Raw genomic sequence first — 115,343 nt, 5'->3', positions numbered from 1 at the left:
CTGATTTGTTGCATCTTCCGCTGAAAGACCTGAAATAACCTCCAGTTGCTGTACCTGACTCCTGTGTAATTTCTCTACCTCGGTCTGCTTTTTTTCATATACCTCCGCTTTATGGTCGAGGTCCTGAATTTTACTTTCCAGCTGCTCATTGAGCTTTTTGTTTCTGGCCAGTTCACTGCTTACCTGAGACTCTTTGTCCCTTGTTCGTTTTTCGGATTCGGAAATCTTCTTTTCCTTGTTGATGATGACCTTTTCATGTTCGGCCTTCAATTCCAGGAATTTCTCCTTAGCCTGAAATATCTTGTCTTTTTTGATATTTTCCCCTTCAACTTCTGCATTTTTAAGAAGGGCTGTGGCCTCCTTTTTTGCTGATGCCAAAGTTTTTGACGCCTTCCCTTTTTCAAGGAATTTGGCTATGATGAAGCCTATGAGTAAACCTACGGCTCCGGCGATGAGTATTGTTGTAGTATCCATGAGTTAGTTTAATTTTAGAATGGGATATCCCTTTCTGCTGTTTATCCGAGATCAATCACCCCTAATAACATGAGGTATTTCCCGGGTTTTATTCCAATTTTTCGTTTCGAAAAAAAGAATAAAAAAAGCCCACATTGATGGAAGTTTTGTACAAACTCCTATAGACAGGTTTAGGGCTAACAGACTGCTCAAGGATCCTTTACGAGAAGGCCTGCTTTTACAATCTAAACTCACCCTTTTCAAACAAATTAATGTTGAGTTTGTCAAAAATAATTACCAATGTGGGCAGTAACTTTGATATATGTTAAAGAACTTACTTTATGCTAAGCTTTTGATTTACCAGTTCATCCAGAGCGGTTAACCGCTCCACAACTTCTTTGGTATCTTCCATTTTATCCAGGCCTCGCTGTTCTATTTTAGAGGCAAACTGTAAGGCACACATGGCCAGAACATCCTGTTTGTCCCTAACGGCGTAATTTTGCTCAAACTTCTTAGCGAGCTGCTCTATATTTTTAGCTGCCTTTCGCAAACCTTCTTCCTGGCTAGGATCAATCGTCAAAGGGTATACCCTGTCTGCTATTGACAACTTAATTTTAAGCTTCTCGGCCATATTTTGAGTCCATTATTCAGCGAGCTGACTGATGCAATGATCGATCTCCCTGATCAATGTATTTATTTTGAGCTTGGCTTCTGTTTTATTTGTTTCACTGCCCAACATTGTGTTCGCCATTTTTAGGGATTCGTATTTCTCCTCCCATTCCTTAACGGAATTCTTTGTGGCTTCGTGGTCCTGTTTAATCTGAACCAGCTCGTCCTCCAGTCTTCCTTTAGCCTGGTTGAGCAATTCTAACTTGTGTAATAATTTACTGATTTTATTTTCAAGTGAATCAACTATATCAACCAAATCGCTCATAGGCCAACATCAATGCTTTCTAACAAAGTTAACACACCTAGGACGACTTCGCAATACTTTTTCCAATTATTCCTGACGTTCTTTTGCAAGACAGCTGAAATGATAAGCAGACAGGGATAAACACGCCATTTGTCGTAGTTAAATGAAATGATACAGGAGTTTTTTTCGAAGTTATCGCGCTATTATTTAATTTCGCACCAACCCTTTTCTATGAAAAAAAGAATTTCCCTACTCTTTTTATTAATCATGCACCTTACCTCAGGGCAGGAAAAATTTCCCAAAGATGTTTTTCGTCCTCCCCTGGATATACCCCTGATTCTGGCAGGGACATTCGGAGAATTACGGTCGAACCACTTCCATTCGGGAATTGATATTAAAACTCAGCAAAGGCAGGGACTTCCTGTATACGCCATAGGCGATGGTACTGTGACGCGTATAAAAGTATCCCATTGGGGTTATGGAAAAGCCTTGTACATAGCCCATCCCAATGGTTATACCTCGGTTTATGCCCACCTCCAGAAGTTTAGTCCGGAAATCGAGGAATACGTAAAGCAAACACAATATCATAAACGGTCTTACGAAATTGAAGTATTCCCGGAATACGGCAAGCTAAAAGTCTACAAAGATTCCCTGATCGCGTATACAGGAAATACAGGAGGTTCATCCGGACCTCATCTTCATTTTGAAATCCGAAGTAGTGTTACGGAAAAACCTACAAATCCCTTGCTCTATGGCTTAGACATCAGGGATGCAACCAATCCAACCTTGCAGGGCCTTTACGCCTATCCTCTCTCAGAGGAAGCAGTGGTAAACCAAAGTGAATTAAGAGTACAAATCCCTTTCAGCAGACAGCCCGATGGAACTTACCTGGCAGAAGAAGTCAAGGCAAAAGGCACTATCGGATTCGGGGTGGCAGCTTATGATCGTCAGGATCTTGCTGCCAATCAAAATGGTTTATATAAACTCGAACAAAAAGTAAATGGAACCCTTATTTCTTCATTTGATTTTGACAGTTTTTCATTTGGAGAAACTCGCCTGATCAATACGCTAATCGACTATGAATACATGTCGAAATACCGCAGGCGGATACAAAAGTGTTTTAAAACAGAGGGAAATAAACTCAGCATTTACGGAGAGCTGAAAAATGACGGTAAAATCACTGTAAAGGAAGGCCTGAATTATACCGTAGAAATAGATTTAAAGGATCTGGCAGGGAATTCAACCCGATTAATCATTCCTGTTTCAGGACGGCGTGAAGATGCTGTGAACAAGATGGAAATCCCGAAGACAGAACACTATATCGTTGCCGGCAAACCTAATAATTTTGAATTGGGAAAGGTGAAATTGTACTTTCCTGCCAACACTTTTTACAGTGATTTCTATATAGATCTCAGGGCTAGTGGGGATACGGTAACTGTCCACAACAATTCGGTCCCGGCTCACAAGAATTTTACTCTTAGTTTTAATACAGACGGCTATGAGGAATCCTTTTTACAAACGGCCTTTATCGCACGCCTGGACGACAAACTCAGGCCTAACTACACCAAAACCTACAAAAGAGGAAATACTTTTACCACACGAACCAGAAGTCTTGGAACATATACCATTGCGCAGGATACAATCCCCCCTAAAATAAGATCAAAGAATTTTAAATCAAAGCAGTGGCTTACTAACTACAGATACCTTAGCCTGCTTATTTCGGACGATCTCAGCGGGATAAATTCTTACGAAGCTACACTTAACGGGGAGTGGATTTTAATGGAATACGAACCTAAGACTAGTACGCTGACTTATAATTTTGACGATAAGATCCTGGACAAAAAGCAATGCAACCTCCGGGTTGTGGTCACCGATAATGTCGGGAATTCCACTACCTTTACCAGTAGTTTCTACAGAAAATAAACTATTGAATTTCCTCAGGCTACTTATAATCGGCGCATTGCTGTGCGTTACCTTCTCTGCCATAGGTCAAACAGCTACCATCACAGGAGTTATTCTTGATGAAGAAAATAGACCTATCAGCGATGTGAATATTCAGGAAGGCCCCAGAGGAACCACTTCAGATGCCAGCGGATTTTACCTCCTTGAAGTAAAGGCCGACGAAGCTATCAATGTGAGTTTTTCGCACATAAGCCACCAGTTGATTGAATTGCGGGATCTGGTACTTACCACCAATCAGGTTTTTGGATTTAATCCCGTAATGAAGTCCAGTGTAATCCAAATCGACAGCGTGGAAGTTTCCGCCCTTGGCGAAAGAACAGTTGGGGGAATTACCAATCTGTCTCCGGAAATAGCACAAAAAATACCCGGAGCCAACGCCGGAATTGAAAATCTTCTCAAACTCTTACCCGGCGTATTTTCAAACAACGAGCTCAGTACTCAATTCGGGGTCCGCGGAGGAAATTATGATGAGAATCTCGTCTACGTGAATGACATTCAGGTATACAGGCCATTTCTCCTGCGTTCGGGGCAACAGGAGGGATTTAGTTTTGTGAACAGCAACATGGTTGAGAGCCTCTACTTTTCTCCGGGGGGATTCCAGGCGAAATACGGGGATAAGCTCTCTTCTGTCCTCGATATAAAATACAAGACTCCTACTCGCTTTGCACTGCAGGCAGAGGCAAGCCTTCTGGGACTTAATACAACAGTCGAAACAGTTTCGAAGAATCGTAAATTCAGCATGCTCACAGGTTTTCGATATCGCAACAACAGTCTTTTATTGAACAGTCAGCAGACCAATGCCAGTTTTAATCCAATCTTTGTAGACCTCCAAAGTTTTTTAACCTTCAGGGTGACCGCTCGCTTTCATCTTCATTTTCTTGGCAATCTGGGTCTGAATGAGTATCGGAATTCCCCGATGTCAAGACAGACCAATTTTGGAACAATTTCCAATCCTATGGCCCTTCAAATTTTTTACCTGGGAAGGGAAGAGAATACTTTTACTACAGCTTTAGGAGCTGTTAAGGCTGATATTTATTCAAGTGATGACCTCAGCCTGAAGTTTTCCTCTTCGCTTTACCATACAACGGAAGAGGAATATTCGGATGTGGTTGCCCAATACGAACTGGGGGAAATAGAAACCGATCTTGGAAGTGGAAGTTTAGGAGAAGTAACCTCATCGAGAGGTATTGGCTCTCAGTACAATCGATCGAGAAATGATTTGGACGCTCTTATCCATACAGTGTCACATCGCGGGGAGCTTCGCAAAAACAAAACCCAGCTTTCCTGGGGTCTTTCATATACTTACGAAGATGTGAGGGATCAGATAAGGGAATCAGAATTTATCGACTCGGCCGGGTTCTTTATTCGCCCCCCGAGGGAAGAATTTATAAATAATCAGCCCGGAGAACCCTTCAATGCACCTTTGGTAGCCTATAATGGAATCAGCGCTAGAAATAAGACACAGACATATCGTTATGCCGCATACTTGCAACTTGGAAATCGATCTGTTACTGGTCCAAACCGTCTGCTTTATAACTTTGGGGTGAGAACCCAGCTCTGGACACTCCGCGCAAATGATTCTGAACAAAACACACAGTTCATAATAAGTCCGAGAGCACAAATTTCACTGAGGCCCGATTGGAAGGATGATATTATTTTCAGACTTTCCACCGGCATCTATCAGCAACCTCCCTTGTACAGGGAACTGCGCAATGCCGAAGGGATGATTGTCCCGGATGTTAAGGCACAGAAGGCCTTCCATTTCCTTCTGGGATCAGAACAGAGTTTCAGAATCTGGGGCCGACCTTTTAATCTCCGATCGGAACTTTACTACAAAAACCTTTGGGATGTAAATACCTACACCCTTGAAGATGTGCGAATTCGATACGTTGCCAATAATGATGCCAGGGCATATGCCTATGGTGCAGATCTCAGGCTTTTTGGCGCATTTGTCCCGGGCACCGAGTCCTGGGTTAGTTTGGGATATCTCAAAACCGAAGAAAATTGGGATAACCGTGGGTATATCTCCAGACCTTCAGATCAGCGGTTTAAAGCTGCCGTGCTCTTTCAGGACTATATTCCCAATATACCCAATCTTAAAATGTATCTCAACCTGGTTTACAGTACAGGAGTACCCGGAGGGTCACCAAGTTATTCGGATCCGTACAATTTTCAGAATAGATTAAGAGATTACAAAAGGGCTGATTTAGGAATTTCTCATATTTTTGTGGATGAAAATCATTCATTTCCTGATGGCCATTGGTTGCATAGCTTCAGGGAATTACAGCTGGGTTTTGAAATTTTCAACCTTTTTAACAATCAGAACTCCATTACAAACACCTGGGTAAGGGATGTGGATAGCAAGAATGAATTTGCAGTACCCAATTTTATGACCTCCAGAATATTGAATGTAAAAATGCTGGTTCGGTTTTAGGCACAATTATTTATGAAACAAATATTCACATTATTTTTTCTGCTTTACCTGTCGATCAGTTACGGGCAAAAGAATATTTATCAAAGCGATAAGTTTGAAGCCCTCAGTGAGAACCATAAAATACTGGCAATCATCCCGTTTTTTACCAACCTTGATCTGAAGGAGAAGTTGAATGGCAATGACTTAAAAAGCCTTGAAGAACGCGAAGGTTATGCCGTACAGGATGCCCTTGAAACGTATTTTGGACGCGGTAAACGCAGAAAGAAATTCTCCGTTGATTTCCAGAATACAAAAAATACGAACGCAATCCTGGCACAGAGCAATATCACTTATGCCAATATTGATACTTATACCATCAAACAATTGAGTGAGGTATTGGGTGTTGATGGTATTGTCAGTGGCAACTTAGACCTGAATATACTGCTATCAGAAGGGATTCCCTCCGATTTTAGTTTTATAGATTATATTCTGGGCGATGCTAATTACGGCAGAATTGGCATTAAAGTCAGTGATGGTGAAACAGGTAAATTACTTTGGAAATACGAGAAAGAAATCAATAAGAAATCAGGCAGAAATACAACCGACCTGATAGAATCCATGATGAAAAAGGCAACCAGAAAATTTCCTTATGACAAAGAGCGCTAAGTAATCATTGGCGCCTTTTCGTCCTTGCAAAATTCCTTCAATACTTCGATCGTATAATCTATTTCTTCCCTGGTGTTATAAATGGAAAATGAAAACCTAAGCGAAGGATTCTTTAATTCTTCAGGTGATAAAAGTTGAGAAAGCACGTGTGATCCGCCGTCACTCCCAGACTGACATGCACTCCCCTTAGAACAGGCGATGCCTTTGATGTCGAGATGAAACAACAACATAAGTGCTTTTTCCTGTGAAATTGGCAGGCGCACATTCACCAGGGTATATGTACTTTTCTCCATATCTCCCGATAGACCGTTAAACGCTGCTTTCGGGAAAGCTTCTTTTACGGATTTAATGAAGTATTCCTTTAGCGATGAGATATATTCCTTTTCTTTTTCAAGCTTCTCATAGGCCAGAACAAAAGCTTCCTCTAATCCAACAATATTATGGAAAGGCTCTGTACCTGCCCTGAATCCACGTTCCTGAGCTCCCCCAACGATCATTGGTTTCAACCCTGAGTTTTTTCGGATATAGGCAAAGCCCACACCTTTGGGGCCGTGAAATTTATGAGCCGCTGCAGTCATAAAATCAATAGGCGTCTTCTGTACATCCCAGGTATAATGACCTATCGACTGTACTGTATCAGAATGAAAAAGAGCGTTAGCGTCCCGGCACATTTCACTGATAGTCTGTATGTCTAGCATATTTCCTATTTCATTGTTAATATGCATCAGGCTCACAAGGATCTTCCCTTTTTCCTGCTTCAGTAATTCTGCGAGATGATCAGTATCGGGGTTTCCATCAGGCAATAGTTTGAGGTAGCATACTTTTACCCCACACTCAGACTCCAGTTCTTCAACTGTATGCAACACGGCGTGATGTTCAATGCGTGTCGTAATAATGGTATCAACCCCAAGATCACGAACCGCACATCTCAGGATCATATTGTCTGCTTCTGTTCCTCCGGAAGTAAAGATTATCTCGGAGGGTTGGGAATTGAGGTGTTTTGCAATTGTTTTACGCGCAGTTTCTATGGCGGTTTTGGCCGTCCTACCAAAACCATGTGTAGATGACGGATTCCCGTAACAGTTGGCAAGAGCTGAGTGCATTTTTTCTATGACCTCATCTCTCACTCTGGTAGTGGCAGCATTATCGAGATATACTTGTTTCATATGCGATCTTCCTTTCAAACCTGATCAAAAATACAGGAAAATAACATATTTTCTTTGTAATGAGCAGACAATCCAATAGGAAATTACTTCTATTTTGCCTTAAATTTGACTCATGAAAAGAATTCTTCCGTTCCTGATCGCAATACTTCTCTGGAATTGCAACGATGGGGACCTGCAAATTGAAACCATTGATTTTGACGATATTTCCATTCAAACCTGTGAAACTACGGTTACCACTGCAACTACGGTTTTTTTCAAGATCAATGGAGATGAAGCTCTGATTCTCGACCTTCAAAGTGGTACGCTCAAGAATGAAGCAACAACAGATACAATTGTAAGTGCCATTCCCGGGCAAAGTTCTCTTTTATACCGGATCTTTTCTGAGAGTGTTACCAAAAGCTATTTTTGCGATGAAATCCCTCCGTCTGAACCTACCGTTGTTGAGGAAATAGAGGCTGTTAGCGGGGAAGTACTCATTACCACCATACAGAATGCCAGCGACACTACACTTTATGAACACACCATTCAGCTGCGCGACATCAGTCTTCTCAATGCTCAGGGTGATAGGATTACCGATACAAGTATTAATGATTTCGGCGTGGTGACCACTCAGGAATAAGGCCTATTCCTTTACATTTTGATGGATATACACTTCGGTGGCTCCCAGTCCGTATTTCTGATAGTCTGCGTCATAGTAAGTAATATTGGGATGTCTCCGGAATAAATAGTAGAGCTCTTCTTTTAGGATTCCGGCACCCACGCCATGGATAAACACTACCTTCCTGATACGTTTTTTGATAGCGAAATCGAGTTGTCTTTTAGCAGTTTCCACCTGAATATTAAGCATGTCGTAATTACTCATCCCCCTGGTACTGGGCACCAACTGATGGATATGGAGGTCGACTTCCATTTTAGGAGCATTGCGCTCTTTGGGTTTGACCGGCCTTACTTTTCTCCTTGAAGGTACTTCCTTTTCCTTTCTGGCCTCCTGGGCCTCGGCTGCACTGACATTTATCTGGGAGCGGTCCTCTACCAGGAGCACCTCATTGAGACTGAAATCCAGCTCAAATCCTTCTGAAGTAAGTATAGTTATCGTATCTCCGTCTATTCTGACAGCAGTTCCTTCTATCGAATCATCGAGTACCTGAATCTTATCCCCTGCTTTAATCATTCCCATTTTTCATCTAAAATAAAACCCGCATTTTATTTTCATTCCTTAAAAATAATAGTATTTTTCGGAAGGAGTTTTTAAAAAATACCGGTGAACCTGCTGCTGATCTTATTTGCTGCTAAAGACCTCATGCTTCCTTGCCTGAGCAAACAGATTCTGGGAATGGATTGTCCTGGTTGTGGAATACAGCGCTCTGTTCTCTTTTTATTTCAGGGTGAGTTCTGGGCAGCGTTTAAAATGTATCCTGCCATTTATCCTATTCTCGGTCTGTTCGGTTTCCTTCTCCTCGATCAGTTTTTTAAAATTAAATATGCTAACAAAATCAGCATCACTCTTATGATCATGAGTGTTTCACTGATTCTGCTTAATTTTTTCTTTAAATTAATAATATAACCACAAACTTTTTATGGAACAACAAAAACTACCAAACGTAACCATAGCCATTGTACTGGCAATATTGTCCTATCTCTGTTGCTGTTTCTACGGTATCCCGGCTATCATTATGTCGGGGATAGGTTTATTTCTGGTTAAGAAAGACGAAAAAACTTTCCTGGAAAATCCGGAACTCTATTCGAACCACAGTCAGCTGAAAACAGCTAAAATTCTGGTTATCATCGGACTTGTTTTGGGGATTTTATTCCTGTGCTATATGATCTACAGTATCTGGGCGATGGGAGGCTGGGAAGAAGCCATGCGACAATCACAGGAGATTATGGAGCAATTTGGCATTGAAGAATAACCAATTAAACAAATCATATGAATCAACAATCACTTCCAGGGGCAAGTAATGCCCTCACCATGGGAATTCTGTCTGTTGTGCTAACCTTACTTTGCTGTGGCCCATTTGGGATTATTTTTACCATTCTGGGATTGAACAGTGCCAGCAAAGCAGAACGTCTTTACAATGAAAATCCCGGAATGTACACCGGATATGAAAACGTTAAGACCGGACGGGTTCTGTCTTATGTAGGACTGGCTTTATCTGTTTGCTATCTTCTTTTCCTCATCCTGTATTTCGGCGCAATCATCGCCTTTATATCCGCAGGGGAATTCGGTAATATCTAATAAATAACTCCCGGAAATCCGGGAGTTTTACTTTATCCTTTTTCGTTGGTTTAATTCGCCACCTCACTCATAAACTTAAGGCGATACAGCCTGAGTTCTTCGTCTTCATAATCCCCGTTAAACTCCTTTAGGGCTTCTTCGATATCATCGGACTCAGCATCGAGGAAGTACTCGTGAATTTCTTCTTGCTGATCCTCATCAAGGATTTCATCTATCCAGTAGGCAATATTGAGTTTTGTGCCGCTGAAAACTATTTGCTCCATTTCCTTGACCAGGTCGGGAATCTCAAGACCTTTAGCAGCAGCGATATCATCAAGCGGCAGCTTGCGGTCTACATTCTGTATGATGTACAATTTGAGCCCGGAATTAGCCCCGGTACTTTTTACAACCAGATCATCAGGTCTTATGATTTCGTGCTCTTCTACATAATCTGCGATCAATTTAAGGAAGGGAGTACCGTATTTTCTGGCCTTACCCTCTCCCACCCCGTGGATGGTAATCATTTCATCCATATTGATGGGGTATTTCAGAGCCATATCCTCCAGTGAAGGGTCTTGAAATACGACAAAAGGTGGCACATCCAATTTATGGGCTTCTTTCTTCCTAAGGTCTTTTAACAACTTCAGAAGGTGTTCATCGATTACCCCCGCCGATTTTTTGGCAGCACTTACAATGGCATTGTCCATTTCCTCATTGTAGATATGGTCTTTAGTCATCATAAATGAGGTGGGATTTTTTAGAAAATCCTCACCTTCTTTCTGAACATGCAGAATTCCGTATTGTTCAATTTCCTTTCTAAGAAATCCGGCTACCAGGGCCTGTCTGATCAAAGCCATCCAGTATTCCTCCGGTTGGTCTGCTCCACACCCAAAGATATCTTTACTTTCTATTTTATGAGAAGCGATCAGGGCATTGGTTTTGCCTTTAAGGGTTTTGACAATCTCCTTGGATTTGAATTTTTCGTTTGTTCCCTTAACAACCTCAATTAATTTTTTCAGATTGTGTCCGGCTTCTTCTTTTTCCTTAGGGTTTCGTGCATTGTCATCCATGTCGGCTCCATCGCCGTCTACCTCATCAAATTCTTCCCCAAAATAATGGAGGATAAACTTCCTTCTTGAGATTGAAGTTTCTGCATAGGCTACAATTTCCTGCAACAGTGCATTTCCTATTTCCTGTTCTGCCACAGGTTTACCAGACATGAATTTTTCTAGTTTCTCGACGTCTTTATAGGAGTAAAAAGCCAGACAATGTCCTTCTCCACCATCCCTGCCTGCCCTGCCGGTTTCCTGATAATAGCTCTCAATGCTTTTGGGTATATCATGGTGGATAACGTATCTCACATCGGGTTTGTCTATTCCCATCCCAAAGGCAATGGTAGCCACAACCACATCCACATCTTCCATGAGGAACATATCCTGATATTTAGAGCGGGTTTTGCTGTCAAAGCCTGCGTGGTAGGGAACGGCACTTACTCCGTTGACCTGTAGCACCTGGGCTAATTCTTCTACTTTTTTCCTGCTCAGACAGTAAATAATTCCTGATTTCCCCGCATTTTTTTTCACAAAACGGATAATGTCGGCATCAACATTTTTTGTCTTAGGCCGCACCTCATAATATAAATTTGGCCGGTTGAAGGAGGCTTTAAATAATTTGGCATCAGGAATATCAAGGTTTTTTATGATGTCTTCCTGTACTTTTGGCGTGGCAGTTGCAGTTAAACCAATGATAGGGATATTATCTCCGAGGCGGTTGATAATCGCCCTCAAATTCCGGTATTCGGGCCTGAAATCATGACCCCATTCGGAAATACAATGTGCCTCATCAATAGCGACAAATGACAGGGGTACGGATTGCAGGAATTCAATGTAATCTTCCTTGGTAAGGGATTCCGGAGCTACATAGAGTAACTTGGTAATCCCATCAGTGATATCCTGCTTAACCTGCTTTACTTCAGTCTTGTTCAGGGAGGAATTAAGGACGTGAGCAACCCCGTGGTCTGAAGAAATTCCGCGTAGCGCATCTACCTGATTTTTCATCAGGGCGATCAGGGGTGAAACCACAATAGCGGTGCCTTCTTTGATCAATGCAGGAAGTTGGTAGCAAAGCGACTTCCCACCACCTGTAGGCATAATAACAAAGGTGTTATTACCTTCGATAACATTTTTAATTACTTGTTCCTGTAGGCCCTTAAACGAAGAAAATCCGAAATATTTTTTAAGAGAGGTCTGCAGTTCCGTATCATTCAATACCATTCGCTAATAGTTTACTTAATCCCACTGGCATTTAAATTCCCATGCACTTCAATAAGTCAATTCTAACTTTAACGTTCTTCGGGTTGTAGTAGTATTTTTCTCGCTGTATTAGAATACCCTGTAAATAACTTTGCGTAATTTTGTTTTCTTAAATATAATACATTCTTTTAGAATCCGATTATCTTTTAAGACAAAATCTGCATTCCAAATCACCTAAATACAAGGATATATTGAACACGAGGAAAGGCATTCTGGAGTTGGCTAAAAAAACCATGCAAACTGAAAGCAATGCAATACTGCATTTGGCATCTTTACTCGACCAGCAGTTTGTAGATGCAGTAGACTGTATCTACAAAGGCGAAGGAAGGGTGGTCATTACCGGGATCGGCAAAAGTGCCCTGATAGCTTCCAAAATTGTTGCCACCCTTAATTCAACCGGAACCCCTGCCACCTTTATGCATGCAGCCGATGCGATCCACGGAGACCTGGGCACCATCCAGCAAAAGGATATTGTTATTTGTATCTCAAAAAGCGGGAGTACACCTGAAATTAAATTACTTGTTCCCTTGATTAAATCGGGGAGCAACAAACTAATTGCAATCACAGGTAATCCGGAATCTTACCTTGCTGAACAATCCGACTTTGTGTTGAATACCTATGTGGAGAAAGAAGCCTGCCCTAATAACCTGGCACCAACTACCAGTACCACGGCACAATTGGTTATGGGTGATGCGCTTGCCATTTGCCTGCTCGAACTCAGAGGTTTTAGCTCTAAAGACTTTGCCAAGTTTCACCCCGGAGGTACCCTGGGCAAAAAATTATACCTGAGAGTAGGTGATATCGCAGTAAAAAATATGGTCCCTAAGGTAGAAGCTCACTCTGCCGTAAAAGACGTTATCGTAGAAATCTCAGAAAAAATGCTTGGGGTAGCTGCTGTGCTTGAAAATGGAAAGTTGGTTGGAGTAGTAACTGACGGTGACATCAGAAGGATGCTCAACAAATACGAAAATATCAACGGTCTTACGGCAAAGGATATTATGACATCCAATCCTAAAACCATTGAGCCGGGTGTTCTGGCCGTGAAGGCCTTGAATGAAATGCAGGCCAATGGAATTTCCCAATTACTGGTCGCAGAGAAAGGAGCCTACCAGGGCGTCGTTCATCTGCACAACCTGATAAACGAAGGAATACTTTAATGGCAAAAGCAACAACTAAGGATCCCAACGAAATGTCCTTCCTTGACCATTTGGAAGAGCTGAGGTGGCATTTAATTCGCTCTACACTCGCCATTGTCATTGTGGGCATGGTAGCCTTCCTGATGAAGGATTTTATATTCGATACCGTCATTTTCGGACCAAAAAAACCCGACTTCCCAACCTATGCTATTTTTTGCAAATTGTCAAAAATGCTGGGATTCAGTGAAGCTTTTTGCGGAAGCGAACCCTTGTTTCGCGTACAAAGCCGGGTGATGGCGGGGCAATTTTCCGCCCATATATGGACGTCTATCTGGGCTGGTTTTATTATAGCATTTCCATATGTCCTTTATGAGATGTGGAAATTCATTAGCCCGGGACTTTATGAAAAAGAAAGGAATAACTCAAGAGGTTTTATCATCGTGGCTTCCTTACTGTTTTTTATGGGAGTGCTTTTCGGCTACTACGTGGTTGCCCCCCTCTCCATCAACTTCCTGGGCAGTTACACAGTAAGTGAAGAAGTGTTTAACGACATCGATCTAAGTTCTTATATTTCAACTGTACGCGCTGCAGTGATCGCCTGCGGTTTGATATTTGAGTTGCCAATAATCATCTTTTTCCTTACTAAAGTGGGACTGGTAACCCCGGAGATCCTGAAAAAATACAGAAAAATTGCCCTGGTGATCGTCTTGATCATATCAGCGGTCATTACTCCGCCGGATGTAGCCAGCCAGATTATTGTAGCTGTGCCCGTACTCATTCTCTATCAGCTCAGTATATTTATATCGGCCCGTGTACTTAAACGGGAGGCAAAAAAAACAAGGAAACATGCCAAATCAAGTTAACGAATTCAATGCCTATCGTTCCCGTATGAACGAAAAACTGCTGGGAAGCAACAACAAACTCATCAAACGTATTTTTAACCTCGATACAAATGCCTTTACAGAAGGTGCTCTGGATGTTAAAACCAAAGAACTGCTTGGCCTTGTTGCCTCTGCTGTATTGCGGTGTGATGACTGCGTTAAGTATCATCTGGAGAGTGCCCAACAGGCCGGAGCTAATAAAGAAGAAGTAATGGAGACTCTCAGCATTGCTACCCTTGTGGGCGGAACCATAGTGATCCCCCACCTGAGGAAAGCCTACGAGTTCTGGGAACTTCTGGAATCTCAGGAAGGTTAAAAAAAATGTAATTCCTTTTTCCTCCATGGGGAATACCTTAGATTTGAATCGATGAAGCTCAGAGCAGAAAATATCATGAAGGCCTACCGCGGCCGCAAAGTAGTAAAAGGCATCTCTCTTGAGGTCAACCAGGGTGAGATTGTCGGACTTCTGGGGCCCAACGGCGCCGGGAAGACTACCTGTTTTTACATGATTGTTGGACTGATTAAACCCAATGGGGGGAAAATATTTCTTGATGAAACTGAAATCACGAAATTCCCTATGTATAAAAGAGCTCAAAACGGGATCGGATATCTGGCTCAGGAAGCCTCCGTATTTCGAAAACTGAGTATCGAAAAAAATATTTTAAGTGTTCTTCAGCTTACTAAACTCAGTAAAAAAGAGCAGCACATGAAAATGGAGCAACTCATTGAAGAATTCGGATTGGGCCATATCCGGAAAAACCGGGGAGATCTTTTGTCGGGAGGTGAGCGTAGGAGAACCGAAATAGCCCGAGCCCTTGCCACAGATCCCAAGTTTATTTTACTCGATGAGCCTTTTGCAGGAGTCGACCCCGTGGCCGTAGAGGACATCCAGCGAATTGTTGCACAACTCAAAAACAAGAACATTGGCATCCTTATCACAGACCACAATGTACAGGAGACACTGGCCATTACTGAGCGTTCTTATCTTATGTTTGAAGGCGGGATTTTGAAATCCGGTATTCCCGAAATCCTGGCGGAAGATGAGATGGTCAGAAAAGTCTATCTCGGACAGAATTTCGAACTGAGGAAGAAAAAGCTAGAATTTTAAGTAGGCCTGCCACAGCTAAACGCCCCACTTTTTTTTAAGGTTCGGTAGTAGATTTCCTGAAAAATAACAGAGAACTCATCAGGTAGATCAGAATAATCACCGGAATGGCAAGGAATTTCATAGTGCCTATACAAAACAAACTCACCAGGATAAAAATATAACGAAGGGCATTTTCTTTAAACCCTAGTGTTTTAAACTTTAATGAAAACAAAGGGATAGGTGCATTGAGCAGTAGCGAACTCAATACAGTGAGGCCAATTAAAAACCATTGGTTTAGAATAATTGAATTTAGAGCATCATTCCCATTAAAAAGTAGAATCATCGGCAGAGAAACAATCAATAGAGTGTTCGCCGGCGTGGGAAGGCCAATGAAGGAAGAAGTCTGATTTTCATCAATATTGAATCGCCCCAGGCGAAGCGCTGACGACATGGTAATTAAAAATCCTGAAAACGGGAGGAATCCATTCAGGGAAAACGATAATCCGCTCCCTGCTATCTCCGGTCCTTCCACCCCGCCGAGACTCATACTGATCAGCTGAAACATGACAATTCCCGGAACCAACCCAAAAGTAATTACATCTGCCAGAGAATCAAGTTGTAGTCCCAGCTCACTTTGCACGTTTAGTTTTCGGGCGGCAAAACCATCGAGAAAATCGAATATCAGGCCAAGAAAAACAAGGAAGGCCATAGCCTCCCACTCATTTCTGACCGCAAAGATGGCCGCCACAGAACCTGCAAAAACATTTAGCAGTGTAAGAAAGTTGGGTATATATCTTTTCACTCAGGGATCTTTTTCGTAAAAATAGCATAAATTTTAAGGAAGCTGTTTTGTCCCATTAATTATTCAGATATTTGCTCCATTACCGGAATTTGCCATAAGCTCTACTTGCCTGATGACACCAAAACAATTCTTTTTTTTATTTTTTTTCTCCTTTTCTGCATGTCTGTTTTCTCAGGCAGAACCCTTGTCGGAAAAGGCTGTGATCAGCGTAATTACTTGTGGTCCGGGCATGGAGCTTTATTCCACCTTTGGTCACAGCGCATTTCGGGTTCAGGACAGTGAAAAAGGGATCGACTGGATCTACAATTACGGTACCTTCAACTTTAACACTCCTAATTTTTACGGAAAATTTGCCAGGGGTAAATTACTGTATTCTTTGAGCAAACAAAGGTTTGAGAATTTCCTGTATGCCTATGAACTTGAAAACCGTTGGGTAAAGGAGCAACTTCTCAATATTTCTTCTAAGGAAAAAAATGAAATTTTTTCCTTCCTGGAAAATAATTACAAACCCCAGAACAGGGATTACAAATACGATTTTCTTATGGAAAATTGTTCAACCAAAATCCCGGAAGTATTACAGGCATCTCTGGGCGATGAACTTGTTTATGAGGATTATTTACAGGACAAGGATTACTCTTTCAGAGACCTGATTCAACAAAATCTTATCCGAAATTCCTGGTCCAGTTTTGGGATTGACCTTGCTCTGGGCGCAGTTATCGACCGTAAAGCAGGCCATTTGCAGTATATGTTTTTGCCTAATTACGTTTTATCGCAATTAGAACATACGCTTCTCGATGGTAAACCCATTGTTGAGAGGGAAAGGACAATACTCGATCATCAAATGCAGAACCGGGGGAACTTTTTTACTACCTCTCCCCTATTTTGGTTTGGTCTTTTATTCCTGTTTACCGTTACCATCACCTACATCGACCTTCGCAATAATGTCCGCAGTAAGGTGATGGACATTGTTTTATTCTTTTTTACCGGAATCGCGGGTTGCCTGATCGTTTTTCTCTGGTTTTTTACGGATCATACGGCTACGGCTATAAACCTCAATGTACTTTGGGCCTTTCCCCTGAATTTGGTGCCCTTGTATTACCTGTTGAGGGGCAAGAAACTCCCATCCTGGGGTGCCTCATACCTTTTAGGTATTTTAATATTACTTGCCATTACGGTTTTCATTTGGATATTAGGCATCCAACTCTTTTCACCTATCCTGGCGGTAATTCTGGCAACCTTAGGATTGCGATACGGTTTTTTACTTTATCACAATCAGAAAATTGAAACTACCTCAAAATGAATCTGGTATCCGTAGAGGGAATTTCAAAATCCTATGGGGAACGCGTTCTCTTTACTGATCTTTCTTTCGGGATCAATAAGGAGCAAAAAATAGCTCTGATTGCTCAGAATGGAACGGGAAAAACCTCCATCCTCAATATACTTGGGGGGAAGGACAAATCCGATGATGGGAAGGTAACTCTCCGAAAAAACATCCGGATTTCATATCTCGAACAAGACCCCGTTCTCAAGGATGAGTTAACCATTGAAGAGTGCATTTTCAGATCAGACAACGAAGTGTTGCAGGTAATAAGGAGTTATGAAAAGGCCCTTGAAACTCCGGAAAATGAAAAGCAATATCAAAAGGCTTTTGAGGCCATGGAACGTTTCAATGCCTGGGATTTTGAAACTCAATACCGACAGATACTTTTCAGATTGCAGCTGGAAGACCTCAACGCAAAAGTAGGTTCACTTTCCGGAGGGCAAAAAAAACGAATTGCGCTGGCCAATGCACTGCTCAACAAGCCCGATCTTCTCATCTTGGACGAACCCACCAACCACCTCGATCTCGAGATGATTGAATGGTTGGAAAATTACTTTGCCAGGGAAAGTATTACCCTTTTTATGGTAACCCACGACCGGTATTTTCTGGAAAGGGTTTGCAATGAGATCCTGGAACTCGATCAGGGTCAATTGTACTCCTACAAGGGAAATTACAGCTACTACCTTGAAAAGAAAGAGGCCAGGGAACAGCAGCAGGCATCAGAATTACACAAATCCAAGCAGCTTTTTAAAAAGGAACTCGACTGGATGCGGCGACAGCCTAAGGCGAGAACTACCAAGTCGAAATCCAGAATTGATGATTTTCATGAAATCAAAAACAAGGCACAGCAAAGAAGGAAGGATCACCAGGTGCAATTAGAAATCAATATGGAACGCCTGGGCAGTAAGATTCTGGAGTTTCACAATGTAGTTAAGTCCTTTCCGCAAACGCCCATCCTCAACAAATTCAGTTATTCGTTTTTAAAGGGAGAGCGACTGGGTATCATTGGTAAAAACGGTACGGGAAAGTCAACCTTCCTCAATTTAATTACGGGCAGGGAACAAGCCGATGGAGGCAAGATCACCACAGGAGAAACGATAAAATTTGGCTATTATACCCAGGAAGGAATCAAGGTAAAGTCAGGACAGAAAGTAATTGAAGTTATCAGGGAATTCGGGGAATATATTCCGTTAAAGAAAGGGAAACAACTTTCTGCACAACAGTTGCTTGAGCGCTTTCTCTTCGACCGGAAAAAGCAGTATGACTATGTAGAGAAACTCAGCGGTGGGGAACGAAAACGCCTGTATTTGTGCACTGTCCTCATTCAAAACCCAAACTTTCTTATCCTTGATGAACCCACCAACGACCTGGACGTTGTTACCCTCAATGTACTTGAAGAGTTCTTACTCGATTACCCGGGATGTCTTGTAGTTGTTTCACATGACCGGTATTTTATGGATAAAATAGTCGATCATCTTTTTGTCTTCAGGGGCGAAGGGATTATTGAAGATTTTCCGGGAAACTATTCCGATTTCAGAGCCTATGAAGATAGCCTTGAACAAACAAAACGTAATGAAAGCAAGGAGAACAAATCGAAGCAGGAGTCGGATAAATCCCAATGGAGAGATAAGGAAGGTAGTAGTACCCTGTCTTATCTGGAGCAGAAAGAATATAAGCAGTTAGAACGCGAAATCCAGAGTCTGGAAGCAAAGAAAAAAGAATTACAGCAAGCTTTTCTGAATTCAGATTTAAGTCCGGAGGAAATCACCGACCTTTCAAAATCCCTCAGTGAGGTTGAAGAGCAAATCAATTCTAAAACAGAACGTTGGTTTGAAATTTCTCTCCTCAGAGAGTAATACGTAATTGTGAAATAGAGTATAAAGGCATTTATGTTTCGTATCTGGTCTTACTTTACTTTTTTAATTCGATCGACCAATCAGTACGGCATCCATTCTCCCTTTGTCTACCAGTACCTCACTCGTTGCCTCTATCGAAAAAGTCGGAATCGCCGATCGAAAGTGCAGAAGGTCCTGATGAAAAGTATTCCGTATTTTAAATATGAGTCGGTGCACCTTTTTACAGATCAACGGCAATACCTGGAGGCAGTTAGAGAAGAATATCCTGAAGTTGAGTCTGGCCGGAAACCTTCTGATCTTATATTCATCGGAGGTGATTATTTTGAAAAATTCGACTTTGATTCTCTGGAGCAATATAGCCACAACAAAACCATGATTCTCCTCGAAGGAATTAATAACAACAGGCGAAACAGGAAGGTCTGGAGCACTTTGTGTGAAAAAGCTTGGATACGGGTTTCCATTGATTTTTATCATGGTGGCATACTCTTCCTGAGAAAGGAGCAGGAGAAACAACATTTTCACATTAGGATATAATGGTTTAATTTTATGGTGAATTCAGCCTTATGGACAATACTATCTTCTATGTTTTAGGTTTGGTAGCCGTCATTTATATCGCTCTTTCTGTATTCAACAAGAAAAGATCGAAAGAGCGTAAATCCAGGAAGTTCATGGAGGGATATGAGCGAAAGAACAAAAAAGACTAGCGGCTTTTACCAAACACATAGTTATGAAAATTTACACCAAGACGGGAGACCAGGGAATGACGGCATTATTCGGAGGAACCCGGGTACCCAAACACAACATTCGTATTCAGAGCTATGGTACTGTAGATGAACTGAATTCGTGGCTGGGACTGTTACGCGATCAGGAAATAAATGATCGGTACAAGGAGATGTTGATGAAGATACAGCAAGATCTTTTTACTGTGGGAGCTATCCTCGCAACCGATCCTGATAAAGCTGTTCTGAAAAGTGGAAGGGAACGACTCGATATTCCAAAGATTGGGAAGGAAGATATTGGTATGCTAGAGGAAGAAATGGACAGGATGGACGAAACGCTCCCGGTGATGACTCATTTTATTCTTCCCGGTGGGCACCAGGCAGTGTCATACTGTCATATTGCCAGAACAGTATGTCGAAGAGCGGAACGCATGGCATGTCTTTTAAATGAAAATCAACCTTTTGATCCTGAGGTATTATCCTATCTGAACAGGCTTTCCGATTATTTATTTGTCCTCTCCAGGGCTTTGGCCGCTGATTTAAATGCTGATGAAATAAAATGGATTCCCGCCAAAAAAGGCTAATAAATTGCTTTTTTCGTCGTTATGACTCTAACAAAACCGGGATTATTGCAAAAACTTTATAAATAAAGCCAAAAAAACTTGGCAGTCTGAGTTTAAAAATTATTTTTGCAAAAATTTACAAATTATACTTTTACCATGTATTGGACCTTAGAATTAGCATCCTATTTGAGTGATGCGCCCTGGCCGGCGACTAAAGATGAATTGATCGATTATGCGATCCGAACCGGAGCTCCATTGGAAGTGGTTGAAAACCTGCAGTCCATGGAAGAAGAAGGGGGTGAGATATATGAAAGTATCGAAGAGATATGGCCAGATTATCCTACTGAAGAGGACTATCTCTGGAATGAGGATGAATATTAATAGAATGTTTAAATAGCGTTAAAAAGTCTCTTCGGAGGCTTTTTTTTTATGTAATTTTGACATACTTATAGCAGGAAATCCGGATTTGACAAAAGTGGAACGGCTTTTGACCCCCTTTTTTTAACGTAAATACCGGATTCAACAGAATTTAAATAAATATACCTCTGCCCGCATGACTACCTGAGATTGGGAAGGGGAAAAGAATAATTTCATGAGTTTACTAAATAGTGTTATTAAAGCGTTTGTAGGGGATAAATCCAAACGTGATGTCAAAGAGTTAGGCCCTTTGGTGGATGAGATTAATGCCTTTGGCGATAAGCTCCAGACTTTGTCAAATGATGAACTTCGAGCCAAAACGACAGGGTTTAAATCGCTGATAGCGGAAACATGCGCTTCCCTGACAGAGGAGATAAATAAAATCAAACTCGAAGTGGAACAATCCACCGATATTGATAGAAATGAAGAGCTTTACGCAGAAGTTGACAAATTAGAAGATGAGGCGTACAAATTGACACAGCAGACGCTTGATAATATACTCCCCGAAGCATTTGCCGTTGTCAAGGAAACTGCCAGAAGATTTAAGGACAATGATACCCTGGAAGTTACTGCCACTGAAAATGATCGGATACTTTCAGGAACCAAGGATTATGTCAGCCTTGAAGGTGATAAGGCCATATGGAAGAATTCATGGGATGCAGCAGGGAAAGAAGTAACCTGGGACATGGTACATTATGATGTGCAGCTCATAGGGGGAATTGCACTTCATCAGGGGAAAGTAGCAGAAATGCAGACCGGAGAAGGAAAAACCCTGGTGGCTACCTTGCCTTTGTACCTCAATGCGCTTCCTGGGAAAGGAACACACCTGGTTACCGTAAACGACTACCTGGCAAAACGGGATAGTGCGTGGATGGGACCCATTTTTGAATTTCACGGGCTAAAAGTTGATTGTATAGATAAACACAAACCCAATTCGGATGGCCGGCGAGCTGCATACAATGCGGATGTTACCTATGGTACCAACAACGAATTTGGCTTCGATTATCTACGAGATAACATGGCTCATACTCCCGGGGATCTGGTACAAAGACCGCACTATTACGCTATCGTGGATGAGGTGGACTCGGTCCTGATCGATGACGCACGAACCCCTTTGATCATCTCCGGACCGGTACCGGAAGGCGACCGGCACGAATTTAATGAGCTGAGGCCGAAAGTCACGGATATTGTAGAAAAACAAAGAAAGCATCTTACCGCGGTACTGGCAGAAGCAAAGAAAAAAATAGCGGAGGGAGATACTAAGGAAGGTGGACTTCTTCTTCTTAGGGTACATCGTGGGCTACCAAAAAACAAAGCGCTTATCAAGTATCTAAGCGAAGAGGGGATCAAGCAATTACTGCAGAAAACCGAGAATTTCTATATGCAGGACAACAACAGGGAAATGCCTGTTGTAGATTCTGAACTTTTATTCGTTATCGACGAAAAAAACAATCAGATTGAATTAACTGACAAAGGAATTGAATATATCTCCGGGGATCAGGCTAAAGATTTTTTCCTGATGCCGGATATCGGAAGTGAAATTGCCAAGATCGAAAACCAGGAACTCGATATTGAAGAAGAAGCCCGGTTAAAGGAAGAACTTTTCAAGGATTTTGCCGTAAAAAGTGAGCGAATCCATACGATGAGTCAGCTTTTAAAGGCATATACCTTATTCGAAAAGGATGTGGAGTATGTGGTGATGGACAACAAAGTAATGATCGTAGACGAGCAGACAGGAAGGATCATGGATGGTCGTCGCTATTCAGACGGACTCCACCAGGCAATCGAGGCTAAGGAAAATGTGAAGATTGAGGCGATGACCCAAACCTTTGCTACCGTAACCCTGCAGAATTACTTCAGAATGTATAACAAATTGGCTGGTATGACCGGTACGGCTGTCACCGAAGCCGGAGAGCTCTGGGAAATCTACAAGCTCGACGTAGTGGAGATCCCTACCAACAGGCCTATTGCCAGAGATGATCGCCAGGACCTGATCTACAAAACCAAAAGGGAAAAGTACAACGCGATAATCGATGAGGTAACACAACTCTCTCAACAGGGAAGACCTGTCCTAATCGGTACTACTTCAGTTGAAATCTCAGAGCTGTTATCCAGGATGCTTAACATCAGGAAGGTTCAGCACAACGTGCTTAATGCCAAACTCCATAAAAAAGAAGCAGACATAGTTGCAGAAGCCGGAAATCCGGGAGTGGTAACTATTGCAACCAACATGGCAGGACGGGGTACAGATATTAAACTCTCCGACGAAGTTAAAAAAGCCGGTGGCCTTGCTATTATCGGTACAGAACGTCACGACTCAAGAAGGGTAGACCGTCAGTTAAGAGGCCGGTCGGGAAGACAGGGTGATCCCGGAAGTTCACAATTCTACGTATCCCTGGAAGATAACCTGATGCGTCTGTTCGGCTCAGACAGGGTTGCAAAGATGATGGACAGGATGGGACTTGAGGAGGGTGAAGTCATTCAGCACTCTATGATGACCAAGTCTATTGAACGAGCCCAGAAAAAGGTGGAAGAAAATAATTTTGGTATCAGAAAGAGATTACTGGAATACGACGATGTGATGAACGCCCAACGGGAAGTAGTCTACAAGCGCAGAAGGCACGCCCTTCAGGGTGAACGCTTAAAAGTTGACATCGCCAATATGATCTACGACACCTGCGAAGTTATTTCAGAGTTCAACAAAGAAGCCAATGATTACAAGAATTTTGAGTTTGAGCTGATTAAATATTTCTCCATTACCTCCCCTATTTCGCAGGATGAGTTCAGCAAACTCAGTTATCTGGAGATTAGCAACAGGATATATTCTGCAGTTTACGACCATTACAGGGAAAAGATGGAACGTAGTGCTGCAACGGCATTTCCGGTGATCAAAAAAGTATACGAAGACAGTGCAAATAAGTACGAACGGATTGTTGTACCCTTCACTGATGGGATCAAAACCCTGAATGTGGTCACCGATCTAAAAAATGCGTATGAAAGCAATGGAAAACAGCTGATCACCGATTTTGAAAAGAACATAACCCTGGCTATTATTGATGAGGCATGGAAGACTCACCTGCGGAAAATGGATGAACTGAAACAATCGGTTCAGCTTGCCGTTCACGAGCAGAAAGACCCATTGCTGATCTATAAATTTGAAGCCTTTGAGCTTTTTAAAGGAATGATAGATAAGGTAAATAAAGATGTCGTTTCCTTCCTGTTTAAAGGGGAGCTGCCATCAGGAAATACTGAGGATATACAAGAGGCCAGAAATGTACGACGCTCTAAGGAGACATTGAAAACTACCAAGGAGGAGATACCGAACAGTGATGAACTGGCGGCTCAGAACAGGGCGGCAGGGCAGACACAGGGCGGCAGGCCTCAAGTGACGGAAACGATTATCCGTGACAGACCAAAAATTGGCCGTAATGACCGTGTTACGATCAAGAATGTAATGTCTGGTGAAAGCAAAACCATAAAATATAAACAGGCAGAACCCCTCTTAGACAAAGGAGAATGGGTGTTAATAGAGGATTAAAAATCAATGATCCCACAAATAAAAAGGACGGCTTTACGGCTGTCCTTTTTTTATTCCCACCTCCGGCCACATAAAACTTTAGGGCTACGGGGTATTGATTATCTTACAAAACATAAGTAGCTTTACAGCATAGGTTTAGGAAAATAAGCAGTAAATGCCCCGTTATATCTGCTAAATACAGGGATTATGAAAAAAAACTACATCGACCAGGAACGGTACAGAGACAAGGAAAGTCTGCTTCTCAAGGCGACCACTTTTACGTCTGTACTAAGCATTGTATTCTTTCTGATTTGTTTTTTTCTCTTAAAAATACACTCTGCATTCTCTTTTATTTTCCTTTTTTACGCCCTTTTCAGCCTTGCCAACACCTATGCCTATAAAACGCACAAAAATCTTTCTCTTACTTATAATATTGCCTCAATAACAAGCCTTGTTTCTACTGTTGCGATCACTTTGATGAGCGGTGGAATCCAAAGTCCGTTCATCTTTACCCTCGGATTACTTGTGCTGGCGGGTTATGCTACAACCCGAACTTACGGAAAAACCTATCTCTTTATAATCTCTATCCTTACCATCCTCTTCTTTGTACAGGGCAGGTATTTTTCCCTGAATATCCTCAATCATGTTCCTGAAAATGCCAGGGATATTTTTGCACTACTCAGTGTATTGTTCACCATATACTTGCTGGGAGGGATTTTCGGAAAGAACCTGATGATCGTACACCATCAATTGTACAAATCAAAAAGAGAAATGCAGGCCCGCAGCGAGGAAAAAGACACTTTACTGAAGGAAGTCCACCACAGGGTTAAAAACAATTTACAGACCGTATCGAGTCTTCTCAGCCTGCAGGGCAGATCAATATCAGATCCAAGGACAAAAAGTATATTGAAAAGTAGTCAGAATCGTGTAATTTCTATGGCTATGGTTCATGAGATGCTCTATATGAGGGAAGATCTTTCTAAAATCCAGTATAAGACCTATGTGCGGGAATTATGCGAATACCTGGTAAAATCCCTCAAAGGGGCCAATAACAAAGTCACTCTAAATATTGATATTCCGGATATTGAACTAGGCATTGATACTGCGATTCCCCTCGGCCTGCTTATTAACGAGGCTATTACAAACTCGCTCAAATATGGTATCAAAGATGATCACGAAGGCGAAATCCATATTTCAATTGACCAGGAAGACGAACACAGTTATGTTTTGGAGATCGGCGACAATGGCTCAGGTTATGCTGAGACCTTAAATGTGAAGAACAGTGGGTCACTTGGCCTAAAACTGATTCACAATCTCGCCAGACAACTAAAAGGCACCATTACAAAGGATCCATCAAAAAAAGGAACCAATTATATTGTAAAATTCAGGGAAATAGAACCACAGCCTTTTCCTTCTGTAGCCTGAGTCGGTTAATCCTGCTTTAATCTTCTGCATTCAGCAATAAATTGCTGTGTGCTTATGTGGTTTATCCCTATATTTAAAGACCATATAATCCATTGAAAACTATGCGAAAAATTACATTTGTTCTCCTTTTATGCCTAACTACCAATCTCTTTGCACAGGAATACTTTCTCAAGAAATACCAACCCTTTAATCAGGATATCCCCTCCCCTGAAGAATTCCTGGGGTATGGGATTGGCGAACGTCATACGCGCCACGATCTGATCGTTGCCTATTTTAAAAAACTGGCCGAGCTGTCTCCCCGCGTTAGTTTCGCCGAATATGGGAAAACGCATGAAGGAAGAATTCTGAGTATACTCACTATCAGCACACCTGAAAACCTGGCTAACATCACTGAATTAAAGAGGCAACATCTGGCCTTTACAGACCCTTCCACCAATGCCTCTAATTATAACGACGTCCCAGTCTTTATAAATCTTGCGTACAATGTTCATGGCAATGAACCTTCCAGCTCAGAGGCTGCCCTACTCACAGCATACACCTTTGCAGCTTCGGAGGCGGGGGAAATAATAAAATACCTTAACGAGTCCGTGATCTTTATCGACCCCACCATCAATCCTGATGGCAGGGATCGTCACACTCAGTGGGCGAATTCATACCAGGGTTCTCCATTAGTTGCTGATCCCCAGGACGCAGAACACGATGAATACTGGCCGGGAGGCAGGACGAATCATTACTGGTTCGATCTGAATCGGGATTGGCTACTGGCAATCAATCCGGAAAGCAGGGGGAAATTAACATGGTACCATCAGTGGTATCCCAATGTGGTTACCGATTTCCACGAAATGGGTTCGCAGAGTTCTTACTTTTTCGAACCGATGAAGGCCAATGGTTCTCTTAATCCTATCATGCCCAAAGAAAATTATGTAGACCTCAACAATATGTTCGGGGCTTATTTTGCGAAGGCCCTCGATAGCATAGGATCCCTTTATTTTACGAAGGAGGTATTTGATGGCACTTATCCCGGTTACGGTTCTTCCTATCCTGATTTGCAAGGAGGTTTAGGTCTTTTGTTTGAACAGGCAAGTTCCAGAGGGCACAAACAAACGACGGCCTTTGGAGAAATTACCTTCCCTTTTACCATTCGCAACCAATACACCTCAAGTATAACAACGGTTCGCGCCGCCGTGGAAAACAAAACCTATTTGCGCAAATATCAGCAGGATTTCTTTAAATCTGCCCTTTCCAGAGCTTCTGCATCCAAAATTAAGGGCTATACCTTCGGGGATGATTATGATCAAAACCGCGTAAAAGCATTTATTGACAAATTGCTGCTTCACAAGGTAAAGGTATTTCAAAACGGGGATAAGTCTTTTTTTGTGCCTACCCGTCAACCCCAGTACCGCATGGTTCAGACGGTATTTGAAACCTATTCCAAGTACAGGGATAGCGTATTTTATGACGCTTCGGCCTGGTCGCTTGCCAATTTCTACAATATAAACTATAAGGTCGCCAGCAGGGAGACACAGGGAACACCGGTTACTGCTGTTGACCAGCTGTCAACGGTTACACCCGTAGGAAGGTCGGAGTATGCTTATCTGGTCGACTGGGACGATTATAATGCGCCGGCCGTATTACATCATTTGAAGTCGGAAGGCCTGGTGGTTTCTTCTTCTTTCAGATCATTTTCGTCTACAACGAATGCGGGAAATAAATCCTTCAATTATGGAACTTTACTGATCCCCGTAAAACTTCAGAAAAAAGATTCCGGGGAGGTCTTCAGAATATTGAGCGAAGCACAGCAAAAATATCAGGTACCCATGTATGCCGTTAATACTGGTTACAATCTTTCAGGGATCGACCTAGGGAGCAGGTTTGTAAGGCCGGTTACAAAACCCAAAGCGGCAATGCTCATAGGGGAAGGCGTCAGATCATACGAAGCTGGTGAAATATGGCACCTCCTCGACACCCGAGTTCACATGCCCATTACCAAAATTCCGATCAGAAACTTCAGAAGGGTAAATCTTGATAAATACAACACTTTGGTGATGGTTTCAGGGTCCTACTCCTTCGATGACAAGGGCCTTGAAAAAATAAAAGAATGGGTAGAAAAAGGCAATACGCTGATCACGATTGGAACTGCCTCAAAATGGGCAATTGATAAAAAACTGGTAAAAGAATCCCTTGTTTCAGAAGAAAAGGATTCCACGGCTGTAGCAGAGAGGAAACCCTACGGAGATGCCGGCGAAAATCTGGGGAAGGAAAGTGTTGGCGGAATAATAGTACAGACCGAATTAGACCTGACGCACCCACTGGGCTTCGGATACCGGAAGGCCTTACTGCCAGTTTATAAAAATAATACTGTGTGGCTTAAACCCAGCAAAAACGAATATTCCACTGTGGCTCAGTATGCCGATAACCCTCTGATTGATGGGTTTATTACCGATAAGAACAGGGATAAGTTTTTAAAAAATTCGGCCTCTCTGATCGTTAGTCCAATCGGCGGTGGCCGAGTGGTTATGTTTGCCGATAATCCCAATTTCAGAGGCTCCTGGTACGGAACCAACCGACTGTTTCTCAATGCCCTTTTCCTGGGTAATCATATTAATGTGCCTAAATAATCTCCAGATGAAGAAACTCCTTCTTTTAACAAGCTGCTTAGTAATCAGTTTTATATCCTTTGGACAGTCAACTCAGGGTGATGGTCCTTTTTCTCAACTTATTATCAGAGGTGTAACCCTGATCAATGGAAACGGGGCACCTCCAATAAGCCCGGTTGATATTGTGGTTGAAAATAATACTATCAAAAAAATTCAGGTGGTGGGTTATCCGGGTGTAGAGATCAGGGAATCGAGAAGACCACAGTTAGCGCCCGGCGGCCGTGAGCTGGATTGTTCAGGTATGTATTTAATGCCTGGCTTTGTAGATATGCACGGTCATATCGGAGGGAATTCTCAGGGAGCAGATCCGGACTATGTTTTTAAACTCTGGATGGGACACGGGATAACTACCATCCGGGAGCCCAGTGGCAGGGGAATTGATTTTACTTTGGATCTCAAAAGGAAAAGTGAAAGAAATGAGATAATTGCTCCGAGGATTTTTGCTTATACCGGATTCGGACAGGGAAGCAGCGAAGAAATCAGCACACCCGAAATGGCAAGGGAATGGGTCCGTAACAATGCAAAAAAAGGGGCGGATGGAATAAAGTTTTTCGGGGCACCTCCGGAGATCATGACGGCGGCTCTTGATGAAAACAGGAAACTCGGACTTCGATCAGCCTGCCATCATGCTCAACTTGATGTAGCCCGCTGGAACGTACTACAATCAGCCAGAGCAGGCCTCACCTCCATGGAACACTGGTACGGCCTGCCCGAAGCCTTATTCACCGACAGAACGGTACAGGATTATCCCTTAGACTACAATTACAACAATGAACAACACCGGTTTGAGGAAGCGGGGAGATTATGGCAACAGGCCGCACTTCCGTATACTGAGCACTGGAATAAGGTTATGGACGAGTTAATATCGCTCGACTTCACCTTAGACCCCACTTTTAATATTTACGAGGCCAGCAGGGATTTACAGCGGGCACGCAGAGCTGAATGGCATGAAGAATACACTCTTCCGTCTCTCTGGGAATTTTATCAGCCCAGTAAAATATCGCATGGCTCCTACTGGCACTATTGGGGTACTGAGCAGGAAGTAGCCTGGAAGAAGAACTACAACTTATGGATGACTTTCGTCAATGAGTATAAAAATCGCGGAGGCAGGGTGACTACAGGATCAGATTCTGGTTTTATATTCCAACTCTACGGTTTTGCTTATGTCCGGGAACTCGAATTACTTCGGGAAGCGGGATTTCACCCCCTGGAAATCATCAGAAGCGCCACCCTTAATGGGGCAGAGGCCCTGGGAGTTAGTGATAAAATCGGAACAGTGACGGTAGGGAAATTAGCCGACTTTGTGATTGTGGCCGAAAATCCATTGGAAAACATAAAAGTACTTTACGGTACAGGAGCTATCAAACTAACCGAAGACAACGAAGTGGTTAGAGTTGGTGGAGTTCGTTATACAGTAAAGGATGGCATCATTTACGACGCGAAGGCACTATTAGAGGACGTGAAACAGGAAGTGCGGGAGAAAAAACAAGCAGAAAACTACAAAATACTGCAACCGGGAGTAAAAGAATAAATAGAGTCATAGTGTGTTTATTTAAACGGTAAAGGGTTGTTTCTTAGTTTTAAATGCTAACTCAGATTTTATCCGGGCATTTTTAAAACGATACAATCGTACTATTTTCTCAGTCTCAATCTTTTTAATTTTCTTATTAAATAGAGAATAAGCAGGCCGATTGACCAGAAGAGAATCCATTTGATGATTTTCAATTTTAGCATGATCCTTAGCAAAGATTCCTGTAGTGCTTGACAGTACCAGGAAGAGGGTTAAAATAGCTTTCACAATTTGGGTGTTTCTTCTATTAAAATAACTGCCCTTTTAGCTCTAGTTGGCCTGTAAATCGCTGAATTTCAGTAATTTTTCGGTATATGGAAGAAAACCGGATCAAGGGTGATATTTCCTCGGTGAAGAAATCGATAACCATGCGCAAGTAGTCTTTGAAATTGACATTTCATCGTGAAAAATGAAGGATGATAATAATTTAAGTCATTATCATATTCGATTGATAAAGTAGAAAAGTCGATTTAATACTTTAACTCCATATCCCGGAAAAGAAGACGGGAAACCTTGTGATCTGCATTGTCCATTTTTGTATCTTTATAGATACAGGGTTTTACATCTTAACAGATCAAATCAGTCTTAAAACACTATATCATGAAAAAACTCATTCTACCTTTAGTTTGCCTTATGCTTTTTGGTTTTACTTCAGATATCATGAAGCTGACCGATGAAGAAAGAAACTTTGCCGTGAATGAACTTACTCAGGCGAAGAAACAGCTAATGAATGTGCTGGAAGACCTGAGCGATGAACAGCTCAACTTTAAACCCAGTGAAGCTGATTGGTCTATAGCGGAAGGGGTAGAACACCTCGCCATATCTGAAAGCGCTTTTCACGACATGTTACAAGCATCTTTGGGAACAGCGGCAGATCCTGCCCGGCGAACAGAGATCAAGATGGGAGATGAGGAACTCCTGACAATGATTCGAGACAGGACAAACAAGGTAAAAACATCAGAACCTTTTGAACCCAGCGGGAAATTTGGATCCTATGAAGAAACACTCGACGCTCTTATGACGAAGCGCGCAGAACATATTGAATACTTAAAAACTACGGAAGATGACCTTCGCAATCATTACGGACAACTTCCATTCGGCACAATCGATGCCTACCAGATGATGCTTTTTATGTCGGGACACATGGACCGCCATGTAGCTCAGATGGAGGAGGTTATAAACCATGAAGATTTTCCGGAATAATTATTATGATCATGAAAAAGAATTTAATTAAAAAATCAATGTTAGACCTCCGGCATTACAGGAGGATTTTGCTCCTTGCTATTGTGCTGTCTTTTGGCATTCCTACCCAGAATTACGCCTTCCAGGATGTGATGGCACAAAATGAAGAATACACCTCTTACAAAGGTGAAATTGTCGACAGTGAAACCAATAAACCGCTCGTATTTGCAAGCCTTACTCTTGTTGGGACCAATATCAGTACGGTGACCAATACCGAAGGGCGATTTTTGCTGAAAGTTCCAGCAAATACAGAAAGTACTACCCTTGAAGTGAGCTTTTTGGGTTACAGGTCGAAGTCAGTTCCCCTGTCTTCCCTATCGCAGGATGAAAATCGAATTGGCCTCGATGTGTTGATCACTGAATTACCTGAAGTAAATATAAGTGTCCCCAGAGAGGCAGTTAACCTGGTAAAAGAGACCCTGAGGAAAAAAGGAGAGAACTACCTGCAGGACCCCAGCGTCATGACTGCATTTTACAGGGAAACCATTAAAAAAAGGAGAAGGAACGTCTCCCTCTCAGAGGCTGTGGTCTCCATATTTAAAACTCCCTATACTTCCAGTCGAAGGGATGCAGTACAAATGTTCAAATCGCGAAAAAGCACCGACTACAGTAAGCTGGATACCCTGGTTCTTAAATTGCAGGGAGGACCTTTTAACGCCCTTTATGTGGATGTGATGAAATATCCGGAATATATTTTTTCAGAAGACTCCATCGACGATTACAATTTCCGATTTGACCGTTCTACACGTATCAATGACAGGCTGATTTATGTGATCAGTTTTAATCAGAAGGATTATATCCTCGATCCATTATACCGCGGAGAATTGTTTATAGATGTAGAGAAAAAGGTGCTAACCAGCGCCATTTATTCTCTTAACATTACAGACAGGGACAAGGCCAGCAGGCTTTTTGTACGAAAAAAGCCCAGAAATGCGGATGTTTATCCCGTGGAAGTAGCCTACAGGGTTGACTATAGGGAAAAAAACGGACGCTGGTACTACGGCTATAGTAATGCCCTGCTCGAATTTAAAATAAATTGGGACAGAAAGTTGTTTAATTCCGTTTACAGCATGACCTGTGAAATGGCAGTCACTGACTGGGAAAAGAATTCTGACCTTTCTGAACCTCGGTACAGAGACCGACTCAAGTCGACGATGATTCTGAGTGATGAAGCTTCAGGATTTTCAGATCCCGACTTCTGGGGAGAGTATAATATTATTGAGCCTGAAAAGTCGATTGAATCTGCCATCAGAAAAATACAGCGGCAGTTGAGAAAACAAGGTTAGTATCTTTATTACCCACATACATATCATTAAAAACCGTCCAATACATGGACGGTTTTGTTTATAAATAGGTTGTAAAACAACAAGCTGAAAGCTCTCAGACTTATAAACAATTGTTCATAACTACGGTTTATAATATGTTGATTTTTAAAGCCTTACTAAATTTGCTTTATTTAAAGTTTATATTACATTTACCTATGGTTTTGAGGGAAGCTCCTTGTGGGTAATATCTAAAACCATTATAAAGTTGACGTTCTTTATATTGTTGCTATGGGCATTTTCACGATCGGGAACTTCGGTTTTCGGACAAGAAAAACATACTGATTGAAGAAAGCTTCGGTTTTCAGAGATTAGAAGGATATGAACAAATCGAATACACAACCTCAGGGTTAGGTATCAGAGGAGAACATATCACCGCAACAAGAAGAGACAGGAATCGGGTCTTGGTTGAAAAATTGAGAACGAAGATTGTTTCAAACGTTGAAACAGCAAGGCTGTCATTCTTAGGAATGATTTTTTAGTACCTCGGTGCTAAATTTAAGCAAGTTGTTTCTAGAAAGCCATGTCAATGTACCTGTACAATGATATGGCTTTTGTTTTTTACGCACTCAATAACAAATCCCCTTTAATTCCCGCCGCTGATTAGGATTTAGGCCTTTTTTCCGTACATAAATATTGTATATTTGCTGGCTCGAATACTAATCAATTCCTTACATGTCCAAAATTGTCTATACCCTTACTGATGAGGCTCCGGCCCTGGCAACTCAATCATTTCTACCAATAGTAAAAGCCTTTACCAAAACGGCCAATATGGAAGTTGTCACAAAGGATATTTCCCTGGCAGGAAGGATCATAGCTAATTTTCCGGAATTCCTAAAAGAAGAACAACGTATCTCTGACGACCTTGCCGTTTTGGGTGAAATGGCAAAAACGCCGGATGCCAATATTATCAAACTTCCAAATATCAGTGCATCCATTCCTCAATTAAAGGAAGCAATTGAAGAACTGAGAGAAAAAGGGTATCCCGTTCCACTCTATCCGGATGAACCAAAATCAGAGCAGGAAAGGAACATCAAAGCCCGGTATGACAAAATCAAAGGGAGTGCTGTAAATCCTGTCCTCAGGGAAGGAAATTCTGATAGAAGGGCTCCAAAACCCATTAAGAATTACGCAAAAAAAAATCCACATAGAATGGGACCCTGGTCGCCTGACTCTAAAACTCATGTGGCTACAATGTCTTCGGGAGATTTTAAATCGAATGAAAAATCCCTCACCTTGCCAAAGGATACCGTTCTTGCCATTGAATATATCAATAAGGAGGGAGAAAGATCACTACTCAAAGGGGACATCCTTGTGAAAGCCGGGGAGATTATCGATGCCTCCGTACTCAGCAAAGAAGCCCTACTTTCCTTTCTGAAAGAACAGGTGGCCGATGCCAAAAAGAAAGGAATTTTGTTTTCAGTACACCTGAAAGCCACTATGATGAAGGTTTCAGATCCCATCATTTTCGGACATGTTATGGAAGTATACTTCTCCAATGTATTCGAAAAACACGCATCAACCTTTGTCAGGATAGGGATCAGTGCTAATGATGGCTTAGAGAGTTTGCTGGAGAAAATTCAGCAATTGCCGGAGAAGGAACGCAAAGAAATTGAGCAGGATATTACGGAATCTATTGAGGAAGGACCCCAGCTCGCCATGGTTAATTCTGATAAGGGTATAACCAATTTACACGTCCCCAGCGACGTGATTATCGATGCCTCCATGCCTGCCATGATCAGAACTTCGGGAAAGATGTATGATCATAATGGAGAACTGCAGGATACTAAGGCGGTAATTCCAGACAGCAGCTATGCAGGTATTTACCAGGCAACCATTGAATTTTGTAAAAAACACGGGGCTTTTGATCCACGTACTATGGGAACCGTTCCCAACGTGGGTCTGATGGCCCAGAAAGCAGAGGAGTACGGCTCACATGACAAGACATTTGAGATCCAGGGAAATGGAATGGTCCGTGTTGTCGACACCTATTCCAAAGAAACCTTACTCGAGCACAAGGTGAATTCAGGAGATATCTGGAGAATGTGCCAGGTGAAAGATCTCCCTGTTCAGGACTGGATCAAACTGGCTGTTTCCCGTGCAAGGGCTACCCAGACTCCGGCCATTTTCTGGTTAGACAAGGACAGGGCCCACGACAGGGAGCTGATTAAAAAAGTAGAACAGTATCTTCCCAAAGAGGATACCACAGGTCTTGACATCCAAATCCTTTCTCCCGTTGAGGCTACCCGTGCAACACTGAAGCGACTTAAGGAAGGTAAGGATACGATCTCTGTTTCAGGAAACGTACTGCGGGATTATCTGACCGATCTTTTTCCTATTCTCGAAGTGGGAACCAGTGCAAAGATGTTATCTATAGTTCCTTTGATGAAAGGCGGAGGCTTGTTTGAAACCGGAGCCGGTGGATCAGCACCAAAGCATGTGGAACAATTTCTGGATGAAGGACATTTGCGATGGGACTCCCTGGGTGAATTCCTTGCCCTGGCTGTATCCCTGGATTTCTACAGTCAGAAAAACTCTAATCCCGAAGCCCATATTCTGGCCGAGGCACTTGATCAGGCTACTGAAGATTTTCTGAGTAACAACAGATCTCCCTCCCGCAAGGTTGGCGAATTGGATACCCGTGGAAGTCATTTCTATCTCGCCCTGTACTGGGCTCAGGCACTGGCTGAACAAAGTGAGAATCCTCAGCTAAAAGATACATTTGATCATATTTATAAGCAATTGAAAACACAAACTCCTGCAATTCTGAAAGAACTGGAGGACGCTCAGGGGAAAAGGCAGCAGATCGGTGGTTATTACAAACCCGACCCGGCCTTGCTTGAGAAAGCAATGAGACCCAGCAATACCTTGAATAACATCCTCCAAGAGCTGGGATAAATAGGATAAAAGTGTCGATCTGGCAATTTATCCTCCACTATTCTGTTCCAGGCATGTGAAATGTCCTAAACTTTATTATTTTTAGGAAAAATATACTATGCATTCCATAAATCGGTTCCTCCCGATTTTCTTTTTCCTTATCTCAGTCCTTGGCATCGCACAGAATCGCTATACAATCAGTGGCACTGTCACTGAAGCTTCCAGTAACGAGACCTTAATTGGTGTTACCATCGCCATTCCTTCTTTGAGAACAGGAGTTACTACCAATGAATACGGTTTCTATTCCCTAACACTGCCACAGGGCACCTATGAATTGCAAATCACCTATTTGGGATTTGAGGATATCGTTGAGACGGTAACCTTTGACCAAAACCGTAAAATGAACTTCCGGATGACCGAAAAAGCCCAAATCCTGGAAGAAGTAGTAGTAACAGAAAATGTTGAAAAACTCAACATCAGCAAGCCTCAGATGAGTGTAAATACGCTTGCCGTGCAGACCATAAAAAATATTCCTGTGGTTTTGGGGGAAGCCGATATCATCAAATCCCTACTTCTCCTTCCCGGAGTAAGTAATGCAGGAGAAGGAGCCTCCGGCTTTAATGTGAGGGGGGGCGCAGCCGATCAAAACCTTATCCTCCTCGATGAAGCTACTATCTTTAACAGCTCCCATCTTTTTGGTTTCTTCTCCGTTTTCAACCCGGATGCCATTAAAGATGTTAAGCTCTTCAAAGGAGCCATACCCTCCCGATACGGGGGAAGGGTTTCTTCGGTACTTGAGATTTTTCAGAAAGAAGGAAACAGCAAGGAGTTTAAGATGAATGGTGGAATTGGGGTTGTGGCGAGCAGATTGCTCGCAGAAGGTCCTATTGTAAAAGACAAATCGGCTTTTCTTATAGGCGGGAGAGCATCTTATGCCCATCTTTTCCTCCCACTATTTGACGTGGACAATACGGCTTATTTCTACGATCTGAACACAAAATTAAATTATAGGCTCAACGCCAATAACAACCTGTTTCTTTCCGGTTATTTTGGCCGTGATGTCTTTGCCATCTCTGATAATTTCGAAAACATCTACGGGAACAGCGTTTTAAACCTTAGGTGGAACCACCTTTTTTCCGATAAGTTATTCAGTAATTTATCCCTGATCTATTCTGATTTCTACTACGGTCTGGAACTCGATTTTGTCGGATTTAAATGGAATTCCGGAATCAGGAATTTTAATTTGAAATACGACCTGAAGCACTACCTCAGTGATACATTCCAGGTAAACTACGGGATCAATAATATCTACTATACCTTCAATCCCGGTAAAATCGTTCCCAATAGTCCTGATTCCGGCATACTGGAAGAACAGCTGACAAAAAAATACGCCGATGAATTTGCGGCCTATGTAGATGTAGAACATTCGCTTTCCGCTGCGTTGAGTTTACAATACGGGCTGCGCTTAAGTCATTTTATCCGTTTTGGACAGGATGAACTAAACGTATATGAAAACGACAACCCCGTGATCTTCGATCCTTTCCTCCTGGTCTATCAGGAAGCTACTCCTATAGGTACAGTTTCTTCAAAACGAGGTGAGCAACTTGCCAGTTTCACCAATCTGGAACCCAGGATTGCTCTTGCTTATACCCTGAACCCTGAACAGTCTGTAAAAGCCAGTTATACTAGAATTACTCAATATTTGCATCTGTTGTCGAACACCAGCTCCCCTACCCCTTTGGATGTCTGGACACCCAGCGGCCCGTTTGTTAAACCCCAGATCCTGGATCAGTATGCCCTGGGGTACTTCAGGACCCTTTCAGAGGGAGAATTCAGTCTGGAAACCGAAGTATTTTATAAAGACATCCAGAACAGGATCGACTATATAGACGGAGCAAATCTTATTGCTAATAATGCCATTGAGCAGGTCATCCTCAACGGACAGGCAAGAGCTTATGGTCTGGAACTACTAGTTCGGAAGAACGAAGGTCGTTTTAAGGGTTGGGTAGCCTATACTTTATCGAGATCCGAACAACGTACACCGGGGCGAACTCCTTCTTTTGATAATGGCAGGTCGAACCGGGAAACCGGAATCAATTTTTCAAATTGGTACAGCACCCCCTATGACAAAACGCATGATGTTTCCCTCTACGGGAGTTACGATCTGAATAAGAAATGGCGATTCAATACCAACTTTGTCTATCAGACCGGGCAACCGACAAATTATCCGGTAGGGCAGTTTCAGTTCGAGGGACTTACTGTACCTTTTTATGGCTTGAGAAATGAGGAGCGCCTTCCGGATTACCATCGCCTCGATATTTCAGCAACCTTAACCCCGAAAAAGAACGATAAACGCAAATTACAGGCCGAATGGGTATTCAGCATTTACAACGTCTATAGCAGAATGAATGCGGCGTCAATCAATTTCAGAAGAAACCAGGACACAGGAGTAAATGAAGCCGTCAGAACCTCAATATTCGGAATTGTACCTGCTGTAACCTATAATTTTAAATTCTAAGTAGTCTAATGAAACGCTTACTAGTTTTTTCCCTGATATTCACTTCCCTCTTATTGAGCTGCGAAGATGTTATAGACGTGGACCTTCCCGATCAGGACACCAGGCTTGTGGTAAACGGTTTGATCAGGGTAGACGAAACTGAACCATATGTTCCTGTAGAGATCAGCTTAACCCTTTCCAGCAACTTTTTCGAGGAGAATGTGCCCACTTCAGCAGAAAGTGTCCTTATTACCTATGAGGAGATCGAAGACAATGTTGTTATAAATCAGGGGTCATCAACCCTGGCAGAAACCAGTCCAGGATCAGGGGTTTATATACCTGATCCCAATTTTAGCTCAGACCAGAGAATACCGACCACAACCCTTGACAGAGATTACGTTTATACACTTTTTATCAGGCATCAGGGCCGACTTTACCTGGCCCAGACGAAATACGTTCGTACTGTTCCTATTAATTCCGTCAGACAAGGAACCGGCACGCTGTTCGGAGATAATGAAACGGAAATCATCGTAAATTTTACAGATCAGCCCAATGTGGATAATTTTTATCTGTTCGACTTCGGTTTTGGGGAGTATCTGGTAACAGAAGATGAATTTTATCAAGGACAGGAATTTGAATTTTCTTTCTTTTACGAAGATAGCTTTGAGACGGGAACGGTACTCGATATAAGCGTTATGGGATCTGATCAGACATTTTATAACTATATGGATCAGTTGATCGAACAAAGTGGTGATATTCAGGGTCCATTTCAAACTCCGGTGACCACAGTTAGGGGTAATGTTTTTGATGTTACAGATTTGGATAATATAGATGTGCTGGATAATGTAGATCAGCCTGAGGTATTTCCCCTGGGTTATTTTGCCCTCGTTCAGGAAGAAAAAGCTCAGGTAACTATTAATTAATGGCTTTCCTTATCAATATGGGATTTATTTAAATTTTTCAGAACTGACATATTTTAAATAGAAGTATTTGCTCCTCCCCACTTTTAGATTGATCTCTTCTCCTGCTCTCCCTTAATTTGTAATTTTGTGCAATATGAAAAACAGCTCAGGTCGCAGGACGAATAAAGAATTATTATTAAAAGGCGTTAAATATCTCGCCTATACGGTCGCTCTTATGTTTACCGCCCCAGTCGTACTCTACCAGGCTTTTAAGAATCAGGAACATCCCTGGTACCTCCCTGTCCTCATTGTGGGAGCTATCCTGGCGCTGGCTGCTATTGCCATGGGCTTTTTCAGTATAAAAACTGTAGTAGATGCTTTATTTGGTAAAGCATCCCGCAAAGAGAATTAAGTAAGGGCAGACTATTGTCCGCTTAGGCACAACACATTATCTTTGCCACGCCCAGAAAGGCCATAAATATGATCAATATTACGCTTCCCGACGGTTCCGTCAAGACTTTTAACGAAGGGGTAACCCCAATGGATGTCGCCAAAGATATCAGTGAGGGCCTGGCAAGAAACGTTATTTCTGCGAAATTCAACGACCAGATAGTTGAAACAGTCACCCCTTTAAATCAGGATGGTAGCCTTACGCTGTATACCTGGAGAGATGATCTTGGAAAAAAAGCTTTTTGGCATTCTTCCTCCCATGTGGTGGCACAGGCAATTGAGGAATTATATCCCGGGGTAAAACTCACCATAGGTCCGGCTATAGAAAATGGTTTTTACTACGATATAGATTTTGGAGTACACAGCATATCCGAAAAGGACTTTCCCATGATCGAAAAACGAGCAATAGAGATCGCCCGGGGGAAACATCCGTATAAAATGCGGGAAGTGAGTAAGGAGGATGCGCTCAATTATTACAAAAAACAGGGGAATGAATACAAGGTAGAGCTGATCTCCAACCTGGAAGACGGAAGCATCACCTTTTGTGATCACGATAGCTTTACCGATCTCTGCCGCGGGGGACACATCCCGAATACAGGCTATATCAAAGCACTAAAATTACTTAGTGTTGCAGGGGCATACTGGCGTGGGGATGAGAAAAATCCACAACTGACAAGGGTATACGGTATCTCTTTTCCAAAACAAAAGGAACTAACCGAGTATCTTGAACTGCTGGAGGAGGCTAAAAAACGAGATCACAGAAAACTCGGCCGCGAACTGGAACTTTTTACCTTCTCTCAAAAGGTAGGACAGGGACTACCCCTGTGGTTACCTAAAGGTGCAGCCCTGAGGGAACGGCTCGAGCAATTTTTAAAAAAGGCACAGAAAAAAGCAGGATATGAGATGGTGATCACGCCCCATATCGGGCAAAAGGAATTGTATGTCACCTCCGGCCATTACGCTAAATATGGGGAAGACAGTTTTCAGCCTATACACACCCCCAAGGAAGATGAAGAATTCCTGCTAAAACCGATGAATTGCCCTCATCACTGCGAGATATACAACGCTAAGCCATTTAGTTACAGGGAATTGCCGAAGCGATACGCAGAATTTGGCACCGTATATCGCTATGAACAAAGTGGCGAATTGCACGGTCTTACCCGGGTAAGGGGCTTTACACAGGATGATGCCCATATCTTCTGCACCCAGGACCAGTTAGATCAGGAATTTAAAAATGTAATTGATCTTTCGCTCTATGTACTGGGATCCCTTGGCTTTGAAAATTTTACTGCCCAGGTATCTGTTCGGGATCTCGATAAACCCGAGAAGTACATAGGTTCCGTAGATAACTGGGAAAAGGCAGAACAGGCGATTATCAATGCCGCTGAAGAAAAAGGCTTAGATTTTAAAGTGGAGGCCGGAGAGGCCGCATTTTATGGACCCAAGCTCGATTTTATGGTGAAGGATGCCCTCGGCAGGAACTGGCAGCTGGGTACCATACAGGTGGATTATAACCTACCCGAACGTTTTGATCTTACCTACAAGGGTAGTGACAATGAATTACACAGACCGGTGATGATCCACAGGGCTCCCTTTGGAAGTATGGAGCGATTTGTTGCCCTCTTACTAGAACACACAGGAGGAAATTTCCCGCTCTGGTTAACTCCTGATCAGGCTATCATACTGCCTGTCAGCGAGAAACACGAAAAATATGCGGAAAAAGTTTCAAAATCGTTAGAAAATAACGAAATTCGCGCGCTCATTGACGCGAGGAATGAGACGGTGGGGAAGAAAATCAGGGAAGCAGAAATGAATAAAATTCCCTTTATGCTCATCGTAGGAGAGAGTGAAGAAGAGAAAGGAACCATATCGGTACGAAGACACGGTGGAGAGGATTTAGGCAGCATAAGTATAGACGACTTTGCCGACTTGGTTGAAACAGAAATAAATAGTACATTAAAGACGTTTTAAGAACAAATAAAAAGTTTAATTAAAAAGAAGTAGCCATAGCAATACGCAGAAGATTCAGACCCCAACCCAGGAGGGAGAACAAGAACCCTCACAAGATCAACAATAAGATTTTAGCATCCGAGGTACGCCTAGTTGGTGACAATGTTGAAATGGGAGTCTACCCGATCAAAGAGGCCCTTAACCAGGCTGAAGAACTGGGATTAGATTTAGTTGAAATATCACCTAATGCAGAACCCCCGGTTTGTAAGATCATAGATTACAAAAAATTCCTTTACGAGCAGAAGAAGCGCGAAAAGCAGATGAAGGCTAAAGCTACGAAGGTAATTGTTAAAGAGATTAGGTTTGGTCCAAATACGGACGATCACGATTACGAGTTTAAGAAAAAGCACGCAGAAAAGTTCCTCAAAGAAGGAGCCAAATTGAAGGCCTACGTATTTTTTAAAGGTAGGTCGATTGTTTACAAGGACAAAGGAGAGATCCTATTGTTGAGACTAGCGCAGGAATTAGAGGAATTCGGGAAGGTTGAACAGATGCCAAGACTGGAAGGAAAGAGGATGACGATGTTCATAGCGCCAAAGACAAAAAAGTAAGAATACCATAGCGAGATTAATCATAAGATAAAGGAACAATGCCTAAGATGAAAACAAAATCCAGTGCCAAAAAGCGGTTCAAGCTTACCGGTTCTGGAAAGATCAAAAGGAAGCACGCTTACAAGAGTCATATCCTGACCAAGAAATCAAAAAAGCGTAAGCTCCGTTTAACACATTCTACCTTGGTACACAGTGCCGATGAGAATAGTATCAAGGAGCAGTTGCGATTAAAATAACGCAACACCAGGTAATAAGTATTAACCGTGGAGTCGGGCCTAAAAGAGCTGTTTATCAGACGCCTGCTACAAAAAACTAAAGAAAAATGCCAAGATCAGTAAATTCAGTTGCTTCCAGAGCCAGAAGAAAAAAAGTGCTCAAGCAAGCCAAAGGATACTTTGGAAGACGTAAAAATGTATGGACGGTAGCTAAGAATGCCGTTGAAAAGGCGATGGTTTACGCCTACAGGGACAGAAGAAATAAGAAAAGGAATTTTCGTTCCCTCTGGATTACCCGGATCAATGCCGGTGCCAGAATGCACGGAATGTCTTATTCTCAGTTCATGGGAAAAGTAAAAGCAAATAACATCGAACTAAACAGGAAAGTTCTGGCCGATCTGGCTATGAATCATCCTGAGGCTTTTAAGGCAGTGGTCGATAAAGTAAAATAGATTTATTAATATTCTCGCTTAAAAACCCTTCGAGTAATCGGAGGGTTTTTTTTACGCCTGTATTTACCAAAACCCTATACGCCCCATATGGTTATTAGAAGTGATCGCCCTTGTGCACGATCGCGATGTTCACAAAGGTAGATCCCCTGCCACGTTCCCAGGTTGAGCACCCCGTTGGTGATGGGTATTTGGACACTCGAACCCATCATGGATGCCTTAATATGTGCCGGCATATCATCAGGACCCTCATATGTATGGACATAGTAGGGAGCATTTTCAGGAACCATCACATTGAGATGCCTTTCAAAATCCTCGCGAACGGTGCTATCTGCATTTTCGTTAATTGTAAGGCTGGCCGAAGTGTGCTTAATAAACACCTGTAGCATCCCCATACTTATTCCCTTAATTTCAGGCATTTCCTGAGTAATCCTTCTGGTAATCAGATGAATACCTCTTGGGTATGGGGCGAGGGTAATTTCTTTCTGATGAATAATCAACATATTGAAATCAATTAGTTGTAATACTTTCCCTTAAAGTAACATACAATTTAAACAATACAAATACCTTTGTAACTTAAAATGCAAAGACTCCCCGACATCTCAGGAATTAAACTTGTGGTCACCGATATGGACGGTACCCTGCTCAATCCTGACCATCAGGTAAGTTCACAATTTTTCCAGTTATTTGAGGACCTTAGCTCAAAAGGAGTTCTTTTTGCCGCAGCCAGCGGAAGACAATACAACAGTATTGTTTCCAAATTGGAGCCTATTCGCGACAGGATTTTCGTTGTTGCAGAAAACGGTGGTCTCGCCATGCAGGGCGAAAGAGAGATTGTTTCCACCCCATTAAATCCCAATATTAAAAATTCCGTTCTCCAATCCCTGCACAAGAACAACCATATTCATCCGGTTCTATGTGCCAGGAATAATGCTTATGTTTCTGGTCATTCCAAAAAATTTCTTAGTGTTCTACGGGAATACTATACCGAGTTTGAGGTTATTGATGATCTGAACGGATTTGATCAGGAGGTGATGAAAATTGCTGCTTATCATTTTGAAAGTTCAGAGCAACATATATACCCGCTTGTTTCCCCTTATGAGGATTCCCTGATGGTGAAGATCTCAGGACAGCACTGGGTAGATATCTCTCATCCCAATGCACATAAAGGCTATGCATTGAAAATGATACAGCGTGAGCTGGGAATAGGTCCGTCAGAAACCATGGTCTTCGGAGACTATAACAACGACCTGGAAATGCTCGCTTTGTCCGATTTCAGCTTTGCGATGGCAAATGCACACCCCAATGTCTTAAAGGCAGCCAGATACCATACAAAAAGTAATGAAGAAATGGGTGTGGAAATGGTATTGGAGGAATTGGTAAAAAGCCTCACCTAGGTCTTCTGTTTCTTTTTCCTTGCAGCAGGGAATAGCACATTGTTTAAAATAAGTCGGTATCCCGGGGAATTGGGATGTAGCTCGAGCTCCGTTTTGGGGTCACCTACCCTGTGCTGATAGTCCTCGGGATCATGCCCTCCATAGAAGGTAAAGAATCCTTTTCCTTTGATACCATGTATATATCGGGCTTCACCGTTAATCTTGTTTTCCCCTAATACCAGCACTACAGGTTTAATCTCACTCCTTTCAAAGGCCGTGGTCTGCCCCATAAAGCCTTTTACCAGCATGGTATGGTTCTGACAGAGCATTGTGGGCACAGGATCCCATTTGGCGGAGAAATCCATCAGGGTAAAATAATCCGATTCCCTGGGAACATTACGTCGTTTGTTAGTCATGTCGATAGACGAAAATTCGTATCGTAATGGATTTCGTTCCAGGGTAAAATTCTCGAAGGCAAAGGTATTGTTGAAATTCAGCTTTCCCTGATAATTGGGTTCTGAAGGATCTCCGTCGAACATAGGTTCGCAAATATCCACCCCTTGTGCAGCAAGGGCAATGTCAAAACTATCTGTAGCGGAACACATGGCAAACATAAATCCACCTCCTATGACATAGTCCCTGATCTTCTTGGCTACTGCACCTTTCTCTTCAGAGACCTTGGAATACCCTAATTTACTAGCCCGTTCTTCGGCCTTTAATTTTCCTTCTATGTACCAGGGTTGAGTACGGTACGCCTGGTAGAACTTTCCGTATTGCCCGGTAAAATCTTCATGGTGGAGGTGCAGCCAGTCGTACAAAGCCAACTGGTCATTAAGCACTTCTTCATCGTAAACCGTAACATAAGGTATTTCAGCGTAGGTAAGCACCATAGTCACAGCATCATCCCAGGGTTGATTTTCCTTCGGACTATAAACAGCTATTTTTGGGGCCTTTTCCAGGATGACCGCCTCCTGATTCTGGGACGGGCTGCTTATAGCGTCGAGAATGGCTTCTGCCTTGGCATCTGAAATGATTTCAAACGACACTCCCCTTATCTGACATTCCCTTCTGATCGATTCGCCGTCAGGAAGGAGAAAAGAGCCTCCCCGATAGTTAAGTAACCACTGTACCTTCTGCTCCTTAGTGAGTACCCAGTATGTGATGCCGTAGGCTTTAAGGTGGTTTTCCTGACTTTCGGCATCCATGGGAAGCAGGATCATCGTCGCAAAAGTGGATGTAGAGAAGCTGATGAGAAATACCAGTATTAAAAAGGTTTTAAAACTTCTAACCTTTGGAAGTAAATCATTCCAAAGTATGGCAGGTTTAAATAACAAAAGCTCTGATAAAAAGTTTTGAGTATAGGTATTCTTAAAATGGGACTTCGTTATCATCCGGGTCAAGGTCTGGATTATCGTTCAAACTACTTCCAAATGCTTCATCGGCATTAGGCAGATTTTTAGTAATGAACGGGTTTTCTCCGTCTGCGTTCATCTTCGACTGGAATTCAAATGGAGAATCAAAGTCATCCAAGTTATCAAATTTACCAAGTTGACCAATGAATTTTAACCTAATATTATCTAAACCACCATTCCGGTGTTTTGCAACGATAAACTCGGCCTGTCCCTGTGTAGGGGTTCGTTCTTCATCGTCCCACTCGTCTATTTTGTAGTATTCAGGACGATAAATAAAGGATACAATATCGGCATCCTGCTCGATCGCTCCGGATTCCCTCAAGTCTGACAGGATAGGTCTTTTACTTCCTCCCCTGGTTTCCACTGCCCTCGATAACTGGGATAAGGCAATAACCGGGACATTAAGTTCTTTGGCCAATGCCTTTAGGTTTCGCGAAATAGTAGATATTTCCTGCTCCCTGTTCCCCCCTTTCTGGCTTCCCCCGGCGGTCATAAGTTGCAGATAATCCAGGACGATAAGTTTTATCTTGTGCTGAGAAGCCAATCTTCTTGCCTTTGCCCTGAGGTCAAAGATTGAAAGAGAAGGGGTATCATCGATAAACAGGGGTGCCGTTTCCAGGGCTTTCACCTTTACGTTTAACTGTTCCCACTCGTGTTTTTCTAAACGACCTGTACGCAATTTCTCTGAAGACAATCCGGTTTCTGAAGAAATGAGACGGGTTATTAACTGCACGGATGACATCTCCAGGGAGAAGAAAGCCACTGGGATGTTAGAATTCACAGCCATGTTCCTCGCCATGGAGAGGGTGAGGGCCGTTTTCCCCATTCCGGGTCGTGCTGCAATAATAATCAAGTCACTTGGCTGCCAACCTGAGGTTAATTTATCTACTTTATCAAATCCGGATGGAATACCACTAAGTCCATCTTTATTGGATATTTCCTCAATCTTTTTCTTGGCCTGGATGACCAGATTCTGAGCTGTTTCCGCTGAGCGTTTTAAGTTCCCCTGGGTTACTTCATAGAGTTTTGCTTCAGCGTTATCGAGAAGGTCAAAAACATCAGTCCCCTCATTATAAGCATCTTCTATAATCTCACTTGAGATTTTAATTAAACTACGCTGGATATATTTCTGGAGGATGATCCTGGCGTGAAATTCAATATGGGCAGAACTGGCTACTTTCTGGGTGAGTTTTATCAGGTAAAAATCCCCTCCCACCTGATCGAGCTTTCCTTCCTTCCGTAATTGAGCTGAAACGGTTAATAAATCCACCGGTTCGGAGCTTTCGAACAACTTAAAGATAGCTTCGTAGATAAACCTATGCGCATCTTTGTAGAATACATCGGGGTGGAGAATATCGATTACCTCGTCAACTCCCTTTTTATCTATCATCATTGCACCAAGCACAACTTCCTCTAAATCAACGGCTTGAGGTGGTATCTTTCCTTTCTCAAGGTTGATCAGAGATGCTTTGCCAATTTTATGACCAATAACGGGATTTGGTTTCTCCATAGCTGCAAAAGTATGCATTAACCTTAAGTTAACATTTAAAATTGGATTTCCGATATTAACGGTTCATCAACAATCTGTGTGTTGATAAGTTACAAAATTGTGTTGATAACATAAAAAAACCGGAGTTCTTTAACTCCGGTTTATGTCAATGCTTTTAACACAGCGTTTTACCCGCTAAAAACTCCCATATTAGCATACTTGTCCATCCGCATTTTCACCAGCTCCTTTGGTGATAACTTTTCGAGTTGCTCGTAATGTTTACTGATTTTGTTTTTTACAATGTCAAAGGTCTTATCCCGATTGGCATGTGCTCCACCTTCAGGTTCTTTGACGATCTCGTCGATAAGCTTTAACCGTTTCATATCGGTGGCGGTTAATTTTAAAGCCGAGGCGGCAATTTCTTTATATTCCCAGCTACGCCATAAGATGGAAGAACATGATTCGGGTGAGATAACAGAATACCAGGTGTTCTCCAGCATCAGTACTTTATCTCCCACTCCAATTCCCAAAGCTCCCCCTGATGCCCCTTCGCCGATGATAACAACTATAATAGGTACTTTTAGTCGCGTCATTTCCAGAATGTTCCGCGCAATAGCTTCTCCCTGTCCTCTTTCCTCTGCCTCAATCCCGGGATACGCTCCTGGGGTATCGATAAAACAGACTACGGGTATGTTAAACTTTTCGGCCGACTTCATCAGGCGTAATGCCTTTCTGTACCCTTCCGGATTTGCCATCCCGAAATTTCTCAATTGCCTTGTTTTGGTGTTGTATCCTTTCTGCTGCCCGATAAACATATAGCTTTGATCCCCTATCTTCCCCAGGCCGCCGATCATGGCTTTATCATCCTTAACATTCCGATCACCATGGAGTTCAAGCCAGGTCTCCCCACAAATAGCCCGGATATAATCAAGGGTATAGGGTCTGTTGGGGTGTCTGGAAAGTTGTACCCTTTGCCATGCCGAGAGGTTTTTATAAATCTCTTTCCTTGTTTCAGACAGTTTCTTTTCTATCTGCTTGCAGGTCTCGGTTACATCCACATCACTCTCCTCCCCAATGATCTGACATTTCTCCAGCTGCTCTTCTAACTCCTTAATGGGGAGTTCAAAATCCAAGTATTCCATCTCGTTTTGTTTCGGTTGATTCAGCCCACAAATATAAAATATAAATGGGAACCTTCCCGGTCAGTTTTGCTTTTTGAATTTTTCCCTGTTTAATAATTGTTCTCACTCGGTTCCGGGAATATTCTGAGCTGAAAAGAAGTTGATACTCAGTACTACCTTTTGGCTTTTTGCAGCAAAAAGATTCCCAACACCCCAAAGGCCAGGTTAGGGATAACAACAGCGAGCAGGGGTGAAAAACCCGATTGTTCTGCCAGGGTACCGAAGACCTTGTCAAAAAAGATATAGATAAAAGCAACACCTATTCCAAAGGCCAGATTGACACCCATTCCTCCCCTTCGTTTTACAGAGGAAACCGCCACTCCGATGATCGTCAGGATAAAAGCTGCCAGAGGCAGTGCCCAGCGTTTGTATTTTACAAGGATATAGGTATTAATGTTGGAAGCCCCCTTTTTCTTCTGGGTATTGATAAATTTATTCAATTCAAAAAGATTCTTGGTTTCTGCTACATAGGAAACCGGTGTAAGGTCATCAATTTTAAAATTAAATATCGTATCCAGCCTCCGCTTAGTCACTACAATTTCCTTATCTCCCACAAGCCTGCGATTTGTATAGCTCGTAAGACGGTACACACTGTCCTTAGTCACCCAGCGGATATTCCCTGCACTTATTTTTTCCTCCAGTTTATTGTCGTCTCCAAAGTGTTCAAAGGTAAAGTTATACCCTATCTGACGATCGGGATCAAAACTACTGACGTAGATAAAATCATTCTCATTGAGCTGATTAAAGATATTGCTGGTTACCCTGTCCTGTTTCCCTTTTTTGAGATACTTAAACTTAAATTCGTGATAGCCCACACTGGCATTGGGTACTATAAACATGCTCATAAAAAACATCATTACCGCAATGATAGAAGCACCGATCCAGTAAGGTCTTAAAAATCGATTGTATGATACCCCGGAACTCAGGATGGCAACGATCTCGGTATTGTTAGCTAGTTTTGAAGTAAAGAAAATGATGGAAAGGAAGAGGAAAATTGGGAACAGCAGATTACCGATATAAATGGTAAAATTCATGTAATAGATCAGGATTTCATTCAGGGGAGCTTCGTTGTCTATCATCTTCCCTATTTGCTCTGCCAGGTTGAGCATAATCCCTATGGGCACAAACAAAAGAAGCATCGTCCCAAATGTCAGGAGGTAGCGTTTTAAAATGTAACGATCCAGTATTTTAAGCATTACAAGCGCTTATCCATTTGTTTGACCATCTTTGTTTTCCAGGGTGTAAAATCCCCTGCTAAAATATGATTTCTTGCTTCTCTTACCAACCATAGGTAAAATCCCAGGTTATGTATAGTCGCGATTTGCTTTCCCAGGTATTCCTTGGCCACAAAAAGGTGTCTCAGGTAGGCCTTGGAATATTCTCTATCCACAAAGGTTGGCCCATGTTCATCAATCGGAGAGAAATCATCTTCCCATTTCTTGTTTTTGATATTGATAGTCCCCTCGGCCGTAAATAACATCCCGTTACGTCCATTCCTGGTGGGCATTACACAGTCAAACATATCAATGCCCAGGGCGATATTTTCAAGAAGATTTATGGGTGTTCCCACACCCATCAGGTATCTGGGTTTATCCTCGGGGAGGATATCGCAAACCACCTCTGTCATCGCATACATTTCCTCTGCGGGTTCGCCTACCGACAGGCCTCCTATCGCATTTCCTTCTGCTCCCACCCCGGCTATGTATTCGGCCGACTGCCTCCTGAGGTCTTTGTAAGTAGATCCCTGTACAATGGGAAAGAAGGTTTGTGAGTAATCATAAAGCAAGGGAGTCTTTTCGAGATGTGCTATGCAGCGCTCCAACCACCTGTGTGTCATATGCATTGATCGCTCAGCATAGGTGTAGTCGCAAGGATAAGGCGTACACTCATCAAAGGCCATAATAATATCCGCCCCGATAGTTCTCTGGATTTCCATCACTCTTTCAGGGGTGAACATATGTGTGGAACCATCGATATGCGACTTAAATTTTACGCCTTCCTCGCGGATTTTCCTGTTGCCTGAAAGCGAATACACCTGGTATCCTCCACTGTCCGTCAGGATATTGCGATCCCAACCCATAAAAGCATGAAGGCCACCCGCTCGTCTGAGAATTTCAGGTTTCGGGCGTAAGTACAGGTGATAGGTATTTCCGAGAATGATATCAGGATCAATTTCCTCCCTCAGCTCGCGCTGGTGAACCCCCTTTACAGAGGCCACCGTACCAACGGGCATAAAAATAGGGGTTTTGATGCTGCCATGATCAGTGATCATTTCACCGGCCCTGGCCTTTGAGGCCGGATCTGTATGTTGTAGTTTAAATTGCAATACCTCGATTAAGTAGGCAAAGATAGCTAACACACCATAGAATATTCCTAACAAAAAAATAAAGTTCTATCATGGGCCTTTCGTTGATAAAATGTAATAACTCCAGTTGTGGAAGCAAAAGATTGCCGTTACTTTTGGCCGAAAATTAAGACGATTTATATGTCAGCACCACAAGACTTAGACAAGATCATCATACAGGTTCGCAGAGACATCGTGCGGATGGTACACAAGGTTAATTCAGGTCATCCTGGTGGATCCCTTGGGTGTACCGAATTTTTTGTCGCCCTGTACTTTGAACTTATGGAATTAAAGGATTCTTTTTCGATGGATGGGATAGGCGAAGACCTCTTCTTCCTTTCCAATGGTCACATCTCACCGGTTTATTACAGTGTTCTTGCCAGAAGAGGATTCTTCCCGATTGAAGAACTCAACACTTTTCGGTTGTTGAATTCACGTTTGCAGGGCCATCCTACTACCCATGAGGGATTGCCAGGAGTGCGAATCGCCTCCGGTTCCCTGGGACAGGGAATGTCAGTAGCTGTTGGGGCTGCCCTGGCTAAAAAACTCAATAAGGATGAGCATCTGATTTACAGTTTACACGGAGACGGAGAACTTCAGGAAGGTCAGAACTGGGAAGCCATCATGTATGCCGGAAGTAAAAAAGTGGATAACCTCATCGCTACAATCGACAGGAACGGTCAACAGATTGACGGGGCTACGGAGGAAGTGATGTCCCTGGGAGATGTAGGTGCTAAATTCAAAGCCTTTGGCTGGGACGTTCTGGAACTCGAGGATGGGAATGACGTCAAGGCAGTAATAAAGACCTTGAAAGAAGCCAAAACCCGCGCCGGAAATGGGAAGCCTGTATGTGTCATTATGCATACAGTCATGGGGAATGGCGTTGATTTTATGATGCATACCCATGCCTGGCACGGAAAAGCCCCGAATGATGAGCAATTGCAAACGGCTCTGGATCAGAATGTCGAAACATTGGGCGACTATTAATTTTAGCAACAACAAACAAGATGAAAAAATATATAGATCAGGGGAAAAAAGATACGCGGAGTGGTTTTGGTGCAGGAATGACCGAACTAGGTAGAAAAAACCCAAAGGTGGTATCCCTCTGTGCCGACCTGGTGGGTTCCTTGAAGATCGAACAGTTTATTGAGGAAAATCCTGAGCGATTCTTCCAGGTAGGAATTGCCGAAGCAAATATGATGGGTATTGCGGCGGGCTTAACCATTGGAGGTTATATTCCCTTTACAGGAACATTTGCCAATTTTTCAACCGGACGAGTGTACGATCAGATCAGGCAGTCTATCGCCTATTCGGGCAAGAATGTTAAAATCTGTGCTTCTCATGCGGGATTAACTCTTGGAGAAGATGGTGCTACACATCAGATTCTGGAAGATATAGGACTCATGAAAATGTTGCCTGGGATGACGGTGATCAACACCTGTGATTTTAATCAGACGAAGGCTGCTACACTGGCTATAGCCGATCATGAGGGACCAGTTTACCTGAGATTTGGAAGGCCCAAGGTACCTAATTTCACTGATCCTGATCAGAATTTTGAAATTGGGAAAGCCGTTCTTCTCACCGAAGGCAGCGATGTAACTATTGTTGCAACAGGCCATTTGGTCTGGGAAGCCCTGGAAGCGGCAGAAGCCCTTGAAAATGAAGGAATTTCAGCGGAAGTGATCAATATTCATACCATCAAACCCCTGGACGAGGAAGCCCTCCTTAGCTCAATCCGTAAAACCGGCTGTGTGGTAACAGCTGAAGAACATAATTATTTAGGCGGTTTGGGAGAGAGTGTAGCAAGAACACTCACCACGCATTTCCCTGCCCCTCAGGAGTTTGTGGCTACTCAGGATACATTTGGGGAGAGCGGAACCGCAGACCAACTCATGGAAAAATACGGCTTAGACAATAAAGCCATAAAGAAGGCCGTTTATCAGGTGTTAAAAAGAAAGGCTTAGTTTTCGGTATCATTCTTGATACCCTAAATATGTCTTAAAAAGAACACATTATGAAAAAAACACTTCTTACGGTGGCAATCGCTGCCCTTTCAGCATTTTCGTATGCACAGGTCGATTCAAAGTTTGGGGTAAAAGCCGGACTCAACTACAATGCCAATGGGGATTATTTTGAATCCGCAGGAGAAGCCGCAAGGAATCCTGACAGGAATGTGGGGTACCATATCGGATTTTTTGGCCAGGTAGGTTCCAGGGTGTATATCAGGCCCGAATTGGTTTATACCAGTATTTCGTCAGAATACGACAATGACGATTTTAAAATGCAAAAGTTAGACCTTCCCTTGTTGATTGGAACTAAAATTATCGGACCTCTGCACGTGTTCGGTGGCCCGGCATTTCAATATATTCTTGATACAGAATATGACGGAATTACCATCAGTGATGTGCGAAACGACTTTACAATAGGCCTCAACCTTGGGGCTGGGATCAACCTTGGAAAACTTGGGATCGATCTCAGGTACGAAAGGGGCTTTAGTGATAACGAAGCTTCGTTTATCAATACGAACGTTACTACCGTCCCTCAAAGTCGGATCGACACAAGACCCGATCAGCTTATCCTGAGTTTCTCCTTAACGCTTTAATTAAAAAAGGCCCTGTTTAATACAGGGCCTTTTTTATTTTATTTCTTATCAAATCAACTATCCCGGTCGAGATAATTAGGTATCCCGTCATTGTCATCATCGGGAAAAGTAATATTTCCCTGTTCATCGATGATGATCTCATCTCTGGTTAAAATCCCATCTTCATCGTCATCAGGATCTATATGATTAGGAAAGGCCGGAGACCTCAAGGCCTCTTCCCTATCAACATCAGTATTATCATTAGTCACATCCCCATCCCCGTTCAGGTCTTCCATAAAAGAAGGAATCCCGTCACTGTCGTAATCCGTCTCAGGAATATACAAACCAGCAGAAATCTTAAAAATAAGGGGAGAATATGCAGGAATCCCGGAAGGAGAGCCGTTGAAGTATGCAAGTCCCGAAGGAAGGAATATAGCTCCAACGCCGGCATTTGTGATTTCTGTGGTCCCGTCAGGATTCTCCACAATGGCATCCCCTACATTAAACTTGGTCATCGCTTGACCGTATCCCCTCAGGAAAAAAGGAAGATACTGCCAGGTATAGTCCGCAGTGGCATCAAACAAAGATCCGTTTAGCAGGGAGCCTTCGTATTTGATAAAGGTTGAATCCGCAGCTGTCGGAGCAGCTCCCGCTCCCTGGCGAGCGATTAAATAATACAAAGTATGGGGTACTGTTTCGTTATCTTCAAGTTCAAAATCTTCTGAAGACACATTTACCGTGATCGACTGAACGTCGTCTATGAGTGGTCGTTTATCACTATTTGTCCCGGCGATGGTATCCAAGCGAACCTCGAAATCAAAATCAGCCGGGGGGTTCTCAAATTCCTCATAATTGTAAAAATGAGTCTGCAAATACTCCTGGAGGGCCGTTGCATCTTCTGTAACCACCTCGCTTAAAAGTCGAGGCGGGATCAGTTCAAAGTCAACTCCATCGTCATCTCCACAGGAAAGAATAAATAATAGGGCGGTCATTCCCAGAACGACCTTTCGGATTGGCATAGCATTCTTTTTATCGGGCGCAAGATACAATTTTCCCCTATTTTTGCAGAAGACCTTAACAAAGATTTTATTCTCTTTATGCGCATTGACAAATACCTTTGGTGTACGCGATACTACAAGACCCGGAACCAGGCGACGGAGGCGTGTAAAAAAGGGCATATCAGGATCAATGAACAGGTAGTGAAACCTTCAAGGGAGGTTTATCCCACCGATAAAATTTCTTTGCGTAAAAACCAGATCGAATTTCAGCTTACCGTGCTGGAGATCCCCGATAGTCGCGTAGGTGCTAAGATCGTTGGACTTTACAGAACAGACACAACGCCAGCAGAAGCATTTGAGCATCAAGAGGCACAACGCCTCGCCCAGGAATATTATCGAAAAAAAGGAACAGGTCGGCCTACAAAAAAAGACCGAAGAAATATAGATGAATATTTGGATGAAGGGGACTAAGGAATTTTGGGATCAGCGATACCTCAATCGCAATATGGGATGGGATATAGGAGAAATATCTACCCCTTTAAAGGAATATATTGATCAGTTAACTTCAAAAGACCTGAGAATTCTGGTTCCCGGTGCCGGAAACGGATATGAGGTATCTTACTTGTTCAACCATGGGTTCAAATCTGTATACGCCTTAGATATCAGTGAAATCCCATTTAAAAAATTCAAAAAAGAACATCCTGAATTTCCAAAGGACCAGCTTCTGATCGGCGATTTCTTTGAGTTGGATGTGATGAAATTCGACCTAATCCTGGAGCAAACATTTTTCTGTGCTTTACAACCCGGTTTGAGGGAGAACTACGCTGCAAAAATGCACGAACTGCTCAAGGATGGAGGTGTCCTTGCCGGATTGTTTTTTGATTTTGAATTAACAGAACACGGTCCTCCCTATGGTGGAGATATCGAAGAATACCGGGAGGTTTTCTCGAAGTATTTTCATATCAAAAAGCTTGAACGCGCCTACAATTCGATTCCGCCCAGACAGGGTAGCGAACTCTTTTTTATCTTTGAAAAGAAAACAACCTGATCCCATGGAGAATAAAATCCTTAATCACCAGCAAATTCAGCATATTACAAGGCGAATTGCCTATCAGATCTACGAGACTAATGTTGAAGAAAAGCGGATCATTATTGCCGGGATTACAGGTGGCGGACTTGATTTCGCCAAAAAATTACAACGGGTATTGCGAAAGATTACCGAAGCGGAAATTGTTTTGTGTCAGGTAAGCATGGATAAATCAAACCCCCTGAAAAGTGGAGTTACTACTTCTCTTTCCCCTGAGGAGTACAAAAACACATCCATTGTCCTGGTTGACGATGTATTGAATTCGGGTTCTACTTTGATCTACGGTGTACATCATTTTTTAAAAACACCTTTAAAGCGATTAAAGACAGCAGTACTGGTGAACCGAAACCACAAGAAGTATCCTGTGAAAGCTGATTTTAAGGGCATATCACTCTCTACTTCCCTACAGGAACACGTACACGTGCATTTTGAGGCAAAGAAAGATGTGGTCATCCTAGACTAGTAAGGCTGAAATACTATTGACAATCTCTTCAACCGACTTTCCATCACAGGGAATAGTATGCGTTGCCCGGGTATAGAAGGCCTGCCTTTCAAAGATGTGCTTACCAATATAATCTGGCAATTCTTCCTTTTCCAAATGACTGATCACAGGTCTGTGGTCCTTTTCAGAAGAAAGCCTTTGAACCAAACCGCCAACGGACATTTGCAGATAAAACACATTGGGAGTTGCCTGTAACAACAGCTCCATATTTCCCGAATAGCATGGGGTACCGCCTCCCGTGGACAGGACCAGATTTTCGTCTGAGTTGAGAACCTCTTTAAGGTATTTGTGTTCTTCTTTTCTAAAAAAAATCTCACCTTTATTTTGAAATATCTCCGGAATACTGCTTCCGGCCTGATCTTCCAAATAGTCATCGAGATCAACAAAGCACAGATTCCTCTGCCTGGCGAGTTCTTTGCCGGCCACAGTTTTGCCGCTGCCCATGTACCCTATCAGGATGATCTTCGTTGCACTCATTCCGGCAAAAATGGCTCAATTGTATGGATATTCAAAAAAAAATAAATTTATCTCCCATCGGTCTTGAAAAATAGATTATAGATAGTATATTTGCACCCTCTTAAGGGCATCCTCACAGGACCCTTGAGAAAAAGACCTTTTACATTTTGACCTGGTAGCTCAGTTGGTAGAGCATCTCCCTTTTAAGGAGAGGGTCCTGGGTTCGAGCCCCAGCCAGGTCACTATACGACCTTCATAATTATTCAAAAAGTCCTAAAACGTACTGTTTTAGGGCTTTTTTGTTTTTCTCGTATTCATTTGATATCAAAACGAACCATCTGTCGCGGTGCCCTATTCGGTGCCCCATTTTGGAATTCGTAAAAAGGGCACCGAATCAATGTTAAAAAATTGGTCATCAATTTTTTACGAGGAATTTATAATCAAATTGAATTAAGAAAAATCGCTTCCAAATGGAGACCCATTCCTTCTCGGTTTTAAGTTACCTCAGAAAAGGTAAGTTAGACAAACTTGGCAAAGCCCCAATTTATCTAAGGATAACGGTAAATGGCTTAAGAGCGGAATTTAGCACTAAACGAAAAATACGTCCTGAAAAATGGTGTTCTGTTAAGGGAAGGGTTAAAGGTTCTAACTCCAAAACAAAAGCCTTGAATCATTACATAGATGAACTGGAAACCAAAGCTTATAACGTCCATTCCAAATTGGTGACCAAAAAGAAACCATTTAATGCCGAACTGATTAAATCCAAGTTGCTAAACAAAGAACAGATCCATAAAACGCTGTTAGCTATTTATGATGAGCATAATAATCAAATTAAACAATTGATAGGTTTGGATTACTCTTACGGGGCATACAGAAGGCATATCCGTACACGGAATCTCCTAGCCGCTTTTATCAAAAAAGAATATAAGCTGGCAGACCTATTTGTCAAAGAAGTCGACTTAAAGTTTATCAATCGTTTTCACCACTTTTTAAAGACCAAAAAAATTGGCAATCAAAATACCATAACAAAATATGTGGTCAATTTTAAAAAGATAATGCGAATTGCATTTGCAAACAATTGGGTCAACAAAGATCCTTTCTATCATTGGAAGGCCCAATGGAAAAAGGTGGAACGCGAGGCATTGACCGAAACAGAACTATGTACTATGATAGAAAGAGAATTTTCCATAAAACGCTTGGAACAGGTACGCGATGTTTTTGTGTTCTGTTGTTTTACAGGATTGGCCTATGTAGATGTTCAAAAATTATCGGACAACCATATAGTATTAAGAATGGATGGTGCCCGTTGGATAAAAATCAATCGCTCAAAGACCGATTCCCGAAGCAACATACCCCTACTGCCAGTGGCCGAAGAAATTTTAGAAAAGTACCAAGCATATTCAAAAACATCTGACACGGACTTGCTACTCCCCGTTATCAGCAACCAAAAGACGAATGCATTTTTAAAAGAAATTGCTATCCTTTGCAAGATAGAAAAGAACCTTACTTTTCATTTAGCCAGACATACGTTTGCTACGACGGTCACTTTAGCCAACGGTATTCCTATAGAATCAGTTAGTAAAATGTTAGGGCATCAATCATTAAAGACAACCCAAATCTACGCCAAGGTTATCGACAAGAAACTGAGCGAGGACATGCATATCTTAAGAGGAAAATATCAATATTTAAAATAAACTACTGATTTGGTTTGTCCTGAAAATCGTTCCTTTTAAAGGACTAGTCCAATATGCATTTTTTTACTTGGATATTTCAACTTCCTCTTGATCTAGTCAAGTAAAATCAATTTTCATTAATTTTACATAATGTAGAGGTACACCTATGAAAACATTTTATCTTTTATTATGTTTTTTGCTTGCATTGTTTTTTCTTTCTTGCTCAGGAGAAAAAGATGAAGGTAAGATCCGTATCGGTTTTTCACAAGCTATGTCCAACGATAATTGGAGACGTTCCATGAACAACTCGATGAGGCTGCAAGCCTCTTTGAATCCTAAAATCGATTTGACCATTAAAGATGCCAACTACGATGTAGGAACTCAAATTGAGCAGATAGAAAGCCTTATTGCCGACAGCCTGGATGTGTTGATCGTTTCCCCGATCCAATCAAAGCCAATTACTTCGGTGGTACAAAAGGCACTCAATGCCGGTATACCAGTTTTGGTGGTCGATAGAAAAACAGAAAGTCAACAATATACTGCCTATTTGGGTGCAGATAATATTGAGGTTGGAAGAAATGCGGCAAAGGAAATCATTGCATCCAACATTAAAGACTCCATTAGAATTATTGAAATAAAAGGTTTGGCCGGATCTTCGCCTGCCGAGGAAAGAGGCATGGGCTTTAATCAAATAATTAATCAGTTTAAGAAGGCACGTATTACAGCAACGATTGAAGGGGATTGGGAAAAAGAGTCTATTCAAGATCAATTAAGACTTCTGTTGAAGGAAGGCATTAAGGCAGATTATGTTTTTGCTCATAACGACAGAATGGCGGTCGGAGCATGGGAAGTCGCACACGATTTGGGAATGGAAAAATCAATCAGTTTCATTGGTGTCGACGGCCTTACCGGTGCCAATGGTGGAATAAAAGCAGTAAAGGATGGGATTCTAATGGCTACCATTCTTTATCCAACCGGCGGTGATGAAGCCATCAAATTGGCTTTGAAAATCCTAAATAAAGAATCAGTTCCCAAGAATAATATCTTATCTACCACTATCATCAATGAGGTAAACGCGGATATTATGAACAATCAATTTGAAAAAATAAATGAACAGCGTGCCGAAATGGAAGATCAGTTGGCCGCTATAAAAATACAAGAAGAACGCTATTATTCACAAAATAACCTACTCAAGGTAACCATGGCACTTTTGGCGATTATTTTAAGTCTCGCCATTTACAGTATCTACTCCATTTTTGCTATTCGAAAGAAAAATAGGCAATTGGTATTGACCAATGACAAGATTACCGTTCAGCGCAATCAAATCGAGAAGATCGCGGAGGAAGTAAAGGTAATTAACGAGGCGAAGCTAAATTTCTTTACAGGGCTTTCCCATGAATTCAAGACACCCATTACCTTGATTTTAAGTTCAATTGAGTCGATGAGCGACTTTGTAAAGGAGAAAGGTTCAAAGATGCGGAACGAAGTGGAGTTGATATACAACAACTCCAATCGCCTATTGAGATTGATCAATCAATTACTTGATTTTAGGAAAATTGAAGATCGTAAGTTCAACCTAAAGGCATCCAAAACCAATTTATTCGGCTTTTCAAAAATCATTTATAAAGATTTTGAACGTGAAGCGAAGAAACGGAACATTGACTTCAAACTTACCTCCAATAACGAGGCACTTGATGTTTTTATGGATCGGAACTTAATGGACAAAGTTTATTTCAATCTCCTTTCCAATGCCTTTAAGTTCTCCCCCGATAATGGTAAGATTGAAATACATATAGAAGATGATGAGAGTGGAAATATCGTAAATGTCCGTTTTAAGGATTCAGGCATTGGTATTCCTCAAAACGAAATGGATGAGGTTTTCCAAGCATTTTTCAAGGGCTCTAACAATAGAAAGAACAGCTCAGGAATCGGTCTGCATTTAAGCAAGGAGTTTGTTGAAATGCACAAAGGAACGATCAAGGTTAAATCTCTTCACGGTACGGAGTTCATTGTAGCGCTTTACAAAGGGCAAGCACATTTTGATGAGACCGAAATCATAACGGAACAAGATTTGGTCGATACCAATATTATCGATTTTAATTCGGAACATTTGCTCGATGACAATTACTTGATACAGGCTCCGGATAAAGACAAAGAAAAATACTTGGTTCTGATAATTGAGGACAATAGAGATCTTTCATTGTTTCTTAAAAACAAATTACAATTAGAGTATGAGATTCATTTATCCGATGGCACGGATGCTATTGAAAAGGCTTTTGAAACCATTCCGGATATAATTTTGTGCGATATCAACCTTCCCGAGAAAGATGGTTTCGAAATCTGTGAAATCTTAAAAAAAGATCTACGGACCTCGCATATTCCTACGATAATACTGACCGCCTTGGGCAACAAAGAGTCCTATCTTAAAGGACTTCAATCAGGTGCCGATCTATATTTGACCAAACCTTTCAGCTATTCCATACTGGTTCAATCAATCAAATCTTTGCTTTATAATCGAGAGAAACTTCGGTATTATTATACGAGTAACATTCATCAAATCGACAATGCCGATTCGTTCGGTAATATTGAACAGCAATTCATTCATAAGCTTAATGACCTGATACAAAAGAAAATAGCTAACGATGATTTTTCCGTAGAACATTTAGCCGAAAGCCTAAACATATCGCGAGTTCAATTATATCGCAAAGTAAAGGCTATTATGGGCATCAGTATAAGTGATTATATTGGTAACATCAGATTGGAAAAAGCCAAAGTGATGCTCGAGACTGGCTCATTAACGGTAGCCGAAATTGCATATACCAACGGATTTTCTTCTCCAAATTACTTCTCAACCACCTTCAAAAACAAATACGGCACCTCTCCCATAGCGTTTCGGAAATCTATCTAGTTTACATTTCATACTATCCTTACCTCATAGTCCCTTTTGAATGTATCAATTTTAAACTTCATGTAACATGAATGTAGTTAGTGCGCTTAAGCCCATGTTAAAATACTATTTTTAAGTGCTGTTTATCAAGCACTTAGCATTTTAAACATGCACCTTAACAAAAACATAACATATTGATACATCATCAAAATACCCTCTTGTTTTTTACGAATACTTTAGTAACCATACTAGAGAATTACGATTATGAAAAAAATATGGGTTTGGTCTATTACCGCAGCATTGGCAGGTTTCCTGTTCGGATTTGATACGGTAGTTATCTCTGGAGCAGATAAAAAGTTGCAGGCCTTGTGGGGTTCATCAGATGTTTTTCATGGTACTATAGTTATGGCGATGGCATTATGGGGTACTGTAGTAGGTGCAATTTTAGGCGGAATTCCCACGAACAAGATAGGCAGGAAGAAAACATTATTATGGATAGGTATACTTTATACTATATCCGCTCTTGGTTCTGCATTTGCCAATGATCCGATCACATTCGCCATTTTTAGATTTATAGGTGGGCTGGGGGTTGGTGCATCTACCATTGCTGCTCCTGCCTATATATCTGAAATAGCACCTGCCAAGGACAGGGGGAAATTGGTGGCCCTTTATCAATTTAATATCGTGTTCGGGATTTTGATTGCCTTCTTTTCAAATTATCTATTAAATGGTATAGGTGAAAACGCATGGCGCTGGATGGTGGGTGTTGAAGCCATACCTGCAATTATTTATACAGTCTTCGTATTGAGCGTTCCAAAAAGCCCTAGGTGGTTGTTGACCAAAATGCGGAACGAAGAGGCAAAAAAAGTGTTGCAATTAATCAATCCCGATCAGGATCCCGGAGTACTGATGTTAGAACTAAAGACCGAAAGTAAGAATACTGTTTCGGGAGAGAATATTTTTATTAAGAAATACCGATTCCCTTTATTATTGGCTTTTTTCATCGCCTTTTTCAATCAATTGTCAGGCATAAATGCCTTTTTGTACTATGCGCCAAGAATTTTCGAAGAAGCTGGCCTTGGTGAGAGCACTGCTCTTTTAAGCAGTATAGGAATAGGGGTGACCAATATGATTTTTACTCTTTTAGGGGTATTCCTCATTGACAGGCTAGGAAGAAAACAATTGATGTACGCAGGTTCTATTGGCTATATCATCTCTTTGACTTTGGTGGCCTGTGCATTCTTCCTGAATTGGGAAGGTATGGCCGTGCCCATTTTTCTTTTCCTATTTATTGCTGCACATGCAATAGGCCAAGGCACCGTGATTTGGGTATTTATTTCAGAGATTTTCCCGAATCATTTAAGAGGGTCCGGTCAATCGTTCGGTAGTTCGGTGCATTGGATTTTAGCCGCTATCATACCCTCGTTAGTTCCCGTGTTGTTTACCTCGATCGGAGCGGGTACCGTATTTGCTTTTTTTGCCTTTATGATGTTCCTACAATTGCTCTTTGTGATTTTCGTAATGCCAGAAACCAAAGGTATCTCGCTAGAGGAACTTAGTAAAACACTAACAAAAGGAAGAAAGAATACAACCGATGATCTTATAGGTCTTGATGAACAAAAATTAAACTGAAGTATTGTAAAGAACCAACAAATATGAAAAATAAGATATACAAGTTCGTGATGACTATAGGAATTTTCGCAATGGTCTTTTCTTGCAAAAATACAACCGACAAGAAAGCTGATCAGGTTCAAAATGGACAAGATACTGTTGCCATTTCCAATGAAGACCTCTACCGCCCAAACTTTCATTTTTCGCCTAAGAAAGGATGGATGAACGACCCCAATGGTATGTTCTATTATAATGGATATTACCATCTCTATTTCCAACACTATCCAGATGGTACCACTTGGGGGCCAATGCATTGGGGTCATGCCATCAGTACCGATATGATTTCGTGGAAAGAACAACCGATTGCCTTATATCCTGACAAGTTAGGGTATATATTTTCCGGGAGCGCGGTAGTGGATGTAGATAATACATCCGGTTTATCGGAAGAAAATAAAATACCGATAATCGCCATGTTTACCCATCATGACATGGAAGCCGATAAGTCGGGTGAGGTCATTGACGAAACACAATCTATCGCGTATTCGTTGGATGAAGGACTTACCTATACCAAGTATGAAGGAAATCCTGTTGTCGAAAACCCAAATATTCGTGATTTCAGGGACCCCAAGGTCAACTGGGACGAAGAACGAAAACAATGGACTATGGTTCTAGCTGCTGGTCAAGAAATCATGTTCTATGCTTCAAAAGACCTTAAAAAATGGGAGCTTATCTCCACTTTTGGTGAAGGAATAGGTAACCACGAGGGTGTCTGGGAATGTCCTGATTTCTTCCAACTGCCCGTTAAAGGCACGGATGAAACCAAATGGGTATTGTTGGTTAGTATTAATCCTGGTGGCCCAAATAGTGGTTCGGCCACTCAATACTTTGTAGGCGATTTTGACGGAAAGAAATTTACTATTGATGAAAACTTCAAAAAAGAACAATCTAAAGAGCATAGTTTTTGGGTAGATCATGGTCGTGACAACTATGCTGGAGTTACATGGTCGAATGTTAGAACGGCCCAGGGAGGTAAACTTTTTATAGGATGGATGAGCAATTGGCTCTATGCCAACGAGGTACCTACCGAAAATTGGCGAAGTGCATGTACAATAGCACGAGAATTAGGATTAATAAAAAGCAACGATACCTACCGATTAGTTTCAAATCCTGTAAAGGAACTAAACGACTACCGCGGAAAAAAGGTGGCTGACACTGCTATTTCTGTTGAGGGTGAAACAATTCTGACCACGAACAAAACCGTCAACCTTTCTAAAACGGAAATCAATTTCGAAATTCCAGATGTTAGAAGTGGCAAGTACACTTTTGTATTGTCCAATAGCAGAGGGGATGAATTGCAGTTCGGTTATGATGCAAACGAAAAACAATTTTTCGTAGACAGAAACAAATCGGGTAGAACTGATTTCTCCGAGAAGTTTAGTGATAGAATTTCAACCGCACCAAGAACAGCAGTCTCTACGAATTTAACCGGGAAAATACTATTGGATAAAACTTCCATCGAATTGTTCTATGATGATGGGCAAACGGTGTTGACCGAGATTTTCTTTCTCAATGCACCTTTCGAAACCTTGTCCATAACATCTGATCAAGAAAAAATTACACTTAGCAATCTCGAAATACATGAATTAAACTTTAACTAAATCACTCAATTATGAAATTAAAACTCTTATTCTTATTACTAATTTTTGTCCCACTAGGCCTATTGGCCCAGGGACAAATAACAGGTACAGTGACGTCCGCCGACGACAGTATGCCATTACCTGGCGCATCTGTTGTTATAAAAGGAACGACCACAGGTACAACAACTGATTTCGACGGTAAATATACGTTAGATAATGTAGCTTCAGATGCAACATTGATCTTCAGCTATATTGGGTTCTTAAGGGCCGAGATCGCAGTAAATGGGCAATCTGTAATTAACCTTGCTATGCAAGCTGATGCCCAGCAGCTTGAAGAAGTGGTGCTTACCGGATATTCTACGGAACGTAAGGTAGATTTAACAGGAGCCGTTACAGTCGTGGATATTGCTCCAATTGAGGGACAAAGTTTAAGTTCTGGTAATGCCATGCAGGCCTTACAAGGACGAGTCGGTGGTCTTTTTATAGAAAAATCCGGTGATCCTACGGGGCTGAACAGTAGAATACTTATAAGGGGACTTACCACTTTAGGGAATAATGACCCGCTTTACATCATAGATGGTGTGCCCACAAAAAGGCAAGAGGTATTCGCAAGTTTAAATCCTGCTACAATTGAATCCATTCAAGTGTTGAAAGATGCTTCGGCCTCTTCAATATATGGGTCAAGGGCTGCAAATGGGGTTATCGTTGTAAGTACAAAAGGAGGTCTTAAAGGAGAACGTCTTACGGTTAGTATCAATTCCAATCTATCTGTACAATCAGAGCGTAAACAACGGTATGAAATGTTAAATTCCCAGCAACGCGGTGAAGCTTTGTGGAGAGCATCCGTAAATGATGGCGCAGATCCAAATGCGGGCTATGGTGAAATATACAATTTTGATTGGAACAATGATTTTACTAATCCAGTTCTTAACGGTGTGGCTGTTCAGCCTTTTGTTGGTGGGAACCCAGATGTACCGGCGGGCAATACGGATTGGCAAGACGAAGTTTATGAAACAGGATATGTTTTCAATAACGAAGTTACCGTTTCTGCGGGTTCGGATAAATCCTCTTTATTGATAAATCTAGGCTATCTAAAGAATACTGGTATGTTAAAGTATACCGGTTATGATAGATATACTGCAAAAATTAATGGTACCACTAACCTTTTCAACGACAGGGTGAAATTTGGTGTTAATACTCAAATTTCAACATCCAATGAAACCTTGGTTGCAAGTGATGTTGGTGGTGCACCCACTACAGGTTTGTCCATTACCTTGGCACCAACAATTCCTGTATATGATGCGAATGGTGAATTTGCTGGGCCGTTGGGAGCGGGGTATTCAGATAGGAACAATCCGTTATTGATGCAATATTTGAACAGATGGGACAATGCTACTAAAAACAACTTCTTTGGAAATGTTTTTGCTGAGATAAGTATTCTTGATAACCTTAAATTTCGCTCTAGTTTAGGCATAGATTTCAGCGACTTCAAAAGGAAAAATATCGAGCCTAAAGTATTTAATGGTTTTGTTACCAGAAGTAATAATAGGTTGATTTTTGACACCAATAAGTTGAGAACATTAACTTTTTCAAATACGTTGAATTATAATTTAGAAGTTGGAAAGCACAGATTTGGAGCACTATTAGGGATTGAGTCGATAAGAGAGGATTTTGACACCATTTTTGCACAAGCCGATGATTTTGCAGTAGAGCAAGAATCCTATTTTGTACTTTCTGCTGCTACAGGTGCCCGCACCAACAATGGTATTTCCACTCAGTACAGCCTTGCTTCTCAGTTTGGAAAATTAAATTATACTTACGATGACAAGTATTTGGCATCATTTACTATTCGTAGAGATGGTTCTTCAAGATTTGGCGCGAATAATAGATATGGTGTTTTTCCGGCCGCAACTTTGGGTTGGAGAATTAGTCAGGAAGAGTTTTTAAAGGATAGTGAATTGATTTCCAATTTAAAGCTTAGGGCAGGTTATGGAGAAGTAGGAAACCAAGAAATTGGTAATACTGCAAGATTCGGTTTATACGAATCAAGATATGGTCAAAACCAAGCACAATTGACCGGTGGGTTTTTTGAAATTTACTATAATGTTGGTACAGCATATGACATTAATGGTAATAACACAGGTACATTACCATCAGGTTTTGTTTCTACTCAAGCACCTAACCCTAATTTAAAGTGGGAAACTACCAAAGAATGGAATTATGGTATCGATTTTGGGTTTTTAAATAACAAAATAAGCGGTTCCTTCGATTATTTTACAAGGGAAACTACGGATATTTTGACTACTCCTCCAATTGCCTCCGTTATAGGCGAAGGACAACAACGAGTATTGAACGGTGCCGCAACGGCCGCTAAAGGTTGGGAATTTAATGTTGGATATTCCAATGTTTGGGATAATGGATTTTCTTTAGGGGTTTCTACAAATTTTGGTGCCTTCAAGGATGAAATTACCTTTCTACCAGAAGAAGTTAGAGCAGCATTTCCCGGTACTGCCCAAAACTCAATCCTTGGACAGTCGCAAACAGCTATATTCGGTTATCGTACAGACGGACTGTTTCAAAGTCAGGCAGATGTTGATGCACATCCCACAGGAGGTGTACAAACTGGTAATGCTAGACCAGGTGGTATAAAAATAGTGGATGTAGACAATAATGGCGTTATCGATAGTAATGACCGTGATTTTATTGGTAATACCCTTCCTGATTTGGAGTATGGTATTCGATTGGATGTAGGTTACAAAAATTTCGATTTTTCAGTCTTCGGTTCAGGAGTTGCAGGTCGTATAGGAGTTGATTCCTATATGTTTTGGAACAATTTTGTTCAAGGAAGAGATAATGCAGGTCTTGGAGTCTTAAACGCATGGACACCACAAAACACAAGCTCTACAATACCTTCATTATCATTGGTGAACAATTTTACGGATACTTCAGACTATATCTTTAGAAACAATTCCTATTTTAAAATTAGAAATTTACAAGTAGGATATTCATTGCCAACTGATATTATAGGTAAGATGGCAGGTATGACCGGACTTCGAATTTATCTACAGGGGGAAAATTTATTTTGGTTTACCCCTAAAGGCTATATAGGTTCCGATCCAGAAAGAATAGATGTAAATAGAATTCCTGTTCCTACAGTTTATTCAGTAGGCTTGAACATTAACTTTTAATTAAAAATTGACAATCATGAAATATAATAAAATATTAGTTATAGTAATGTACACAGCCTTAGTGTTCACTGCATGTTCCGATGACTATTTGGAATATGAACCAGAAGGTGTTTTGTCTAGTGAAAACGTGGCAACTGCTGAGAATGCAGAATCTTTGGTAATTGCTGCGTATGCCGGCATTGCCAATGATGAAATGATCGGGCCATTGACACACCAATGGGTGTATGGCAGTGTCCGTTCAGACGATGCATATAAAGGTGGCGGAGGCCGTGGTGATGTTGATGTTGTTGATAAATATGAACAATATAATCTTACTATTGCAGATATGGGAGATTGGATGGCACCCAGAACTTGGACCGATTTTTATAAAGCAATTTCCAGAGCTAACTTTGCACTTTCCGTTATTAATGATATTCCGGACGGTGAATATGCTCAAAAAACAACTAGACAGGCAGAATTACGCTTTCTAAGGGCTCATTCTCATTTTATGCTTAAATTAATTTTTAAGAAAATCCCATACATTACGGAGAATTTAACCCAGGAAGAAATTGGTCAAACTTCAAATGACGTAGATAATGATGCGTTATGGAATACAATTGCCGAGGATTTTCTTTTCGCGTATGAAAACCTACCACAAGCTCAAGATCAAGTGGGTAGAGCAGACCGAAATGCAGCAGCAGCTTATTTGGCAAAATTACGTTTATATCAAGCTTATGAGCAGAATGACCAACACCAAGTAACCAATATCAATACCGCACGTTTACAAGAGGTGATTGACTATGCCGATGAAGTTACCGGTAGTCTACAACCAGATTTTGGAGAAAATTTCTTGGATGGTTTTGATAATGGTCCAGAATCTATCTGGGCGGCCCAGTTTTCCATAAATGACGGTACAACTGTTGGAAGGGTAAGTTTTGTGACAGGTTTAAATTCGCCACACGGTACAGGGCTTTATGGTTGCTGTGGGTTTCATTTGGCCAGTCAGAACATGGTGAATTCATTTAAGACAGATGATACTGGACTTCCACTGCTGGACACCTTTAATAACGCAGATATTTTTACAAATGTAGATGCCAATGGCACAACCCCACCTGATAGTGGTTTGAGCGTTGATCCAAGGATCGATCATACAGTGGGTATACCGGGAAGACCTTTTAAATATAGAAATACGGTAAGTAATTCAGAAGATATGGTCTATAATTTCAGTTGGGCCAGAGATCCAGGTGTATATGGTTATTTCGGAAATATGAAAGAACAACAAGCTCCGGATTGTTCATGCTATGTTAAGGAAGGACCATTTGTAGGTACTTCAAAAAACGTGGATTTTATTAGATATGCAGATGTTCTCCTTTGGAAGGCTGAAGCCTTGATTCAATTAGATAGATGGGCTGAAGCTTTGCCAATCATTAATCAAGTCAGGAATCGTGCTGCAGCAAGTACACAACGGCCATTGGATGCAGGTGCAACCGATATCTACGCTATTGGAACTTATGACTCGTTTCCAACCAAGGATTTGGCGTGGAAGGCGCTAATGTTCGAACGAAGGTTGGAATTTGCCATGGAAGGTCATAGATGGTATGACCTAGTAAGATGGGGGATTGCGGAAGAAACGCTAAATGCGTATTTGGCGGTGGAAAGGACAAAAAGAGATTTTCTAGCGAATGCCCAATTCACATCCGGGCGAGATGAATATTATCCAATACCGCAAAGAGAAATTGATTTTACTGGAGGTCTCTATGTTCAAAACCCAGGATATTAGAGGGCATTATCAATCAAGAAAATTCAGTGATCTGAGTTAGTTGAGTTAGTTTTGAAAAGCACGGGGGTTGTTTCCCGTGCTTTTTTATTTTTAAATGACACTATGGAAATCTTAGGATTGGATATTGGTGGGTCAGAAATTAAAGGGGCCATCGTTGAAACAGAAAGCGGAAGATTAGTTTCAGAAAGACTCCGTCTTTCGACTCCGCAGCCAGCACTTCCTGAGGCAGTAGCAAAAACCGTTGAAGAATTGGTAAGTCGGTTAAATTGGCAAGGTGTTATCGGTTTCAGCTTTCCGATGGTAGTTGTTGATGGTAAATGTAAGACAGCGGGAAATATGACCAATGACTGAATAGATGTACAAGATGATGAACTCTTTGAGACCGCATATCCGAACACCAAATTCCATATAGGAAATAACGCTGATTTAGCAGGATTGGCGGAAATGCAATTAGGTGTTGGCAACGGTCTAAAAGGTAAAGTGATTATGGTTACTATTGGCACAGGTTTGGGCACAGGAGTTTTCTATAATGGTATTTTAATAGCAAATATCGAAATGGGTCGTGTTTTATATAAAAATGGAGAATCGATTGAATTTTTTGCTTCTGGACTGGCAAGGAAAAAAGATAATTTGAAATTGAAAGAATGGGCAGGGCGATTTGATTACTTCCTTACGCATTTGAAAAGAATAATGTCACCAGACCATTTTATCATTGGAGGCGGATTAAGTAAAAAATATAAAAAGTTTAGCAGCTACTTATCTGTAGATGTTCCATTATGGGTGGCACATTTTGAAAATGATGCCGGTATTATTGGTGCAGCACTTTATGCAGAATCTCGCTTGAATATCTAGGATTGAAATAATTGAAATCAAAATATAATATTCCAGCAAGAAAATTTTTGTCATCAATAATGTAGTGGCAGGAAACAAAACCTTTCTTAATCAAAACTAAATAAGGATTTTCAGTCTATGAAAATGAAATACAAAATTCTCTGTTCCGATTTGGATGGCACATTGTTATCTTCTAAAAATGATGTTTCAGATTCTACTATTTCGGAAATTTCAAGAATAAAGCGAAAACTTAAGGTAGTCCTAGTATCTGCGAGGATGCCAAAGGCAATGACCTATCTGCAAGAACGTTTGGGAATCGTCAATGAGCCAATGGTATGCTATAATGGCGCTTTGGTGATGGAGGGAACTAATAGGGTTTTTTCAACCACAATTGATTTATGTCTTATTGAAGAAATTTACTTAATGGCCAAAGAACTAGATATAAAAATCGGATTTTATCATGGTGAAGAGTGGAACACAAGTGAAAACACCGATTTCATTCAAAAAGAAATTCAATATACCAGAACCAGTCCTATTTTTATGCCTGCTTATAATACATTAAAAGATTGGAAAGAGAGAAAATTGGGAGCACATAAATTGATGCTCATGGGCAAAAAGAAAGCTCTTGATTTAATTATAGGGCAGATTAAGAAAGAACTTGGTTCGAAACTGATATTGTATCAATCTAATGATATACTTATTGAAGTTGCGCCAAAGAAGACCTCAAAACTTTTAGGCATTCAAAATCTTTTGAAAGATGATGAAACTTTGGATGACATCATTGCTTTTGGAGACAACTACAATGATATTGAAATGTTAAAAGGGGTCGGTTACGGTGTGGCGGTCGGAAATGCGCGAGAAGAAGTAAAAGCCATTTCAGATTATATCACATTGAACAATACAGAAGATGGGGTTGCACATTTCATTCGGAAGTATTTATCCATTTAAACTTTATGAGATTGAAATTAATTCATTTGGGAAAAGCAAAAAATCATTGAGTACTAATCCTTGATTTAAATTGTAGTGTTTCAAAAAATGGCCATTTTATGGTGCAAGATAACAAGATTAATTTCCAGTGTATTCATAAGTCTTATTCCTGGTCTTTTTTAGTGGTTTTGATAATTGACCTTTTGTGGCACCACAAATTTCGTTTTAACTGAAAATTTTAATTAGGAAACACGAGCGAAACGAAGTTTCGTGCTGCAAGTCCCAAATCCTTACCAAACTAATCTGCATGCGAGGCAAATTGCAACTATTTGACGCAAATTATTGACTTTTTATAGGGGCTGCGGGGCGATTTGACTCAAATCGGTTAATATTCAAAAAACTTTTCAAGAATGGTATTTGCCGCAAATTTCTGCCATTTTATTGGGGTTCTCGCTTCATTTGCCGCAAATACGGGCTTTCCCAAGGGTTTGTATTATAAGTAAAGCGCTGTAAATAAGGAACATATAGAACGTAACGCCGCTTTAGTGCGTTACCCTCTTGCTCTTCCCTCAAAATAAATTGGTAGAAATCTAATGGGAGTAAAATTTACATTTGACAACTAAACAAGGGTAATTTTTATGTATATTTACCCTCGTACTCAGAACGAGTATAAATTCGACTCTTAACAAATGGCTCCGTTTAACAAAGATATTCCATACAACGATTTACCATTACTCCCCCCAAAAAAGGATTTGGAAACTACAGCGGTTCTTCGCAAAACCATTACAGCAAGTAGGGCACTATCCAAACTAAATGGAGCAATAACTAATTTACCTAACCCTAGACTTTTTCTGGACACCATTCATTTACAAGAAGCAAAAGCAAGCTCTGAAATAGAAAACATAATTACAACAAATGACGACTTGTATCAGGCCATTGTAGCTGATAAAAAATTTAACAACCCTGCAGCCAAAGAAGTTATAAGCTATAAGGAGGCTCTCTGGCACGGATTGGAGCAACTTGAAAAAAAACCGATTATAACAACCAACCTGTGTATCGAAATTGTTCAACGTATCAAGCAAAACACTTCCGAAATTAGAAAAATTCCCGGTACAACTTTATCAAATACCAAAGGAGAAACAATTTACACCCCACCATCAGGCGCTGAGATCATTAGAGCTAAACTAGCAAATATTGAAAAATTCATTAATAATAAAGACAAGGTAGACCCACTTATAAAAATGGCTTTAATGCATTATCAATTTGAAGCTATTCATCCTTTCTCTGATGGTAATGGTAGAACAGGCCGTATCTTACTCCTACTCTATCTTAAATTAGAAGGGTTATTGGATATACCTGCAATCTACCTAAGTGAATATATCATCAACAATAAAGCTTCCTATTATAAAAAACTTAGACTAGTAACGGAAAAAGAAGATTGGGAGGGCTGGATATTATATATGTTGGACATGATTGAGACGACCGCCGAGAAAGGGCTAGTGCGTTTAGGAGAAATTCTCGCCCTCATGGGAAGCATGTCTAAAGAAGTTAAAGAGAAATTGCCGAAGGCATATTCTAAAGAATTGGTAGAAATTCTATTTCGTTTACCCTACACCAAGAGACAACATTTAATCGATGCTAAACTAGGAACACCTAAAACCGTAGGTAATTATTTAAGAGATTTAGAGCAAAAAGGCTTTCTAAAATCAGTGAAAGTTGGCAAGGAAAAATTATATCTGAATTATAGATTAATGGAGATACTTGATAAGCAATAAAAGTAATCCTATATTTGTATTTTGGTATTGATTGTTACAAATACCAACAAATAAGTTCATTTAAAATAAAAGTATATTCCGGTGCGCTATTCGGTGCGCACATTGAAAATACAGATTTTAACTTTTTGAATATCAAATGTTTACAGTTGGGGTTCGAGCCCCAGCCAGGTCACGAAGTGAGATGAAAATCCTGACGTAAATGTCAGGATTTTTTTATGAAATAAACCTGGGGCGAGAAGTCTATGCCGTAGTTGGCGCTTTAGCGCCATACTATGGTAAGCCCCAGCCAGGTCACTGACAAGCGCAAAACCCACCTCAAATGAGGTGGGTTTTTTGATTAAGAGAAGTCTCAAGCTAGCTTGTAGGCTTCGAATAAGCAAAAAAACACTCAACCGCAGGTTGAGTTGGTTTTGCATTTGTAGCTCGGGAGCGCTGGGTCAGGGGAGCAAAGCGAGCCAACCCCAGCCTGTCGGTAAATTTCAAATCACAAAAATACAAGCACCAAGAGAACGGGTATTATAAACTCCCAAACAAAGATGGGTTTGCAGCTCGGGAGTGCTGGGTCCAACGAACGAACTTGTCTGCCAGAGCCTGGGCAAAGGCAGGGTGAGTTGACGACAGCTACTGAAGTAAATTCCAAATCACAAAATACAAGCACCAAGAGAATAGGTATTTACCAAAAAAAATCCTCTGATAGGCAAAAGGTTTTTCAAGGAGATATGCTCTACTATTGAAAGCCAGCGCACCGGCTGGCTCCTCCCTACAAAAGGTCCATTGGACCTTTTGCGGCCGCTCGGCCCGGGTCCAACGAACGAACTTGTCTGCCGGAGCCTGGGCGGAGGCAGAGTGAGTTGACCACAGTCATCGGAACTAAAAAACAAATTTCCTCAAAAAATCTTGTCTGCATGATCCACATCATTTGATCTGCCCTCTACAATTTCTTCCTTTGCAAAAATAAGTTATGGTCCCTGCTATCATTATACTGATCATCCTTCTATTATTAATTGGGTTGCTGTTTATTCCTTTAGATCTATATATCGACTCCAAACGGAAACAATATTATGCCGAATTCAAGGGTCTCGCCAGGGCAAGCATAGAGGCCGATAAAATTGAATTTATCAGGATCAGGATAAAGATCCCTTTCAAAGAATATTACTACTATCCTTTAAAAGCTCTCAGTTCTCCAAAAAAAGCATCTAAGAACAAAAAATTAAAGAAGAAGAGTACACATGGAAACAGGTTTACACCCAAAACCATTCTGAGATTAATAAGATCCTTTGAAATAAAAAATTGGAAAATCGACCTGGATACAGGGGATTGTATTACCAATGCCAAACTGTATCCCCTTTTCGGTTTTATAAATTATCACTTTGGAGGTTTCCATATCAATTTTGAAGGAAGGAATGAGGTACTTCTCTTGTTGCGGAACAGACCTGTTTACATAATTAAATCATTTATTAACTTTTAAAACTTAACACCATGGATTTACATTTTGAAGAATTACTTGGAAAAATTACCGACTTCATTAAGTCTGAAGCAAAAACTGAAACCGTAGTTGGGGAACAGTTTAAATTAGGGGAATTTACCTGTGTACCTGTTATCAAAGTAGGCCTTGGATTTGGTTCCGGAGGTGCTGAAGGCACCGAAGCTAAAAAAGGCAAAGGACAAGGAATGGGAGCAGGAGCAGGAATGGGGATAGAACCTATCGGATTTTTAGTCACAAAGGGTGATGAAATCAGTTTCCTGGAGGCAGTTAAATCGCACGGACTCTCTGCAGCCTTTGAAAAAGTTCCCGAGTTGATAGAACATCTTGCGGAAAACCGTAGGAAATCCAGAGAAGCAGAAATGGCTTAAGTACTTGCTACGTGACAGCCTAAGTATCAAACCAGCACTGGATTTTACCCAAAAAAAAAGCGAAGGAGAAATCCTTCGCTTTTTCCTGTGAGTTGCTTGTTTTGCCTATAGGGCCAACATCAATCCAAGGTTGATTGTATTCCAGTTAAAATCTCCTTCGAGGCTAATACCTGTATAGGAAAGGCTGAGTCCCAGCTTTTCACTCAGGGAGTACCCCACCATGGGACGGTAATAGAATCCACCGTCATTTCCATCGTTTATTCCCACAGCGTACCCCAGATCAACACCGGCACTGAAATCCTCGGTGAGATGGGCACGGCCTGCGACGGCTACCGGAAGAAACTGGATGTCCTCTATTTGAATAGATCCCAGACCTGTATCTATTTCTTTGCCAAAGGCGTTTGAGAATCCCACAGCTGCCCCTGCATCGAACTTATCCGATACTGACCAAAGGTAGGTAAAGTCGATTCCAAGACTAAATCCTGAAACATCACTGGCATCGCCGGTGGGAATTCCTGCATTGATACCAACACTAGGGCCTGTCTGAGCCTGAAGACTCAAACCGGCTACAAATAAAAATGCTGTAAATAATACTTTTTTCATGGGTTTAATTTTTTGTGAGGGGTAAATGTATGCCCCACTTCTCAATTGGACACTTATAAGTTGTAAAACCCTCTATAAAGGTAGTATAGAACAGAGAAGTTGTGGTAAAGGAGTAGATCGTAAGTACTCTATGCCCCCGACACTAATATGTACTTTTCCGGATTGACGCGTCAAACCAATATTGATTGATTTATTGGGCTATTAGTCAACTTTAATTTGATTGCATTAAAAAAGGCATCCAATGGATGCCCTTTATTCTTGAAAATTATATGTTTTGTGTTTAACTACTCAGGCATTCGGTCAGATTCCTGCTCGTGGACTTTTGCTTTTTAAACAGGTTTCTTATCGGGTTAAAGAAGCTCGCCAGGGTATAAGGTTCAAAATCGAACCTCATAATGACCGGTTTCTTATCATTTCCGTTGATCATCAATCCATTCTGGATCTCAAAATCAATATACTCAATTCCTGTAACAGCCTCTTCACTGCGGTCTTTGAAGATAAAAGTATTCGCCGATCCTCCAAGATAAAACCTAAAAGTGGTATAGGTACCCGGATTGAGCTCCGGGGCGCTATTGGTCTTAATAAATAATCCCGAGTGCGTCCCTTTAAGATTTACAAGGTTTCCCTGAGAAAAATCCTTGATTCGGTGCTCTTTTCCATTTTCATCAATAGCATCGAAAGCAGTGATGTTTAAGACCATCTCAGATATACCCTTTTCCCCTACCATGTCGTTTTGTAATACTACGTCTTTGGCGTTGTTTTCTGAAAAGGTATATATATCGCTCCAATTGTGAGCAAATGGATTCGTATGGAACATTGTTGGATAATATGTGATTGTTTTCATAATTGTCAATATTAAAATTTAACAGTACAAAGATGCGAAGGCATTAACGACTCTAAAACAAGGATATTTTCCAATATCTGTGCTATTTTACCCCAATGAATAGTATTTGATGTTAATTAATGTTAATATACCTTAGATGGAAGTATTTATCCCTTGATATTCTACTCATCCACTCTAATTTAATCAGGGAACTTATACAATTCATAAGGAGCTGCTCTCATTAATTCTGAAGGCGCTTATTTCTCGATGTTTTTCTGCATTTTTGAAGCAGGGAGAATTTTATCCGATGAATCAAAACCTGACACAGCGTGTTCGCTCATCATTTATTGAGGAATTCAGCACTCAACCTTTAATGGTATGGGCTCCGGGACGTATCAATATCATTGGGGAACACACCGATTATAACATGGGGTTCGTGCTACCGGCTGCCATTGACAGGGGGATTGTATTGGCCTTAGAGCGATCTGAAACGGAAGAATGTACTCTGGTAGCTACTGATGTGAAGGAGAGCGTATCGTTTAAATTATCCGGAAATGGATATGAATTTGTTAAAGGTTGGCAAGGCTACTTCCTGGGAATTCTTAAAGAACTTCATAAGTCAGGAATTAAAATTACACCCTTCAACCTGTTATTCAGCGGGGATATTCCGGCCGGGGCCGGACTGTCCTCCTCTGCCGCCATCGAAAATGCTTTTATTTTCTCACTCAACGCACTCTTTGGGCTGGAATTGTCACCAATGGAAATGGTCCGGATATCACATTCGGCTGAGCAAGAATATGTAGGGGTACAATGTGGGATTATGGATCAGTTTGCCAGTATGTTCGGGAAAGAAAATCATGCCATTTTTCTCGATTGCCATTCATTGAAGTCGGAATTGATCCCGTTAAATCAGCATGAATACGAATGGTTACTTATCGACACAAGCGTAAAACACAGTCTTGCAGACAGCGCCTACAATCAAAGACGTAAAAGTTGCGAGGCGGTTGCCCTTGAATTAGGAACTGATTCACTAAGAGAAGTTACAAAGGAGAAACTGGAGCAAATCAGAACACTAATTCCGGGGAAAGATTTCCAAAAGGCCCTATTTGTATTAGAAGAGAACGAACGGGTCATTAAAGCGGTAGAAGCCCTAAGAAAATCCGACTTTAAATCATTGGGAAGATTGATGTACGAGTCTCATCAGGGACTACAATTGCAGTATGAGGTAAGTTGTGAGGAACTCGATTTCCTGGTAGAGATTACCCATGGCCAGGATTGCGTACTGGGGTCGAGAATGATGGGGGGAGGATTTGGCGGATGTACCCTAAATCTTATAAAAAGAGAAGACTGCAATTCTTTTCTAAAAACTGCCTCGAACGAATATGAAAAACGCTTTGGAAAAGCATTTACCTCTTTTACAGTCAATCTTAGTGAAGGCTGCAAACTTATCCTTTAGAACCAATGCTGATCAATTCTTGCAGGACATATTCTCCGACTATAATCAACCTAAATTAGTTTTCTTTTCTTTTATACGGCCTGATGATAAGTCCCAGCGGCCTGTCATAAGTAAAGTAATTGATCATCCAGTCGAAAAAAGCCACTGCCTTATTTCGGAAACCTACTAACGACATGATATGTACAAACATCCAGACCAGCCAGGCGAAGGTTCCCTGAAACTTCCAGATTTTTAAGTCGACCACAGCCTTTCGCCGTCCAATGGTGGCCATTACTCCTTTATCTTTATAAATAAAAGCATTCATCGGCTTTCCGGCCTCTTTTCGCAGAATATTTTTTGCCAGGACTTTACCCTGTTGCTGAGCAACTGGTGCTAACATAGGCAAGCCGCTGGGGTTTTCCCTTGTGATATGGGCTGCTACGTCGCCTATTGCATAAACATTTCTTGTCCCTGTAACCAGATTAAATTCATTAACTGCAATCCGGTTACCGCTTACAATCGCCTTATCCGGCAATCCGGCGATGGGCGCTCCTTTAACGCCGGCAGTCCAGATCACCGTATCGGTCCTGAAGGTACTCTTATCTGCCAGGGTGATCTCCGAACCATCGTAATCCTGTACCCTGGCATTGAGAAATACCTTGATGCCTAGCTGATGGAGGTATTCAAGGCTTTTTTCGGAAGCTTCTTCAGACATTGCCGATAATAAGGCGGGTGAAGCTTCATATAAATTTATACTCATTCTGGATAGATCGAGATCAGGAAAGTCCTTAGGTAAGACATAGCGTTTCATTTCAGCCAGGGCGCCTGCCAATTCAATTCCTGCCGGTCCTCCTCCGACAATGGCAATATTCATGATCTCGTCCAGGGGTTCATTATTCACATTCGCCAGGGCTTTCTCGAGATTTTGAAAAATAAAACTCCTTAAGTTAAGGGCTTCCGGGATCGACTTCAGGGTAAGTAACTGGTCTTTTTTAGCTTCGAAGTTAAAGTAGTTATTCTGACTCCCTGTAGCGATGACCAGATAGTCATACCTAATGTCGCCTATACTTGTCCTCAACCGCATTTCCTCAGCTAAAACCTCCTGTACTTCGGCCATCCTGAAGGTGATATTATTGTTATTCCTGAATATTCTTCTCACCGGGTATGCAATACTACCAGGCTCTAAGCCCCCGGTGGCCACCTGATACATCAGGGGCTGAAAATTGTGGTAATTGTGTTTATCTATAAGGAGTACGTCGATCTTTTTGTTTCTCAGCACTTTAGCAAACTCAATACCGCCAAATCCGGCACCTATAATCACTACTTTGGGTCTTTTTTCCATACTTTACCTGAATATATCCCAGTCTTTTAAAGGTATTATTATTTCCATATGATCGAAAAGAAAACAAAACGATTTACTTATTCTCATTTAATTTCGATTGATCGAAGTCCGATTTCCATTTTTCTGTTTCCGATATTATAATTACATTGAGGAAGCTTACAAGTTTTACATCTAATGATCATAGGAATTCTGAAGGAACAAGCTGATAACCGAGTTGCTCTTGTCCCAAAAACGCTTAAGAAATTCAACGTAGAATATATCGAATTCCGGATCGAAAAAGGCGCCGGTTTACTGGCGAGTTATCCTGACGAGAAATACGAAAAATACGCAACAGTTTCAGACCGGGAGTCTGTACTGAAGCACTCCGATATTTTAGTAACCATCAATCCAATATCGGAAAAAGAGCTACAATTAATTAAAAAAGGAGCCCTTTTAGTGGCCATTTTTTCTCCCTTCAACAATTCCGAATTAATTGCACAAATAAAAGAAGCAGGACTGCAGGCATCTAGTCTGGATATGATTCCAAGGACTACGATTGCCCAGACGATGGATATTTTATCTTCCATGGCATCCATCGCGGGATACAGGGCTGTTTTACTTGCTGCTATGGAATCACCGGGATTCTTTCCCATGATGATCACTGCAGCCGGGAGTATTAAACCCTCTAAAGTACTGGTTTTGGGGGCGGGAGTTGCCGGTCTGCAGGCCATAGCCACTGCGCGTAGACTTGGGGCCATCGTTGAAGCATTCGACGTGAGGGCGGCGGCTCAGGAGGAGGTAGAAAGCCTGGGGGCCAAGTTTGTAGAAGTACCTGGAGCTATTGACAAACGGGATGCGGGTGGTTATGCTGTTGAGCAAACTGCCGAGTTTATAGAAAGACAGCAGCAGGAAGTGCAAAAACGGGCTGCTTCATCTGACGTTGTTATAACCACCGCTCAGATCCTGGGCAAAAAAGCACCGGTCTTACTTACAAAGGAAACCGTAGAAAAGATGAAACCGGGAACTATCGTAATTGACCTGGCAGCCTCATCAGGAGGGAATTGTGAACTTAGTGAGCCTGGCAAAACCGTTAACCACAAGGGTGTGAAAATTATCGGTAATTCAAATCTTGCATCAGAGATGCCCAGGGACGCCAGTTTTTTTTACAGCAATAATGTGGCTAGCTATCTGAAGTTGCTCATAAAAGATGGGCAACTACATCTCGATTTCAATAATGAAATTATAGAAAAAACCATATTGACAAAAAGCTAAGACAGATTCAAATTCTCTGCTTATGGAAAATATTTTACTCTTTTTAGATAATAACCTCTTATTGATCTACCTGTTGATCTTTACCATTATCCTCGGGTTTGAACTGATCTCTAACGTTCCCTCAATTCTTCATACACCACTCATGTCCGGAGCTAATGCCATTAGCGGGGTAGTCATTATTGGTGCCATTCTGCTTATCCGCAATGCTGATCCATCAGATTATCTTACCCTATGCCTGGGAGCCCTTGGTGTTATTCTTGGAACCGTCAATGTCGTTGGTGGGTTTGCTGTGACTAACAGAATGCTCAAAATGTTCAATAAAAAGAAAAAATAGATGCTAATTACCGCTGTTAATCTGTCATATCTGCTTGGAGCGACTGCTTTTGTAATTGGCCTTCGTCAAATGAGCACCCCCGATACTGCAAGGAAGGGAAATCTGCTGGCCACAATCGGTATGGCGATTGCCATTCTGGCAACGCTCTTCCTGCCTATCACTGGTGCAGACAACAACTACATTTGGATATTCGGAGCTATGACGATTGGGGGCGTTATTGGCTATATCAGCGCGATCAGGATTGAAATGACGGCTATGCCTCAAATGGTTTCGGTCTTTAATGGTCTGGGGGGAGCTTGTGCCGTTGTGCTTGCCTTTACTGAACTGGTACAGATTGCTGACGGCAGGATAGAAGCCTCATTAGCCCAACTTCTGATCCTTTTACTTACGCTGCTTATTGGTGCTGTTGCTTTTACCGGGAGTATGCTGGCTTATGGAAAACTGCAGGGCCTTATAGATGACCGTAAAGTGACCCTGCCAAAGCACAATATACTCAACATAGCTATCCTGGCCATCCTATTAGTCCTTTGTGTTTATGTTCTTTCTATGGGTAGCCGGCCCGGCTTATTCTGGATCTCATCTATCCTGGTGATTGCCCTCTTATACGGTTTTTCTTTTGTCGCTCCTATAGGGGGCGCAGATATGCCTGTGGTTATTTCCCTGCTTAATGCCTTTACGGGATTGTCTGCCGCCGCCGCTGGGCTGATATACGATAATAACATTATGCTTGTTGGTGGGATTTTAGTAGGGTCGGCAGGGATCATCCTCACTATAGTTATGTGCAAGGCGATGAACCGATCTCTCTTCAATGTCCTCATCGGCGGATTTGGAGATAACCACAAAAGCAAAAAACAAGAAGGTGAAGCGCAACTGGCCAAAGAAATTACTTGCTCAGACCTCTCCGTGCAATTGTTTTACTCCAATACAGTCCTGGTGGTACCGGGATATGGCCTTGCGGTAGCCCAGGCCCAGAAAGTAGTAAAGAGGATGGATAATTTGTTGTCTGCAAATGGTGTTGATGTTAAATACGCCATACATCCTGTTGCAGGTCGGATGCCGGGCCATATGAACGTACTACTCGCAGAAGCCGATGTGCCTTACCCAAAACTACTCGACATGGAGGACGCAAATGAGGCAATGGCAAATACCGATATGGTCATTGTTATCGGGGCCAACGACGTAGTCAACCCTGCCGCTTACGATGATCCTGCGAGTCCGGTATACGGCATGCCTGTGATCGACGTATGGGAAGCAAAAAATGTTGTGGTGATGAAACGTAGTATGAGTCCGGGATATGCCGGAATCCAGAATCAACTATTCTTCCACCACAAGACTAAAATGCTCTTTGGAGATGCTAAGAACACCCTTGAGCAGCTTAATGATGAATTAAAAACCCTGGAGAGCTAATACAGATAGTTTAGTCCTTGCTCCTGCGTTTCAATTCAAAGACATCCTTCCTTCTGTCTCTGAGATTTCTTACGGCCCCGAACTGGTTGAGCTCCCTCAACAGGTCGATGTCTACGTCCGCAATGAGGATCATTTCAGTATTCGGCGTTGCCTCTGCCTTGATCCCATTGGTAGGAAAGGAAAAATCACAGGGAGTAAATACCATGGATTGGGCAAATTGAATATCCATGTTGTGAACATTCGGCAGGTTTCCAACACTTCCTGCAATGGCCACATAACATTCATTTTCTATGGCCCGTGCCTGGGCGCAATGTCGAACCCTTGAGAAACCATTCTGTGTGTCGGTGAGAAAGGGAATAAACAGTATATCCATACCCTCATCGGCCAGTAACCTGCTCAATTCGGGAAATTCAGAATCATAGCAGATCAGTACGCCTATTTTTCCACAATCCGTATCAAAGGTCCTGAGATCATTTCCACCCTGCATACCCCAGACCTTGGCCTCATCAGGAGTGACATGAATTTTTTCATACCTTTCCGTACTCCCGTCTCTTCTGCATAGATAACCCGCATTGACCAGTTTTCCATCTTTTAACTCGGGCATGCTGCCTGTAATGATGTTGATATTATAGGAAATCGAAAATTCAGAAAATTTCTTTACAATATCATCCGTGTGTTTGGCGAGTTCCCTGATGGCCTGGGACTCTGGCATATGGTTGTTCTCAGCCATTAGAGGAGCATTGAAAAACTCAGGAAAAAGTGCAAAATCAGAACGATAGCCGGCAACAGCATCAATAAAATACTCAGCTTGTTGCAGCAATTCGTCCAGATCTTTATACGGTCTCATCTGCCATTGAATCAGCCCTAGTCTGATCGTCTTCTTTTTGCTCGACGCCTTTTTATTAGGTTTCTCGTAGTAGATATTATCCCATTCCATCAGAACAGCGAATTCATTGGAGGCTTCGTCTCCTTCAAGGTATCCTTTGATGATCCTTGCCGGATGAAAATCGTTGGAGATCTGAAAATTCAGAACGGGATCCTGTATTTCCTTCCTCCGCACTTTCTGGATATATTCCTTGGGCGAGAGTTCATCAGAATACTTATGATAATTTGGCATACGACCACCAAAAGCCACACCTTTTAAGTTCAGGCGCTCACACAAATCCTTTCGATAATCATAAAGTCGTCTCCCCAGGCGAAGGCCCCTGAATTCTGGTTTGATAAAAACATCAATGCCATAGAGTATATCTCCATCTGCGGTATGAGTTTTAAAAGTATAATCCCCGGTAATATCTTTATAGGTGTGATCCACGTCGAAATTACTGTAATCCACGATAATGGAAAGGGCCGTTCCTGCCAATTCCCCATTGATCTTAATGACCACCTGTCCTTCGGGGAATATATCTATCAGCTTTTGAATGTGGTGTTCCCTCCAGTAGGCATCAGGCATTGATGAATAGGCTTCTATCATAGCGTCTTTTAGCTTCTGATAGTCTTCCATCCTCAGGTATTCCAATTCGATATTCTCTATATCAATCACAATTTTTTTTCTTTAGGTGTATAAAAATAATGCTAATTCCCCTCCATTATGAAGATACTATCCGATATATCCAAGTCCGGGAGCCTCTGAAGGGTATAAAATTCCTTTTTTAAGTTCAAAAAGTCCCTGAAAGGGATCGTTTTGGAGGTCGAGATGACCATCGAGATCAGCAAAATGAATATTGGGTCTGGAGAGGGCAAAATGGAGTCCGGCCGAGATCCCCAAAGCGCATTCATCCAGGCATCCTACCATGGCTTCTAGTCCGGCTGATTTAGCCACAGAGTTGATATGCATACCTTCCAGTATGCCACCAACTTTCATCAGTTTGATATTGATCATATCGATCTGTTCTTTCTGTGCCAACCTGAAAGCATCGTCGAGGGTTTTCAGGCTTTCATCGGCCATAACAGGTATTCCTACAGCATGGGTAACCGCTCCCAATTGCTGATCGCCCTTGGTTTTGGTTGGTTGTTCAAAGATCTGAATGCCAATATGTTCCGTAGCTTTGACAAAAGCAATTGATTCTTCAACACTGTACCCCTGATTTCCATCGAACCTCAAACCAATCCCGGGATATTTTTCCCTCAAGTTTATCATTTTTGCGATGTCCTCCTCCAAAATGAGGCCCCCTTTTATTTTGAGGATCCCAAAGTCCCTGTCAACATACTCTTTTGCCATGGCCAGGGTCTTTTCAAGATCCATAATCCCGATGGTAATACTGGTAGGGATGGAATATCTGTAGCCCCCAAGAAATTGATAGAGCGGCAGGTCAGTCTTCTTGGCCATTAGATCAAGCAGTGCCATATCCACCATAGCCATTAAAGAGGATTGTTCAGGACACAGAAGTAGTAGCTCTTCCAGTATCTTAGGATACATATAAGGCCTATGGCCCTTCAACAGGGGTAAAACATGTTTTTGAATCGACTTCTCAACCATTTCAGCCGATTCCCCGGTTACCTCAAGATCGGGTGCTGCACAGCCGTAACCTACAAGGGAAGTATCAGTCTCCAGTTTCAGGATAAAATTGCTGGCATGAGTAACCGTTTCGTACGCAATGGTATACGGAACTGATAAAGAAAGGTCTAACCTTTCGTAAGAGACCCGGGTAATTTTCATCAATAGCGTTTTTGGTAAAGATCATCCAGGGTGGAATCTTTTATGGATTCTACAAAGTTCACCATATGGTGTATCATGAGTTCCCACATTTTTTTCCCTTTTTCAGCCGATGCTTTTGTTGCGTCTCCCATCACCCCGCTCTCGGAGATCTTGTTGGTACGAACGTACCAGTTTACCCCCTGATCATTGTCAAAATCGAGAAACTTACTGCCAAATTCCAGGGTTTGGTTTATGGCTTTGTCCATTTGCACCATTTCAGGCCTGATTGCAAGGGTGGTACTGGTTTCTATTTCCCCGGCATGAATATCGTTTGGGGTATCTATGAGTTTGTATAAGGCTACATCACTGGTTTCACCTGTATCTACGCAAACAAATATCTTGGCGTCTCTGTTAATCATCTGGGCCGCATAATGAAGCGTAGGAGCATTATCTCCGTGTCCGTTTAGGATAATAATCTTTTTAATCCCATTCCGCGCAAGGTTCATCCCTATGTCGTATACAAATCGAGACAAGGCATCATTGGTTACACTTAAGGTGCCCTTAAAATCCTCGTGGTGGTAAGACACACCGTATGGAATAGGGGGTAACACAAAAGGCTTTGGATCACTACAGGCTTCTGCAACCTTGTACGCCATATATTTAGCATCGTAGTAATCTATATCAACGGGCAAATGAGGCCCGTGTTGTTCTATAGCCCCGCAGGGTAAAATTGCAGTATCGACCTTTTTCAAATATTCTTCTATCTCCGGCCAGGTCATTTCTTCCCACATAAAAGTGGACTTATGTTGTTTTGTACTCATCTTTTTTTCTTAAAAAATAAGGCTGTTTAAGGTAGTCCTTATCGGGTGTAAATGTATACCATTTGCCCTTGCGTTGTACAACGCTGCCTTCTGAATATTTTGCCAAAATTTTATACAGGGGTTCCCTGATATAAAGCGGAAGATCTTCACTATTGCTCCGTTCAAGATCGAACCTCAGGGAAACGATTTCAGGATACTCCCTGGCCAGCTTTTTACTGTGTTCGGTCGCTTTTAAATGACCTTTAGAAAGCAGCAGATAGTACAAATGCGCCGCATCGCTTCCCAGTTGCTTAACCCCTTTTTTCTCAAGGGCATCTAATCCCATTTTGATCTGATGCTCAGTATAGCCACATCTTTTCGGATCCTCGTCCAGGGCCATCAGCATGCCGATGATCCTACGGCATTTCTCGCATGCCCCGCAAGGTAACATTCGGCCATTGTCTTCATGCGCTGCATGGCAAGACACCTGCTGTTGTTGTAATTTGGGGTATCGTTTTACCAGTACTTTTAAAATCAGCAGTTCGGAGAGGGATCGCAGGATGGAGTATTGTTTAAAATTCCATCCTTTTTTGAGGTAATATCGCGTAAGGGCATTGTCAAAATATTTACTTTGATCATAGAGGCCGTGATAATGGGTAATTCCCTTATAGTTGCCTTTTACGGTTGTATCGTATTCATTACCAATAAGAATATTTCCGGCTTCCCGTTTCATTGCAACAGGAAGTGTTCCAAACAGGAATACCGCTACGGTCCATAGCCTGATGGGATATATATCGGCCCTGATCTGCTGGAAATTCTCCTTAATAAATGGCATCTGCTTTACCATCCAGTTAAAGATTCGGTCGCTATTGCACCAGGGTTTAACCGTATTTGGTTCAATTTCCTGATAGTATTGGTGGGCATTTACCGCCGTGAACCAATGCCTGCCAGCTTCATTGATAAAGACCGGATGAGCAACTCCCAGCTCTTTTATAATGCCATAAGTAAGCAGACTGTCTTTTCCACCACTACTGAGAATGACATATTCATTCTCGGATGGACTGAGATTTGCTTTCTCTATTGCAAGAGCTGGGTAGGCTGTATTTCTGAATGTTAGCTTTGCGGCAGTATAAGCAGGTCGTTTTTCATGTTCAAGATTATCGAAAGGCGGTTTTAGGAATTCGTTTTTACTATAAAATTTCAATACAAGGATCTCTCTCGACGTATTTTCCATCATCTCCTTCAGAAACCTTTGATCTACCTCATCATACAAGCCATCAAACACGATTTCCTGGCAAAACAGACCGTAATTCAGCGCAACCTGAGCCAGCATCATGGAAGCCATGTTTACATCTCTGGCCCTGGTTTTGTCAAAATATATTGAATTATAGGTGTAAATCAACTGATTACTGACACTACTCCCGTCTTTGTGAATCACCGTATAGGTCGCCTTTACCCTTTTAGGCTCAACTGTCACTTCATGAACCAGCAATTTTTGAAATACTACTAAATCGTTTATACCAGACTTGCTTTTCACCATTACTTTTTTGATTCCCTACAATTAGGAAGGATTTGTTCTTTCTTACTATTTTATTCAGATTTTGCTTCTGAGCAGTTCTACCAAGGGTTCTGCCCCAAATGCCAGTACATCATAAGCCGGAATTCCGGTTTCTGCGGTAATCGCTTTACAAGCTGGCTCGATCTCCTCCGGTTCCATATCTTCGTGGTTAACTGTTATGGCGATGACCTTCTTTCCTGAGATCACTTCCAGGGCGTGGATCTGCTCGGGGAGCGAGTGCAAACGATATCCTGGAAATCCATCGTATTCTTTTCTCTTTGGGGCGTGTTGCAGGATTACATAATCCGGTCGGCCTGCCGCCAGGATCTCAAACCCTCCGGGATATGCCGGGTTCATCAAACTACCCTGCCCTTCGATCACGATCACATCGGGTTTTTCATTTTTCCATGCACTTACCACGGCATGTTCGATCTCTCCTGAGACAAAATCGTTGATACAGCTATCCATGATCATGCTGTACTTTGCGCCCTGCATCCAGCCGGTCTGACCAGTCCCTATCATTTCAGCTTTTAACCCCGCTTTGCGAAAGGCGTGCACAAGGATCCAGGCCGTGGTCCTCTTGCCAATGGCAGAGTCTGTGCCAAGAACAGCGAGTTTTAAACAGGAAACTTTCTCTATTTCTCCGGTAAAGAAATGTAGCTTATCCCTGTCGGGCGTTTTTCTTACATCCCGTACCCTGCATCCTTTTTCCCTGGCAATCTTCATAAGGGCTTCATCGTTGGTCAGGAAGTCGTGCAACCCACTGTCCAAATTCCAACCCAGATTCAGGGCGGCCATTATAGTCTTTTTAGCCTCTACAGGCAAGCGGCCCCCGTCGGGTGCAAGCCCGATTACAAGGCTTTTTGGAAAATTCTCACTCCCTTCCAGTGCCTTCACAGCACTATGTATATCACTAAAGACCGGAATGCCGCTTGTTTTGCGATCAAGCACTTCCCCGGCATCTTTTCCTGCATATCGACTATCAAGGACTCCGACCACATTGTATCTTTCTGTAAATCGTACAAGACCGTGGGCCGTTTTCCCATTAGGGGTATTGAAAGCCCCTTCGCAATAGACCAGGGCATTTCCATCTATGGATTTTTTCATTTGTTTAATTTTAATTTTTGGCAGTTAGTACTGCCACATATCTATCTGGTTCCATCTGTTCTCTTTCATGGATCTCCAGCAAGGCTATTAGTCCGGCCGTAGAAGCCGGTAGGATCCTGAATCCCTCTTTTTTTTGCAGTAAGCTGCTCATTTCCTTTAGCTTTTTATCACTAACATTAACAGCTTCTCCACCGGATTCCCTCAAAGCGTAAAGGGCCTCTTCCCCGTCAAAACTATGCCAGTTGATCAAGGGTTCATTGTATTTTGTTTCTCTGATATTAGCTGGTTCAAGGTCTTTACAGAAATCTAATCCTTTTTTAAACGACTGCACAATAGGGTTTTTATAGGAGGAGGAAGCGGCAATCATTTTAGGGATTCTTGAGGTCTTACCCCTTTTGTACAAACTCACAAATCCCCTGTAGATTCCGGCCATTAATGTTCCGTTGGAAACCGGAACTGCACAGTATTTTGGGGCATCACCCAGATCCTCAAAGATCTCATTGGCAATCTGAGCGTAGGAAGAGATCTGCAAGGGTGTATTTGCCCCGCCGGGATTGGCATCGTACCATTCGTTCTGCGCGGCCAGCTTGCTGCTTTCAGACACCACGTCTTCATAACTTCCCGGCAACCTGATGATCTCGGCATTCAGGGAGCGCATTTCTTCAACCCGTTCTGTATGGTAGGTCTCCGGGATATAAATCTTACAGTGGATGCCGGCCAGATTTGCTGCCAGGGCTACTGCCACTCCGTAATTGCCACAAGTGGCCAGACTTACCACATCAAAATTACGACGCAGCGCATCGTACACCTGAGCAAAGGCAATGCGGTCTTTCTGGGTTCCTGTAGGATTATCACCTTCGTACTTGATATAAAGTTGGCGGATATTAAACTCCCGTTCCAGGGCCTTTGCCCTGTTCAGTGCAGTGTCACCTACCTCAAGATTGAGAATATCTTCAAAACTCTCCAGTCGATCTGTTATGGATTTACTCTTATCCTTAACAAATTCACTCAGTTTCCTGGTTTCAGAGGACACTTTATTTTCTGCCGTTTTAACGCCATCGCGTAAATTCATAACCCACTTTTGTTTAACCCTTTAGTATACTAAATCGTTCTTATATCGCGAAGCAATATTAGTGTTTATTTCGATGTCCATTCTTAAATATTTTTCACTGAATATCAGCAATTTACCCACTACTTTGATTGCTTATAAGTAAGAATTCACAGAGATCCCTACTCTATTTGTCAATATTCTGTATTACTTTTAAGCAGCAGGGAGCACACTTAATAAATTTCCCCGGCACTATGCTTGTATTTGCCCTGGTTACACTTTATATCTTAATCGCCCTGGTTCTGGTGATTGGTCTACTGATTAACGGGGTGAAACCTTCCAAAACCCTGGCCTGGCTCCTGGCCATTTTTACCATTCCTGTGGGGGGAATTCTTCTTTACATTATGCTAGGACGCAACCGAAGGAAGAAAAGACTTTCACGCCTTAGAAAGGACGCTCTGCAAATACCTTCTTTTCCGAATTCCATTTTGCAAAATACTTCCAGTCCTAAGTACAGGAAATTGATGACCCTGATTGAGTCTGTGAGTGATTTCGCTCCTACCGATAAGAACGCTGTGACCCTCCTGGAAGATGGCAAACTTACATTTCACAATATTTTCAAGGCCATGGAAATGGCTGAAAAATATATTTATCTACAGTACTATATTTTTGAGGAGGGGGAGCTAACAACAAAACTGCTTTGGCTTTTAGAGAAAAAGGTAAAAGACGGAGTAACGGTAAAATTGATCTACGACGGGGTTGGGAGTTATACGTTGAGCAGATCCTATATTAAAAAATTAAAAGCGATTGGGGTGGAAGTTTACCCATTTCTACCATTCCGATTTGGGCGATTCCTCTCATCCCTGAATTACAGAAATCATCGTAAAATCACCATAATTGACGGGAAAATCGCCTTTACCGGAGGAATGAACATCTCTGACCGCTATTTTAAGGGAGACCCAAATTTGGGCAGGTGGCACGACATGCATCTGGCTATCAAAGGACCTGCCGTAGCCTATATGGAGCATATTTTTGTGTCTGACTGGTTTATGGTTACTGAGAAAAAAATCGACTTTGAGATCTGTTCTGCGGAAGCAGCCGATGGCAAGGAAAATACTTTAGTACAGATGGTGCCCAGTGGTCCTGATGATGTTTTCCCCAATATCGAGCAATCCTACCTGGTGATCATCAATGAGGCGAGGAAATATCTCTATATCGTCAATCCTTATATCATCCCAAGTGGTGAGATACTCAAGGCTCTTCAGATCGCAGCTTTGAGTGGAGTGGATGTTCGACTGCTTATTTCGGCGCAAAGCGATAGTAAACTTGTAGACTGGACAGTGCGATCTTATTTCGATTCATTTCTGAAGGCGGGTATACGGATTTTTCTTTTTCCCCACGGCTTTCTCCACTCCAAAATTCTGATTAGTGACGATGATGTGGCATCAGTGGGAACGGCAAATATTGATGTGCGGAGTTTTGAACACAACTATGAGGTCAACGCCTTACTTTACGATTCCCGAATTGCCAAAACGCTGAAGGAAAATTTTATTAAAGATTGTGGGGAGAGCAGGGAACTGATAGCTGAAGAATATTACGAAAGACCTCTGTTCCACAAAATCAAAGAAGGATTGGCCCGAATTTTTGCCCCACTTTTATAGTAGTCACAAATGGGTCGATCTTGGTACTTATTATTCAGTAATTGATTTTAATTCTTTTTCCTGAAAATAAGTTCTTCCATCTCCATAGCCGAGACCACCAGATCTGTGTACTCTTCTATTGTCTTTTCAGCTTCAATAGGATCGGGTACTTCCAGAACTCCCTGCCAAATGAGATCTCTTTCCTTATCCACACATATACAAAATAGTGAGGTTTCAACGAAGTAGACCGTAAATTGCTCGTAGTATTCATCCTCGTAATAAATGTTCTGATGCCCCAGATAATCCTCTTTGAACCTTGCATTATTGCGATCGAGTTCCGATAATTTTCTTGAAAGAGTCTGTCTGTTCTCAGAACCTAATATCTTTGTGAAGAGAATAGCATCAAAATCCTTGTCGAGTAACCTGCGTTCTACATCATCAAGATCTGATTCTGTCCTTACGGAGTTTGTGAAATCCACATCGAAAAGATCAATACTCCTCATTGCTTCAACACCGTGATCGGTAAATTTCTTTAGCATCTCAGTTTCAAATTCAATTCGGGAATCCTCGTTTGGAGTCATCCCCACAATCAATACCTTATTCGCATCGAAAATAACTATATCCGGATTTTTCCAGGTACTGACAATCTCGGCTTCCGAACATGCTAAGATCAATACTAAAAATATCCAATACATATTTTTCATGACTTCATTTTTAAATCCCAAACCCGCCGGAACATGATTATATATCCCTAGAAAATGAGATGATCCCCGGAATTCAGGGGCTACAGATTTACTTCACCTCTGCAAATTACACGGATTGACAAATTTCTCCTATGATAAATATCATACGCGCGAGCTAACGATCCTTCCTGTGCCTTTTCTTCAGGACCTTTTGACCGTAAGAAAATATATTGGCCTTTAAATCCTGAAAATGGGCCATACAACCCTCCATCTGATGTTTTAGGGTCATGTGCTGCTTCTTATAGGCAGCATCAAGCGTATCGCTTGAAATTTCCAATAACCCACTCATTTTATTCTCGTGTTCCTGTAAAGCTTGCCTCAAAACCTTACACTTCTTTTTTGAAACTACCATATCCTTCTGGTGTCCCTGTAGAGTTTCAAATAAGGCAGGCGTATCGGGTTCAAAAACATAAGAATGCAACAGATGATCAAAAAAACCAATCTCATCCGCAGTAAAGTCGAGTTGCGAAATCCACTCTCTGGACTCCTGGTGCAGGACATCTAAACCAATGTCGTCATATGCTACTCCTTCTTCTTCCATTTTTCCTGATTTTATGTTGTTATAAACTGTATATTTTTTTTATATCGAAATAGTTTTACCTCATTACCATAAAGTCACAGACTCGTGTAATTCCGGAATGCGCACCGACCAACCATAAGTAGCTTCAATTTTTTCCCTAAAGACCTCCATAGCTGTCATTTCGCCATGTATTAAAAAAACCTGTTCCGGAATATTCCGGATTTCTTTGAGCCAGGATATGAGTTCCTCCTGATCTGCATGGGCTGAAAGACTCTCCAAATGAACAACTGAGGCTTCAACCTGGTAGAACTTCCCATAGATTTTCAGCTGCCTCTCCCCTTCCAACAACTTTCTTCCCCGGGTTCCTTCTGCCTGGTATCCTACCAGGAGAATGGTGGTGTTATTCTTCTCGAGTTTTTTTGTCAGGTAGGTCAGAATACGTCCTCCGGTGAGCATCCCGCTCCCGGCTATCACAATTTTAGGTCGGGGATCATCTATGGTTTTCCAGGTATCCCTGTAGCTGCTTACCAGGGTCATGTGTTTGCACATGGCCTTAAAATCGGGTTCTGAAAGTTTATGCCATGCAGGATATTCCCTGAAGACATTTAAGACATCAGTTCCCATAGGACTATCGATAAAAATGGGTATCCCCGGAATACGATTTTTCTGATACAATCTCCACAGAATAAACATGAGTAATTGCAATCTTTCAACGGCAAATGAAGGGATGAGAAGCGTGCCTTCCTCCCTAATTGTCTTTTGAACCAGATCAATCAGCAAGCTTTCAAGGTCCTCATCGGGGTGTAATCTGTCTCCATAGGTACTTTCGAGAAACAGATAGTCGGCCCAGCGAGGAATTTCCGGGTCTTTCAAAAGCAAGTCATCCGGCCTTCCGATATCTCCTGAAAAAAGAAAGTCCTTCCCTCCTGCGCTTACTGTGATATAGCTAGCTCCAAGAATATGCCCATTATGGGTGTACTTCACTTTAACCTCATGTCCAAGGTCCTGCCATTGATCTAGGGGTACACTGCTAAAGCGACTGATGATCTCCTCTGCTTCCTCAAGCGTGTAGAAGGGCAGAGCAGGGTGGTGTTTCGAATAGCCTTCTTTATTGGCCTTTTCGGCTTCTTCTTCGTGTATTTTAGCGCTATCTCTGAGAATTATTTCGGTGATAGCCAAGGTTGGAGCTGTTCCCAGTATTTTACCTTTAAAACCTTGATTCAGGAGTCGTGGCAAATAACCAGTATGGTCTAAATGTCCATGTGTTAGCAAAACATATTTAACCGATGGTATATCTACCTCTAATGGTTGCCAATTCAGTTCTCTCAGTTCTTTAAGGCCCTGGAACATCCCGCAATCGATCAGAATATCGAGCTCATTGTAAGACAAATGAAATTTTGAACCTGTTACGGTTTGAGCAGCCCCTAAAAACTTGATCCTTACCATCGTAACGGGTTATTTTTAAACATGACATAGTTGCTCAACCTCTTTTAAAATCCGGGCTTTACGGGTATCGGAAACCCCTAAATGATCCAGATAGAAAGTGTCCTTTAAGAGTTGTCTGAACAGCACTATATCCCTGCTTAGAAGAAATTGTTTCTCTCTTTTTGAAAGCAGGGTGGAAACAGTTATCGGATATAAAGCAAGTCGGTCTATTCTGTTTTTTAACCCGTCATCCCTGGGATAGTCCCAGCTCAATAAATAAAGTCCGGCACATGTTCCGTAGTCTACTGCGTCTTTCGTAAAACGCGTATTCGTGACCACCCATCCCTCATCCGGTTTCTTCAACCCGGGAATATTTTTACTATTCCCTGCCTTAACATCCTTAAACCTGGAGTTTATATACAAGGGTACTTTTACATTACATTTGCGTCCCTCTTCCCCATGGAATTTGCATTCTATCAGAAATGTCCGGCCATTTTTCTTTGCCAGGACATCGATCTCGTGGGATACACAATGGCCTTTTACTATTTCCCCTATTTGGGTGTCATAACCCGAAAACTGTAATAAAGTGCTGATAAATTTCTCGAAAGGAAATCCGGTGGGGCCAAGTTCATAAATGGCCCTCTTTAATTTGTATTTGGAGGCATAAACAGGTCGTTTCTTCTTTAACATGGCATAAGCCCTGTTGTAGATTTCACGGGTACTGATTCCAGGATAAAGCTCCTCCTTAACTTTCTCAATGATGTTTTTGACTGTATTTTTATCTGCCCCACTATTGTGAAGTGAATCCGCGAGTTTAAGGGAAGAAAAGGGTACCCGTTCTCCTGAAGACTTCCTGATCTCTATTGTATTCTCTTCCATAATCCAAAATGTGCTTGTAGCGGATCAAAATACCCTTATTCATTAGGATGTGGCAATACTAGGAAAGGGATGGTCACATGAAAGCCTATCTTTTTAATAACGGGCTCAATGAATAATCGTTCCAAAAAGGTGTGTTTGTTCTGGATCATTGCCAGGAGGTCTACCCTGGATTTCGCTTTAAATCCATTGATCCCTTCAATAATTTCCTGACTGGGGACATCGTGAAACTCATGGTTGAGATCACGGAACATTTCAGACAAACTATTTTTATTCTTTTCCTGCTTCTCGTTAAGCTCAAAACCAGTTGAAACATGAAGAATATTAATTTTCGCCTGATGCCGGCTGACAAGATCCATCAAAACCGACAACTTTGTATGCTCATAGTCGATCTCATAATCAGTTGGAAACAGAATAGCTTTTGGCTTTTCATATTTGTAATTGGCGGGAATTGCCATAACCGGACATGGTGCTTTTTTGATCACATGTACGGTATGAGAACCCAGAAATATTTCTTTAGCCCCGGTGGCTCCCTGTGTGCCCATGACAACCATGTCTACCTCTTCTTTTTTAGCCAGGTCAATAATCTCATCTACCAGGAGGTTAAAAACGGAATGGGTGATAAAGCTGTGTTTCGGATTTTTAAATCGGCGTTCCAGCTTTTTCTTGAGTTCATCCAGATGTTCCATGGAAAAGGATTGATAAACATCCCCCAACCCAATCTGCCCGGGACTATGCAGTATATACTCCGATTGATAAATGGCCGGAGTATAAGTGTTAAGAAGAATAAACCTGCATTCTTCCTTCTTGAAAAATTCAAGAGCATAGGAAACTGCATTATACGCATTCTTTGAAAAATCAGTAGGGAGAATAATCGTTTTCATCTTAGTCTTTTTAATGTTAACGGGGGATATTCTGTAGTATCAAAAATGGGATTTTGATATGCAGTCCGAGGGTGTTTACCGTAGAAGGCATCAACATATCCTCAAGATGAGAGTGCCGGGTATTGACCATAACCAGCATGTCTATATTCTGATGAACTATATATTTGGATATAGCCATCGTTTTGTCTTTTTCTTCGGTAGTCTCAAACGTTAAATTGGCCTTCCGTAATTCTTTTTTGAGAAATTCCTTATTGTCTTCCTGCCTCAGGGAGGGTTTTTTCATCGGATCGATATACAACATATGTATGTTTGAGCGGAATGAACCTGTTAGTTCACAAAGCAATTTCAGCTCTCTCCTTTTATACGGGATCAGGTAATTGGTTGGAAATAATAATTCGCGGGGAGGATGATATTTATAATTTTCGGGAATGGCAAGGACCGGACATTGTATATACTTCATCACCATCAGGGTATTACTCCCAAAAGTAATGCTGCGGTCATTAGCCGCGCCTCTGGTTCCCATGACAACAATATCAATATTTTCCCTGTTCACCAGATCATTCACTTCGTCTATTAAAGAGCCGAAAGCCGGGATGGTAGATACAGAATGTCTGGGATTTGGAGAATACGCTTTAATTTTCTCAAGTACCTCTTTCAGGGATTGAGCTGACCTTTGTTCAATTTCTGCTTTTTTCGCTTCGAGTAATTTGCGGTCCGTGATATTTCCCAATTGATATACCTCATCTGCATAGGCGTGGAGAATGTAGATTTCACTACGTTCGTATTTGAAGATCTCACAGGCATACACCAATGCGTTGTAGGCATTATCTGAAAAATCAGTTGGCACCACTATCTTTCTCATGTAAAGTCTATTTAATATGTCTCTTAAAGGTACATTTTTTGTGAGACTCGAAGTATGATATTAATCAGTTCGCCCTCATATTTTTTTGAATAGTTTTGCGCTACAATTGTGAATAATGAAAAGTAATTTTAAAAAGATCGTATCCTCTGCGACACCTGTCCTGGTGGACTTCTATGCAGACTGGTGTGGCCCCTGTAAAGTACTTGCCCCTATCCTGAAGGAAGTAAAGGATTCAATGGGTGATTCTATCAAAATCATCAAAATTGATGTGGATAAAAATCCTTCCCTTGCTGCTAAATACCAGGTGCGAGGGGTTCCTACCATGATCGTCTTTAAAGAAGGAAAACCCATGTGGCAACAGTCCGGGGTTTTACAGAAAAAGGATATCGTCCGGGTACTGGAATCATACCTGTAGAATTAAACATACAGGCTCGCAAGTTATCCTCACCTTGTTGACAGCTACACAGGAGAAATATTTCTTCCTAAGGTGAAGGATTGAGAATAATGTACTTAAGAATCTTAATGTTTTGAATAAATAGCTTTGCGTTTTTTTAGTTGACGCTCTATATCCTTAAGGGTTTGGGCCGCAGCCTTTTCAAAGTTATCCTCTGTGGAAGTAGCAAAAATCCTGGGACCGGGCACCTCCATCTTCATTTCGCAAACCTTATTCTTTCCCCTCGGGTCATTTGAGAGTTTGAAATAAACATCTGTGCTGATAATCCAATCGTATTTGGCGCTGAGCTTCTCAAGTTTGTGGGTTAATAATTCATTCATGGCCTCACTGGTAGGCATGTGCAGGTATTGAATATTGATAGTCATACAATGAATTTATTTTACAGGTTTAAGATAGTAAGGAGCCCTGATCATTTCTATGACAATTATCAGGCTCCCGTCTTTTTGTCTAACATTCCTGTCACATTCTGACAAAATTCGAAACTAAAATAACAGGGATGTATCATGTAATTGTCCTACTTAAAAATACAATTATTTTTCTTAGTGAATTGCCTCTTTGGGTTAATCTGATAAATATCATAGGTCTCAGGCTATTTACAGGCTTATTTTTGTTAAAACACAATCGATGAACCGACGACAAGCCACTTCGATTTTTAAATTGGGCGTACTTACCCTGGGGATTATTTTTCTTGCAAACTGCGGTGATTCACGTGATAAAATAAAACCGGAAAAGACCTCTATCACAGAGTCTGTGTACTCTTCCGTCACCATCCAACCAGACAGTCTCTATCTTGCCTATGCAGCCGTAGGCGGAATCCTCGACAAAAACCTTGTGGAGGAAGGTGATACTATTCAAAAAGGGGGAGCAATAGCCCAAATCATTAATAACACTCCAAAACTAAACATGGAGAATGCCCGATTATCCCTCGAATTAGCCGAACAAAACTACCTTGGGAACAACGCTGTACTTGAAAGCCTTAGGGAACAGATTGAAGCCGCATCCCTGCAGTTCGCGAATGATTCCATCAATTATTTGAGGCAGAAAAAACTATGGGAACAAGGCATTGGAGCACGTGCAGAATACGACAACCGCAAACTAGCCTATGAGCTTTCACGTAACAACCTCAGTTTAAAAACCAGTGCATATGCCCAAACAAGAAACGAATTGGAAACCAGATACAGGCAGGCAAAGAATAATTACAGAACTTCAAGTATCAACGCCAGAGATTTCAGTATCGAAAGTAAAATCAACGGCACCGTTTACGCTCTTTATAAAAACCCGGGTGAGATAGTGACTACCATGGAACCCGTTGCCTCCGTTGGAAGCTCCTCAGATTTTATTATCGAGATGTTGGTAGATGAGGTGGATATCGTAAAATTAAGAACAGGTCAGCGCACTGTAATAAGTTTAGATGCATATCCCTCAAGGGTTTTTAAGGCAGTTGTAAGTAAGATCTATCCCAAAAAAGACGAACGATCGCAGACGTTTAAAGTGGAGGCCCTTTTTGAAAATCCACCCCCTACACTTTATCCTGGTTTGTCCGGGGAGGGTAATATTATAATCAATCAGAAAAATGATGCCCTGGTGATTCCCAAGGAATATCTGATCAATGACAGCCTGGTTGAAACCGATATCGGAATGGTAACCGTTGAAATTGGGATCCAGGATCTCGAACGAGTAGAGATCATTTCCGGAATTGACGAGACTACCTATTTGATTAAACCTACTCAATGACGAATTGGAAAGTCATATTGAATATTGCCAAAACCCATCTTCTTACCAAGATGAAGTCGACTGTTACGGCATCCCTGGGGGTCACCTTTGGGATCGGGGCATATATAACCCTGGTGAGTTTTATGACCGGACTTAACCAGATGCTGGACGATCTAATTCTGAATCAGACACCTCACATCCATCTATACAATGAGATTGAACCTTCAGAAAAGCAACCTGTTTCCCTGTACAAGGATTTTGAAAACTCACTCAATATGGTACATTCTGTAAAACCGAAGCAGAGTCAGCTAAAAATTCACAATGCATTACCCATATTAAATTACCTTAAAAAGGACGAAGGAGTAAGGGGAGCCACTCCACAGATGAGGGTACAGATCTTTTATTTGTCCGGCTCTATTGAGTTGGGAGGAAACCTTACAGGAATAGACATTATGGAGGAAGTGAGACTGTCAAATTTCAGGGACTATATCATCGATGGAAGTCCGGAAGCCCTGCGAAACCTGGAAAACGGCATACTGCTGGGTGCCGGACTTGCGAAAAAGATGTCGTTGGGCCTTGGCGACAGGGTTCAGGTAAGCACTGTAAAAGGATCGGTATTCCCGCTAAAAATTGTCGGTATCTACCAGAGTGGTATTGCTGAGATCGACAACATTCAAAGTTATGCCAATCTCAGTACGGTACAGCGAATTAGTGGTGAAGCCCAGAATTATATCACGGATATCAACGTTAAACTCCACGACCTGGCCGAGGCACTTCCAATGGCAAAAAAACTTGAAAAACAATTCGACATCAAGGCAACAGACATCAACACTGCCAATGCTCAGTTCGAGACCGGATCAGACATAAGAAACCTCATCACATATGCTGTCTCCATAACCCTGCTGATTGTTGCCGGTTTTGGAATTTACAATATCCTGAATATGCTTATTTACGAAAAGATGAATGATATCGCCATCCTCAAGGCTACCGGGTTCTCAGGGAGTGATGTTCAGCTGATTTTTATGAGTCAGGCCATGATCATTGGCCTGCTCGGGGGAATACTAGGACTGTTAGTAGGATTTGGGCTTTCGGTTTTTATAGACCAATTGCCTTTCGATACGGAGGCTCTTCCTACCATAACGACCTTCCCTGTAAATATGCAGTTCAGGTATTATGTGATAGGGATTGTTTTTGCTCTGTTGTCCACCTTTGTGGCAGGATATCTCCCTTCGAACAAAGCAAGAAAAATAGATCCGGTAAGGATCATCAGGGGAAATTAAGACAGGCTTATGAAACACGTACTGGAAGCAAGACTAATCAATAAAATCTTTCGGAAACCGGTAGATTTTCACGTGTTAAAAGATATCAGCTTTAAGGTAAGGGAAGGAGAATTCGCCTCAATTATGGGAAAATCAGGGTCGGGAAAATCTACATTATTGTATATCCTTTCTACTATGGATACCGACTATACAGGTGAATTATACCTCAATAATGAACTTGTCACCGGTAAATCACACCAGAAACTTTCCAGGATCAGGAATCAACACATTGGCTTTGTCTTTCAATTTCATTATCTGCTGTCAGAATTCTCAGTGCTGGAAAACGTTATGCTCCCTGCAAAAAAACTGGCAGTAAAATCAGAACATCAAATTAAAAGGGATGCCATGGAAAAACTCGAAATGCTCAATATCGGTAATCTGGCATCCAAAAGGGCCTCGAGGATCTCAGGAGGAGAAAAACAACGGGTTGCCATTGCCAGGGCCCTGATTAACAATCCCACTCTCCTGATGGGAGATGAGCCCACCGGAAACCTGGATAGTTTCAACGCAGATAATGTGCTTAAAATATTTAAACGGTTAAAGGAAGAACAGGGACTTTCGCTGCTGGTGGTAACACATGACCTTGATTTTGCCAAAAGTACAGACCGAATCATAGAGATGGAAGACGGGAAGATTGTCAAAGCATAGAACATTTCAAATATGACATAAATCATAATAAATACTCCCTGGCATGGATATATTTAAGGTAATTATTAAAAAGGACGACAATGGGTAACTCAGGCCGTACTTCAAACACCAGCGAAGAAAGAAAAACGAATTGGCAGGAATTGTATATTCTGGTAAAACACTGGAGATCAGATCTGGAATTTTATAAGGATGACATACGGTTTCTACAGCAACTCATTGAAAAATATCTGATCTGGATCACTAAAAAAGAAAATTTGGATCGCGTGGCCGGAATTCGCAAAAAAGAACACGACCTCGCCCTTAGCTGTGATGAGCTCCACCAAAACACAACCGATCATATAGGTATAATCGCTGATTTCCTGGAAGGTAAAGGAAATATTTCCGTAAGTGAATTCCTTAGCCGGCATGGGAAACTTGAAAAAAAGCTGTCTGATTTTGTAAAGGATTTTCGTGAAAGCAGGAAAGAAGTATTCAAGGTAACAGAATACGTCATGGATAGTGAAGAATTACAGAATATCCTTGATAGCTGACACTAATCAACTTTATTTAAAAAATTAAAGGTGAAACTATTGCTGGCCATACTGCTGCTGGTTCACGGTCTTATCCACCTACTAGGATTCCTGAAAGCTTTCGGAATTGGTCAATATCCAATGTTCAGCGTACAGATTGGACGTGTACATGGTCTTATCTGGCTCTTGTCCTTCTTTCTTCTCCTCCTCACAGCCTTAACTATGTATTTTAATCATAAGCTATGGCCATGGCTGGGCCTTCTGGCAATCTTAATTTCACAAATCCTGATTGTAATTTCCTGGGCTGATGCGAAATACGGTACATGGGTGAATCTATTACTGCTGTTAGTCATTATTCCTGGTATCGGGGAATTCTTCTTTAATAAAAAAGTGGATGGCGAAGTAAAACTCTTAACTAACCTTCAGGAGGTCAGTATAGACAAATCGGTAGATTCCAAACTAGGAAAAGCACTTCCTCCTATTGTAGCCGACTGGTTAAAAAATTCAGGAATAGGTTCTTCAGATTCAATTTCAAAGGTATACTTAACCCAAAAGGGTGAGATGAGGACCCGGCCAGATGGAAAATGGATGTCCTTTCAGGCCGAACAGTGGTTTTCAATAAAGGATCCCGGATTTATATGGAAAACCAGGGTTCAGATGCTCGGTCCTGTTTTTCTGAGCGGTCGGGATAAACTTATCGGGGGGAAGGGACAAATGGATATTTCACTACTTTCCCTTATACCGGTAGTTAGGGCCGACAACGACAGGGGAATAAACGAGGCAAGTATGACCAGATTCCTCGCAGAAATGATATGGTTTCCTTCCGCTGCGAATGAACCCTACATTAGCTGGGAATCAATCGGAACGCATAAGGCGAGAGCTGTTTCTACCTATGGAGACCAAAGTGTATCGGGTGTTTTTTCCTTTAATGATAAGGCGGAACCCATCGCTTTTGAAGCCATGCGCTATATGGAAACAGGGGAAAACGCCAAATTGGAGAAATGGGTGATCAAAAATCTATCTTTTAGAATCGTCAATGGAATCAGGATTCCCGATAAGTCGGAAATCATATGGGATCTGAAAGAGGGCGAATATCATTGGTTAACACTTGAGATATCAGAAATTCAATATGATTAAGGACCAGATAAAAAAATGCTTTTAATTCATTCCTTATTAAATTGGAGGATACCAAATAGGTTTCTATCTTTGCCCACCAAAAATTCCTATTTGCCCACGTGGTGGAATTGGTAGACACGCTACCTTGAGGGGGTAGTGTTCGCAAGGACGTGCTGGTTCGACTCCAGTCGTGGGCACTTTTAACCGCTTTTCTTTTATTATAAAAAGAATGGCGGTTTTTTTGATTCCGATTTTATCAATTCCCTATTTTAGTGACACTTTTAAAACAAAAAAGTTTCAGCTGTAAACGATGAGCAAAAGCATTCTGATTGTAGGTGGCGGTATTATTGGTCTGAGCTGTGCGTATTTTTTGCAAAAGGAAGGGCATGAAGTCACCGTAATTGACAAATCGAATATGGATGGCGGTGCTTCCTATGTCAATGCCGGTTACCTTACTCCCAGTCATATCATACCCCTTGCCTCTCCCGGCATGATGGCGAAAGGAATTAAATGGATGTTCAATAGCAGCAGTCCGTTTTATATGAAACCCAGACTGAATTCTGATTTTATCCGATGGGCCTGGGCTTTTAATAAGTCATCTACCCGCGCCCATGTTGAGAAGGCCATTCCTTTGATCAAGGATATTAATTTACTGAGCAAGGAATTGTATACAGCCATGCATGAATCGGGAGAAATGGGAGCCTTCCAACTTGAGAAAAAGGGCTTGTTGATGTTGTACAAAACCCGGAAGGAATGCCTGCATGAAAAAGAGGTCGCCAGGAGGGCAGCCGACGAAGGCCTGGAAGTTACAGAACTTACACGCCCTGAACTGGATAAGTTACAGCCCAACCTCAGTCCTGACATCGATGGGGCTGTTCATTATTTGTGCGATGCACATACTTCACCCAACGAGATCATGGACCGCCTCAAAATGTACCTGAGGGTGCAAGGGATAGTGATCAAATCAAATGAAAGAGTAATCGGTTTTAGTCAGAGTGCCAAACAAATTACCAAAACAATCACAGACAAAGCATCCTATACCACAGATGAAGTGGTAATGGCGGGCGGATCCTGGACTTCAGCTCTGCTTAAAAATCTCGGGATCCGGATGCTGCTTCAGCCTGGAAAAGGATACAGGATCAATGTGAACAGGGATATAGGAGTTCTCCTTCCGGCCATCCTCATGGAAGCCAAAGTAGCGGTGACCCCCATGACGCATTTTACCCGATTTGCAGGAACCATGGAATTCTCAGGAATCAACAGCTTTATCCGGAAAGAAAGAGTGAACGCCATAGCCAGGGCAGCGGAAGAATATTATCCCACCATTAGAATAACAGAGGAAGAGAGAGGAGCAGCACAATGCGGTCTAAGGCCTGTGAGTCCGGACGGACTTCCTTATATTGGGCGGACATCGGGCTTTACCAACCTGACAGTGGCCACAGGCCATGCCATGATGGGATGGAGCCTGGGACCGGCTACAGGTAAACTCGTGTCAGAACTTATCTCAGATCAACCTTTGTCCATGCCTCTGGACTCCTTTCATCCCGATCGTACTTTTTAGAATTCCGACTTCTATTTTCGTAACGTCCGCACAAAAAATCTCCAGTTTCTATAAAATTTTAACGTTCCTCTTAGAAGTATCACTATCAAAAATTGTAAATTTGTTTAACTTTTAGTGATATATAATGAACAACGTAAAAAAATTCTTTAGTATCAGGGACCTGGAAAATCTGTCCGGAATAAAGGCCCATACTATTCGTATCTGGGAAAAAAGGTACAACCTTTTAAGTCCGGAGCGGACAGCGACCAACATCCGCACCTACAGTTTAGCAAGTTTACAAAAGCTGTTAAACATAACCTTACTTTACAACAGCGGGTATAAGATTTCCAAGATCGCCAAGATCTCCGAGGATGAATTGCCAATAGTGGTAAGGGAATTGGTAGCAAACAACAGTACTAAAAGTCATGCCATCAACGCTTTTAAGTTATCCATGATCAATTTTGATCTGCCTCTTTTTCAAAAGACCTACAACAGCCTGATAGCAGAGCGATCTTTCAGGGAAATTTTCTGGGAAGTTTTTATTCCCCTCCTCAATGAATTGGGCCTACTCTGGCAAACAGACACCATCAGCCCTTCCCATGAACATTTTATCACTAATCTGATTAAACAAAAAATTTACACCAGCACAGAGAAAATACAGGCGGTTGAACCCAGCAGGGAAGATAAGGTATTTGTCTTGTTCCTCCCTGAAAATGAAATCCATGAAATTGGATTGCTCTTTGTAAACTATGAACTATTACTCCGCGGATATAAGACTATTTATCTGGGGCAGACTATGCCTCTTGAAAGTCTGACAGACCTTCAGAAATATTATAATAATCTGCATTTCCTTTCCTATTTTACCGTTATCCCGACTAAAGACGGATTGGAACAATACATAGGGGATTTCAACGAAATTCTGAGTCCGGAAGGAGCCTCCAAGTTATGGATACTGGGCAGACAAACACAGTTTCTTACCAAGGACAAACTTCCAGGTCACATCAGGGCTTTCGAATCTGTTGAACACCTGGCAGCTGCACTGTAAATACATCTCCTTTATGGCAAGATTTAATTAACATGAGTAAGAACGTTGCAATCATAGGGTCTGGGTTTTCCTCTCTTTCTGCGGCCTGCTATCTGGCGAAAGCAGGATTTGAGGTGGATGTTTACGAGAAAAATAAAACCGTCGGCGGTAGGGCGAGACAACTCGTAAGAGATGGTTTCACTTTCGACATTGGCCCCAGCTGGTACTGGATGCCCGACATTTTTGAACGCTTTTTCAACGATTTCGGTAAGAGCACCTCAGATTATTATCAGCTGGATAAGTTGAGTCCGGCCTATAAGATATTTTTTTCAGACGATGTGATTACCATCGGGGACAGCATGGACAATATTTGCGAAGAATTTGAGCGTATTGAACCCGGTAGTTCGGTACATCTGCGAAAATTTATCGCCAAAGCTCAGGAGAATTACAACATCGCCATCAATAAAATAGTCTATCGTCCTGGTCTGTCACCCTTTGAATTAGTGACCAAGGAGACGGCTCTAAGAGTTGACCAATTCTTTAAAACGATAAGCGGGCAGGTCCGGAAACAATTTAAAAATCCCAAACTTATTGCTACACTGGAGTTCCCGGTACTATTCCTTGGCGCAAAACCCAGTAAAACTCCTTCTTTTTACAGTTTTATGAATTTCGCCGATTTTGGCCTGGGCACCTGGCATCCCAAAGGTGGGATGTATAAAATTATTGAGGGGATGAAATCCCTGGCGGAAGAGCTCGGTGTGCAGATCCATACGGGATACCCGGTTGATAAAATCATGGTCACCAATGGAAAAGTTGAAGGGATTGAGGTAAACCAGCAGAATGTAAGGGCCGATTTTGTCCTATCCGGAGCAGACTATCACCACTCGGAAACTCTATTAGATCCACAGTACCGCCAGTACTCTGAAGCCTATTGGGAAAGAAAAACATTTGCCCCATCTTCCCTCCTGTTTTACGTTGGCTTTGATAAGAAAATAAAGAACATAGAACACCACAATCTGTTTTTCGATACTGATTTTGAACGACATGCTGAAGAGATTTACGACGATCCTAAATGGCCTACTGAGCCTCTTTTTTATGTAAACTTTCCCTCTGTAACCGATGCCTCCCTGGCACCTGAAGGATATGAAACCGGTTTTTTTCTCGTTCCCATCGCTCCTGATCTTGAAGATAATGATGAATTGAGAGAACAGTACTTCGATGTTATCATAAAAAGACTGGAAGAGCGTACCGATCAGCAGCTAAAAAATAATATTATATTTAAAGAGTCCTTTTGTGTCAACGACTTTAAGGAGCAGTATAATTCGTATAAGGGTAATGCCTATGGGATGGCCAACACCCTTTTGCAAACTGCTTTTCTGAGACCAGGTCTCAAAAGTAATAAAGTAAAAGATCTCTATTTCACCGGACAATTGACCGTTCCGGGTCCGGGGGTGCCACCTTCGCTGATTTCGGGTAAATTGGTATCCGAACTCATAAGTCAACAAAAGTAATTATCAATTCATGAAGTCAATTTTCGACACCGTATCATTTGAGTGCAGCAAGATTGTTACCCAGTCTTACAGTACTTCCTTTGCCCTTGCAACCAAGATGCTTGCTCCATCTATCAGGAAGGACATTTATAATATTTATGGATTTGTTCGCTTTGCCGATGAAATTGTAGATTCCTTTCACGACTACAACAAGGAAGAACTATTTGAGGCTTTTGAAAAAGAACTGGATAACAGTTTGAATAACAAAATCAGCCTAAATCCCATCCTGAACTCATTTCAGCATACTTTTCATCAATATGCAATTCCCCGTCACCTCGTAGATTCCTTTATGAAGAGTATGAGAATGGATCTTGATAAAAAAGTATACACAACTCATGAAGAATTTAAGGAATACATCTATGGGTCGGCAGACGTGGTAGGGCTGATGTGCCTCAGGGTTTTTGTCAAAGGAGATGATCGGCAATACGAGGACCTCAAGGAATCTGCAATGGCTCTGGGTTCGGCCTTTCAAAAGGTTAATTTTCTAAGGGATCTAAAAGCCGATTACGAACTCCTGGAAAGGTCGTATTTCCCCAACACTAATCTGCTTCAACTTGACGAGGATTCCAAAACACGAATTGTTGAGGAAATTAAGGAAGATTTCAGAAAGGGCTATGAGGGAATCGCAAAACTGCCAAATGACGCCAAATTTGGCGTCTATACAGCGTATAAATACTATTATCAACTATTGAGAAAACTTCAGCGGACCCCATCCCTAGAAATTAAAAATGTGCGGATCAGGGTCCCGAACTATCAAAAATTTGGATTATTGGCCACTTCATACGTAAATTATAAACTAAAATTGGTATAATCAGTAATGATGGAAATAGCACTCTGGATCTTAATTTTCTTTATCACATTCTGCATTATGGAATTTATGGCCTGGTTTACCCATAAATATGTGATGCATGGATTTCTCTGGAGCCTGCACAGGGACCACCACAGGAAAGACCACGACTCCTGGTTTGAACGCAATGATACCTTTTTTATCTTTTATGCGGTTGTGAGTATGTCCTTTATTCTTCTGGCGGGGAATAGTGAATTCTGGTATGGATACCCTATCGGATTTGGAATCATGGCTTATGGCGCGACCTATTTCCTGGTCCATGACATATTTATTCATCAGCGGTTTAAGATTTTCAGAAACGCCAACAACTGGTATGCAAGAGGTGTGCGGCGTGCCCACAAGATTCATCACAAGCATCTAGGCAAGGAAGATGGAGAGTGTTTTGGTATGCTATGGGTTCCCTTTAAATACTTTAAGAAATAAGCTCCATGCCAAATGCCATAGTGATTGGCTCGGGTATTGCGGGTTTGGCTTCAGCGCTCAGAATCCGCAAGCTGGGTTATGAGGTTGATGTCTTCGAAAAAAATTCTTATCCCGGCGGTAAACTCCATGCCATTTCACAGGATGGTTTTCGCTTCGACCTGGGTCCATCCTTATTTACCATGCCTCATTTTATCGAGGAAATTTATCATCTTTTTAAGCTCGATCCGAGCTTATATTTTCAATATTTAAGAAAAGATACTGTCTGCAACTATTTCTGGACAGACGGGAGCCGTTTTTCAGTTAACGCCAATCAGGATGTATTTGTAAAGGAGGCTGCCGATTTTTTTGACGAAAGTCAGACCAACATCCAGGCTTATCTCCAACGGAATAGGAAAAAATACGAACTTACTGCCGGTATTTTCCTCGAAAACTCATTGCACAAACTGAAAACCTACCTCAGTGCGGAGACTATTAAAGCGATGCTTCAACTTCATTCGCTGGATCTTATGCAATCGCTGAATGAGGTGAATACAAAGAATTTCAGGAATCCAAAACTCGTACAGCTTTTTAATCGTTATGCCACTTATAATGGTTCTTCTCCTTACCAAACTCCGGGGATAATGTCCCTTATTCCCCATCTGGAAATGCATTACGGCACCTTTATACCCAAAGGAGGGATGCACCGTATCAGTCAGAGCCTATTTGAACTGGCCAAAGATCAGGGAATACAATTTCATTTTAATGAAAAGGTAGATAAAATTGTCGTGGAAGATAGTACAGCAAAGGGAATCACCACTTTAAAAACGAGCTATTCGGCAGATATAGTAGTTTCCAATATGGATATTTACCCCACCTATAAACATCTATTGCCCGGACTTAATCCTCCTACTAAAACGCTTGAACAGGAAAGATCCAGTTCGGCCCTGATCTTTTACTGGGGAATTAAAGGAACATTTAAAGAACTCGATCTTCACAATATCTTTTTCAGCGATGATTACGAGGGTGAGTTCAAATCGATTTTCAGGGATAGAACACTTTCAGACGATCCAACCGTGTATGTAAACATAACAGCAAAGGACGTGGCCGGTGATGCTCCTCCGGGCTGCGAAAACTGGTTTGTTATGATTAATGCTCCGGGGGATTACGGGCAGGACTGGAATGCATTAAAAGAAAAGGCGCGCAGACTTATTCTTGAGAAATTATCAGCCTGTCTCAAGAGCGCAATTGAACCCCTTATAGTTACTGAACACGTTTTAGATCCTGAAGGCATACAGGAAAATACGAGCTCTTACCGTGGTGCCCTCTATGGTGCAGCCAGCAATTCGAGATTTGCCGCTTTTCTAAGACATCCCAATTTTACCCGCCAGGTTCAAAACCTATATTTTTGTGGGGGATCTGTCCATCCGGGAGGGGGAATCCCGCTCTGCCTTCTTTCTGCTAAAATTGTAGGAGATCTTGTGCCCGATACTAATTCAAACCGAGAACATGCCTGAATTAAAAAACGGAAACTGGGCCCTTTGGGTAATCTGGATATTCAATATTTCAGCACTTATTGGAATCAGCCTTGGATTTGAAGCGTGGTTCGTGGCAAAAACACCCATAAATCTTGTTATTTCTTCTATTTTGCTCTTCCTGGTTTTCCCGATAGATACCCGCAAGAAGACGGCAGTATTTGCCTTATTGTGGATTCTGGGGATGCTGGCCGAATGGGTGGGAGTAAAATACGGGATCCTCTTTGGCACTTATGAGTACGGAGCCAATCTCGGGCCTAAATTAGACGGTGTTCCCTACCTAATAGGTGTCAACTGGGCACTTCTTAGCCTTATTACGGCACGCCTTGCACAATACCTGCTTAAAAAGTCGGCCCTACAATTGATCTTCGCCGCTTTATTGATGCTGGTTCTCGATTTCTTTATGGAGCAAAGTGCTCCCCGCTTTGATTTCTGGGAGTTTGAACAGGGCATTGTTCCCCTCTCTAATTATATCTGCTGGCTTGCCGTTGCCCTGATTTTTCAGTTTATAATTCATCGAACAAAGATAACCGGCGATTTAAAGTTTTCCGCGCATCTGTACGTAGCACAACTGGTTTTTTTCCTGTACTTTTTTCTTTGGTTTTAATGTGGTGCAGAAGCTGTGAAGATCCATTGATTTATTCCATTCCAGCTCCCCAGGGAACGGTAAGGTTGAAAGCGGGAAAATAGTTCCTCCTTATACCAGCCTATAGTTCGCGTATCCCCTATAACCTTTATGTGCTCTTTGCTCCTGTAGGCAAAATCGTCCAGAGCTTTCTGGTTTTCCCAAAGACTAAAGGTCGCCATTTGCATATAGGGAACCTCCCCTACTCCTTTTGTGTAAATGAGTCCGGCATTATCCTTCAGAGGCCTTTGAGAAGCAGGAACGCTCTTCCAGAATCTGCGTAAATACTTCACTTTAATAGTAGCCCTGGTGATAACAGCAATGTAAGGGATGTCTTCAGCAAGTTCGGGGTGCATGGCAAAGGGATTATTTCCATCCCATTTTCCCCTCGCCATTTTATTCCTCATATAAAGAGTCCAGTGTTCAGAGCTGCACTTCCTATACTTCTTCATCAGCGAAGAATGCCGGAAAAATTCATCCGCTTTATCCTCAGTATCCCAGACTTGTAGCAAGGCGTAGACGCTCCAATCGGGTCTGGGATCAAATCCTTTCCTACCGGTTCCCAATAGTTTGTAAAAGGACAGTCCCTGCGTTCTACGCAAAGTAGGGTGGGCAAATTGCATCATCCCAAAAGCCCAGAATTTGGCATACAGGCTTCGGTATTTGAAGAATGTCAGGGTAGTAATCTGTGTTGTCAAGTTCGGGCCTTCAATAGATCTTCCATTAAACTCATGATCCTGGCATTATCCCAATCGGCTATTCCTTCTTTCTTAACGACAATTCTCCCTTTCTTATCGAGGATATAAGTCCCGGGGGGTTCAAGGGCAGGAAGTGGCGATCTGTCTCCGATAATCAGATATGTGACAGGAAAATCAAAATTATTTTCCTCCATAAATTCAAGTACAGGTTCCTGTTCTTCGTCGGTTATGATATAGAAATCGACTTTGCCTTTGTAGGTATCATAAAGGTTCTGAATGCTCTTTAATTCAGCTGCACTTGGAAGTCGCCATGAGGCCCAGAAATTAATAAAAACGACTTTCCCTTCAGATTTTTCAAAATTGAAAAACTCCCAATTCTCATTCTTTAACCGCCAATTGTAGTCTTCAATCTGAATTCGCTGCTCTGCTGGAATCACATCTGCTGAACCGGCAAATAACCTGTTTAACATGATCTTACTGTGATACCCCAATGGGGTAACAAAAAAAGACAGAATAAATACAATCAGAAGAATGTTGAGAACCGTCTTTTTTTTAATGGCCATGTAAAGCTGTCTTATTTAATAATTTACGTCTTCTGGGTTGTCCAGTACAATCAAATAAGACGGATTAGGCTGCATTTTCCTTCTTGATAACATTGAGGGCCGATCCTTCCCTGAACCATGCAATCTGCGGCGCATTATAAGTATGGTTGGTCTTGATCATGTCTTTGGAGCCGTCCTTGTGCACTACCTCAATGGTAAGTGGAACATCCGGGGCAAAATCCTGAATATCGACAAAGTTGAAGGTGTCATCCTCCTGAATTTTATCATAATCATTTTCATTGACAAAGGTAAGTGCCAGCATCCCCTGTTTTTTCAGGTTGGTCTCATGTATCCTGGCAAAGGATTTAACCAGTACAGCAGCTACCCCAAGGTGTCTTGGTTGCATGGCAGCGTGTTCCCTTGAGGAACCTTCCCCGTAATTATGATCTCCTACAACAATGGTCTTAATCCCTTTGGCCTTATAAGCTCTTTGGGTGTCGGGTACACCACCGTATTCCCCTGTAAGCTGGTTCTTGACGAAATTGGTCTTCTTATTAAAGGCATTGACAGCACCGATAAGGGTGTTGTTAGCGATATTGTCTAAATGTCCCCGGTAGCGTAACCATGGACCCGCCATGGAAATATGGTCTGTAGTACATTTCCCGAAAGCCTTAATCAACAATTTCATGCCCTGCAGGCTTTCATTGGTGATAGGTGTAAATGGTGCAAGGAGTTGCAGCCTTTCGGAGTCTGACGCTACTTTAACATCTACGGAACTTCCGTCTTCTCTTGGGGCAACGTATCCTGCATCTTCCACTGCAAAACCTTCCGGAGGCAGTTCGTATCCGCGAGGCTCGTCGAGTTTTACTTCCTGTCCTTCTTCATTGATCAGAGTATCTGTAACCGGGTTAAAGTCTAACCTTCCGGCGATTGCAATCGCGGTAACCAGTTCTGGCGAACCTACAAATGCCAGGGTGTTTGGATTTCCATCAGCCCTTTTGGCAAAATTCCGGTTAAAAGAGTGTACAATCGTATTTCGGGGGCCGTCGGCCGCTTTGTCTCCATAACGGTCCCACATCCCAATACAGGGCCCGCAGGCATTGGCAAATACTGTTGCTCCTATATTATTAAATGTCTTGATAAAGCCATCGCGTTCGATGGTGAATCTCACCAATTCAGAACCTGGAGTAATAGTGAACTTCGATTTTGTTTTTAATTTCTTTTCTGAAACCTGTTTTGCAAGAGAAGCTGCCCTGGAAATATCTTCATAAGACGAATTTGTACATGATCCGATCAGGCCTACTTCCACATTCAATGGCCAGTCATTGGCTTTTGCAGCCTCGCTCATTTTGGAAATTGGTGTGGAAAGATCCGGAGTAAAGGGACCGTTAAGATGAGGCTCAAGGGTAGAAAGGTCGATCTCAATCACCTGATCAAAATATTTTTCCGGCTCCTCGTATACTTCGGGGTCTGCGGTGAGGTATTCCGCTACTTTCTTGGCTTCGTCTGCGACATCAGCCCGGTCTGTGCCTCTCAGGTAGCGGTCCATGGAATCATCATACCCAAAGGTTGAAGTTGTCGCTCCCACTTCAGCTCCCATATTACAAATAGTACCTTTTCCTGTACATGACATGGAAGTAGCTCCTTCGCCAAAATATTCTATAATAGCGCCCGTCCCACCTTTAACTGTGAGAATGTCTGCCACTTTAAGAATAACGTCTTTGGGTGCGGTCCACCCGCTTAATTTACCTTTTAATTTTACACCTATAAGTTTGGGGAATTTCAGCTCCCATGCCATCCCGGCCATCACGTCAACGGCATCAGCACCCCCCACGCCTATGGCTACCATTCCCAGTCCGCCCGCATTTACGGTATGCGAATCGGTTCCTATCATCATCCCTCCCGGAAAAGCGTAGTTTTCCAGTACTACCTGGTGGATAATCCCCGCACCTGGTTTCCAGAAACCAATCCCGTATTTATTGGAAACAGATTCGAGAAAATCAAATACTTCGTTACTGGTTTTATTTGCTCTTTTGAGATCAGCCTCAGCACCCACTTTTGCCTGTATCAGGTGGTCGCAGTGCACCGTAGTAGGAACCGCAACTTTAGGTTTCCCTGCATGCATAAATTGTAAAAGTGCCATTTGTGCCGTAGCATCCTGGCAGGCAACCCGATCCGGGGCAAAATCGACGTAATCCTTTCCCCTTCTGAAAGTGGCTGAAGGAATACCTTCCCAAAGATGAGAGTAAAGAATTTTCTCAGATAGGGTAAGAGGTTTTCCTACCAGCTCCCGAGCTTTATCCACCCGTTCTCCCATCCTGGCGTAAACGCCCTTAATCATGTCGATATCAAATGCCATTGTACGTTGATTTATCAATTGTTAATCCCCCAAAGATAGAAAATTAAAAGGGGTTATTGAAACTTTTTAAATCCCTGATAAAGTATTATCAAGTCAGCAAAATAGGCCCCCTTCCATTACTTAGAGTCGAAAAAAAATGAATGAGAATAAGGGAATTGAAAATTACGGACTTAATTTTTTAAGCCTGTTCCGAAATTAGACTATTCCAGGAATAAAATACTTCTACATTAAATGGCGGATGATATCTTCCTCGCTGATTCCCTCTGCTTCTGCCTTGTAGTTTTTTATGATCCGGTGTCTCAGGATTCCGAGTGCCACGGCTTGTACATCTTCAATATCAGGAGAAAATTTACCATTTACAGCCGCATGTGCCTTGGCCCCGAGTACCAGATTTTGCGATGCCCTGGGTCCGGCGCCCCAATCGAGGTATTGATTGATATAATCTGAAGATGAAGGAGTTCCCGGGCGTGTATTGTTTACCAGTTTAACCGCATATTCAACTACATTGTTTGGGACGGGTATCCTCCTCACAAGATGTTGTACGGCCAGAATTTCCCCGGCATTGAATAAGGCATTTATACTTGCCTCTTCGTCATCGGTGGTTTCCTTCACGATCTGAACTTCTTCGGCTAAGGAAGGATACTTTAACTCGATAGCAAACATAAACCGGTCTAACTGTGCTTCGGGTAATGGATATGTACCTTCCTGTTCAATAGGATTCTGCGTGGCCAGAACAAAATATGGAGCCCCCAGTTTATGTCTTTCTCCGGCAATCGTCACTGCTTTTTCCTGCATAGCCTCGAGAAGAGCAGCCTGAGTTTTAGGTGGTGTTCTGTTGATTTCATCAGCAAGGATGATATTGGCAAATACAGGGCCTTTTATAAATTTAAAGGTCCTGCTTTGATCCAACACTTCGCTCCCCAGAATATCACTGGGCATGAGATCGGGTGTGAACTGTATGCGTTTAAAATCAAGGCCCAGGGTTTGTGCTATCGTATTAACCATCAGTGTTTTAGCCAGTCCTGGAACACCGATTAGCAGGGAGTGACCTCCGGTGTATATTGACAACAGAATAAGATCAATAACCTCATCCTGACCTACAATAACCTTGGCAATTTCCCTTTTCAGGGCAAGGTGTTTTTTCCCTAATTCCTCAATGGCCTTTACATCTGACATAGTCTATTCCTTCACCCAGTTATTTGCGAATTCACAAGATCTGTTAGCCACATTAACGCTTACGTAGGTATCTTCAATATGTTCATCCATCCACTCTTTGATAGCCTTGTATTGCTTTTCCCTTAATGCCAGTTCCTGAATCTTTAAATAGTCCTTGGCAAAATCGGCTTCATGCTCATCGTATCGGTTGGTTACCTTCAGGATCTTGTATTTTGGCGGGCCTCCTCTGGGATCGGTTTCCAGCAACGGGTAGGATATCTCTTCATCCTTTAGATTTCGCACCTGATTGTAAAGGGTAGGATCCATTTTTGTCAATTCAAATCGCGAATCGAAATTGATTGGATTTCTCAGCAGGCCTCCATCGAATTTAGTTTCCTTTTCATCTGAAAAATTAAGCGCGGCTTCGGCAAAGGTATATTGACCTTCCATAATGTGTTTGCGAATTGTGTCCAATTCGATCTTTGCTGCCTCAACTGCTGCCTGAGGTATTTCGGGCTGGATAAGGATATGTCGCAGGTCTAATTCCTGTCCCCGTATCTTTTCGATAAAAATAATATGATATCCGAAGGTAGTCTCGAAAGGTTCTGAAATCTCGCCCTCCTGCAGGCTAAACGCCACATCTTTAAATTCCTTCACGAAAGGTGTCTGACGTGTCATACTGTAGAATCCGCCTTTCGATTTGGATCCCGGATCCTGAGAATAAAGGATGGCCTTTACGCTAAAACTGGCGTCATTGTCTTCTACATCCGCTTTTATCTCACGTAACTTATCGATCACTTTCTGCTTCTCTTCCTCCGGAATTACAGGGGTCTTTACGATCTGGGAAATTTCGAGTTCGGCACCAAAGACCGGTTTTTCATCCTCAGGAATATTCTTAAAGAATTGCCTCACCTCTTCAGGAGTAACCTGAATCTCACCAACAATCTTCTGTTGCATTTTCTCAGACAACATCCTTAGTTTGTTGATATTATAAAGTTCTTCCCTGAAATCCTCAACGGTTTCCTTTTTGTAAAACTGAAGTACCTTGTCCATGGAGCCCACCTGCTGAACCAATTGCTGGATCTGCCGGTCACTGGTAGCATTTACCTCATCGTCGGAAACCAGAATACTGTCCTGAACTGCCTGATGCGCATAGAGCCTGTCCTCCATTAATTTCCCCAACAAACTGCAATGTGTGATATCTTCAGTTGAGGCTCCCTGACTCCTCAGGTCGATAAGTGTTTTCTCAATGTCTGAGTCGAGTATAACATAGTCGCCCACTACAGCCGCTATCCCATCGAGTTTTATCTTCTTGAAGGTATTAAGAGTGTCTTTTACGGGAGTAGTTGATTCAGACAATTGCTGTCCTGGATCTGCTGTAGTTTCACTTTCTGATTCCTCCTGTGCCATTCCCATAAGGGTGAAGGTGGCAAAAGCGAACAGTAAAAACTTATTCTTTCTCTTTTTCATAAATTTCAAATTCATTTTGTTTTACGGCTTCATCAAGGAGCTCAGTTTCGAGTCGACGTAAAAAGTCGAGTTTTCTCCTGTTGAGCAAAACCTGTCGGAGTGTCGGTTTGATATAGCTTAGGGGAGCGATCTCATTGATTTCCCGAATATCGCTTATCTTCCCCAAATATACCCCCAGAGAGTCCTCCAATTCAAAAAATTGTGATTTTTTTAGGTATCGCCCTTCATTTTCATAGGTCAGAGGAGGTATTTCCTGAATGATTCTGGTAAGCGGGATCCAGAGTGAATCATTGAAATTGAGTTTGGTGAATTGCACCCCAATTGAATCCAAAAAAACCTGATCCTCTACATTGAAATTATTGAGTCGTTTGATTACTTCACCCTTGTTTAAAAATTGTTTTGGTAACTCAACA

The 115,343-nt window shown here is 41.9% G+C and carries 104 protein-coding genes, 2 tRNA genes, 1 other RNA gene and 1 pseudogene (2 of these 108 only partly in view); 69 read left to right on the top strand and 39 right to left on the bottom strand.

The window, feature by feature from the left end; all coding sequences use genetic code 11:
* The 4 genes from rny to ACA086_RS06995 form a co-directional block, all read right to left on the bottom strand.
* Nucleotides 1-474: the 5' end (the start) of a ribonuclease Y gene (gene rny / locus ACA086_RS07010; protein WP_371002624.1), read on the bottom strand. It extends 1,095 nt beyond the left edge of the window; only the first 474 of its 1,569 coding nucleotides appear in the window; it begins with the start codon at nt 472-474; the stop codon falls past the left edge of the window.
* Nucleotides 475-626: 152 nt separating this feature from the next.
* A non-coding RNA gene (gene ssrS, locus ACA086_RS07005) (6S RNA) lies at nt 627-734 on the bottom strand.
* Nucleotides 735-787: 53 nt separating this feature from the next.
* Nucleotides 788-1,084, bottom strand: coding sequence for a cell division protein ZapA (locus ACA086_RS07000; protein WP_371002623.1), 297 nt, complete (start codon nt 1,082-1,084; stop codon nt 788-790).
* Between the two features lie 12 nt (nt 1,085-1,096).
* Nucleotides 1,097-1,387: a hypothetical protein gene (locus ACA086_RS06995; protein WP_369747389.1), complete on the bottom strand. Its 291-nt coding sequence runs from the start codon at nt 1,385-1,387 to the stop codon at nt 1,097-1,099.
* A 210-nt stretch (nt 1,388-1,597) separates the two neighbouring features.
* On the opposite strand from ACA086_RS06995, the gene ACA086_RS06990 reads away from it, so the two are divergent.
* Genes ACA086_RS06990 through ACA086_RS06980 form a run of 3 tightly spaced genes read left to right on the top strand, consistent with a single transcriptional unit; the run spans nt 1,598 to nt 6,407 of the window.
* Nucleotides 1,598-3,289: a M23 family metallopeptidase gene (locus tag ACA086_RS06990; RefSeq protein ID WP_371002622.1), complete on the top strand. Its 1,692-nt coding sequence runs from the start codon at nt 1,598-1,600 to the stop codon at nt 3,287-3,289.
* A gap of 4 nt (nt 3,290-3,293) precedes the next feature.
* The gene (locus ACA086_RS06985) at nt 3,294-5,762 is read left to right on the top strand and encodes a TonB-dependent receptor plug domain-containing protein (RefSeq protein ID WP_371002621.1); all 2,469 of its coding nucleotides are present in this window, start codon (nt 3,294-3,296) and stop codon (nt 5,760-5,762) included.
* A gap of 12 nt (nt 5,763-5,774) precedes the next feature.
* The gene (locus tag ACA086_RS06980; protein WP_371002620.1) at nt 5,775-6,407 is read left to right on the top strand and encodes a hypothetical protein; all 633 of its coding nucleotides are present in this window, start codon (nt 5,775-5,777) and stop codon (nt 6,405-6,407) included.
* On the opposite strand, the gene ACA086_RS06975 is transcribed toward ACA086_RS06980, so the two are convergent.
* On the bottom strand, nt 6,404-7,573 hold the full coding sequence (locus ACA086_RS06975; RefSeq protein WP_371002619.1) for a cysteine desulfurase family protein: 1,170 nt from the start codon (nt 7,571-7,573) through the stop codon (nt 6,404-6,406). The two genes, ACA086_RS06980 and ACA086_RS06975, sit on opposite strands and share 4 nt — an antisense overlap.
* Before the next feature lie 112 nt (nt 7,574-7,685).
* On the opposite strand from ACA086_RS06975, the gene ACA086_RS06970 reads away from it, so the two are divergent.
* On the top strand, nt 7,686-8,192 hold the full coding sequence (locus ACA086_RS06970) for a hypothetical protein (RefSeq protein ID WP_371002618.1): 507 nt from the start codon (nt 7,686-7,688) through the stop codon (nt 8,190-8,192).
* A 3-nt stretch (nt 8,193-8,195) separates the two neighbouring features.
* On the opposite strand, the gene ACA086_RS06965 is transcribed toward ACA086_RS06970, so the two are convergent.
* Nucleotides 8,196-8,750, bottom strand: a complete 555-nt coding sequence (locus ACA086_RS06965) for a Smr/MutS family protein (protein WP_371002617.1) — start codon at nt 8,748-8,750, stop codon at nt 8,196-8,198.
* A gap of 84 nt (nt 8,751-8,834) precedes the next feature.
* On the opposite strand from ACA086_RS06965, the gene ACA086_RS06960 reads away from it, so the two are divergent.
* Genes ACA086_RS06960 through ACA086_RS06950 form a run of 3 tightly spaced genes read left to right on the top strand, consistent with a single transcriptional unit; the run spans nt 8,835 to nt 9,809 of the window.
* Nucleotides 8,835-9,137 carry a DUF2752 domain-containing protein gene (locus ACA086_RS06960; RefSeq protein WP_369747382.1) on the top strand — a complete coding sequence of 101 codons (303 nt, stop codon included), beginning with the start codon at nt 8,835-8,837 and terminating at the stop codon, nt 9,135-9,137.
* A 13-nt stretch (nt 9,138-9,150) separates the two neighbouring features.
* Entirely contained in the window at nt 9,151-9,483 is a 333-nt protein-coding gene (locus ACA086_RS06955) for a CCC motif membrane protein (RefSeq protein WP_369747381.1), read from the top strand.
* 17 nt (nt 9,484-9,500) lie between these two features.
* The gene (locus tag ACA086_RS06950) at nt 9,501-9,809 is read left to right on the top strand and encodes a CCC motif membrane protein (RefSeq protein ID WP_371002616.1); all 309 of its coding nucleotides are present in this window, start codon (nt 9,501-9,503) and stop codon (nt 9,807-9,809) included.
* A 50-nt stretch (nt 9,810-9,859) separates the two neighbouring features.
* Here ACA086_RS06950 and recQ read toward each other — a convergent pair whose 3' ends face one another.
* A complete protein-coding gene (gene recQ, locus ACA086_RS06945; RefSeq protein WP_371002615.1) occupies nt 9,860-12,061 on the bottom strand; it encodes a DNA helicase RecQ in 2,202 nt (733 codons plus the stop codon).
* A 230-nt stretch (nt 12,062-12,291) separates the two neighbouring features.
* Here recQ and ACA086_RS06940 point away from each other — a divergent pair, with 230 nt between their 5' ends.
* Genes ACA086_RS06940 through lptB form a run of 4 tightly spaced genes read left to right on the top strand, consistent with a single transcriptional unit; the run spans nt 12,292 to nt 15,225 of the window.
* A complete protein-coding gene (locus ACA086_RS06940; RefSeq protein ID WP_371002614.1) occupies nt 12,292-13,257 on the top strand; it encodes an SIS domain-containing protein in 966 nt (321 codons plus the stop codon).
* Nucleotides 13,257-14,099 (top strand): twin-arginine translocase subunit TatC, encoded by an 843-nt coding sequence (tatC, locus tag ACA086_RS06935; protein ID WP_371002613.1) that lies wholly within the window; start codon nt 13,257-13,259, stop codon nt 14,097-14,099. The genes ACA086_RS06940 and tatC overlap by 1 nt, the downstream gene beginning before the upstream one ends.
* The gene (locus ACA086_RS06930; protein WP_371002612.1) at nt 14,083-14,433 is read left to right on the top strand and encodes a carboxymuconolactone decarboxylase family protein; all 351 of its coding nucleotides are present in this window, start codon (nt 14,083-14,085) and stop codon (nt 14,431-14,433) included. The genes tatC and ACA086_RS06930 overlap by 17 nt, the downstream gene beginning before the upstream one ends.
* A 51-nt stretch (nt 14,434-14,484) precedes the next feature.
* Nucleotides 14,485-15,225 (top strand): LPS export ABC transporter ATP-binding protein, encoded by a 741-nt coding sequence (gene lptB / locus ACA086_RS06925; RefSeq protein WP_371002611.1) that lies wholly within the window; start codon nt 14,485-14,487, stop codon nt 15,223-15,225.
* 34 nt (nt 15,226-15,259) lie between these two features.
* Here lptB and ACA086_RS06920 read toward each other — a convergent pair whose 3' ends face one another.
* A complete protein-coding gene (locus ACA086_RS06920; protein ID WP_371002610.1) occupies nt 15,260-16,006 on the bottom strand; it encodes a phosphatidylcholine/phosphatidylserine synthase in 747 nt (248 codons plus the stop codon).
* A gap of 112 nt (nt 16,007-16,118) precedes the next feature.
* On the opposite strand from ACA086_RS06920, the gene ACA086_RS06915 reads away from it, so the two are divergent.
* The 10 genes from ACA086_RS06915 (at nt 16,119) to ACA086_RS06870 (ending at nt 30,012) form a co-directional block, all read left to right on the top strand.
* Nucleotides 16,119-17,306 (top strand): DUF4105 domain-containing protein, encoded by a 1,188-nt coding sequence (locus ACA086_RS06915; protein ID WP_371002609.1) that lies wholly within the window; start codon nt 16,119-16,121, stop codon nt 17,304-17,306.
* A complete protein-coding gene (locus ACA086_RS06910; RefSeq protein ID WP_371002608.1) occupies nt 17,303-19,183 on the top strand; it encodes an ABC-F family ATP-binding cassette domain-containing protein in 1,881 nt (626 codons plus the stop codon). Before ACA086_RS06915 ends, ACA086_RS06910 begins: the two co-directional genes overlap by 4 nt.
* Nucleotides 19,184-19,216: 33 nt before the next feature.
* Nucleotides 19,217-19,717 (top strand): hypothetical protein, encoded by a 501-nt coding sequence (locus tag ACA086_RS06905; protein WP_371002607.1) that lies wholly within the window; start codon nt 19,217-19,219, stop codon nt 19,715-19,717.
* 29 nt (nt 19,718-19,746) lie between these two features.
* Nucleotides 19,747-19,887, top strand: a complete 141-nt coding sequence (locus ACA086_RS06900) for a hypothetical protein (protein WP_371002606.1) — start codon at nt 19,747-19,749, stop codon at nt 19,885-19,887.
* 23 nt (nt 19,888-19,910) lie between these two features.
* Nucleotides 19,911-20,486 (top strand): cob(I)yrinic acid a,c-diamide adenosyltransferase, encoded by a 576-nt coding sequence (locus ACA086_RS06895; protein ID WP_371002605.1) that lies wholly within the window; start codon nt 19,911-19,913, stop codon nt 20,484-20,486.
* Between the two features lie 135 nt (nt 20,487-20,621).
* On the top strand, nt 20,622-20,846 hold the full coding sequence (locus ACA086_RS06890) for a DUF2795 domain-containing protein (protein ID WP_013551418.1): 225 nt from the start codon (nt 20,622-20,624) through the stop codon (nt 20,844-20,846).
* A 211-nt stretch (nt 20,847-21,057) separates the two neighbouring features.
* Complete coding sequence (gene secA, locus ACA086_RS06885; protein ID WP_371002604.1) at nt 21,058-24,420, top strand: preprotein translocase subunit SecA; 3,363 nt, start codon at nt 21,058-21,060, stop codon at nt 24,418-24,420.
* Between the two features lie 186 nt (nt 24,421-24,606).
* The gene (locus ACA086_RS06880; protein ID WP_369747367.1) at nt 24,607-25,824 is read left to right on the top strand and encodes a sensor histidine kinase; all 1,218 of its coding nucleotides are present in this window, start codon (nt 24,607-24,609) and stop codon (nt 25,822-25,824) included.
* Nucleotides 25,825-25,925: 101 nt separating this feature from the next.
* Entirely contained in the window at nt 25,926-28,442 is a 2,517-nt protein-coding gene (locus ACA086_RS06875) for a M14 family metallopeptidase (protein WP_371002603.1), read from the top strand.
* A 7-nt stretch (nt 28,443-28,449) separates the two neighbouring features.
* Nucleotides 28,450-30,012: an amidohydrolase family protein gene (locus ACA086_RS06870; RefSeq protein WP_371002602.1), complete on the top strand. Its 1,563-nt coding sequence runs from the start codon at nt 28,450-28,452 to the stop codon at nt 30,010-30,012.
* Between the two features lie 21 nt (nt 30,013-30,033).
* Here the strand turns inward: ACA086_RS06870 and ACA086_RS06865 are convergent, their stop codons facing one another.
* The gene (locus ACA086_RS06865) at nt 30,034-30,279 is read right to left on the bottom strand and encodes a hypothetical protein (RefSeq protein WP_371002601.1); all 246 of its coding nucleotides are present in this window, start codon (nt 30,277-30,279) and stop codon (nt 30,034-30,036) included.
* Between the two features lie 372 nt (nt 30,280-30,651).
* Here ACA086_RS06865 and ACA086_RS06860 point away from each other — a divergent pair, with 372 nt between their 5' ends.
* The 10 genes from ACA086_RS06860 (at nt 30,652) to rplT (ending at nt 42,569) form a co-directional block, all read left to right on the top strand.
* Nucleotides 30,652-31,254: a DinB family protein gene (locus ACA086_RS06860; RefSeq protein ID WP_371002600.1), complete on the top strand. Its 603-nt coding sequence runs from the start codon at nt 30,652-30,654 to the stop codon at nt 31,252-31,254.
* 11 nt (nt 31,255-31,265) lie between these two features.
* A complete protein-coding gene (locus ACA086_RS06855) occupies nt 31,266-32,579 on the top strand; it encodes a carboxypeptidase-like regulatory domain-containing protein (RefSeq protein ID WP_371002599.1) in 1,314 nt (437 codons plus the stop codon).
* Nucleotides 32,580-33,290: 711 nt separating this feature from the next.
* Complete coding sequence (locus tag ACA086_RS06850) at nt 33,291-35,513, top strand: NADP-dependent isocitrate dehydrogenase (RefSeq protein WP_371002598.1); 2,223 nt, start codon at nt 33,291-33,293, stop codon at nt 35,511-35,513.
* A gap of 97 nt (nt 35,514-35,610) precedes the next feature.
* Nucleotides 35,611-38,010, top strand: coding sequence for a carboxypeptidase-like regulatory domain-containing protein (locus ACA086_RS06845; protein WP_371002597.1), 2,400 nt, complete (start codon nt 35,611-35,613; stop codon nt 38,008-38,010).
* Between the two features lie 8 nt (nt 38,011-38,018).
* A complete protein-coding gene (locus tag ACA086_RS06840; protein ID WP_371002596.1) occupies nt 38,019-38,912 on the top strand; it encodes a DUF4249 domain-containing protein in 894 nt (297 codons plus the stop codon).
* Nucleotides 38,913-39,045: 133 nt separating this feature from the next.
* Nucleotides 39,046-39,303 carry a DUF6095 family protein gene (locus tag ACA086_RS06835; RefSeq protein WP_371002595.1) on the top strand — a complete coding sequence of 86 codons (258 nt, stop codon included), beginning with the start codon at nt 39,046-39,048 and terminating at the stop codon, nt 39,301-39,303.
* 68 nt (nt 39,304-39,371) lie between these two features.
* The gene (gene thrS, locus ACA086_RS06830; RefSeq protein WP_371002594.1) at nt 39,372-41,312 is read left to right on the top strand and encodes a threonine--tRNA ligase; all 1,941 of its coding nucleotides are present in this window, start codon (nt 39,372-39,374) and stop codon (nt 41,310-41,312) included.
* 41 nt (nt 41,313-41,353) lie between these two features.
* The gene (gene infC, locus ACA086_RS06825; RefSeq protein ID WP_369747693.1) at nt 41,354-41,902 is read left to right on the top strand and encodes a translation initiation factor IF-3; all 549 of its coding nucleotides are present in this window, start codon (nt 41,354-41,356) and stop codon (nt 41,900-41,902) included.
* 38 nt (nt 41,903-41,940) lie between these two features.
* Nucleotides 41,941-42,138, top strand: a complete 198-nt coding sequence (rpmI, locus tag ACA086_RS06820) for a 50S ribosomal protein L35 (protein WP_369747357.1) — start codon at nt 41,941-41,943, stop codon at nt 42,136-42,138.
* Nucleotides 42,139-42,224: 86 nt separating this feature from the next.
* Entirely contained in the window at nt 42,225-42,569 is a 345-nt protein-coding gene (gene rplT, locus ACA086_RS06815; RefSeq protein WP_369747356.1) for a 50S ribosomal protein L20, read from the top strand.
* A gap of 74 nt (nt 42,570-42,643) precedes the next feature.
* On the opposite strand, the gene ACA086_RS06810 is transcribed toward rplT, so the two are convergent.
* Nucleotides 42,644-43,069 (bottom strand): secondary thiamine-phosphate synthase enzyme YjbQ, encoded by a 426-nt coding sequence (locus ACA086_RS06810; RefSeq protein WP_371002593.1) that lies wholly within the window; start codon nt 43,067-43,069, stop codon nt 42,644-42,646.
* A gap of 78 nt (nt 43,070-43,147) precedes the next feature.
* On the opposite strand from ACA086_RS06810, the gene ACA086_RS06805 reads away from it, so the two are divergent.
* Complete coding sequence (locus tag ACA086_RS06805; RefSeq protein WP_371002592.1) at nt 43,148-43,963, top strand: HAD family hydrolase; 816 nt, start codon at nt 43,148-43,150, stop codon at nt 43,961-43,963.
* On the opposite strand, the gene ACA086_RS06800 is transcribed toward ACA086_RS06805, so the two are convergent.
* The 5 genes from ACA086_RS06800 to tgt form a co-directional block, all read right to left on the bottom strand.
* On the bottom strand, nt 43,960-45,162 hold the full coding sequence (locus tag ACA086_RS06800) for an asparagine synthetase B (RefSeq protein ID WP_371002727.1): 1,203 nt from the start codon (nt 45,160-45,162) through the stop codon (nt 43,960-43,962). The genes ACA086_RS06805 and ACA086_RS06800 overlap by 4 nt on opposite strands.
* Nucleotides 45,163-45,310: 148 nt before the next feature.
* Nucleotides 45,311-46,864: a replicative DNA helicase gene (gene dnaB, locus ACA086_RS06795; protein ID WP_371002726.1), complete on the bottom strand. Its 1,554-nt coding sequence runs from the start codon at nt 46,862-46,864 to the stop codon at nt 45,311-45,313.
* Nucleotides 46,865-47,031: 167 nt separating this feature from the next.
* A complete protein-coding gene (locus ACA086_RS06790; protein WP_371002591.1) occupies nt 47,032-47,985 on the bottom strand; it encodes an acetyl-CoA carboxylase carboxyltransferase subunit alpha in 954 nt (317 codons plus the stop codon).
* 152 nt (nt 47,986-48,137) lie between these two features.
* Nucleotides 48,138-49,220, bottom strand: coding sequence for an LptF/LptG family permease (locus ACA086_RS06785; protein ID WP_371002590.1), 1,083 nt, complete (start codon nt 49,218-49,220; stop codon nt 48,138-48,140).
* Nucleotides 49,220-50,350, bottom strand: a complete 1,131-nt coding sequence (tgt, locus tag ACA086_RS06780; RefSeq protein WP_371002725.1) for a tRNA guanosine(34) transglycosylase Tgt — start codon at nt 50,348-50,350, stop codon at nt 49,220-49,222. The genes ACA086_RS06785 and tgt overlap by 1 nt, the downstream gene beginning before the upstream one ends.
* Before the next feature lie 159 nt (nt 50,351-50,509).
* Between tgt and ACA086_RS06775 the strand changes: the two genes are divergently transcribed.
* The 3 genes from ACA086_RS06775 to ACA086_RS06765 are packed head-to-tail and all read left to right on the top strand — an operon-like array spanning nt 50,510 to nt 52,970.
* A complete protein-coding gene (locus ACA086_RS06775) occupies nt 50,510-51,355 on the top strand; it encodes a transketolase (protein ID WP_371002589.1) in 846 nt (281 codons plus the stop codon).
* A gap of 20 nt (nt 51,356-51,375) precedes the next feature.
* Nucleotides 51,376-52,332: a transketolase family protein gene (locus tag ACA086_RS06770; RefSeq protein ID WP_371002588.1), complete on the top strand. Its 957-nt coding sequence runs from the start codon at nt 51,376-51,378 to the stop codon at nt 52,330-52,332.
* Nucleotides 52,333-52,382: 50 nt separating this feature from the next.
* Nucleotides 52,383-52,970 carry an outer membrane beta-barrel protein gene (locus ACA086_RS06765; protein WP_371002587.1) on the top strand — a complete coding sequence of 196 codons (588 nt, stop codon included), beginning with the start codon at nt 52,383-52,385 and terminating at the stop codon, nt 52,968-52,970.
* Nucleotides 52,971-53,023: 53 nt separating this feature from the next.
* Here the strand turns inward: ACA086_RS06765 and ACA086_RS06760 are convergent, their stop codons facing one another.
* Nucleotides 53,024-53,968 (bottom strand): FKBP-type peptidyl-prolyl cis-trans isomerase, encoded by a 945-nt coding sequence (locus tag ACA086_RS06760; protein WP_371002586.1) that lies wholly within the window; start codon nt 53,966-53,968, stop codon nt 53,024-53,026.
* Nucleotides 53,969-54,046: 78 nt separating this feature from the next.
* Here ACA086_RS06760 and ACA086_RS06755 point away from each other — a divergent pair, with 78 nt between their 5' ends.
* Genes ACA086_RS06755 through ACA086_RS06745 form a run of 3 tightly spaced genes read left to right on the top strand, consistent with a single transcriptional unit; the run spans nt 54,047 to nt 55,497 of the window.
* Nucleotides 54,047-54,418, top strand: a complete 372-nt coding sequence (locus ACA086_RS06755; RefSeq protein WP_369747346.1) for an RNA-binding S4 domain-containing protein — start codon at nt 54,047-54,049, stop codon at nt 54,416-54,418.
* Nucleotides 54,393-54,995, top strand: coding sequence for a methyltransferase (locus tag ACA086_RS06750; RefSeq protein ID WP_371002585.1), 603 nt, complete (start codon nt 54,393-54,395; stop codon nt 54,993-54,995). Before ACA086_RS06755 ends, ACA086_RS06750 begins: the two co-directional genes overlap by 26 nt.
* 4 nt (nt 54,996-54,999) lie before the next feature.
* A complete protein-coding gene (locus ACA086_RS06745; RefSeq protein WP_371002584.1) occupies nt 55,000-55,497 on the top strand; it encodes a phosphoribosyltransferase family protein in 498 nt (165 codons plus the stop codon).
* Here ACA086_RS06745 and ACA086_RS06740 read toward each other — a convergent pair.
* The gene (locus ACA086_RS06740; protein WP_371002583.1) at nt 55,489-56,013 is read right to left on the bottom strand and encodes a shikimate kinase; all 525 of its coding nucleotides are present in this window, start codon (nt 56,011-56,013) and stop codon (nt 55,489-55,491) included. The two genes, ACA086_RS06745 and ACA086_RS06740, sit on opposite strands and share 9 nt — an antisense overlap.
* 148 nt (nt 56,014-56,161) lie before the next feature.
* Between ACA086_RS06740 and ACA086_RS06735 the strand changes: the two genes are divergently transcribed.
* From ACA086_RS06735 to ACA086_RS06680, 12 genes and pseudogenes are all read left to right on the top strand, one after another.
* Nucleotides 56,162-56,234 (top strand) — tRNA-Lys (locus tag ACA086_RS06735).
* A gap of 228 nt (nt 56,235-56,462) precedes the next feature.
* Entirely contained in the window at nt 56,463-57,686 is a 1,224-nt protein-coding gene (locus ACA086_RS06730; RefSeq protein WP_371002582.1) for a site-specific integrase, read from the top strand.
* A gap of 145 nt (nt 57,687-57,831) precedes the next feature.
* On the top strand, nt 57,832-60,573 hold the full coding sequence (locus tag ACA086_RS06725; RefSeq protein WP_371002581.1) for a substrate-binding domain-containing protein: 2,742 nt from the start codon (nt 57,832-57,834) through the stop codon (nt 60,571-60,573).
* Nucleotides 60,574-60,816: 243 nt separating this feature from the next.
* Complete coding sequence (locus ACA086_RS06720; RefSeq protein ID WP_371002580.1) at nt 60,817-62,184, top strand: sugar porter family MFS transporter; 1,368 nt, start codon at nt 60,817-60,819, stop codon at nt 62,182-62,184.
* Nucleotides 62,185-62,207: 23 nt separating this feature from the next.
* A complete protein-coding gene (locus tag ACA086_RS06715) occupies nt 62,208-63,821 on the top strand; it encodes a glycoside hydrolase family 32 protein (protein ID WP_371002579.1) in 1,614 nt (537 codons plus the stop codon).
* Between the two features lie 11 nt (nt 63,822-63,832).
* Nucleotides 63,833-66,988, top strand: a complete 3,156-nt coding sequence (locus ACA086_RS06710) for a SusC/RagA family TonB-linked outer membrane protein (protein WP_371002578.1) — start codon at nt 63,833-63,835, stop codon at nt 66,986-66,988.
* Between the two features lie 16 nt (nt 66,989-67,004).
* Nucleotides 67,005-68,747 (top strand): RagB/SusD family nutrient uptake outer membrane protein, encoded by a 1,743-nt coding sequence (locus ACA086_RS06705; protein WP_371002577.1) that lies wholly within the window; start codon nt 67,005-67,007, stop codon nt 68,745-68,747.
* A 102-nt stretch (nt 68,748-68,849) separates the two neighbouring features.
* Nucleotides 68,850-69,599 (top strand): annotated as a pseudogene (locus ACA086_RS06700) (ROK family protein).
* Nucleotides 69,600-69,722: 123 nt separating this feature from the next.
* Nucleotides 69,723-70,526 (top strand): Cof-type HAD-IIB family hydrolase, encoded by an 804-nt coding sequence (locus tag ACA086_RS06695; RefSeq protein ID WP_371002576.1) that lies wholly within the window; start codon nt 69,723-69,725, stop codon nt 70,524-70,526.
* Between the two features lie 668 nt (nt 70,527-71,194).
* Entirely contained in the window at nt 71,195-72,280 is a 1,086-nt protein-coding gene (locus ACA086_RS06690; RefSeq protein WP_371002575.1) for a Fic family protein, read from the top strand.
* A gap of 961 nt (nt 72,281-73,241) precedes the next feature.
* Nucleotides 73,242-73,748 (top strand): hypothetical protein, encoded by a 507-nt coding sequence (locus ACA086_RS06685; protein WP_371002574.1) that lies wholly within the window; start codon nt 73,242-73,244, stop codon nt 73,746-73,748.
* Nucleotides 73,749-73,759: 11 nt separating this feature from the next.
* Nucleotides 73,760-74,134 (top strand): GerW family sporulation protein, encoded by a 375-nt coding sequence (locus ACA086_RS06680; protein WP_371002573.1) that lies wholly within the window; start codon nt 73,760-73,762, stop codon nt 74,132-74,134.
* A 105-nt stretch (nt 74,135-74,239) separates the two neighbouring features.
* On the opposite strand, the gene ACA086_RS06675 is transcribed toward ACA086_RS06680, so the two are convergent.
* Both ACA086_RS06675 and ACA086_RS06670 read right to left on the bottom strand, forming a co-directional pair.
* On the bottom strand, nt 74,240-74,737 hold the full coding sequence (locus ACA086_RS06675) for an outer membrane beta-barrel protein (RefSeq protein WP_371002572.1): 498 nt from the start codon (nt 74,735-74,737) through the stop codon (nt 74,240-74,242).
* A gap of 280 nt (nt 74,738-75,017) precedes the next feature.
* Nucleotides 75,018-75,581: a hypothetical protein gene (locus ACA086_RS06670; RefSeq protein ID WP_371002571.1), complete on the bottom strand. Its 564-nt coding sequence runs from the start codon at nt 75,579-75,581 to the stop codon at nt 75,018-75,020.
* 286 nt (nt 75,582-75,867) lie between these two features.
* Here ACA086_RS06670 and galK point away from each other — a divergent pair, with 286 nt between their 5' ends.
* Entirely contained in the window at nt 75,868-77,016 is a 1,149-nt protein-coding gene (gene galK / locus ACA086_RS06665; RefSeq protein ID WP_371002570.1) for a galactokinase, read from the top strand.
* A 55-nt stretch (nt 77,017-77,071) separates the two neighbouring features.
* Here the strand turns inward: galK and ACA086_RS06660 are convergent, their stop codons facing one another.
* Nucleotides 77,072-78,337 carry an NAD(P)/FAD-dependent oxidoreductase gene (locus ACA086_RS06660; RefSeq protein WP_371002569.1) on the bottom strand — a complete coding sequence of 422 codons (1,266 nt, stop codon included), beginning with the start codon at nt 78,335-78,337 and terminating at the stop codon, nt 77,072-77,074.
* Between the two features lie 174 nt (nt 78,338-78,511).
* On the opposite strand from ACA086_RS06660, the gene ACA086_RS06655 reads away from it, so the two are divergent.
* From ACA086_RS06655 to ACA086_RS06645, 3 genes are read left to right on the top strand one after another with little or no spacing between them, the layout of a single operon-like run.
* Nucleotides 78,512-79,588 (top strand): NAD(P) transhydrogenase subunit alpha, encoded by a 1,077-nt coding sequence (locus tag ACA086_RS06655; protein WP_371002568.1) that lies wholly within the window; start codon nt 78,512-78,514, stop codon nt 79,586-79,588.
* Nucleotides 79,589-79,610: 22 nt separating this feature from the next.
* Nucleotides 79,611-79,922: an NAD(P) transhydrogenase subunit alpha gene (locus tag ACA086_RS06650; RefSeq protein ID WP_371002567.1), complete on the top strand. Its 312-nt coding sequence runs from the start codon at nt 79,611-79,613 to the stop codon at nt 79,920-79,922.
* Nucleotides 79,923-81,329 (top strand): NAD(P)(+) transhydrogenase (Re/Si-specific) subunit beta, encoded by a 1,407-nt coding sequence (locus ACA086_RS06645; RefSeq protein ID WP_371002566.1) that lies wholly within the window; start codon nt 79,923-79,925, stop codon nt 81,327-81,329. It abuts the gene before it with no gap.
* Between the two features lie 10 nt (nt 81,330-81,339).
* On the opposite strand, the gene ACA086_RS06640 is transcribed toward ACA086_RS06645, so the two are convergent.
* Genes ACA086_RS06640 through ACA086_RS06615 form a run of 6 tightly spaced genes read right to left on the bottom strand, consistent with a single transcriptional unit; the run spans nt 81,340 to nt 88,501 of the window.
* Nucleotides 81,340-82,872 (bottom strand): bifunctional GNAT family N-acetyltransferase/carbon-nitrogen hydrolase family protein, encoded by a 1,533-nt coding sequence (locus ACA086_RS06640; protein WP_371002724.1) that lies wholly within the window; start codon nt 82,870-82,872, stop codon nt 81,340-81,342.
* A gap of 54 nt (nt 82,873-82,926) precedes the next feature.
* The gene (locus ACA086_RS06635) at nt 82,927-83,985 is read right to left on the bottom strand and encodes a mandelate racemase/muconate lactonizing enzyme family protein (RefSeq protein WP_371002565.1); all 1,059 of its coding nucleotides are present in this window, start codon (nt 83,983-83,985) and stop codon (nt 82,927-82,929) included.
* Nucleotides 83,985-84,785, bottom strand: coding sequence for a creatininase family protein (locus ACA086_RS06630; RefSeq protein ID WP_371002564.1), 801 nt, complete (start codon nt 84,783-84,785; stop codon nt 83,985-83,987). The genes ACA086_RS06635 and ACA086_RS06630 overlap by 1 nt, the downstream gene beginning before the upstream one ends.
* Nucleotides 84,766-86,304, bottom strand: a complete 1,539-nt coding sequence (locus ACA086_RS06625) for a hypothetical protein (RefSeq protein WP_371002563.1) — start codon at nt 86,302-86,304, stop codon at nt 84,766-84,768. Before ACA086_RS06625 ends, ACA086_RS06630 begins: the two co-directional genes overlap by 20 nt.
* Nucleotides 86,305-86,358: 54 nt before the next feature.
* Nucleotides 86,359-87,429, bottom strand: coding sequence for a DUF1611 domain-containing protein (locus ACA086_RS06620; RefSeq protein WP_371002562.1), 1,071 nt, complete (start codon nt 87,427-87,429; stop codon nt 86,359-86,361).
* Between the two features lie 10 nt (nt 87,430-87,439).
* Nucleotides 87,440-88,501 carry a pyridoxal-phosphate dependent enzyme gene (locus ACA086_RS06615; RefSeq protein WP_371002561.1) on the bottom strand — a complete coding sequence of 354 codons (1,062 nt, stop codon included), beginning with the start codon at nt 88,499-88,501 and terminating at the stop codon, nt 87,440-87,442.
* Between the two features lie 230 nt (nt 88,502-88,731).
* Here ACA086_RS06615 and cls point away from each other — a divergent pair, with 230 nt between their 5' ends.
* The gene (cls, locus tag ACA086_RS06610) at nt 88,732-90,138 is read left to right on the top strand and encodes a cardiolipin synthase (RefSeq protein ID WP_371002560.1); all 1,407 of its coding nucleotides are present in this window, start codon (nt 88,732-88,734) and stop codon (nt 90,136-90,138) included.
* A gap of 47 nt (nt 90,139-90,185) precedes the next feature.
* On the opposite strand, the gene ACA086_RS06605 is transcribed toward cls, so the two are convergent.
* From ACA086_RS06605 to ACA086_RS06580, 6 genes are all read right to left on the bottom strand, one after another.
* Complete coding sequence (locus ACA086_RS06605) at nt 90,186-90,821, bottom strand: hypothetical protein (protein WP_371002559.1); 636 nt, start codon at nt 90,819-90,821, stop codon at nt 90,186-90,188.
* A 154-nt stretch (nt 90,822-90,975) separates the two neighbouring features.
* Nucleotides 90,976-91,401, bottom strand: a complete 426-nt coding sequence (locus tag ACA086_RS06600; protein ID WP_371002558.1) for a hypothetical protein — start codon at nt 91,399-91,401, stop codon at nt 90,976-90,978.
* A 63-nt stretch (nt 91,402-91,464) separates the two neighbouring features.
* Nucleotides 91,465-92,826, bottom strand: coding sequence for an MBL fold metallo-hydrolase RNA specificity domain-containing protein (locus ACA086_RS06595; RefSeq protein WP_371002557.1), 1,362 nt, complete (start codon nt 92,824-92,826; stop codon nt 91,465-91,467).
* A gap of 15 nt (nt 92,827-92,841) precedes the next feature.
* On the bottom strand, nt 92,842-93,684 hold the full coding sequence (locus ACA086_RS06590) for an ATP cone domain-containing protein (RefSeq protein ID WP_371002556.1): 843 nt from the start codon (nt 93,682-93,684) through the stop codon (nt 92,842-92,844).
* 35 nt (nt 93,685-93,719) lie between these two features.
* A complete protein-coding gene (locus tag ACA086_RS06585; protein ID WP_369747314.1) occupies nt 93,720-94,565 on the bottom strand; it encodes a universal stress protein in 846 nt (281 codons plus the stop codon).
* 16 nt (nt 94,566-94,581) lie between these two features.
* Complete coding sequence (locus ACA086_RS06580; protein WP_371002555.1) at nt 94,582-95,427, bottom strand: universal stress protein; 846 nt, start codon at nt 95,425-95,427, stop codon at nt 94,582-94,584.
* A 115-nt stretch (nt 95,428-95,542) separates the two neighbouring features.
* On the opposite strand from ACA086_RS06580, the gene trxA reads away from it, so the two are divergent.
* Entirely contained in the window at nt 95,543-95,842 is a 300-nt protein-coding gene (trxA, locus tag ACA086_RS06575; RefSeq protein WP_371002554.1) for a thioredoxin, read from the top strand.
* 104 nt (nt 95,843-95,946) lie between these two features.
* On the opposite strand, the gene ACA086_RS06570 is transcribed toward trxA, so the two are convergent.
* On the bottom strand, nt 95,947-96,246 hold the full coding sequence (locus ACA086_RS06570) for an HPF/RaiA family ribosome-associated protein (protein ID WP_371002553.1): 300 nt from the start codon (nt 96,244-96,246) through the stop codon (nt 95,947-95,949).
* Nucleotides 96,247-96,505: 259 nt separating this feature from the next.
* On the opposite strand from ACA086_RS06570, the gene ACA086_RS06565 reads away from it, so the two are divergent.
* The 13 genes from ACA086_RS06565 (at nt 96,506) to ACA086_RS06505 (ending at nt 108,688) form a co-directional block, all read left to right on the top strand.
* Nucleotides 96,506-97,615, top strand: coding sequence for an efflux RND transporter periplasmic adaptor subunit (locus ACA086_RS06565; protein ID WP_371002552.1), 1,110 nt, complete (start codon nt 96,506-96,508; stop codon nt 97,613-97,615).
* Entirely contained in the window at nt 97,612-98,874 is a 1,263-nt protein-coding gene (locus ACA086_RS06560) for an ABC transporter permease (protein ID WP_371002551.1), read from the top strand. The genes ACA086_RS06565 and ACA086_RS06560 overlap by 4 nt, the downstream gene beginning before the upstream one ends.
* A 9-nt stretch (nt 98,875-98,883) precedes the next feature.
* Nucleotides 98,884-99,561, top strand: coding sequence for an ABC transporter ATP-binding protein (locus tag ACA086_RS06555; protein ID WP_371002550.1), 678 nt, complete (start codon nt 98,884-98,886; stop codon nt 99,559-99,561).
* Nucleotides 99,562-99,641: 80 nt separating this feature from the next.
* Nucleotides 99,642-100,091, top strand: a complete 450-nt coding sequence (locus tag ACA086_RS06550) for a hypothetical protein (protein ID WP_371002549.1) — start codon at nt 99,642-99,644, stop codon at nt 100,089-100,091.
* A 30-nt stretch (nt 100,092-100,121) separates the two neighbouring features.
* Nucleotides 100,122-101,207, top strand: a complete 1,086-nt coding sequence (locus ACA086_RS06545; protein WP_371002548.1) for a DUF6544 family protein — start codon at nt 100,122-100,124, stop codon at nt 101,205-101,207.
* 92 nt (nt 101,208-101,299) lie between these two features.
* Nucleotides 101,300-101,383 (top strand) — tRNA-Leu (locus ACA086_RS06540).
* 113 nt (nt 101,384-101,496) lie between these two features.
* Entirely contained in the window at nt 101,497-102,747 is a 1,251-nt protein-coding gene (locus tag ACA086_RS06535; RefSeq protein WP_371002547.1) for an NAD(P)/FAD-dependent oxidoreductase, read from the top strand.
* A 124-nt stretch (nt 102,748-102,871) separates the two neighbouring features.
* Complete coding sequence (locus ACA086_RS06530) at nt 102,872-103,771, top strand: MerR family transcriptional regulator (RefSeq protein WP_371002546.1); 900 nt, start codon at nt 102,872-102,874, stop codon at nt 103,769-103,771.
* 32 nt (nt 103,772-103,803) lie between these two features.
* Nucleotides 103,804-105,261, top strand: coding sequence for a phytoene desaturase family protein (locus ACA086_RS06525; protein WP_371002545.1), 1,458 nt, complete (start codon nt 103,804-103,806; stop codon nt 105,259-105,261).
* A gap of 10 nt (nt 105,262-105,271) precedes the next feature.
* The gene (locus ACA086_RS06520) at nt 105,272-106,111 is read left to right on the top strand and encodes a phytoene/squalene synthase family protein (protein WP_371002544.1); all 840 of its coding nucleotides are present in this window, start codon (nt 105,272-105,274) and stop codon (nt 106,109-106,111) included.
* Nucleotides 106,112-106,120: 9 nt separating this feature from the next.
* A complete protein-coding gene (locus ACA086_RS06515; RefSeq protein WP_371002723.1) occupies nt 106,121-106,570 on the top strand; it encodes a sterol desaturase family protein in 450 nt (149 codons plus the stop codon).
* A 5-nt stretch (nt 106,571-106,575) separates the two neighbouring features.
* Complete coding sequence (crtD, locus tag ACA086_RS06510) at nt 106,576-108,063, top strand: 1-hydroxycarotenoid 3,4-desaturase CrtD (RefSeq protein ID WP_371002543.1); 1,488 nt, start codon at nt 106,576-106,578, stop codon at nt 108,061-108,063.
* Nucleotides 108,056-108,688, top strand: coding sequence for a carotenoid biosynthesis protein (locus ACA086_RS06505; protein ID WP_371002542.1), 633 nt, complete (start codon nt 108,056-108,058; stop codon nt 108,686-108,688). The genes crtD and ACA086_RS06505 overlap by 8 nt, the downstream gene beginning before the upstream one ends.
* On the opposite strand, the gene ACA086_RS06500 is transcribed toward ACA086_RS06505, so the two are convergent.
* From ACA086_RS06500 to ACA086_RS06475, 6 genes are all read right to left on the bottom strand, one after another.
* Nucleotides 108,685-109,404 carry a DUF3291 domain-containing protein gene (locus tag ACA086_RS06500; RefSeq protein ID WP_371002541.1) on the bottom strand — a complete coding sequence of 240 codons (720 nt, stop codon included), beginning with the start codon at nt 109,402-109,404 and terminating at the stop codon, nt 108,685-108,687. The genes ACA086_RS06505 and ACA086_RS06500 overlap by 4 nt on opposite strands.
* Complete coding sequence (locus ACA086_RS06495; protein ID WP_371002540.1) at nt 109,401-109,967, bottom strand: TlpA family protein disulfide reductase; 567 nt, start codon at nt 109,965-109,967, stop codon at nt 109,401-109,403. Before ACA086_RS06495 ends, ACA086_RS06500 begins: the two co-directional genes overlap by 4 nt.
* A 64-nt stretch (nt 109,968-110,031) precedes the next feature.
* On the bottom strand, nt 110,032-112,305 hold the full coding sequence (locus ACA086_RS06490) for an aconitate hydratase (protein ID WP_371002539.1): 2,274 nt from the start codon (nt 112,303-112,305) through the stop codon (nt 110,032-110,034).
* Between the two features lie 222 nt (nt 112,306-112,527).
* Nucleotides 112,528-113,481, bottom strand: a complete 954-nt coding sequence (locus ACA086_RS06485; protein WP_371002538.1) for an AAA family ATPase — start codon at nt 113,479-113,481, stop codon at nt 112,528-112,530.
* A gap of 3 nt (nt 113,482-113,484) precedes the next feature.
* Nucleotides 113,485-114,930 (bottom strand): peptidylprolyl isomerase, encoded by a 1,446-nt coding sequence (locus ACA086_RS06480; protein ID WP_371002537.1) that lies wholly within the window; start codon nt 114,928-114,930, stop codon nt 113,485-113,487.
* On the bottom strand, nt 114,911-115,343 hold the 3' portion of the coding sequence (locus tag ACA086_RS06475) for a peptidyl-prolyl cis-trans isomerase (protein WP_371002536.1). Its footprint extends 395 nt past the window's final position; 433 of the gene's 828 nt are visible here — the last part of the coding sequence; the start codon falls outside the window, past its right edge; its stop codon occupies nt 114,911-114,913. The genes ACA086_RS06480 and ACA086_RS06475 overlap by 20 nt, the downstream gene beginning before the upstream one ends.

The organism is Muriicola sp. E247 (assembly GCF_041358175.1).
Classification (GTDB): Bacteria; Bacteroidota; Bacteroidia; order Flavobacteriales; family Flavobacteriaceae; genus Muriicola.
Note: the sequence above shows the minus strand (reverse complement) of the source record. Positions and strands in the feature narration are given on the sequence as shown.

Coding starts and splice junctions, on each gene's coding strand:
- ACA086_RS07000 (WP_371002623.1), bottom strand. CDS start 1,084: ATGGCCGAGAAGCTTAAAATTAAGTTGTCAATAGCAGACAGGGTATAC.
- ACA086_RS06995 (WP_369747389.1), bottom strand. CDS start 1,387: ATGAGCGATTTGGTTGATATAGTTGATTCACTTGAAAATAAAATCAGT.
- ACA086_RS06990 (WP_371002622.1), top strand. CDS start 1,598: ATGAAAAAAAGAATTTCCCTACTCTTTTTATTAATCATGCACCTTACC.
- ACA086_RS06980 (WP_371002620.1), top strand. CDS start 5,775: ATGAAACAAATATTCACATTATTTTTTCTGCTTTACCTGTCGATCAGT.
- ACA086_RS06975 (WP_371002619.1), bottom strand. CDS start 7,573: ATGAAACAAGTATATCTCGATAATGCTGCCACTACCAGAGTGAGAGAT.
- ACA086_RS06970 (WP_371002618.1), top strand. CDS start 7,686: ATGAAAAGAATTCTTCCGTTCCTGATCGCAATACTTCTCTGGAATTGC.
- ACA086_RS06965 (WP_371002617.1), bottom strand. CDS start 8,750: ATGGGAATGATTAAAGCAGGGGATAAGATTCAGGTACTCGATGATTCG.
- ACA086_RS06955 (WP_369747381.1), top strand. CDS start 9,151: ATGGAACAACAAAAACTACCAAACGTAACCATAGCCATTGTACTGGCA.
- ACA086_RS06950 (WP_371002616.1), top strand. CDS start 9,501: ATGAATCAACAATCACTTCCAGGGGCAAGTAATGCCCTCACCATGGGA.
- recQ (WP_371002615.1), bottom strand. CDS start 12,061: ATGGTATTGAATGATACGGAACTGCAGACCTCTCTTAAAAAATATTTC.
- tatC (WP_371002613.1), top strand. CDS start 13,257: ATGGCAAAAGCAACAACTAAGGATCCCAACGAAATGTCCTTCCTTGAC.
- ACA086_RS06930 (WP_371002612.1), top strand. CDS start 14,083: ATGCCAAATCAAGTTAACGAATTCAATGCCTATCGTTCCCGTATGAAC.
- lptB (WP_371002611.1), top strand. CDS start 14,485: ATGAAGCTCAGAGCAGAAAATATCATGAAGGCCTACCGCGGCCGCAAA.
- ACA086_RS06915 (WP_371002609.1), top strand. CDS start 16,119: ATGACACCAAAACAATTCTTTTTTTTATTTTTTTTCTCCTTTTCTGCA.
- ACA086_RS06910 (WP_371002608.1), top strand. CDS start 17,303: ATGAATCTGGTATCCGTAGAGGGAATTTCAAAATCCTATGGGGAACGC.
- ACA086_RS06905 (WP_371002607.1), top strand. CDS start 19,217: ATGTTTCGTATCTGGTCTTACTTTACTTTTTTAATTCGATCGACCAAT.
- ACA086_RS06900 (WP_371002606.1), top strand. CDS start 19,747: ATGGACAATACTATCTTCTATGTTTTAGGTTTGGTAGCCGTCATTTAT.
- ACA086_RS06895 (WP_371002605.1), top strand. CDS start 19,911: ATGAAAATTTACACCAAGACGGGAGACCAGGGAATGACGGCATTATTC.
- ACA086_RS06890 (WP_013551418.1), top strand. CDS start 20,622: ATGTATTGGACCTTAGAATTAGCATCCTATTTGAGTGATGCGCCCTGG.
- secA (WP_371002604.1), top strand. CDS start 21,058: ATGAGTTTACTAAATAGTGTTATTAAAGCGTTTGTAGGGGATAAATCC.
- ACA086_RS06880 (WP_369747367.1), top strand. CDS start 24,607: ATGAAAAAAAACTACATCGACCAGGAACGGTACAGAGACAAGGAAAGT.
- ACA086_RS06875 (WP_371002603.1), top strand. CDS start 25,926: ATGCGAAAAATTACATTTGTTCTCCTTTTATGCCTAACTACCAATCTC.
- ACA086_RS06870 (WP_371002602.1), top strand. CDS start 28,450: ATGAAGAAACTCCTTCTTTTAACAAGCTGCTTAGTAATCAGTTTTATA.
- ACA086_RS06860 (WP_371002600.1), top strand. CDS start 30,652: ATGAAAAAACTCATTCTACCTTTAGTTTGCCTTATGCTTTTTGGTTTT.
- ACA086_RS06855 (WP_371002599.1), top strand. CDS start 31,266: ATGAAAAAGAATTTAATTAAAAAATCAATGTTAGACCTCCGGCATTAC.
- ACA086_RS06850 (WP_371002598.1), top strand. CDS start 33,291: ATGTCCAAAATTGTCTATACCCTTACTGATGAGGCTCCGGCCCTGGCA.
- ACA086_RS06845 (WP_371002597.1), top strand. CDS start 35,611: ATGCATTCCATAAATCGGTTCCTCCCGATTTTCTTTTTCCTTATCTCA.
- ACA086_RS06840 (WP_371002596.1), top strand. CDS start 38,019: ATGAAACGCTTACTAGTTTTTTCCCTGATATTCACTTCCCTCTTATTG.
- ACA086_RS06835 (WP_371002595.1), top strand. CDS start 39,046: ATGAAAAACAGCTCAGGTCGCAGGACGAATAAAGAATTATTATTAAAA.
- thrS (WP_371002594.1), top strand. CDS start 39,372: ATGATCAATATTACGCTTCCCGACGGTTCCGTCAAGACTTTTAACGAA.
- rpmI (WP_369747357.1), top strand. CDS start 41,941: ATGCCTAAGATGAAAACAAAATCCAGTGCCAAAAAGCGGTTCAAGCTT.
- rplT (WP_369747356.1), top strand. CDS start 42,225: ATGCCAAGATCAGTAAATTCAGTTGCTTCCAGAGCCAGAAGAAAAAAA.
- ACA086_RS06810 (WP_371002593.1), bottom strand. CDS start 43,069: ATGTTGATTATTCATCAGAAAGAAATTACCCTCGCCCCATACCCAAGA.
- ACA086_RS06805 (WP_371002592.1), top strand. CDS start 43,148: ATGCAAAGACTCCCCGACATCTCAGGAATTAAACTTGTGGTCACCGAT.
- ACA086_RS06800 (WP_371002727.1), bottom strand. CDS start 45,162: ATGATCCTGCTTCCCATGGATGCCGAAAGTCAGGAAAACCACCTTAAA.
- dnaB (WP_371002726.1), bottom strand. CDS start 46,864: ATGGAGAAACCAAATCCCGTTATTGGTCATAAAATTGGCAAAGCATCT.
- ACA086_RS06790 (WP_371002591.1), bottom strand. CDS start 47,985: ATGGAATACTTGGATTTTGAACTCCCCATTAAGGAGTTAGAAGAGCAG.
- ACA086_RS06785 (WP_371002590.1), bottom strand. CDS start 49,220: ATGCTTAAAATACTGGATCGTTACATTTTAAAACGCTACCTCCTGACA.
- ACA086_RS06775 (WP_371002589.1), top strand. CDS start 50,510: ATGTCAGCACCACAAGACTTAGACAAGATCATCATACAGGTTCGCAGA.
- ACA086_RS06770 (WP_371002588.1), top strand. CDS start 51,376: ATGAAAAAATATATAGATCAGGGGAAAAAAGATACGCGGAGTGGTTTT.
- ACA086_RS06765 (WP_371002587.1), top strand. CDS start 52,383: ATGAAAAAAACACTTCTTACGGTGGCAATCGCTGCCCTTTCAGCATTT.
- ACA086_RS06760 (WP_371002586.1), bottom strand. CDS start 53,968: ATGCCAATCCGAAAGGTCGTTCTGGGAATGACCGCCCTATTATTTATT.
- ACA086_RS06755 (WP_369747346.1), top strand. CDS start 54,047: ATGCGCATTGACAAATACCTTTGGTGTACGCGATACTACAAGACCCGG.
- ACA086_RS06750 (WP_371002585.1), top strand. CDS start 54,393: ATGAATATTTGGATGAAGGGGACTAAGGAATTTTGGGATCAGCGATAC.
- ACA086_RS06745 (WP_371002584.1), top strand. CDS start 55,000: ATGGAGAATAAAATCCTTAATCACCAGCAAATTCAGCATATTACAAGG.
- ACA086_RS06740 (WP_371002583.1), bottom strand. CDS start 56,013: ATGAGTGCAACGAAGATCATCCTGATAGGGTACATGGGCAGCGGCAAA.
- ACA086_RS06730 (WP_371002582.1), top strand. CDS start 56,463: ATGGAGACCCATTCCTTCTCGGTTTTAAGTTACCTCAGAAAAGGTAAG.
- ACA086_RS06725 (WP_371002581.1), top strand. CDS start 57,832: ATGAAAACATTTTATCTTTTATTATGTTTTTTGCTTGCATTGTTTTTT.
- ACA086_RS06720 (WP_371002580.1), top strand. CDS start 60,817: ATGAAAAAAATATGGGTTTGGTCTATTACCGCAGCATTGGCAGGTTTC.
- ACA086_RS06715 (WP_371002579.1), top strand. CDS start 62,208: ATGAAAAATAAGATATACAAGTTCGTGATGACTATAGGAATTTTCGCA.
- ACA086_RS06710 (WP_371002578.1), top strand. CDS start 63,833: ATGAAATTAAAACTCTTATTCTTATTACTAATTTTTGTCCCACTAGGC.
- ACA086_RS06705 (WP_371002577.1), top strand. CDS start 67,005: ATGAAATATAATAAAATATTAGTTATAGTAATGTACACAGCCTTAGTG.
- ACA086_RS06695 (WP_371002576.1), top strand. CDS start 69,723: ATGAAATACAAAATTCTCTGTTCCGATTTGGATGGCACATTGTTATCT.
- ACA086_RS06690 (WP_371002575.1), top strand. CDS start 71,195: ATGGCTCCGTTTAACAAAGATATTCCATACAACGATTTACCATTACTC.
- ACA086_RS06685 (WP_371002574.1), top strand. CDS start 73,242: ATGGTCCCTGCTATCATTATACTGATCATCCTTCTATTATTAATTGGG.
- ACA086_RS06680 (WP_371002573.1), top strand. CDS start 73,760: ATGGATTTACATTTTGAAGAATTACTTGGAAAAATTACCGACTTCATT.
- ACA086_RS06675 (WP_371002572.1), bottom strand. CDS start 74,737: ATGAAAAAAGTATTATTTACAGCATTTTTATTTGTAGCCGGTTTGAGT.
- ACA086_RS06670 (WP_371002571.1), bottom strand. CDS start 75,581: ATGAAAACAATCACATATTATCCAACAATGTTCCATACGAATCCATTT.
- galK (WP_371002570.1), top strand. CDS start 75,868: ATGAATCAAAACCTGACACAGCGTGTTCGCTCATCATTTATTGAGGAA.
- ACA086_RS06660 (WP_371002569.1), bottom strand. CDS start 78,337: ATGGAAAAAAGACCCAAAGTAGTGATTATAGGTGCCGGATTTGGCGGT.
- ACA086_RS06655 (WP_371002568.1), top strand. CDS start 78,512: ATGATCATAGGAATTCTGAAGGAACAAGCTGATAACCGAGTTGCTCTT.
- ACA086_RS06650 (WP_371002567.1), top strand. CDS start 79,611: ATGGAAAATATTTTACTCTTTTTAGATAATAACCTCTTATTGATCTAC.
- ACA086_RS06645 (WP_371002566.1), top strand. CDS start 79,923: ATGCTAATTACCGCTGTTAATCTGTCATATCTGCTTGGAGCGACTGCT.
- ACA086_RS06635 (WP_371002565.1), bottom strand. CDS start 83,985: ATGAAAATTACCCGGGTCTCTTACGAAAGGTTAGACCTTTCTTTATCA.
- ACA086_RS06630 (WP_371002564.1), bottom strand. CDS start 84,785: ATGAGTACAAAACAACATAAGTCCACTTTTATGTGGGAAGAAATGACC.
- ACA086_RS06625 (WP_371002563.1), bottom strand. CDS start 86,304: ATGGTGAAAAGCAAGTCTGGTATAAACGATTTAGTAGTATTTCAAAAA.
- ACA086_RS06620 (WP_371002562.1), bottom strand. CDS start 87,429: ATGAAAAAATCCATAGATGGAAATGCCCTGGTCTATTGCGAAGGGGCT.
- ACA086_RS06615 (WP_371002561.1), bottom strand. CDS start 88,501: ATGAATTTACGCGATGGCGTTAAAACGGCAGAAAATAAAGTGTCCTCT.
- cls (WP_371002560.1), top strand. CDS start 88,732: ATGCTTGTATTTGCCCTGGTTACACTTTATATCTTAATCGCCCTGGTT.
- ACA086_RS06605 (WP_371002559.1), bottom strand. CDS start 90,821: ATGAAAAATATGTATTGGATATTTTTAGTATTGATCTTAGCATGTTCG.
- ACA086_RS06600 (WP_371002558.1), bottom strand. CDS start 91,401: ATGGAAGAAGAAGGAGTAGCATATGACGACATTGGTTTAGATGTCCTG.
- ACA086_RS06595 (WP_371002557.1), bottom strand. CDS start 92,826: ATGGTAAGGATCAAGTTTTTAGGGGCTGCTCAAACCGTAACAGGTTCA.
- ACA086_RS06590 (WP_371002556.1), bottom strand. CDS start 93,684: ATGGAAGAGAATACAATAGAGATCAGGAAGTCTTCAGGAGAACGGGTA.
- ACA086_RS06585 (WP_369747314.1), bottom strand. CDS start 94,565: ATGAAAACGATTATTCTCCCTACTGATTTTTCAAAGAATGCGTATAAT.
- ACA086_RS06580 (WP_371002555.1), bottom strand. CDS start 95,427: ATGAGAAAGATAGTGGTGCCAACTGATTTTTCAGATAATGCCTACAAC.
- trxA (WP_371002554.1), top strand. CDS start 95,543: ATGAAAAGTAATTTTAAAAAGATCGTATCCTCTGCGACACCTGTCCTG.
- ACA086_RS06570 (WP_371002553.1), bottom strand. CDS start 96,246: ATGACTATCAATATTCAATACCTGCACATGCCTACCAGTGAGGCCATG.
- ACA086_RS06565 (WP_371002552.1), top strand. CDS start 96,506: ATGAACCGACGACAAGCCACTTCGATTTTTAAATTGGGCGTACTTACC.
- ACA086_RS06560 (WP_371002551.1), top strand. CDS start 97,612: ATGACGAATTGGAAAGTCATATTGAATATTGCCAAAACCCATCTTCTT.
- ACA086_RS06555 (WP_371002550.1), top strand. CDS start 98,884: ATGAAACACGTACTGGAAGCAAGACTAATCAATAAAATCTTTCGGAAA.
- ACA086_RS06550 (WP_371002549.1), top strand. CDS start 99,642: ATGGGTAACTCAGGCCGTACTTCAAACACCAGCGAAGAAAGAAAAACG.
- ACA086_RS06535 (WP_371002547.1), top strand. CDS start 101,497: ATGAGCAAAAGCATTCTGATTGTAGGTGGCGGTATTATTGGTCTGAGC.
- ACA086_RS06530 (WP_371002546.1), top strand. CDS start 102,872: ATGAACAACGTAAAAAAATTCTTTAGTATCAGGGACCTGGAAAATCTG.
- ACA086_RS06525 (WP_371002545.1), top strand. CDS start 103,804: ATGAGTAAGAACGTTGCAATCATAGGGTCTGGGTTTTCCTCTCTTTCT.
- ACA086_RS06520 (WP_371002544.1), top strand. CDS start 105,272: ATGAAGTCAATTTTCGACACCGTATCATTTGAGTGCAGCAAGATTGTT.
- ACA086_RS06515 (WP_371002723.1), top strand. CDS start 106,121: ATGGAAATAGCACTCTGGATCTTAATTTTCTTTATCACATTCTGCATT.
- crtD (WP_371002543.1), top strand. CDS start 106,576: ATGCCAAATGCCATAGTGATTGGCTCGGGTATTGCGGGTTTGGCTTCA.
- ACA086_RS06505 (WP_371002542.1), top strand. CDS start 108,056: ATGCCTGAATTAAAAAACGGAAACTGGGCCCTTTGGGTAATCTGGATA.
- ACA086_RS06495 (WP_371002540.1), bottom strand. CDS start 109,967: ATGGCCATTAAAAAAAAGACGGTTCTCAACATTCTTCTGATTGTATTT.
- ACA086_RS06490 (WP_371002539.1), bottom strand. CDS start 112,305: ATGGCATTTGATATCGACATGATTAAGGGCGTTTACGCCAGGATGGGA.
- ACA086_RS06485 (WP_371002538.1), bottom strand. CDS start 113,481: ATGTCAGATGTAAAGGCCATTGAGGAATTAGGGAAAAAACACCTTGCC.
- ACA086_RS06480 (WP_371002537.1), bottom strand. CDS start 114,930: ATGAAAAAGAGAAAGAATAAGTTTTTACTGTTCGCTTTTGCCACCTTC.